Here is a 111442-nt window from a genome sequence, read left to right as displayed (position 1 = left end):
GCACAGCCTGAAGCGTGAGTGACAGCAAGACCCCCGAACAGCTCGTTGCAGGCCTCGTCCGCCTGCTGACCGTCGCCCCCGCAGGCGAAAATGCCTATACCGGCAACCAGCAGCCCGGCGGCATCGGCCGCGTCTTCGGCGGGCAGGTCATCGCGCAGGCGCTCCAGTCCGCGCAGGCCAGCGCGCCCGAGGGAATGGAGGCTCATTCGCTTCATGCCTATTTCCTGCGCGGCGGGCGCGAAGGCGTCGATATAGACTATTCGGTTGCCGCCGATTTCGATGGTCGCAGCTTTGCCAACCGCCGCGTCGTCGCACGGCAAGAGGGCACTCCGATCCTCAACCTCACCGCCAGTTTCCAGAAACCGGAAGAGGGGCTCGAGCACGACGACAGCCCGATGCCCGAAGTCCCCGATCCCGAGGACCTCCCCTCCGACATGGAGATGCGCAAGAAATTCCTCGAAGAGATGGGCGAAGTCTCGGAGGTCCAGCGCAAGCTTATGACCCGTCCGCGCCCGATCGAAATGCGCACCAGCGGCAAGCTCCACTGGATGAATGCAGACAAGAAGCCGCCGCGTGCGCACAGCTGGTTCAAGGCCGCCGCGCCGCTGCCGGACGATCCGGCACTGCACCGCGCGGTCATTGCCTACGCCAGCGACTTCACGCTCCTAGGCACTTCCGCACTGCCCCACGGCCTCAGCTGGGCCCGGGGCGAGTTGAAGGGGGCGAGCCTCGACCATGCCCTCTGGTTCCATCGTCCCGCGCGCGCAGACGAATGGCTGCTCTACGCCACCGACAGCCCTTGGTCGGGCGCCGGACGCGGCTTCAATCGCGGACGGATATTCAATCGCGCAGGCGAACTGGTCGCCAGCGTCGCGCAGGAAGGTGTCGTCAGGAAAGCGCGGCGCGACTAGGCGCCCGCCTCATCAGCCGCCGCGGCTGGACGCGGTGGCGGTACGGCCCGAGCGGCTGTTGAGATTCCAGCCGCGGCTCTTTTCGCCGAAACCTGCTGATTTCGCCATTGCCGAGGCAGCCTTGACCTTGGGGATGCTGCGCGGCTTTTCGAATGCGCGTGCGCCCGCATAATATTTGCCCGGCGCACCGGCATAGCCGAGACGCACGCCGCGGCCGGTCTGGTAACCGCCACCCGGCGCCGAAAAGGCCGGAACGGGGCGCGACATCGTCTTGCTCCACAGGAACGCGGTGACGAAGGGCGAGAAGTGGCTGCGGCGGGCAGTCTGCTGTTCGCTGCCGGTTTCCTCGACGCACTTGCCCTCGCCGTACTGCGCTTCGCAATCGGCCAGCGCCTCGAAACGCGGTGCTTCTTCCTTGGCGACCTCGACGGCTTCCTCGCGCATCTCGGCGCATTCCTCGCGGCTGAGGCCGGTTTCCTTGGCGCAGGCGAAGACGTTCTCGAAGACCTGCACTTCCTGTCCGGTCTCGGCATTCGCAACCTGCACCGGCGCCTTGGCTTGCTCGGCCGAAGCCTCGCCGCAGCCCGACAGCATTGCGCCGCCGCCGATGGCAGCCATGGTCGTCAGTGCAACCCTGCCCGACCGCTTGCGCCGCTGCGAAGTAATTGCCGAATTCGTCATTGGAAGTCCCCGATTTCCCGTTATGTCTATGGCGTTACAGGAAAAGTCCTGACAAATTCTTTTCGAAGGGGGCGCGGTTTCTAGAATGCTCAGGAAAACAGTCGAAGAACGGCCGGACTGGCAGGAAACAGCGCGCGCCAACGGTTTCGTTTTTCACCATGTCGACGGCGATCTCTACTGGGACGAACGCGCCTGCTGGCAGTTCACGCTGGAGGAGGTGGAAAACCAGATCGAGGACCCCTCGACCGAACTCTACGCCCTGTGCCTCCAGCTCGTGGACGAGGTCTGCGAGAGCCAGGAGCTGATGGAGCGGCTCGCCATTCCCGAAGCCATGCGCGATGTCGTGGCGACCAGCTGGCGCGACGGCGACCCCTCGCTCTACGGCCGCTTCGATTTCGCCTATGACGGCTCCGGCCCCGCCAAGCTGCTGGAATTCAACGCCGACACGCCCACCAGCATCTACGAAACCGCCTTCTTCCAGTGGGGCTGGCTGGAAGACATGATCGCACTCGGCCGCCTTCCGCAGGAAGCCGACCAGTTCAACCGGTTGCACGAGGCCCTGATCGAGCGTTTCGGAGCGATCCTCGAAGCCGGAAGCCTGCTGCACTTCTCCGCCGTGGAGGACCACATCGAGGACCGCGCGACGGTCGCCTATCTCGAAGACCTCGCCGGACAGGCAGGCATGGAGACCCGCTTCCTCGACATCTCCTCGATCGGCGTCACCGACGACGGGCGCTTCGTCGACCAGGAAGGCTACCGCATCGGCGCCCTGTTCAAGCTCTACCCGTGGGAAGACATGCTGCGCGAGAGCTTCGCCGCACATGTCGCCGGCAGCGAGACGCTGTTCATCGAGCCCGCATGGAAGGCAATCCTCTCGAACAAGGCGATGCTCCCCCTCCTGTGGGAGCGCAACGAGGGCCATCCCAACCTGCTACCGACTTTCTTCGAATATGCACCCGAAGGCCGCGACCTGTCGCGCGGGCCCCATGTACGCAAGCCCTTCTTCAGCCGCGAAGGCGCCGATATCTCGCTCTACGACGGCGAGCGCCGCCACCGCGGCCCCGACGAGGGCTACGGCGAGGAAGGCGCGATCGTCCAGGCCTTCGCCCCGCTCGCCCGCTCGGGCGAGAACCACGCGGTGATCGGCAGCTGGATCGTGGGCGACGAGGCGGTCGCCATGTCGATCCGCGAGGACGCCAGCCCCATCACGAGGGACCTCGCGCGGTACCTGCCGCATGTGATCCTGGGGTGAGGTAAAATAACACAAGCCAAACCCCTCCCACTCGTGTAGGGGCGCGCTCAACCAAGGTCGCGTGGGAGCCGAACATCGGACGCGCCGGCCGTTTGCTGCCGTTACGAGCGGCCTCATCCATGCCCTGTTTCCTGCCCCGCGGCGCGTTTCGCTGCGGCGCCTATTCGTATTGCGAGCCAGAATGTCTTTCGAAACCCTGCCGCCGGTCATCGCCGATGCCCTTTCCGCGCGCGGCTATACCGCCCTCACCCCGGTCCAGGCCGCCGTCATCGAGCCCGAGGCGCATGGCCGCGACCTGATCGTCTCGGCGCAGACCGGCTCGGGCAAGACCGTCGCCTTCGGCCTCGCCATGGCCGAAACGCTGTTAGCCGAGACTGCCAGCCTCGCGCTGGTCGAAAGCCCGTTGCTCCTCGTCATCGCACCGACGCGCGAGCTTGCGCTGCAGGTCAGCCGCGAGCTCGGCTGGCTCTATGCGGGTGCCGGCCTGCGCATTGCGACCTGTGTCGGCGGGATGGACGCGAGCAAGGAACGCCGTGCGCTGCGCGCGGGCCCTGCCATCGTCGTCGGTACGCCGGGGCGCCTGCGCGACCATCTCGAGCGCGGCGCGCTGGACCTGTCGGGTCTCGCGGGCGTGGTGCTCGACGAGGCTGACGAGATGCTCGACATGGGATTCCGCGAGGACCTCGAAGAGATCCTCGACGCAACGCCCGAAAGCCGCCGCACGCTGCTGTTCTCGGCCACCATGCCGCGCCCGATCGTGCGTCTGGCCGAACGCTACCAGAGCGACGCGCTGCGCCTCAGCCTCGTCGGCGAGGACCGCGGGCATGGCGATATCAGCTACCAGGCGATCACCGTCTCGCCCGCCGAGGTCGAGCACGCGGTGGTCAACCTGCTGCGCTATCACGAGGCGGAGACGGCGATCCTGTTCTGCGCGACGCGCGACAATGTCCGCCGCTTCCATGCAACGCTGCAGGAACGTGGCTTCGCCGTCGTGGCGCTTTCGGGTGAGCATTCGCAGAGCGAGCGCAACCAGGCGCTGCAGGCCCTGCGTGACCGGCGCGCGCGCGTTTGCGTCGCCACCGATGTCGCCGCACGCGGGATCGACCTGCCGACGCTGAGCCTCGTCATCCATGTCGAGATTCCGCGCGATGCGGAGACGCTCCAGCACCGCTCGGGCCGCACCGGACGCGCAGGCAAGAAGGGAACGGCGGCGATCATCGTGCCCTACAACCGCCGTCGCCGTGTCGAAGGCATGCTGCGCGGCGCGAAGATCGAAGCCGAGTGGATGGACGCGCCCACGCCCGAGCAGATCCGCGCGAAGGATCGCTCGCGCCTTATGGAGACGCTCACCGCGCCGGTCGAGTTTGACGATTACGACCGCGAGCTGGCCCGCGAACTGATGGAAAAGCGCTCGGCGGAAGACATCGCGGCGGCGCTGGTGCAGTCGCATCGCGCGAAGATGCCGCAGCCCGAGGAGCTCATCCCGAATACGCCGGAGGCACGCGACAAGGCCAAGGCCGATCGCCATCGCCCCGGTTTCGAGGACGTGGTCTGGTTCAAGATCGGTGTCGGCCGCCGCCAGAACGCCGAACCGCGCTGGATCCTGCCGCTGCTCTGCCGCCGCGGGCACATCACGCGCAACGAGATCGGCGCTATCCGCGTCGGCCAGTTCGAGACCTGGTTCCAGGTCCCCACGGCTGTTGCGTCCAAATTCGCCGAGGCGGTCGCCCGCACGGCGTCGCAGGAAGACGAGCAGGATGCGATCCTGATCGAAGAGGCACCCGAGGGTCCGCGCATCGAGGCGCGCCGCAACCGCGCCATGCGCGGCGATGGTCCGGTGCGCCCCAAGCCCTTCGCCAAGGGCCCGCACAAGAAGGGTGGCAAGCCGCCGCACAAGGCGGGCAAGTTCGGCGGCAAGAAGCCGGGCGGCCAGAAGTTCGCCGGCAAGCGCAAGCCGGCCGCCAAGGCTCCGAAGAACCGCAAGTAGGAAGCGCGCCGGCTTGCGGGCCGATCAGTGCTTGAGCAACAACGGGATACGCACGTCCGACAGCATGGCGCGGGTCACGCCGCCGAAGATCCATTCGGCGACACGCGTCCTGCCGTAGGCGCCCATCACGATGAGGCCGGCTCCGCGAACCTCTGCGGCGTTGAGCAGCGTGTGGGCCGTGCCCTTCGCGTCGGGCTCGAGCTCGACCACTTCGCTGCTTATGCCGTGGTGCGATAGATAGTCTGCCCCGCGCACCGGTGGCAGGTCGAACCGGTCGCGCTTGGCGGGCTTCTCGCTGCGCACGGTGGCAAGATAGACCGTGCTCGCCCGCTTGAGGAGCGGAACGGCTGCCCGCAGCGCATGCGAGCTTTCCGCCGATCCGTCCCACGCGACGAGCGCCGGTTTGTCCGGATCGAGGCGCTTGCAATCGTCGGGCAGGACTAGGACCGGGCAGTTCGCGGTTACGGCGAGTTCGCCGGCCGTGAAGGAAGGAGCCTTGCCGCCGGACGTCGGATCACGTTCACCCAGGATCACGAGGTCCGCCAGCGAGGAACGCTGCAGCAGGGCCAGTGACACCGGCCCTGCTTTCTCCACCCAGTCCCACGGTACGCCTTCGTTCGCGAGGTCTTTCTCGGTCTCTTCGCGCAATGTCTGCACCTGCTCGCGCCAGACCGGCACCATCGCCGCAAAGGCGGCGCCATAGGGATCGATTGCCGCCGACGCCTCGTAGGGAATGGCAGCCAGAACCGTCAGGTGGCTGTCGAATGCGCGCGCCAGGTCGAGTGCCGCGTCGAGCCGCCGGGCATGGCCGGCGTCGGCATGGGCGTTGAAGAGGATGGATTTCATCGCAGGTCTCCTGATTGGCAGGCTGATCGAGGACAATTCTCCTCTCCAGCATTGCCATCAGGCTAGGCCGCGACGTGCAGCGCTTCATTGATCCAGCGCAATTTCCGCGAAAAAATAGAGATGCGCCCAGTCAGCGCTTCTTCGAGACCAATCGGACGAGAGCGTAGGCAATACCGCCTGCCGCCGGAATGCCCAGCGTCGCAATGAGCATCAGCCGTTCCGGATCGCTGGCGCCGATCGCCCCGCCCAGCCCGGTATAGGCCAGCGCGAGGACTAGGTTCGCGCTGCCGATCGCCAGCAGGAAACGGCGAAAGGAATAGCGGGCGATACCCGCGGCAACGAGGATCACCTCGCCCAGCACAGGCACCGGCCGCGTCGCGAACAGCAGGAGCGCGGATATGCGGGCGGCCCTACCCTCGGCGGCCGCGAGATCGTCCGCGCCAAGCAGGCGCCGGGCGAGCGGTCGTCCGGCGAAGCGCCCGATGGCATAGGCGATACAGCTCGCGACCATGATCCCCACCCAGGTCGCCGCTGCCGCCAGCGGCCAGTCCAGCGCCGAGCCCGCAAGCGCCCCGACCAGTCCATGGGGTATGATCGCCACGCTATCGAGCGCGAGCAGCATAATGACGGCGAGGAATGCCGCAGCCGCGCTTTGCGATCCGAGATTGCGCGCGATATCGACCAGCCGGTCGCCGAAGGGCAGGATGATGAGGATGGGCAGGATAAACAGGGCCGCAGCAATTCCGCCGATCCTGAGCCAGCGCCGCAGCGGAGTGAGCTTCTCACCCTCCTGCATGGTAGAAGTCGTAAATTTGCTGTGCCACACCCTCGCTTATACCCGGTGCACGCTTGAGATCGTCAAGCGCCGCAGCGCGAACCTTCCCGGCAGTGCCGAAATGCAGCAGCAAGGCCCGCTTTCGTGCAGGGCCGATGCCCGGGATCTCGTCGAGCGGCGATGCGGTGATCGCGCGGCTGCGCTTGGCGCGGTGTGCGCCGATGGCGAAGCGGTGGACTTCGTCGCGCAGGGTCTGGAGGTAGAACAGCAGCTGTGAATTCACCGGCAGCGTCTTCTCGCGCCCGTCGGGGAAGTGGAACACCTCGCGCCCCTGGCGGCCATGATGCGGGCCCTTCGCGATACCGATGACCGGCACATCATCCGCGATACCGAGGTCTTCCAGCACGGCCATGACGCTGGACACCTGTCCCTTGCCGCCGTCGATCAGCAGGAGGTCGGGCCAGATAGCCTCATGACCCTTGCCCTTTGGCGAATTCTCGTCATCGCGCTCGGTTTCGGCGAGCTTGCGGAAACGGCGCGCCATGACTTCGCGCATCATTCCGAAATCGTCGTTCGTCTGCGCCTGCTTGATGTTGAACTTGCGGTACTGGCCCTTTTCGAAGCCTTCCGGCGAGGCAACCACCATCGCGCCCAGCGCCTTGTCGCCCTGGATATGGCTGTTGTCGTAGATCTCGATACGCTGCGGCACTTCGTCGAGTTCGAGGAACTCCGCCAGCTCGCGCATGCGCTGCGCCTTGGTGCCGCTTTCGGCCAGCCGCCGGTCCAGTGCCTCGGTGGCATTGCGCGAGGCCTGCTGCATTAGCTTGCGGCGGTCGCCGCGCTGCGGGATCGAGATCACGACCGCGTGGCCAGCTTTCTCCGCCAGAGCTTCGGCAATCAGCTCCTGCTCGGCCAGTTCGCGATCGACGAGAATGGTCTTGGGCGGCGGCACTTCCTCGTAGAATTGCAAAAGCACGTCGGACAGCACCTCGGGATGCTCGAGATCGCCCGTGTTCTTCGGGAAGAAGGCCTTGTGGCCCCAGTTCTGCCCGCCGCGGATGAAGAAGGCCTGCACGCCGATCTGCCCGCCCTTGGCTGCAAGAGCGAACACGTCCGCATCGCCCACGCCGCTGGCGTTGATCGCCTGCGAGCCCTGGATGAATGTCGCCGCGCGAAGCCGGTCGCGCAGGATCGCGGCGGTCTCGAAATCGAGATCCTCGGCCGCCTTCGCCATCTGCTGTTCGATATTGGCCTGCACCGCGCTCGACTTGCCCGAGAGGAAGTCCTTCGCCTCCTGTACCAGCGCGTCATAGCCCGCCTCGTCGATCCGGCCGACGCATGGCGCCGAGCAACGCTTGATCTGGTAGAGCAGGCAGGGCCGGTCGCGGTTGTTGAAGAAGCTGTCGGTGCAGCTCCTCAGCAGGAAGAGTTTCTGCAGTGCGTTCAGTGTCTTGTTGACCGATCCGGCGCTGGCGAAAGGTCCGTAGTAATTGCCCTTGGCCCGCCGCGCGCCGCGGTGCTTCTGGATGCGCGGGAACGCGTGATCGGCGCGCAAAAGGATGAAAGGGAAGCTCTTGTCGTCGCGCAGCAGCACGTTGAACGGCGGGCGGTAGCGCTTGATCAGCTGCGCCTCGAGCAGCAGCGCCTCGGCTTCCGAATTGGTGACCACGATCTCCATCGCGCGGCACTGGCTGACCATGCGCTGGAGGCGGTTCGAAAGACCCTTTACCTGCGTGTAGTTCGCGACGCGTGCCTTCAGGCTGCGCGCCTTGCCGACGTAGAGCACGTCACCGCGCGTATCGAGCATGCGGTAGACGCCGGGGCGCGGCTTCAGCGTCTTCACCGTCTCGCGGATCACCTTGATGCCGGTTTCGAGATCGGGCTGCGCGCTGGCCACGACCTTCGTGGCGCGTTCCTCGTTGAAACGCTCCTTTCCTCTCGGATCGTGGGGGGAACCTGCCCCGGAACTAAAGCCCGTGCGCGACATGGAGGTGGAGATAGTGCGCTCGCATCGCTTGTGCAAAGCCGCGTTTGCCGCCATCCCCTGCCGCCATGGACGGAAAAACAATCGCACCGCCACGTACGGTCGGATTCTGGGGTACGGCACTCTTCCCGGTAAACGGCATGATCGGGGCAGGCATCTTCGCCATGCCCGCCATCCTCGTGGCCGCTGTCGGCGATTTTGCGCCCTGGCTGATGCTGGCAGGTGGCCTCCTGTTTGCCCCGCTGATCCTCGTCTTCGCATGGCTTGCGACGCGCTTCGACCATTCGGGCGGCCCCGTCCTCTACGGCGAGGCGGCGTTCGGACGCTTCATCGGATATCAGGCGGGCTGGATGCGCTACATGAGCGCGATCGTGACCGTGGCGGCCAATACGCATGTGATGGTCGCCTATCTCGGGGCGTTGTTTCCCGTTCTCAATGATCCGGTAATGCGGGTTGGAGCGGTCGCGACGATCATCGCCATCCTGACGGCAATCAACCTGTTCGGGATGAGGAAATCAGTGGGCGCGCTGGGTCTGATGACGATCCTCAAGCTGGCCCCGCTCGGCCTGCTGGTCGTTTCCGCTCTCTTTGCCGGAACGAACGATGTGACCTTCGCACTGCCCGAATTCGGCGAGGTCGAGACCGTCGTGCTGCTGCTCTATTATGCCTTCATGGGCTTCGAGACAGTCGTGCTGCCCGCAGGCGAGATGAAACGGCCCAAGCGTGATGTGCCGCTGGCGCTGCTCACCACGCTCGGCGCGGTGACCTTGCTCTACATGGCGATCATCTGGGCATTCCTTGCCATCGGTCCCGGCACCGGGGGCGAGGACAATGCCCTTGCCGGAGCTGCCGAAGTCAGCATGGGGCAGTTCGGCGCATTCGCAATCGTCTTTGCCGCCGCATTCAGCATTGCGGGCAACAACTTCCAGGGCGGCGTGAGTCTGCCACGCATGACCTATGGCATGGCCGAACGCGGCATGCTTCCGCGCTGGTTCGCGCGCGTCAGCCCGCGGTGGCAGACGCCCTCGAATTCGATCATCTTCTACGGCGTAGCAGGCATTGCATTCGGCCTCTGGGAAGGCTTCGAAGCGCTTGCACTGGCCGGCACGCTGACGCGGCTCTTCACCTATCTGGTCAGCGCCGCTGCCCTGCCCGTGCTCGAGCAGCGCGACGGCGCACTAAATCCTTTACGCGCAGTGGTGGCGGGCCTCGCATTCGTCAGCACCGGCTGGGTCGCGAGCCACGCCGATGCGCAGGCGTGGATCACCTTCTTCGGCCTGTTTGCGCTTGGCACGCTGTTCTATTTCATCGCGGCCCGCCAGGCGCCGCTGGAGCCTGAAGCAGCCTAGGCCATGCCCGAAAGTTTTGACGCGATAATCCTCGGCGCCGGTGCGGCCGGGCTGATGTGCGCGGCGCGTGCCGGCCAGCTGGGCAAGCGCGTGCTGGTGCTCGAAAAGGCAGAGAAGCCGGGCAAGAAGATCCTCATCTCCGGTGGCGGGCGCTGCAATTTCACCAATATCGGCGCGGGACCGGCGAACTACCTTTCCGGCAATCCGCATTTCGCCAAGTCTGCGCTGGCCCGCTTCACGCCGCGCGACTTCCTCGACCTCGTCGAAAGCTACGGCATTGCCTGGCACGAAAAGACGCTCGGCCAGCTGTTCTGCGACGGCTCATCCAAGCAGATCGTCGAGATGCTGCTCGAGGAGTGCGCGAAAGGCGATGTCGAGCTCCGCTGCAACGCCGAAGTGACCGCGGTCGAGTATGACGGCGGACGCTTTGCCGTAATGGCCAATGGCGAGATCGTGACGGCACCGGCCCTCGTGATCGCCACGGGCGGCCCCTCGATCCCCAAGATGGGCGCGACCGGCTTTGCCTATGACCTCGCCCGGCAGTTCGGGCTCAAGGTCGTCGAGCCGCGCCCTGCCCTCGTCCCGCTGACGCTGGGCGGCGAAGAGGTACTGTTCCGCGAGATTTCCGGCGTCTCCGCCCCCGTCGTCGCCAGCGCCGGAAAGGCGAGCTTCCCCGAGGCGGCGCTGTTCACCCATCGCGGGCTTTCGGGCCCCTCGATCCTGCAGGTGTCGTCCTACTGGAAACCGGGAGAGGAGGTCTCCATCGATTTCCTGCCCGAGGATACGGGCGACTGGCTTCTCGACCGAAAGCGCGAAACCCCGCGCGCCACCATGCGCTCGGTCCTGCGCGAGGCATTGCCCGACCGGCTGGCCGATATCCTTGCCGAGAAACTCGGCGTGGATACCGAGCTGGGCAATGTGAGCGATAAGGCCCTGCGCAGCTCACAGGAACGCCTGAAGCGCTGGACCTTCCGCCCCAGCGGCACGGAAGGCTTCGCCAAGGCCGAAGTCACCGTGGGCGGGATTTCGACCGCGGAGCTCTCCTCCAAGACCATGGAGGCGAAGAAAGTGCCCGGCCTTTTCGCAATCGGCGAAGCGGTCGATGTGACCGGCTGGCTGGGCGGCTACAACTTCCAGTGGGCATGGGCCAGCGGCGTAGCGGCGGGCGAAGCGCTGTAACCTCCTGAAACTGCTACGGCAGGTGTTGACCGCTGCGGCAAGTTGACCGCTTTCCGCGCTCTGCTAGCCTCCAACGCTTGTGGACCTGCGAAAAGCGGGCCGTTGCAGGAGAGCCTGATGCAGCAGCTTCAGGGCATGGATGCCAGCTTCGTTGCGCTGGAAACGCGCAATTCGCCGATGCACATCGGCTCGATCCTCATCTACAATCCGGAGACCGCGCCCGGCGGCTTCGTGAGGTTCAAGGACATCCTGTCTTTCATCGAAAGCCGGCTGCAGCTTTCCACCACCATGCGCCAGCGACTGGTGCGCGTGCCGTTCGACCTCGACTATCCCTACTGGATCGAGGATCCCGATTTCGATCTCGAATACCATGTCCGCCACGTGGCCCTGCCCGAACCGGGTGACTGGCGGCAGCTCTGTATCCAGGCGGCGCGTATTTTCGCCCGCCCGCTCGACCTCGACCGCCCGCCGTGGGAATTCACCGTGGTCGAGGGGCTCGACAATGTCGAAGGCATTCCCAAGGGCTGCTACGCCTACATCACCAAGGTCCATCATGCCGCGATCGACGGGATGAGCGGTATCGACCTGATGGAAGCGACTCATACGCTGCGGCCCGACGAGCCACCGCCTCCCGGCCCGGACGAGTGGAAGCCGGAGAAGCTGCCCAATCCGGTGGAGTTGCTTGGTCGCAGCTACATGAGCGCGATTACCAATCCGCTTAAGCAGCTGGAAGTAGCGGCCAAGGCAGCCCCCGGCCTCGCCAAGGCGCTGAAAGGGCTGGCTGCGAAGGAATTCGACGTCTCGACCGAGATGATCGCACCCAAGACGCGCTTCAACCGCAAGATCTCGCCGCACCGCGTGGTCGAGGGGGTCAGCGTCCCGCTGGTCGACATCAAGGCGATCCGCACCGCTTCGGAAGGGGCGAAGGTCAACGATGTATTCCTCACCATCATCGGCGGCGCGATGCGGCGCTATCTCGAGGACAAGGGCGAACTGCCCAAGAAGACGCTGACCGCCATGGCGCCCATCTCGGTCCGAGCGAAGGACGAGAAGAACTCGATGGGCAACCAAGTGGCAGCGATGATCGCGCCGCTCGGCACGCATATCGCGGACCCGATCGAGCGGCTCGACTGGGTGCATGGCCGCACTACGAACTCCAAGGCGATGACCGATGCCCTGGGCGCGCGCAACATGACCGAGATGAGCAAGGCCAGCCCGGCGCTGTTCATGGCGCTGGGCGCGCAGCTCTACAGCCGGCTCAGCCTCGCGAACCGCGGCGTCGGACCGGTCTTCACCACCGTCGTCACCAATGTGCCGGGGCCGCCCGTGCCGATCTATTCGGCGGGCGCAAGGCTCGAGAGCATGATGGGGCTCATTTGCCTCACCGACGGCATGGGCCTTGCCCACGTGGTGCAAAGCTATACCGACGAGGCGACAATCGCCTTCACCGCCGACCGCGAAATGATGCCCGATCCGGAATTCTACCGCGATTGCATCCAGAAAAGCTTCGAAGATCTGCGCGATGCCGCGAAATCTGCGGAAAAGCCCGCTCCGGCTACCAAAAAGAAACCACAAGCGCCTAAGAAGGGTGCAACCAAGCCTGCCGCCAAGAAGCAGGCGACGCCGAAAAAGAAAGCCCCCGCAAAACCCGCTCCGAAAAAGAAGGCAGCGGGAGGCACAAAGAAGGTCGCCAGCCGTACAAAGACCGCAAAAGGCAAGACGGCTGCCCGGCAAGGGAAAGGAACATCCAAGACGTGACCACTGTCACCGCAACCCCCGACGCGGCTCGTCCGCCCAGCCGCCTCCTCCTGCTCGCCGAACCCGGACGGGCCTTCGGGGAACTCGCCAGTTTCTATGCGCTGCGTCCGCTATTGAACGGATTGCCCCGCGGAGACGGGCACGGCGTACTCGTCCTGCCCGGCTTCATGGCGGGCGATACTTCCACCGCGCCGCTGCGCCGCCTGCTGTCCGACCTCGGCTATGATGCGAAAGGGTGGAACCTCGGCCGCAATGTCCGCGTCGACAATGCGCGGATCGAGGCCATGATGGGCTGCGTGGAAGAGCATTACGATCGCACCGGCCGCCCGATCAGCATCGTCGGCTGGAGCCTTGGCGGTGTCTTCGCACGCGAACTGGCCAAGATGGCACCCGAGAAGGTGCGTCTGGTGATCAGCCTCGGCTCACCGATCACCGATGACCGCCGCCACACCAATGCGACGCGATTGTTCGAATATCTGAACGGCAAGGAGCCCGAGCCGATGCAGGACGGCAATTTCCGCAGTCTTGCCGAAGCTCCGCCCGTGCCCACCACCTCGATCCTGACGCGGACCGACGGCGTGGTGCACTGGCGCGGTTCGGTCCAGTGCGGCGACCGCGAGGATTGCGAAAACATCGAAGTGGTCGCGAGCCACTGCGGTCTCGGCGTCAATCCGGTCGTGGCCTATGCCGTGGCGGATCGCCTCGCACAGGAAGAAGGCGCCTGGAAGCCGTTCGAGGCGCAGGGCCTCGCCAGGTTGTTCTTCCCCAAGCGGGCGCTGCACTGAGCCTGCGCTAGAACGCTTTCCGGATATCGATACCTAGATAGCGGCCCGTCGGGTCGATCCTGAGCGGCTGGAAAGCGTCGGGCACATCGCCATTGCCATCGGTCACGCGGCGACGCGCGTCGAACACGTTGTTAGCGAGCAGCGAGACGCGCAGTCCCTTCAGCCAGCCGTCCTCGGCCTTGGTGACTTCGCCTAGATCGGCGAACAGGCGAATGTCGAAGGTGGCCAGATCGCCGTAGAACAGGTCGCTCGCACCCGCCACGTCGCCGCCGCGCAGCACCGCATCGCCGACGTAGCGGCCCGACAGGCGCATGCCGTAGCCCTGCCAGAAGACACCGGCTTCGAGGCGTGACGACTGTTCGGAGATCGCCCCGCCGCCGATCACGAAGCCGTCGAGCTGGTCGAACAGGGGACCGCCTTCGGACAGCAGCACTTCGTTCTCGAGCGTGACCGTGTGGTTGAGCGACAGGAAATATCGCGGACGCGTGTCGTTCGGATTGCCGCCGAACATGCGCGCCATGCCGCCTCCGCGACGCCCGCCCGCGCGGTTCTGGCTCTCGCCATCGGCGCCCTCTGCCGAACACATGCGCTCGCGCGCCGCCTTCAGCTTCTCGGGATCGATTTCGCCGTCTTCGCCGAGAAGCCTTTCACGCATCCGTTCGGGCAATGCGTCGAGCTTGGGCGGATCGGTGCAGAGCGCCTCGCGCATGGCGGCAAAGCGCTTGGCGCGCTCGTCGGCTTCCTCGCCGCAGAAGCGTTCGCGGGCTGCGGCGATCTTCTCAGGGTCCGGATTGCCATCCGCGTCGAGCAGGCGCGAACGGAACATCTCGGGGATCTTGGAGAGGTCGGGCGTTTCGCCTTCCGGAGTTTCGCAGAAGACCTTGCGCATCGCTTCCATGCGCGCGGGGTCGAACCCGCCGGGAGGTCCACCCCTGCGCTCGCCCGAGGGGGGGCCGCCGGGACGCCCTTGCCCGCGTTCGCCTCGCTCGGGCCGCTCGGGCGCCTTGCCGATCTGACCGCGCGTGTTGAACCCGAAGGAGAGGATGCGGCTGCGGGTCTGGAACAGGGTGAGCGGGCGGGTGTCGATCGCGAGCAACTGGCCCGTCGGATCGCGCGTGACCCGATCGGGAAAGGCTTCTTCGAAAGCGGAGCTGAATGACGGGTTCGAGGTCACGTCGCGCGAGCGGTTGATGCCGTAATCGGCCTGGAGGCGAGCATTCTCCCAGAAGGGCAGCTGCCAGTTCGCGCTGAACTTCCAGTCGGTCTGGGCTTCCCCTCGCAGGTTCGGATTTCCCCCGGAGATCACCGTTGCAAGCACGGTCTCGCCGGTCGTGAAGTCGAACACGGTCCGGTTGGGGCTTTCGATCTGCGGACTGCCAAGGCTGGCGAGGCCGGGCGCGACCTCGCGCCAGATGCGCGTCGCGCTCAAATTGAGCTTTTCGGTCGGCGACCAGTTCACGCCGAGGTTCCAGTTCGCAAGCGTGCCGAAGTCCGAAAGATCGTCGACCCCGCCCGAGAAATTGACGTTCACCCCGCCGATGGGGCCGCCACGGGCGAGGACCGGCGCATTGATGTTGACGCCGTAATTCAGCCGGCTGCGATCCAGCTCGAGCGCACTCGCACTTCGTGAATCCTCGCTTTCCAGCCGGTTCCAGTCGAACCCGAGGTCGAAGGTCATGGAAAGGTCGCCGGCCGGCAACTGGATCGGATAGCCGGTCAGTGTCAGGTCGTTCGCGACCGAATAGGTCTTGCTGAGCGCGGTATCGATGCCGGACGCGTCTGCCCGGTCGATGGTTGTGTCGCTTTTCGTGAGGTTCGCGTCGCTCGTGAAGGTCGCGGTCCAGTCGCCGATGGGCTGGCCGATCGTTGCGCCCGCCGAATAGCTGTCGGTGTCGCTCTCAGTCTCGAGCACCGAGATCCCGTCGAGCGAAAGGCCGTTCAGCGACCGGCTCTGGTTGTGTGCGAAGGTTCCATTGAGGCTGAGCGATGTACCCGTATCGGCATAGGCGCGGGCATAGTTCGCTTCCACCTGCACGCCCGCCGTATCGGAGATCAGGCTTCGGAATTCGGCTTCGCCCGGAGCAGTCGCAATGGTCAGGCCGCGCTCCGCCTCGGTCAGCAGGCTGCGGTCCTCCAACTCGATATCGAAATTGAGCCTGCCCTTCTCGCCGATCCTGAGCCAGGTCGCTTCCTGCTCGGTGCGAGAGTAACCGCCACGACTGGGCTGTTCGTATTCGACCTCCGCCGTCAGCGCCTGGAAATTGGGCTTGAGGACGATGTTCACCACGCGCTGGTCGGGCGAATAGCCGAAGCGCTGGGCGACCTCCTCGTCGAAAACCTCGACCTTGGCGACTGCCTCGGGCGGATAGCTGCGGAACTCGCGAAAACTCGAGACGCGAATGCCGTTGATGAGGAAGACCGGGCGCCCTCCGCCGCGACTACCGCGGGCGTTGCTTCCGGTCGTCGGTTCGATGGAGGCAATCACGTCGGCAATCGAGCTTGCCCCGAAAGCGGCGATGTCCGCCTCGTCATATTCGGCGAGCGGGGGCTGATCGATCGTGAGCTGCCCCTTGAGGCGCGTGCCGAAGACGACGATGTCGCCATCGTCGAGCACAGGAGCGTCCGCCACCGAGACGTCCTGCCCGCTATCGGCCTGCTGTTCCTCGGCGTCCTGCGCAGGGGCAGGGGCATCCTGCGCCAGGAGCGCTCCCGGCTGTGCGCTTGCGGCAACGGTGAGGGCTAGCAACGATGCTCTGGTACCAAAGAAGATCAAGAAATGCCTTCCGAATTCGATTGTATTGGCCCCCTCGACCGGCATGTCGACGAAGAATTGGCTCTGCACAAGGACTTGCCGTGTAACGCTTCGTCGCAGCAGCCTTGCAATGACCTGAATGCGGAAGTCTTTCCTTTTATCCCGCCTCCGGCTATGGGCGCCCGACACAAATCGACTAACTGCACAGAATCAAGGAAACGAATGGCCAAGGAAGAACTTCTCGAAATGCGCGGGCGCGTTGTGGAACTGCTGCCCAATGCCATGTTCCGCGTCGAGCTCGAGAACGGCCATGAAGTGCTCGGCCACACGGCCGGCAAGATGCGCAAGAACCGCATCCGCGTGCTGGTTGGCGACGAGGTTCTCTGCGAACTGACGCCTTACGATCTCACCAAGGCGCGCATCACCTACCGCTTCATGCCCGGACGCGGCGGCCCCGGCCCCCAGTAAGTCCGAGTGGGTTCGCCCAAGCTCATACTCGCCTCTGCCAGCCCGCGTCGCCGCGAACTGATCGCGCGGCTCGGCTTGAGCCCTGACGCGATCAATCCCGCCGATATCGACGAGACGCCCGCCAAGGGTGAACTCCCGCGCGACTATGCCAAGCGCATGGCGCGCGAAAAGGCCGAGGCTGCCGCAAGCGAGGACGGCTTCGTGCTCGCGGGCGACACGGTCGTCGCCGCAGGGCGTCGCATCCTGCCCAAGGCCGAGGATGAGGCAACGGCCCGCAAGTGTCTCGAACTCCTCTCCGGCCGCCGCCACCGCGTGTTGTCGGCGATTGCCCTGCGCGCACCCGACGGCAGCATTCGCGAGCGGTTGAGCGAGACGGTCGTGCTGTTCAAGCGCCTCTCCCGCGAAGAGATCGACGCCTATATCGCCAGCGGCGAATGGGACGGGAAAGCAGGCGGCTATGCCATCCAGGGGATCGCCGAAGGACTGATCGCGCGCATTCAGGGCAGCCATTCGGGTGTCGTCGGCCTGCCGCTCTACGAAACGCGCGCACTGCTGAAGGCGGCAGGATTCCAAATTGCCTGAGTGGCTGATCGAGGAAGGGATCGGCGAGGACCGCGCGGCGCTCGTCAAGAATGGCGAGATCATTGCTGCGCGGGTTGACTGGCATGGAGGACTGAAGCCCGGACAAGTGGTGGATGCCGAACTGATTGAGCGCACCGCCGGTAGCTCTCGTGGGGTGGCGCTCTTCGACACCTTTCATGAAATTTGGGTCGATCGCCTGCCGCGTGAGGCGAGTGAAGGCTCTAAAATTCGGCTCGAAATCACGAGGGCCGCGACTGAGGAAAGGGTGCGATCGAAGCCCGCGCTGGCACGGCCAAGTGACAAGAGCATTTGCCAGCCCCCGATACTTGCGCAAACGCTAGGCGCACGACCGGTTCGCTCGATTGACGACTGGAATAGCTTGTACGTCGATGCGGTTGAGAAAATCATCTCGTTTGAGGGTGGTTCGCTGATTGTCGAGCCTACTTCGGCGCTTACCGCGATCGATATCGATGGTCCTCTTTCCCCCAAAGCGCTGGCGTTGGCGGCGATCCCTGCCATAGCGCAGACCATCAGGCGTCTCGATCTAACCGGTTCGGTGGCAATCGACTTTCCGACCATCTCAGCCAAGAGTGATCGTGTCGCAATCGATAGCGCGTTGGCTGCAGCGCTGGTCGATTGGCCGCATGAGAAGACCGCAATGAATGGTTTTGGCCTCGTGCAACTTGTCGCTCGCCGAGACCGTCCATCTCTACTTGAACTTGTCGAGTATCAGCCACACGCCGCCGCCGCGCGCTGGTTGCTACGCCAGGCAGAGCGACTCGAGGGTGCAGGGAGAATAGAGCTGAGCGCCCATCCAAATGTAATCCGCCACCTTACCGAAGACTGGCTGACACAACTAAGTCGCCGCACAGGTCGCGAAGTTGTGACTAGAGCCGACCTCAAATATGGCAATTCAAACGGTAACGTGCAGATTGTGCCCCTATGAGCATGTCCAAGCCCTGCCCCATTTGCAAAAAACCGCGCACCAAAGAGCACGCCCCGTTCTGCTCCACTCGCTGCCGCGACCGCGATCTCGCCCAGTGGTTCGGCGATGGTTACGCCGTGCCCGGCAGGCCCGCCCTGCCCGAAGAAATCGCCGCTGAAGTGGTCAAGCCGCAAGAGGACTGAAATAGGCCTTGCCAAGCGCGCGCGCCTTCGCCATAGGCGCGCACTCCAACCGCTGCAGGGCCCCACGCGAGGCCGCAGCGAGGGTTAGCCCGGGTAGCTCAGTTGGTAGAGCATGCGACTGAAAATCGCAGTGTCGGCGGTTCGAATCCGTCCCCGGGCACCACTATCCTCCATCAGTCGGACCAGAGCGATTCGATCCTCTCGCAGGCATCGTCCAATGCGGCGAAGTCCTTCGGCCGCGTGAGGCGATAAACCTGGCAATTTGCAGTGATCTGCGCCCCCAGGGCCCCCTGCTCGCCCCATTTGCCCAGCGCCTCGATCATTTCGGGGCGATAGATCGACTGCTTCATCGCGGTCTTGAGCGCCTCGCCGCCCGGCAAGCGCTGGAAAGAGAGCGTTTCGCCTTCTTCGAGCGACACGATTGCCGCCAATCGAAGCGGCGCTTTCCCCGCGGAGTGCACGGGGACAGAACAATGAAACTTGTCCTCGCGGTAATAGTCGCGCTGCAGGACGCGATCCTGCCACCCAAATCGCTCGACCGCCTCGCGCCACAGCTTGATCCGGGCAGACGATGGGTGGATCGAGACGCTTTCCTGCGCCGGTTCGATCCGGCTCAGATCGTCCGCCACGAGCACTGCTCCGCGCGCCACCAGCGCAGCCGCCATCGTGCTCTTCCCCGCTCCGGCATCGCCGCAGAACAGCACCGCGCGACCTTCACGTGCGACCGCGCTGCCATGCCACATGGCGAAGCCGCGCTGATAGCCGAGGCCACCCCAGGCGCTGCCGAGAGTGAACAGGCGCAGTTCGGGCAGGTCGGCCGTCAGTCCGGGATGGAGGGAGATCGTATGCCCGCTCTCTACCTGCCAGCCGCCGATCCCTTCGACCGCGAAGCGCAGGCTCTCTCCGACCGCCACGCTGCCATCGGCAGGGCAATCGGGACATGGCTCGTCCGACAGCACGATCCGCACATCGGGCTCACCGGGCTCGCAGGCAAAGCCTTGCCATTCGGGCAGTTCGATCGCCGAGGCGACCAGCAGGCCCGAATGCCGATAATGATGCTGCGCAGACATGACAGCCGGGTGCTGCCCCAAGCGACTGGCAACACGCAAGCTTTGCCAATCTTCTATCCCGCGCTATCGCTGCCGCCATGCACGAAGAAACCGCGTCTGCGCTCTCCGCCTTCGACATCGCCGCGCTGCTGGTCGTCGCCTCTGCCTTGCTCGGATGGTTCAACCATCACTTCGTCAAATTGCCGCATGTCATCGGCCTTACGGTCATGGGCGCGATTGCCGCGATCGGCCTGATGGTCGCCAATGCCTTCATTCCCGGCATCACCCTCGACGACTGGGTGGCGAATACGCTGCAGCAGATGAACTTCACCGACACGCTCCTGCAGGGGATGCTCAGTTTCCTGCTGTTTGCAGGCGCGCTCCATGTCGATCTCGACCGTTTGAAGGTCGCCTGGCTCCCGGTCCTGCTGTTGTCGACGGTCGGCGTCATCATCTCGACCGTGCTGGTCGGGCTCGCCATGTGGGGTGTGGGCATGATGCTCGGCCTGTCCATCGCGCCGATCTGGTATTTCGTCTTCGGCGCCCTGATCGCGCCGACCGATCCCGTGTCGGTCCTCGGCGTGCTCAAGGAAGAGAATGTGCCCAAGTCGCTGCAAAGCGCGGTGGCGGGCGAAAGCCTTTTCAACGACGGCGTGGGCATCGTGATCTTCATCATCCTGCTCGGCGCGGCCATCAGCGGGAAGGATTTCTCCTTCATCGAAGGTGCGGAACTGTTCGCGATCGAAGCGGGCGGCGGAGTGCTGGTCGGGCTGGTATTCGGCTGGATTGGATATCGCGCGCTCGCCAGCATGGACGAATACGCGCTCGAGGTTCTGATCACGCTCGCCATCGTGATGGGCGGCTATGCCCTGTGTTCGAGCCTTCACATCTCCGGACCGCTGGCCATGGCGGTCGCCGGACTGATGATCGGCAACCAGGGCGTGACTTTCGCCATGAGCGACGTGACGCGCGATTACGTCATCAAGTTCTGGGAGCTCGTCGACGAGCTGCTGAATTCGGTTCTCTTCCTGCTGATCGGGCTCGAGATGATCGTGCTCACGGTAGGCGGCGACGTGCTGATCTTCGGCCTGCTTGCCATCCCGCTCACGCTGGTCGCGCGCGCGGTCGGTATCTTCGTTTCCACCAAGACGATCCCCGCAGCGCGCCTGCAGGACAAGGGTGCTGGCCGCGTACTCTGGTGGGGCGGCCTTCGCGGCGGCATATCGATCGCGCTCGCCCTCTCGCTCCCGCCGGGCGAGACGCGTGACCTGATCCTCGCGGCGACCTTTGCCGCCGTGCTCTTCAGCGTGCTCGTCCAGCGCGCCACGCTCGGCCGGCTGATCGAGAAACTGAAGCACGAACACGCCCCTGCGGTGGAGGAGGGCACAGCGCAGGGATCGCCCATCCCGCCACCGGCCTGATTGCTTTCGCGGCAGCCTTCCGGTAAGCGGCAGCCAATCGCCCCGGGCCGTGCGGATCCTTGCCGATTCCACTTACCGGGGCGCATGCTTTTTCGCGCGAAGGAATACGCCCATGGCACGTCGCCGCCAGATCTACGAAGGCAAGGCCAAGATCCTCTACGAAGGCCCCGAACCGGGCACGATCATCCAGTACTTCAAGGATGACGCGACCGCGTTCAATGCCGAGAAGAAGGGCACGATCAACGGCAAGGGCGTGATCAACAATCGCATCAGCGAATATGTCTTCACGCGTCTTTCCCACATCGGCATCCCCACGCACTTCATCCGCCGCCTGAACATGCGCGAGCAGCTCGTCCGCCAGGTCGAGATCATTCCGCTGGAAGTGGTGGTGCGCAATGTCGCCGCCGGTTCGCTTTCGAAGCGCCTCGGCATCGAGGAAGGCGAGCTGCTTCCGCACACGCTGATCGAATACTGCCTCAAGGACGATGCTCTGGGCGACCCCAAGGTCTCCGAGGAAGAGATCGCCTGCTTCAACTGGTGCAGCCACGAAGAGATGCAGGACATGTCGAGCATGGCCATCCGCATCAACGATTTCCTGTGCGGCATGTTCGCGGCGATCGACATTCGCCTCGTCGACTTCAAGCTCGAGTTCGGCCGCATCTGGGACGGCGATTTCAGCCGCACGATCCTTGCCGACGAGATCAGCCCCGACGGCTGCCGCCTGTGGGACATCAACACCGGCGAAAAGCTCGACAAGGACCGCTTCCGCCGCGACATGGGCGGCGAGAGCGAAGCCTATCAGGAAGTCGCGCGCCGTCTCGGCCTGCTGCAGAACGAAGACAGCGGTCCGGGCGAAGTGCTCGACATGAACGCGCATCGCGGCCGGCTGCGCACGCCGACCAAGCCGGTCAAGAAGTAGTCAGACGACGTAGCGCAGGCTGAGCCCGGCAGGGGCGATGGCGTAGGCGCAATCGGGCATGTGATCGCCGTCGACCTGGACGGGCGTGACGCAGCGATCGAACTCGATCCTGCGGCATGTGCGGATCTCGGCATTGGCGAAACGGTCGACGGGAAGGCGCAGCATGGCCGCAAGGCTAAGCAGCATCGTGCCGAACCGTGTCGAGCGCTCCAGCGTGATCAGCTCGACCGCGTCGCTGGAGAGCTTGGCCTCGGGGCTCAGCTGGAACGGCCCGGCATATAGCGCGGCGCCGGAGACGATCACCGCCTCGGCTTCGCATTCGAAACTCTCGCCCCCCACGAGCTCGCCCCGCACCGTCATCGGACTGCGCGGCCAGTCACGCATCTGCTGCACCATGGCCACAACGTAGGCGTAGCGACCGATCCGCTTCTTGAGCTTTCCCGAAACGCGCGCCACCGCATGGCTATCGGGTCCGATCGAGAGACATGAGACGATCGGCATGTCGCCCAGCCGGTAGAGCGGCGCCTCGACCCATTCGTCGCGACCCTTCGCCCAACCCTTGGCCACTTGCCGGGCAAATTCGGCAGGCTTGCGGGCATAGCCCAGTTCGCGCGCCACGAGGTTGATCGTGCCCGAAGGCGCTACGGCCAGGGCGACCGATCCGGCATCTTCGCCGAGCGCCTGGACCGTATCGCGCAGCGTTCCGTCTCCGCCGTGGACGCAGACCAGCTCCGCGGTTCCGGACAGCTGCGCGCCCTCGGCCGTTGTCGGCATCATCGTGACGGCAAAGCCCTCGCCCTCCAGCGCATCACGCAATGCGTTGCAATGCGCCTGGCTGAAACTGCCCGAGACGGGATTGTAGACGAGGTCGACCGCGGTCATCGCGCCTGCCCTAACGCAGTGCGGCAGAAAGGGAAATTCGGTTTCGTCGATGCTCCTTGCGGCTTGGCAGAGCGCGCGGCGCAGTCAGCTTGCAGTCAGGGGTCCGCTTGCTACACCTGTTGTTGGAGAGAGGACTGTCGATGAGAATACCGTTTCGCGTGCTTGCGCCCCTGCCGTTACTGGCGCTCGCACTGCCGTCTGCCGCACATGCGGAAGCCCCGCCTGCTGCCGAAGCCGCCGAACAATCGAAAGCTACGGCCTGGGGCAACGAAATATTCGACATCTCGCCCGACGGCACGATCGAATACGGCGTTCTCGACAACGGCCTGCGCTACGCGATCCTGCGCAACGAGACACCGAAGGACAGTGTCGTCATCCGCTTCGGCTTCGATGTTGGCTGGGTCGATGAAGAGGACGACGAACTCGGTCTTGCCCACTTCATCGAGCACATGGCCTTCAACGGATCGACCAACATACCCGAAGGCGAGATGATCAAGCTGCTCGAGCGCGAGGGGCTGGCATTCGGAGCGGACACCAACGCCTCCACCGGATTCGAGGACACGATCTACCGGCTCGACCTGCCGCGCAACGATCCCGAGTTGCTTGACACGGCGCTGATGCTGATGCGCGAGACGGCGAGCGAGCTGACCATCGCGGAGGACGCGGTCGACCGCGAACGCGGCGTGATCCAGTCGGAGACCCGCACACGCAACAATTACTCGATCCGCCGCCTGAAGGACTATTTGCGCTTCGTCGCCCCCGACACGCGCTACGCGGCGCGGTTCCGGGCGGACGGCACGGTGGAGAACATCGACGCGGCTCCGGCACAGACGCTGCGCGATCTCTACCGGCGCTACTATCGCCCCGACAATGCAGCGATCGTGATCGTGGGAGACATCGATCCAGCCTCTGTCCGCGAGAAGCTGGTCGCGGTTTTCGCCGACTGGCAGGCGCCCGAGACGGACATCGAGCGCGTCGATGGCGGGTCGATCGATCTCGACCGGACCTCGGCAGCGACCAATTTCGTCGACCCCGATGTCGAGCACATCGTCGTGATCGACCGCTTCACGCCCTATGACGAGCGCAAGAGTAGGCGATCGGACTTTCGCCACGCGATCCTGTCCTCGCTCGGCCGCGCAATGGTCAATCGCCGGATCGAGCGGATCGCCAACGGAGCCGATGCGCCGATTATCTCCGGCGGTATTTCGGCAGGCGATTTCTTCAAGCTCTACGACCAGGCGACCATGACGGTGCAGGCCAAGGAGGGCGAATGGGAGGCTGCGCTTGCGCTGGGCGAGCAGGAATGGCGCCGCGCGATCGAATACGGCTTCACCGAGAGCGAACTTGCCGAGCAAATCGCCAATTTCACGCGCGGCTATCGAACGCGCGCCGAACAGCAGGACACCCGCCGCAGTGCAGGCCTTGCCGGCGGCATCCTCTCGACTGCCAAGAGCGGGCGCCTCTTCGTAACGCCCCAAACGAGCTGGGAAATCTTCCAGGAAGTGACTGCTGGCCTCACGCCCGAAGAGGTCACCGATGTCTTCCGCGAGGACTATGCGCTCGGCACACCTTTCGTCCATGTCAGCACCAAGCAGCCGATCGAGGGGGGCGATACCGCGATCCTCGCTGCCCTCGCCTCCTCGCAGGCGGTCGCGCTGGCCCCGCCCGAAGCCGGACAGACGGCAGAGTTTGCCTACAAGGATTTCGGCACACCCGGCACGGTCGTTTCCGACGAGACGGTGGAGGATCTCGGCTTCCGGCAACTGCGCTTTGCGAACAACGTCCGCCTCAACCTCAAGACCACCGACTTCGAACAAGGCCGCGTGCGCTTCAACATCCGCATCGGTTCGGGCCTGCTCTCGATCCCAGAGGAAGCCATCGCCTCGGGCCTCTTCATCTCGACCGCGCTCGATAACGGCGGGCTCGGCCAGCACAGCTATGACGAGTTGCGGCAGATCATGGCCGGACGCGACGTGAGCAACGGGCTGACCACGCAGGGCGACCAGTTCCGCGTGGCAGGCGCGACAACCATGGTGGACCTCCCGCTCCAGATGGAACTGACCGCCGCCTACCTCACAGATCCGGGCTTCCGCGAGGAGGCCCTGACCCGCTGGGAGGCGCTCTTGCCACCGTTCCTCGCCCGCGCCGATGCAACGCCGCAGGCGGTCGCGCAGTTCGAGCTTCCCCAGGTCATCACAGACGACAATCCGCGCTTCGGCATTCCTTCGAAGGACAAGCTGGAGGCAGTGACCCTCGGGCAGGTCCGTTCGAGCACGGCAAGCCAGTTCGCTAGCTCCCCGATCGAGATCTCGATCGTCGGCGAAATCGACGAAGAGCAGGTTATCGAGGAAGTCGCGCGGACCTTCGGCGCCCTGCCCGAGCGTGCTCTGACACTTCAGCCATTCACTGCCGAGAGGCAGGCCGTGTTCACGGGTCGTAGCGATGCGGTCACGCTCTATCACGAGGGTGCCGAAGACCAGGCTCTGGCACAGGTTTACTGGCCCACCACCGACGATGACGATGCTCAGGAAGAAGCCACCATGCGCGTCCTCGCCACGGTCATGCGGCTGCAACTCCTCGAGGAAATCCGCGAAAACCTGGGCGCGTCCTATTCGCCGGGTGCAAACTCCTCGATGTCGGACACCTACGACGGCTTCGGCAGCTTCTCGGCATCGGTCGTGATCGCCCCCGACGACGCGGAAACCGTTTTCGATGCGATCGACGAGATCGCCGGCGGATTGCGCGAGGCACCGGTCGAAACCGACCTGCTCGACCGTGCGCGCCGCCCCATGCTCGAAAGCCTTTCGAAAAGCCGCCGCGAAAACGGCTACTGGCTCGGCCTGCTCAGCGAATCCCAGCTGCGGGCGGATCGGCTCGACCGCTACCGAGACTACGAGACGCGGCTGCGCAACGTGACGCCCGAAATGCTGAAGGAGGCGGCTGCCAAGTACCTGCGCGAGGACAGCGCGCTGCGGATCCGCATCGTCCACAGCAGCCTGGCACCCGCAGAATAGAAAAGGGGCCGGAAGGTCTTCCCTTCCGGCCCCTCTCGTTTCTCGAAAACGAGGCGGCTTAGTAGTTGAAGCGGACCGACACGCCGAAGACGCGCGGATCGTTCACGAACGCCGTGTTGTTGTTGAAGTCGATGCCGCCCTTCACGTTGTTCTCGTCGGTGATGTTGCGCGCGAAGAGCGCCACTTCGAGGCTGCCGTCGAACTTGGCGTAACCCACACGCAGACCGCCTTCGATCTGCGGGTCGGTGACGTATTCGTAGCTGTCGTAAAGGAAGAAGCTCGTCTCACCCTGGTAGGTCCAGTCGGTGTAGGCGAAGATTTCGCCGTCCGAGGTCACCGGGATCGCGTAGCGGGCGCTGACGTCGGCGATCCATTCCGGAGCGTTGGGGAACGGGTTGCCGTCCACCAGCGCACGGTCGGTGCCGGCGATGTTCACGATCGGGTCGAGCACGGTGCACTGTGCGCAGATGCCCACGGCGAGGTTCTCGTCCTGGATCTTGGTGTCGTTCCAGCTGACGCCTGCGGTGAGCAGGAAGTCGGGAGTGACCTGGAAAGCGCTGTCGAGTTCGAAGCCGTAGCCACGACCCTTCTCGGCGTTGACCAGCTGCACGAGGTTACCTGCACCACCGACGGCCGAGAACTGCGGGTCCTCGATCGTGTAATAGTAGCCGGCGAGGTTGAAGCGCACGCGGCGGTCGAACAGCTCCGACTTCACACCGGCTTCGTAGCTCATGATCTTCTCGCTGGTGGCGATCGACGGAGCGGCGAAGAAGGCGACGTCACGGCCCTGGATGGTCGGGGCGCGGAAACCGCTGGCGACACGGGCGTAGACGCTGGCATCGTCGCTGAGTTCGTAGAATGCCGCGAGATCCCAGCTGATGCGGTCGTCCGAGACCGAACGGGCCTGCGGATCGGCTGCATCACGCACGAAGAAGTCCTTCTGGTCGTCCGTGTAGCGAACGCCGCCGGTCAGCTTGAGCGCTTCGGTCACTTCGGTCGTGACCTGGCCGAAGACAGCCCAGCTCTCGTTGGTGTGGTTCACGGTGACGGGCGGCGGGAAGTCGAAGCCGACGGTGGTGACGTCGAAGTCGCTGTCGAAGTAGAAACCGCCGACCTGCCATTCGAAGGCACCGCCGCTGTTCGAGGCAATGCGCACTTCCTGCGTGAACTGGTCGAGTTCGATCGAGTCCTGCGTGTCCGAGGGGAACGGGATGAAGCCCGGGCCCATTACGGGGAGGAAGCTGGCACCGAAGCCGCCGTCGATATCGCCGCGGCTCGAACCTTCGCTGCTCGCGAAGCTGGTGATGCTGGTGAAGGTCGCGAAATCGGCTTCGTAGTCGATCTTGCCGGTTGCGATCTCGGCCTTGTACTGGGCCTGGTTGCCGCCGCCTGCGTCGAAGAAGACGGTGTCGCGGTCGTAGTTTTCGTTCAGGTCGTTCGTGCCCGGGCCGACGATGTTGGCGCGGAACAGCGTCGAGGTGCCGTCGAGATCGCGGACCGAGTAGCTGCCCAGGATCGAGAGGCGATCGGTCGGGGTGATCAGGAGTTGCGCACGGCCTGCGATGTCGCTGTAGGCGCCATAGGCATCTTCAACACCGGTGAAGCCGTTGTCGATCCAGTCGTCGCGCTGCTGCCACAGACCCGACAGGCGGATCGAGGCGAGGCCCGGTGCGATCGGGATGGTGACACCGCCGTCGATCGCGATCGAGTTGAAGCTGCCGACGCTTGCCGAACCGTTGACTTCGAACTCGTCACCCGGCTTGACCGTGTCGATCTTGACGATGCCGGCCGGCGTGTTGCGGCCGAACAGCGTGCCCTGCGGGCCGCGAAGGACTTCGATGCGCTCGACGTCGAAGATCGGGAAGCTCTTGAGCGTCACGTTCTCCAGGACCACTTCGTCCATCACGACCGAAACCGGCTGCGAGGCTGCGAGGTCGAAATCGGTGTTGCCGAGACCGCGGATGTAGAAGCGCGGAGCTGCACGGCCGTTCGAGCTTTCGACGAACAGGCCCGGGACGCGGCCGGCCAGTGCGGTCGTGTCGGCACCGGCATCGAAGATGGCGCGGGCGGCATCTGCCGAGATGGTCGCTGCCGAAACGGCGACGTCCTGAAGGTTTTCCTCGCGGCGGTTGGCGGTCACGACGATGACGTCGAGTGCGCCGTCGTCGGTCTGCTCGGCACCGGTTGCTTCGGTGTCGGAGCTATCGACGTCCTGTGCGAGCGCGGGCTGCGCGAAGGCGAGTGCCAGAGTGCTGGCGGAAAGGAGGCGGAGAGTAAGGGAGCGGTCAATCATGGGAGAGATGATCCTTTTGGCCCGACGCCTTTGTCCATGGCGCGGGTTGGTGGGATGGAGGGATTGAATTGACCCGGCCGCCTGTAGCCGAAATGCCGCATATATCGAGTCGGAAAGCCGCAGAAGCGCGCGGTTTCCGGTGTTTGTTGCATCGAAGTTACATCGACGGAATGTGACAAGCGGCCCAAACTGCTGGCAGGGCATGGTTTTCGCACACGGCTTGCTCTTCGAGCCCACTCGCGGCATAGGCGCGCGCAAATCTCGCAACGCCTCGAACCACCCGAAAGGCCGCCCATGAAGATTCGCGTTCTCGTCAGCCTCAAGCCCGGCGTGCTCGACCCGCAGGGCCGTGCCGTCCACCATGCGCTGGAGGGCCTTGGTTTCGAGGGCGTGGACGATGTCCGCATCGGCCGCACGGTCGAACTCGATGTCGCGGACAACACCAGCGACGCGGCTCTCACCGAAATGTGCGAAAAGCTGCTCGCGAACACGGTGATCGAGAACTACAAGATCGAGAAGCTCGACTGATGGCTTTCCGCAGCGCCGTCATCACCTTCCCCGGTTCGAACTGCGACCGCGACATGGCGGTGGCGCTCGAACAGGTCTCGGGCACCGCGCCGGTCCGTGTCTGGCACGGCGATGCAGAGCTGCCCGACAATCTTGACTTCATCGCCCTGCCCGGTGGCTTCTCCTACGGCGACTACCTTCGTTCGGGCGCGATGGCCGCAAACAGCCCGATCATGCGCGAGATCGTGCGCGCCGCGGATCGCGGCGTGCCGGTGCTCGGCGTATGCAACGGTTTCCAGGTGCTGAGCGAGGCACGGCTGCTGCCCGGCGCGCTGATGCGCAATGCCAGCCAGCACTTCATCTGCCGCACCGTCGGCCTCAAGGTGGAGAACGCGCAGTCGATCTTCACGAGCGGCTACGAGGCGGGGCAGGAAATCCGCATCCCGGTCGCCCACCACGACGGCAATTACTTTGCCGACGAGGAAACGCTCGACCGCCTCGAAGGCGATGGCCGCGTTGCCTTCCGCTACACCGAGAACTGCAACGGCTCGCGCCGCGATATCGCTGGCGTGCTCAACAAGGCAGGTAACGTACTCGGCATGATGCCGCACCCCGAGCGCGCGGTGGATGCCGCGCATGGCGGGACCGACGGGCTTGCGCTGTTCGAAGGTGCGATGAAGGCCCTCGCAAAGGCCTAGACGCCAAGGCCTGACGCCTCAGGCGCTCTTGCGTTTCTCGTCAAAACCGCGGCGTTTCACGACCTTGCGGGCATCCTCGGCAGGCATCGGTCGGCCGAAGTGATACCCCTGGATCTTGGTGCATCCGAGGCGGCGGATGAGGTCGGCCTCGTCCTGGTTCTCGACACCTTCTGCGGTCGTCGTCATGCCGAGGCTGTCGGCCATGGCCACCACGGCGCGCACGATGGCGAGGCTTTCCGGGCTGTCCTGTGCGGCGCCCTGCACGAACAGGCGATCGACCTTGATCGTGGTGAACTTGAGTTTGCGCAGGTAGCCGAGCGAGGAATAGCCGGTACCGAAGTCGTCCAGCGCGACCGAGCAACCCAGCGCCATGCACTGCTCCAGCGCCTTACGGGCGACCGCAGCATCGCGCATGAAGATGCTTTCGGTCACTTCGATTTCGAGCCGCGAGGGATCGAGGCCGCTGTGTGAAAGGGCGCGCACGACGGTGCCTGCAAAGTCAGGCTCGACCAGCTGTTCGGGCGAAACGTTGATGTTCACCTTCACGTCTTCGGGCCAGTTGGCGGCCGCTTCGTGACAGGCCTGGTTGAGCACCCAGGTACCGATCGGCACGATCAGGCGGGTGTCTTCGGCGATGGGGATGAACTTGGCCGGACTGACGAAACCGTGTTCCGGGCTGTTCCAGCGCATCAGCGCCTCGAAGCTGACGACGCTCTCGTCGATCGCATCGACCACGGGCTGGTAGTGGAGGACGAATTCGTCGTTCTCGAGCGCGCTGCGCAGCGCGACCTCGAGCTGGCGGCGTTCCTCGGCATTCGTGTGGAGCGAGGGTTCGTATTCGAAGTGGTTGCCCCCGCCCTCGTCCTTGGCGCGATAAAGCGCGAGGTCGGCATTGCGGAGCAGTTCCTCGACCGAACGTCCGTCACGCGGACCGATCGCCGAGCCGACGCTGGTGCCGACATAGAGAACGTGATTGTCGATGTGGAACGGCGTGGTGAGCGCGGCGATGATCGACTTGGCCAGCGTATCCGCACGGCGGCGGTCGGAGGCATCGCGAATGACGACGCCGAATTCGTCACCGCCGAGGCGGCCAACCAGTTCGCCCTCGTCCATCAGCGGCTTGAGGCGTGCCGCGACCTGCGCGAGTAGCCTGTCGCCGACAAGATGGCCGAGCGAATCGTTCACCGCCTTGAAGCGGTCGAGGTCGATCATCAGGAACGCGCAGCGCGTGCGCCACTGTTCCGCATAGGTCAGCGCCTTGCCCAGTGCCTCGTTCAGCTGCAGGCGGTTGGGCAGCTGGGTCAGCGTATCGTAGCGGGCGAGATATTCGATCTTCTCGGTGCTTTCGCGCTGCGTGGTGACATCGGAGCCCACACCGCGGAAACCAAGCCACTGGCCGTCGCCGTCGAACATCGGCGTGCCCGACAGCTCCCACCAGCGCACTTCGCCGCGCACCGTGGCCTTCACCACGAAGTTGGAGAAGCTCTCGCGGCCTTTCAGCTTGTCGGCAAGCTCGTGAAGGCTCTGCGGGAACTGGCCGTTCTTCCAGCCATCGCCGGAGATCAGCTGCAGGAAGGACTTGCCCTCGATCTCGGCAGCGTCACGCTGGAGAGCGAAGGCGAAACGCGGGCTGACCGAGCGCAGGCGGCGGTTGGTGTCGATCTGCCACAGCCAGTCGGCCTGGCCTTCCTCGAATTCGCGCAGGAGCATCGAGACCGTCTCGCTCTTCTCCTGCATTTCGAGGTCTGCGAGCCGCGATTCGTAGGTCATCCGCGCGGATTCGATCAGGCCGAAGGAGGCGAAGAAGGCACTCGCGAGGATAATGATTGCGAGCCCGAAATTGAACGTCGCGAGTGCTGCAAGGAGTGAACCCACGCTGGCGGCAGTGCAGAAGGCGACCGAGCTCAGCGGAGCGCTGAAACGGCTGGCGACGCTGGCCAGCATAAGGAAAGCGATGGCTGCCCAGATCGATGCGATCTGGCCGCCGGCCCCGAAGAATACTGCGCCGCACAGTCCGAGCGACCAGATGCCTCCCTTGAGACCCGAGACCATCGCGTGGCTGCGCAGCTCGCGCTCGGTGAACAGGCGGTCCTCGACGTCGCGCAGGCGATAGTCGCTGGCGAAGGCCAGCATCACGGCAAAGCCGAGCGCGGCACCCCAGGCCTGGAGTGCGAGCAATTCGATAGTGTCGCGGCATAGCCAGACCACGATCAGGGCGGCGATGGCATGGAGCACGACGCGCGTTCCAGCGCGCTGCGAGACGACCGCATACTGGCGACCATGCACGCGCGCCCAGTCGCCGGTCTCGGGCAAATCTAGCCCGATGACCTGCCGCACGGTCGGCTTGGTCCCTTCGGGGGACTGGTCTGAATTCCACTCGCTCACACCCTGCGAATACGCGGGAAAGGTTATTTCCGGGTAAATCGCAGGCGGTTAAGCAGGATTATTCGACCGTGACGGATTTCGCCAGATTGCGCGGCTGGTCGACGTCGGTGCCCTTCACGCAGGCCACGTGATAGGCAAGCAGCTGGACGGGGATAGCGTAGACCAGCGGTGCGATCAGCGGATGGACGCGCGGCATTTCGATCGTGGCAAGACACCCCTCGCCTGCCTGTTCGAGCCCCTCGGCATCGGAAATCAGCACGATCTGGCCGCCGCGTGCGCGCACCTCTTCCATGTTCGAAATGCTCTTTTCGAACAGCGGACCGGACGGAGCGAGCACGATCACCGGCACATCGTCGTCGATGAGCGCGATGGGACCGTGCTTCATCTCGCCGCTGGCATAGCCCTCGGCGTGGATGTAGCTGATTTCCTTGAGCTTCAGAGCGCCTTCGAGCGCGAGCGGATAGTCCGGGCCGCGTCCCAGATAGAGCACGTCGCGCGCCGGGGCGATAAGATGCGCCATCGAGGCGATATCGTCGTCATGATCGAGCGCCGCGTTGAGGCAGGCAGGTGCCTCGAGCAGGTGCGTGACAACGTCGTATTCTTCCTCGCGGCTCATGAGGCCCTTCTTGACCGCCATATGGGCCGCGAGCGCGGCTAGGACGGCGAGCTGGCAGGTAAATGCCTTGGTCGAGGCGACACCGATCTCGGGGCCTGCGTGCGTGGGGAGCAGCAGGTCTGCCTCGCGCGCCATGGTGCTGGTGGGCACATTGACGACGACGGCGATGGTCTGGCCGTTCTCCTTGCAGTGCCTCAGCGCTGCCAGCGTGTCGGCTGTTTCACCGCTCTGCGAAATGAAGATCGCGAGACCGCCATCCTCCAGTACCGGCTCGCGGTAGCGGAACTCCGAAGCCACATCGATGTCGACGGGCACGCGGGCGAACTGTTCAAACCAGTATTTGGCGACCATGCCCGCATAATAGGAGGTCCCGCAGGCGACGATCGTCACGCGCTTGATGCTGGAAATGTCGAAATCGAATTGCGGCAGCGCGATCGAGACATCGTCGCGGCGCAGGTAAGAGCCGAGCGTCTGTGCCACCACTGTGGGCTGCTCGAAGATCTCCTTCTGCATGAAGTGCCGGTAATTGCCCTTCTCGGTCGCCGAGGCGGAGGCGCCCGATGCGCGGACTTCGCGTTCGACCTTCTCGTTTTCGTCATCGAAGATCGTCGCGCTATCACGGGTGATCTCGACCCAGTCGCCTTCCTCGAGATAGGATATCTGCTGGGTCAGCGGGGCCAGTGCCAGCGCGTCGGAGCCGAGGTACATCTCTCCATCGCCATAGCCGACGACCAGCGGGGAGCCGCGGCGCGCACCGATCAGCATGTCGGGATAGTCGCGGAAAGCGATGGCGAGCGCGAAAGCACCGCGCAAGCGGGGAAGCATGTTCGCCACCGCCTCGTGCGGCGTTTCGCCATCTTCCAGACGCCGCGTGAGCAGGTGGGCGACCACCTCGCTGTCGGTATCGCTTTCCATCGTGCGACCCGCAGCCTTCACCTCGGCGCGCAATTCCTTGTAATTCTCGATGATGCCATTGTGGACGATGGCCACCTTGTCTGTCGCATGCGGGTGCGCATTGTTGGCGGTCGGCGCGCCATGCGTCGCCCAGCGGGTGTGAGCGATGCCGATTTCGCCCTGGGCAGGGTTCTCCGCCAGCTCCGCGACCAGGTTCGACAGCTTGCCTTCCGCGCGTCGGCGAACCAGTTCGCCCTTGTGGATGGTGCAGATACCCGCGCTGTCATAGCCGCGGTATTCCATGCGTTTCAGCCCGTCGACCAGCCGTTCCGAGACGGCCTGTTTGCCGACGATACCGATAATTCCGCACATAAATGGGCCCCTTTAGCCTTTGCGGACAGCCTTAGCGCTTCCCGTCCCCCAATCAATCGGTGCTTTGCGTAAGCGGTTCCCGCGGCGTGCTCCACCACAGCAGCAACCCGGCACCGATGATGACTGCCGCACCGATCAGGGTCAGCAAATCTGGCATGTCGTCGAACCACCACCATCCCATGAATGTCGCCACCAGCATCTGGACATAGGTGGTCGGCGCGATCGTGGCTGCACCTGCGCGCTGCGTACCGATATAAGCGAGCCAATGCGCCGTGCTCGCCGTGACGGCGACCACCGCACAGCGCGCGATGATGGTCCAGTCGGGCGTGCCGAGACGCAGGCCTTCTGCTCCCGAGAAATGCCCTCCGAACGCCGCGATGAGCAGGAGCGGCATCGCGCCGATCTGCACGAAGACCTGCATCGAAAGCGCGCTGCCCTGCCCCGCACTGGCGCGATTGGCGATGATCATGAGCGCGAAGAATAATGCGGAGGCGAGCGGAAGCAGTGCCGCCCAGCCGAGCAGTGCGAGGTTCGGCCTCAGGACCAGCGCTACACCGGCGAGCGCAACCACCGAAGCGAGCCAGACCGCCGGGCGCACCTTCTCGCCCAGAAGCGGGCCGCTGAGCAGCGCGACGATGACGGGCGATACGAAAGCCAGCGCCATGGCCGTTGCCAATTGCATGACGAATACGGCCGAGAAGAAGCATAGCGACGCTGCTGCGAGGCAGAAGCCCCGCGCCGCCTGCAGCCTCGGATCGGTTGGCCTGAAGGCGCGCTTACCCTCGCTTGCCCCAAGGAGGATCGAGAGCCCTATCGCGCCGATGGCAAAGCGAATTGCCGCGACACCGAGCGGCGAAAACTCTCCCGCCATCGTCTTGATCACAGCATCGCCCACGCTCAACAGCGCAAAGCCGCTCATGGCGAGGAGTATCCCGCTTCGTTCGGACGCCTGCATCGGTTCAGTGCTCCTCGGCGGCCTTCTGTCCGGGTCCGGCGGAATGGAAAAGCAGTGCCGCCATCACGATGATCGACACGATGAAGCGCGGGTAGTGGAGCATCCCTTCCAGCAGGCTCTGGAAGAGCAGCGCATAAAGGAAGCCGAGGATCGGCACGCAGCCAACCACTCCAGCCGCACGCTCGTGCACCGCACGGATGCCCCGCCCGATTATCCAGAGTGCCGGCAAGGCTCCGAGCAGGCCCCAGGAGATCAGGAACTGCAGGATGACATTATGCGGCTGTGTCGGCCGCATGTGATCGGCATATTCCCAGAAGATCGAGCCGGTGCCGAGGCCGAGCCAGGGCGACTGCAACCACAGCTCGATCGTCCTCCCCCACATGAAGGTCCGCGTGGCGGTCAGATCGCCTGTCTCGCCGATTTCGCGGGGCTCGATGAGCCAGAAGACGGGATCGTCGACCACCAGCAAGTACGCTCCGGCACAGGCGATCAGCGTGAGCACGGCGGCCAAGGCGATCCGGCCGAGGGACGGCAGCTTACGGTGGATGACGAGAAAGATCACGGTGACAACGATCACCGCAAGGATGGCCGCGCGCGTCCCCGACCATACCGTCAGTCCGGCTGCGACTGCGTAGAACAGCCGGGCTGGCGCCAGCCCCTCGTCCTGCGCGCCGAAGAGGATGCGCACCGCAAGCCCGGCAGCGATGGCGCCGGTCCATGAACCGAAATGGCGCACGTCGATGAAGCCCGGGACCGCGCCACGCCAGCGGATCTCGCCAAATGGCAATTCCTCCACCGGTGGCGGGAAGGAAAACCACCAAGCGGTGTAGAGCGCGAGCGCGATCAGTCCGATCACGTGCCAGGTCATGAAGCCGTCGAAGCCCGCAATTTTCCGTCGTGCGAGGACATCGAGCACCGCCAGCGCGAAGAAGATGTGAACCAGCCAAATCATCGAATGTGTCAGCGCGTAGGTAACGTCCTTCGCGATGAACAATGTGCTGGCAAAGAGGCCCACGATCAGGATCGCCCCGGCAATCCGGATGTCGCGCGGCAAGGCACGCGCAGCCACGCCGAGGTCGAAGCCGTTCCGGCCCGCCCAGAGGATGAAGCCGATCTCGAAAATGAGGTACGGTGTTTCGATAACACGCAGCGTTTCGAAGGCCGGCGTCTCCATCATCACATGGTAGGTCGGGAACAGGAATACGGTCACGAAGGGCAGGACCAGCCCCAGGCAGATCGCCCCGAAACGCATCGCCGGTGACAGCGAGCCAAGCCCCAAACCTTTTGGAAACAAACCCTTGCTATCCTTTGCTGGCAATTACGCCATCCCTGTCCACCCTGCACTCTGCGGCGCAGACCAACCCCTGACCATTTCGCTGGATCGATCAAGTCTCCGGTTAGGGAAAAATCAAGGTTTCCAACTTATTCACCAAATCCGCGAAGACGGGGTTTGCCACTTTTGGGGCAGCGCTTCCCTGTCACCAGACATTACCTTTTGAGGGGTTGAGGCATGAGTGCATTCGGACGGAAAAACGGGTCGGCAGGCATGTCTGCCGGTGCGCGTCCGCAGTTTGGTGTCGCTCGTCCGATGCAGGGCGGCGGCAAATCCTCAGACGGCGACAAGGAAAAGAGCGACGGAAACGGCGGCGAGCAGTTCCCGCCCCTCCCGCAAGATGCACCTCCCGCACCTGGAGCTGGTGGATCGGACAAGAACGCCGATGCCATGCAGCGTCTTTCGGACCGCATGAATGCGACGCACCAGACCGAAGGTGAAGTCGGCGGTTTCGAAGCCAGCGTCCACAAGATCAAGGAACAGGTGCTCCCGCGCCTGCTCGAACGCGTCGACCCCGAAGCAGCCGCCACGCTGACCAAGGATGAACTGTCGGAAGAATTCCGCCCGATCATCATGGAAGTGCTGGCCGAGCTGAAGGTCACGCTCAACCGCCGCGAACAGTTCGCGCTCGAGAAGGTCCTCGTCGACGAGCTGCTCGGTTTCGGTCCGCTCGAAGAGCTGCTGAACGATCCCGACGTGTCGGACATCATGGTCAACGGCCCCGACCAGACCTACATTGAAAAGAAGGGCAAGCTCGTCATTGCCCCGATCCGTTTCCGCGACGAACAGCATCTGTTCCAGATCGCGCAGCGCATCGTGAACCAGGTCGGCCGCCGCGTCGACCAGACCACCCCGCTCGCCGACGCCCGTCTCAAGGACGGCAGCCGTGTGAACGTCATCGTGCCGCCGCTTTCGCTGCGCGGTACCGCGATCTCGATTCGTAAGTTCTCCGAGAAGCCGATCACGCTCGACATGCTCCAGGGCTTCGGCTCGATGAGCGAGAAGATGTGTACGGCGCTCAAGATTGCCGGCGCGTGCCGCATGAACATCGTCATCTCGGGCGGTACGGGTTCGGGTAAGACGACCATGCTCAACGCCCTGTCGAAGATGATCGACCCGGGCGAGCGCGTGCTCACCATCGAGGACGCCGCCGAACTTCGCCTGCAGCAGCCGCACTGGCTGCCGCTGGAAACGCGTCCGCCGAACTTGGAAGGCCAGGGCGCCATCACCATCGGCGACCTCGTGAAGAACGCCCTGCGTATGCGTCCTGACCGCATCATCCTGGGCGAAATTCGTGGCGCGGAATGTTTCGACCTTCTCGCCGCCATGAACACCGGCCACGACGGTTCGATGTGTACGCTTCACGCCAACAGCCCGCGTGAGTGCCTCGGCCGTATGGAAAACATGATCTTGATGGGCGACATCAAGATCCCGAAGGAAGCCATCAGCCGCCAGATCGCCGAATCGGTCGACCTGATCGTGCAGGTGAAGCGCCTTCGCGACGGTTCGCGCCGCACGACCGACATCACCGAGGTGATCGGCATGGAAGGCGACGTGATCGTGACGCAGAACCTGTTCAAGTTCGAGTATCTGGACGAGAGCGAGGACGGCAAGATCCTCGGCGAATTCCGCTCGAGCGGCCTGCGTCCTTACACGCTGGAAAAGGCACGCCAGTTCGGCTTCGACCAGGCCTATCTGGAAGCCTGCCTCTAAGCCATCAGCCGCGAATAATACCCGGTACGGCGACGGCCAGCAGGCCGCCGCCTATCACTGCGCATGTCAGGAACAGGCCGGTCCACGGCACCCAGCCGACACCGTCGATCCGGGCGCGCTTCATGCGCCTGCGCTCCATGAGCAGCGCAAATCCCGCCAAAAGCAGGAATGCGGCACCCCACATGCCGAGCATATCGGCATCGCTGGCGAAGGTCAGGAAATCGTGCATCGCGCGGCGATATGGGTAACCGCGCCCTTCCTGCCAAGCTGGCGTTAAGGGAACCGCGATATTATCCAGCCGTTCTATCCCGGCGAACGTCCGATTCTCGGGCTCTTCGGGAAGGAAGTACCATGATCAAGAAACTGCTTATCGCCTTCGGAATCACCACGATGAGTCTCAGCGCTGCCGCATGCAACACCGTGCAGGGCCTTGGCGAAGACATCGAATCGGTTGGTGAAGCTGGCGAAGACGCCATCGACTAAGACAAGGATTTGCCGATGAAGAAACGTTCTTCCATTCTCATGGCCGCAACCGTGCTCGCACTGGGACTTGCTGGCTGCAACACGGTCAAGGGGCTCGGCGAAGACGTGAAGTCCGTCGGCAAGGCCGGAGAGCGCGCGATCGACTGATCGCTTTCGGCAACGAACAACGAAACGCCCGCCCTCACCGGCGGGCGTTTTGCTATGTATCGAGGCGGCGAAAGACCAGCGTCAGATTGTTCGCCGGCATCGCGTATCTCGCAGTGCGCTCGAAACCGGTTTTCGCTGCCAGTTCATCCATCCGGGACAGTCGCCTGATCCCCCAGGCGGGATTGCGTGCACGCAGGCTCTCATCGAAAGCCGTGTTGGAAGGAGCGGTCTCGACCTCGTCCTCGAAATAGGGACCGTAGAGGATCAGCGGCGCACCCGGGGCGAGGATGCCGGCAGCGCCGCGAAACAACCCTTCGCTCGCCTCCCACGGGCTGATGTGGACCATGTTCACGCACAGCACGGCATCGGCTTCATCGATCGGCCACGGGCCTTGCGTCGCATCGATTTCGACCGCGGGCCGGAGATTACCCAGCCCAGACTCGCTCGCCCAGCTGTCGATCGACACGAGCGCATCGCTTTCGCGGTCGCTGGGCTGCCAATCGAGCGCCGGGAAATGGCTGGCCATGAAGACCGCGTGCTCGCCCGAACCGCTGGCTATCTCCAGCACAAGTCCGCTTGCCGGTAGTTCCTTGCCAAGGACATCGGCGAGCGGCCGGGAATTGCGCGCCGTTGCCGGTGCGTGACGCTTCAATTCACCTGTCTTTCGCGGCCCTCCCAGAAGGGAGCGCGCAGGTCCTTGCGCAGGATCTTGCCCGAGGCGTTTCGAGGCATCACGTCGATCACATCGACGCTCTTGGGGACCTTGAACCCGGCGAGACGCTCGCGCGTCCATTCGATGATCGATTTCTCGTCCACTTCTTCACCCGGTTTGGCGACGACGCAGGCCTTCACCGCCTCGCCCCAAGTGTCGTCGGGCACGCCGATGACCGCAACTTCGCTGACTGCCGGATGGCCGTAGATCGCACTTTCGACCTGCGCCGGATATACGTTCTCGCCGCCCGATATGATCATGTCCTTGATCCGGTCCTGGATGAAGACATAACCGTCCTCGTCCATGTATGCGGCATCACCCGTATGCATCCAGCCGTCCTTGAGCGAGCTTTGGGTCGCCTCCGGCAGATTCCAGTATCCTTCCATGTTCGAAGGGCTCCTGCAGATGAGTTCGCCCACTTCGCCGCGCGGCAGTTCTTCGCCATCCTCGCCGATGACCTTCAATTCCGCGCCGGGCACGGCCTTGCCGGCAGACTTCATCCGCTCGTTGCCTTCGAGCGAATGGTCCTCGGGCGGCAGGGCTGCGATCGTGCCGGTGGTCTCGGTCATGCCGTAGCATTGCATGAAGCCTGCATCGGGAATGGTTCGCACCGCCTCGCGCAGCAGGTCGAGCGGGATCGGGGCCGCGCCGTACATGACGTATTTGATCGCCGACATGTCGGTATCCTTCGCGCGCGGGTGCTGAATCACCATTTGCAGCGCGGCAGGCACGATGAAGAGCCTCGTGATGCCCTGCTCGAACCCGTCGAGCACACCGTCTGGCGTAAATTCTTCCTGCACGATGGCCCGGATGCCCGAACCCATCGCCATGATGCCGAGCCCGGTGCCGCCGATATGCGCGCATGGCATGCACACGAGGATGGCCTCGTCATCGTCGAAATGCGACCAGGGCTGGCCTTCCTCCTGGCTCGGAACGCGCAGCGAGAAGAGGTTGCGGTTGGTCAGCACCGCACCCTTGGGATTGCCGGTGGTGCCGGAGGTGTAGAGCTGGAGCACCGCATCGTCCGGTCCCGCAGCCGTGAAATCGTCCGCCGGTGCCGCTTCGATCGCGGCGAGCGCATCGGGCGTCGACATGACTTCGGGCGGCGTGTCCATCTGGCTGCACGCCTTCTGCGCCAGCTCCTCGAAACCTTCGCCGAGAAAAAGGAGCTTCGCCCCGGTATCGCCCAGGATATAGGCCACTTCGGGCGCAGCAAGGCGCCAACCGATCGGCACCATCACCGCGCCGACGCGCGCGGCGGAATAGAACAGTTCGAAGTAGTGCCGCGAGTTCTTGCCGAGCCAGGCGATCCGGTCGCCCCTGCCCACGCCGTGGGCGGCCAGCATGGCGACGATCTTGCGGCTGCGCGGTTCCAGTTCGCCGAAGCTGATCGCCTCGCCATCCTGCTCCAGCGCGATATTATCCGGTCGCTCCTGCGCCCAGTGGCGAATGAACTCGTCGAAACTGAGCTTGGGCTCTTCACTCATGCGGCTCTCCTCTCGGGAGCCATCATGCCATGCGCGGGCCGGCGCGCAAGCATCCTATTTCCAGCGGCCGCCTTCGCGCGCGCGGCGCTCGCGCACGACGAGCCAGATGAAGAGGCCCAGTGGCCCTGCCATGAAAGTCGCCAGCAGGATCGGTCCCTGCACCAGCCGCGAGAAGCCTTTCGCATCCGCATCGCGCGCGATCCAGATGCCGACGAAGAGATCGAAGGCGAGGTAATGGATCCAGCCCACCGTGACGCCCCCGTCACTCGCGAAGATCCGGCGCACGCCCTCGATCGAGCCGAAATCCATGCTGGCCGAGCCGCCGACAGGGTCGAGTAGCCCGCTGACGATCCCTATCAACCCGAGCGAATAGGCAGCGCACAGCAGCCCGACACCGAGATAGAGCGCGGCAGAGAGCAGGGCCGGCCAGCGCGGAAGGAAAATGAGCGCGACCCACATCACGAGCGCAAGGATGTTGGCGGCACTGAACGCGATCGACCACATGTCGCTTCTCCTCAATCGGCCACGAGTTGCGGCAGCGTTCGTGCTGCGCGGTGAATGGCGTCGTTATCGTGCACGAAACGGCCCCGCGCCGCACGCCTGCTGAGCGCGAGCGCCGCCTGGGCGACCGTCTCCGCCTTGATGGCCCGGTACTGGCGATAGGCGCCATGCAGGAAGAGGTTTGCCACGGGAGCTGCTGCGATACCGATCCGCTCGGCGGTCCGCCGGTCATTCTCGCGCTTGCCGACCAGCAGGCCGGGACGAAGGATATCGAGCCGGTTGAAGCGGATGCGCGTAAGGTCGCGCTCCATCTCGCCTTTCACCCTGAGGTAGAACTGCTTGGACGCAATGTTCGCGCCGACCGAGCTGACACAGACGAAACGCTCGACCCCGTGCTCCTTTGCGGCTTGCGCGGTTTCGATCACGAGGTCGTAATCCACAGCGCGGAAGGCTGCCTCGTCCTCGCCAGCCTTCTTCCAGGTGGTGCCAAGCGCGCAGATGATTGCCTTCGGGCGGAGCGCCTCGAGAACCTCGCCCCACTTCGCCGGCTCGGCCACGAAATATTCGATGCGGAGCCCGCGCGGAAAGGAGGTCTCGCGCCGGCCGATGGCCTGCAAGCGCACGTCCTCTCGGCCAATGCATTCTTCCATGACCTTGCCGCCGATTAGGCCGGTCGCGCCGATCAGGCAGAGGCGCAGCGCTTCAGACATTGGACAGTCCTTCGGGTGCCTTGCCGTAAATACGGCGACACTGGTCGATAGCGAAGCGGTCCGTCATCCCGGCGATGAAATCGGCGATGTGGCGGCTCGTATGCGGGTCGCCAGCCGGCAGTTGATCCGCCCAGCCGTTGGGCATGATCTTCGGATCGTCGCGATAGGCGGCGAAAAGCCGCGAGACGACATCGCGCGCGCGTTCCGACGTCTGGATCTGCTCTGGGTGGTAATAGAGCCGCTCGTACATGAACTTCTTCAATCGTCTTTCTTCGACCGCCATTTCCGGCGAGAATCCCGCCGTCTGCTCGCCTGCTCCCCTCGCCTCGTCGGCGCTGGCCATGCCTTTCACCCGTGCGCGCGTGTTTTCAAGCACGTCGTTGACCATCAACCCGATCTGGCTGCGCACGAGCTCGCGCAGCTGGATCTCGCGCGGCGCGCGCGGAAAGCGTCTTTCGACCCGGCGGAACTGGTCCGCGAGGAGGTCCAGCTCCATCAGGTCGTCGAGCGAGAGGAAACCTGCCCTCAGGCCATCGTCGATATCGTGGTTGTCATAGGCAATGTCGTCGGCAACCGCTGCCACCTGGGCTTCGAGCGATGGCCACTGATCCAGCTGAAGGCTGAATGCCTCGTCGATCTCGGCAAGGGCCCAGTTCGATGTCTCCACTGGGCCATTGTGCTTCGCCATCCCCTCGAGCATCTCCCAGGTGAGGTTAAGGCCCGGGTGGTCGGGATAAGGGCTTTCGAGCCGTGCCAGCACGCGGATGCCATGCGCATTGTGATCGTAGCCCCCGGCATGCGTCATTGCATCCTCGAGCGCTTCCTCGCCCGCGTGGCCGAAGGGCGGATGGCCGATGTCGTGGGCAAGGCACAGGGCCTCTGTCAGATCCTCGTCCAAGCCCAGCTCGCGCGCGATGACCCGTCCGATCTGCGCGACTTCGAGGCTGTGGGTGAGCCGCGTGCGGTAGTGATCGCCGTCGGGCGCCACGAAGACCTGCGTCTTGGAGCGCAGGCGGCGAAAGGCGATCGAATGGATGATCCTGTCGCGATCGCGCTGGAATTCGCTGCGCGGACCGCGTGCACCGTCGCGGTCCTCGGCAAACTCGCGTCCGCGCGAAGCGGCGGGATCGGCGGCGTAGGGGGCTCTTTGCATGCGGGAGTGAGGCTTAGGTCAGCCGATTCACCGCGACAACGTGAACGAAAAGCGAACCTGTAGGCTTTTCGTCAGAACGCGCTTTGCAAGCGGGCAAAGAAAAGGGCCGCGCGTCCTGAAACGCGCGGCCCGACCGGATTGTTGCGACCCTCGGCTATCAGTTGACGCCGATCGTATCCGGGTTTCCGTCAGGGTCTCCGTTCACAGAACCGCCGCTGCGGATCGAACCGAGCAGCAGCAGGCCTGCGGCGTGCGGGCTGGCCATCGAGGTGCCCGAAAGCGTCGCGTAGCCGCCACCCTTGTAGGTCGAGAGGATACCCGAGCCGGGCTCTGCATAGTCGACCGGCGGGTTGCCGTAGTTGGAGAAGCTCGACCAGTTGTCGCCCTGTGCGAACGAGCTGATCGTGTAGATGTTCGGGTGGTTGGCCGACGCAGGCGACTTGGTGGTCGCGCTGGTGCTTTCGTTACCGGCGGCAAGCGCGAAGCGCAGGCCGGTCTGGGCAGCAGCGATCACAGCGTCGTTCAGCGCCTGGCTGAAACCGCCACCGAGCGACATGTTCGCAACGTCGTTCGAGTTGGCAATCTGTGCGGCATACTCGATGCCCGCGATCACGCCGCTGGTCGAACCCGAACCGCGACGGTCGAGCACCTTGATACCGATGACTTCGACGCCCGGTGCAACACCGATCACACCGATGTTGTTGTCAATGGCAGCGATGGTGCCGGCAACGTGAGTGCCGTGGCCATTGCCGTCGTCAGCGTTTTTGTCGCGGGTGAAGTTGACCGAGAGGCCGACGTTCACATTGAGATCGGGGTGGTCGAGATCGACGCCGCTGTCGAGGACGAGCGCACGACCGGTCGCACCGGTCTGTCCGCCGCCGACGCGCGTAATGCCCCAAGGCGTGGTCTGCGAAGGCTGGCTGCCGCCATCATCGCCGCCACCGCCAGGGCCCTTGCCCGGAGGCGGAGCCGAGGTGGTGTAGACCTGGTCCTGTTCGCAATAGGCGATGCGCGGGTTCTTCGCCTGCATGTTGGCGACACCCTGCGCCGAAGCGTTGACCGCGAAACCGCGGATGGTGCGTTCGTAGGTGAACTTGACGTTGCCGCCGGCAGCGCTTGCCGAACGGTTGGCTTCCGCCTTGACCGAACCCTGGCTCACGAGGCCGGGGTTGAACACGCAGACGTACTGGTTTTCGATCTTCTGTGCGGCGGCAGGCGTAGCGGCAGCAGCTCCCGCAAGCGCAACGAGGCTTACGGTCGCGAGGCGACCCATGGTAATTTTCATATTTGCAGTCCCTTCCCAGAGAATTGAGAAGGCCAGAGTGCCGCCCTGTCGCGTTGTTACAACCCCGCGAGAGTTAATTTCCCTTGAAAAATTTCCACTGTCGCCAAAATGTCGCAATTATACAAATTGGGTTGCAGTTCGAAATCAAATTATGTTGCGTCGAGCATCCAGTCGACGGCAGCTTTGCAATGGATATCGGTAGAATCGAACACGGGCAGGACATTTGCGTCCGTGTCGACCACGAGCTCCAATTCCGTGCAGGCCAGGACGATGGCTTTCGCCCCCTCCTTTTCCTTCATCGTGATGATCGACTTGAGGGCGCGCTCGGCATCGCGGGTGACCCGGCCGAGCATCAATTCCTTGTAGATGATGCCGTCGACCAGTTCGACATCGCTGGGATCGGGGGGAAGCAGGTCGACGCCGTATGACACGAGCCGCTGACGATAGAAGCTCTCCGTCATGATGAATCGCGTGCCCAGCAGCGCGGCATTGGTGCACTTGGCTTCCTGCATCGCCTTGCCGACGCTGTCGGCGATGTGGAGGACAGGGATCGAAACCGCTTCCGCCAACCGGTCGTAGCATTTGTGCATGGTGTTCGCCGCGACGACGAGACCTTCGGCGCCCGCGTCTTCCAGCCTGCGCGCACTGTCGACGAGGATGCTGGCGATGCCATCCCAATCGTCCGACTGCTTCGCCTGGTAGATGCGCGAATAATCGAGGCTTTCGATCAGCATCGGCGCGCTCGCCATGGGCTGCGCGCGTTTTTGCACATTGCGATTGATACGTTCGTAGAAAGCGCGGGTCGAAATCCAGCTCATCCCGCCGATGAGGCCCAGTGTACGCAAAAACGACGCTCCTTCAGGAAGATGTCACGCCGCCAAGCCGCGGCCCCCGTGTTCAAGGGGTTAGAACGGCCTCGCCCGCCTGCGGTTCCATTGCCCCGGAAGGACCGAGCCGCATCTCCGAAAGCCAGACCATGAGATCGGTCGCGCTGCGCTCGGGTGCTTCTTCCATCGGGATATGACCGATGCCGTCATAGGCAACCAGCGTGGCGTCCGGCAGGTGCTCGGCATACCACTCGCCCGCGGCGAATGGGATCAACGCGTCCTCCTTGCCCCACATGACGAGCGTAGGCACACGGATGCCCGAGACCGTTTCCTCATCGAAGGCAGTCCGCTCCTGCGAGAAGCGCTTGCGCGTCGCGCTGCGGTTGCCCGGATAGCGCGCCAGCTCCCAATAGCGGTCGATCGCCGCTTCGGTGACGACATCCTGGTTCGAGACGCTCTGCGACAGGCTCCGCGCGACCAGCGAACGCGGGAGGAGCTGGCTCATCACGTCGCCTACCACCGGCATCCCTGCGAGAGTGAACGCGATGTTTCCGCCGCCCTCGCGCCGGACCGGCGCGCCGCCCGCATCGACGAGCACGAGCGCTTCGAGCCGTCCGGGGTTCTCAATCGCGTATCCGGCCGCGATCCAGCCGCCCATCGAATTTCCGGCAAGTGTGAACGTGGTGAGGTCGAGCGCGTCTGCCACTGCAGTCACGTCGGCGACGAAGCCGCCGAGCGTGTAATCGTCGTCCGCTGCCGGGCCGGTCAGCCCGTGACCGCGCTGGTCGTAGCGGATGACGCGGTAGTCTTCGGAGAGCATGTCCGCCCAGGCCTGCCAGGTATGGAGGTCGGCATTCGAACCGTGCAGGAGGATGATCGCGGGCGCATCGCGCGGTCCCTCGTCTCGCAAGTGGATCTCGCGTCCGTCCTTGAGCGCGAGGAACTGCGAAGGCTCGCCAGCATATTTCGCGCGCATCTCATCGGGATCGGTATCGGGCACGCGGAACGCGAGGAATGCGATCACGAGCAAGGCGGCGAGTATTCCCAGGCCGCGCAACAGCCACTTCTTCACTTGTTCATTCCCCCTTTTCCATCCCTGCGATCCACCGGCGCACTGCCTCGGTACCTTCTACGTCGACGCTGGCCTTGCCCAGTTCGGGCATGGCGACGCCGGGATCGTTGCTCAGCATGCGGTGCAGCAGGATCGACCCTTCCGGATCACCCGGCACTATGTCGAACAGGAGTTCTCCCGCGCCTCGCCCGGCTGCAACGGGTCGTTTCATGATGCCCAGCGCCTTGGGATCGTCCTGCTCCCAGCGAAGGTCCAGCCCGCTGTTCGACGCCATCGCGCCCGGCCGGTGGCAGTGTGCGCAGTTGACGTCGAGATAGGCACGCGCGGCATCTGCGGCACTTGCCTGTTCGCGATGAGCCCAGACGGGCAATTGGTCAGCGCCTTCGGGCACTTCCCCGAAATGCTCCGCAAACCAGTCAGCCGAGAGATTGCGGACCTTGGGCCCGATCGGCACGACTTCACCATCGAGCCCGTGACATTCCTTGCACTGGTTCTTGTTCGGGACACGGTAGCTGATCGCCTCGCCCCTCGGCGTGGTCAGGTCGATCCGCGCACCGGCAATCGCGAGCCGCGCATCGGTCTGCTCCTCGTTCCAGAGGTAGGGCAATGCTAGCCAGCCGTCGGCCCGGTGGAGCAGGACTCGTGTCTCGATAAGCCGGCGCTCATCGCCTTCGCCGAATGCGAAAGTCTTGATCAGCGCGCTGCCGACCGGGAATTCGAGCAAGCCCTCTCCATCAGCCACCGGCTCGGTACCGAACGGGGTGTAGATGTAGCGAAGCTTCTCGGCCCCGTCCGAATAGAGCGGTGTATTGAGCTCGTACTTGTAGACGCCCGGGCCGACGTCATGCGCCTGAAGGTTGTTGAAGAAGCCATAGTCGGACAGCAGGCGCGGAAAGCCCGGGCCGCTGACCGCCTCGTCATTGACCGGCTCTGGCATGGCAGGCGGCATGGCCATGGCTGCCGCCGCGCAGCATGCCGATAGTCCGAGAAGCAGCCTGCCGATCATCTTGCGAGCCGCGCCTCCAGCTCGGCCGGCGCACCGATGCCGCTGCTATCGAATTCGCTCTCGGGTGCGGGCGCGGAAAGCGGCGCAGGCTGTGCATCGCCCAGCCCCTTACCCTGTTCGGTGAGGTTGAGCGTCCAGCCGGGCGTATCGCCGGTGACATAGAGGCTGCCGAGACCGTCCCACATGACCGGGGGAAGCGCGCCGCCGAAAGCAGCCTTGAGCATTTCGCCGCCCTCGAGCTGAGGATCGTACCCGCCGCCGTCGAACTGGTTCTCACCCACAACTACGCCGCGCGGAAGCGGGTTGTAGCGCTCGTCCTCGAAAGGCTGGACATAGGCGATCACCATGACCGGCGCCGTCGGATTGCCCGAGAGGATATTGTCCTCGATCAGCACGTCCTCGTTCGCCATCACCATGATGCCCGTGCCGCGGCGCACACCGGCGACAATATTGCCCGGAGGCGCGAAGTTGGGCGTGTCGTTCGCCACGACGAGATTGTTGCGCACGATCACGTTGCCGCCGCCCATGACAGGCAGGTCGGGAAGGTCGAAAACGAGGATGCCGCCCGTATTGCGCGTGGCGACATTGTGCTCGACCAGCGCGTTGCGGCTGTTCTCGATCTCGATGCCAGCGACGTTGGCCTCGGCAATCGAGTTGCGCACCGTGATCTGGTCCGACTGGCCGACATAGATACCGGCATCGCTCGCACCGGTCACCTTCACCCCGTCGACCAACACGCCGGTGCTTTCCACCGGATAGATCGCGTAGGCGCCGTTCTCGGGATGGGGGCCGCGCGTCCAGGTGACGCGGATGCGGTGGTAGACGATGTGATCGGCGCCCTTCGACTTGATGCCGTCGCCCTTGGGGTTCTCCATCGCGAAGTCGCGCAGGGTGACATTATCGCTGGTGACGAGCAGCCCCTCGCCCGCGCCTGCCTGCGTTGTGAAATCGAGGACGGTGCCGTCCATTCCGGCACCGCGCACCGTGACGCCGTCGACATCGAGGCTCAGCCCGTCGGTGAGCTCATAGCGTCCGGCAGCGAGGACGATCTCGTCGCCCGGCTGTGCCAGGATCAGCGCTTCCTGCAGGCGCTCCTGCGCGCCTTCGCCCGGTTCGATGGAATGCGTCTCGGCCAGCACGGGTGCGGCGCTGGCGAGCAGGATGGCTGAAAAAGCAGTGCGGATCATGAGTCTCTCCCTCTTGGGGGCCATGATGCCGCAGTGCGGACCGAATGCAAGTGGCGCTATCCGCGCGAGAACGCGCAAATCGCAGCAGAAGAGCCGACGACCTCGATCACCTCTGCATCCTCGACGGTGCGAAGCCGCTCGAGGAACTCGATCGTGCTTGTAGGCAGACCGGCTTCCTTTTCGCGCACGCGGAGGCGCTCCAGCTCGCGGAGCTGCCCGATCGTGAGACGTTCGGAGAGCCGCGTCCCCATGCATGCTGCGACCGGTTGCGGCACGCCGCGTTCGACCAGCGCGGTTTCTATACGTCCGGCGGTGACCCGCTCGAGACCACCAAGCCACCACCAAGAGCCAATCGCTACTATCGAAAAGATCGAAACAAAAATGAGTACCTTACGCATTGGGCTAGTCGAGCGCCTTCACGATTTCCTCGACCATCTTCTTCGCATCGGACAGCAGCATCATGGTCTGGTCCATGTAGAAGACGTCGTTGTCGACACCGGCATAGCCGACACCGCCCATCGAGCGCTTGATGAAGAAGACCTGTTTGGCCTTGTCGACGTCGAACACGGGCATGCCGTAGATGGGCGACGACTTGTCGGTCTTGGCCGCCGGGTTCACCACGTCGTTCGCACCGATGATGAAGGCGACATCGGCCTGCGCGAATTCGGAGTTGATGTCTTCCAGCTCGAACACGTTCTCGTAAGGCACGCTGGCCTCGGCAAGCAGCACGTTCATGTGGCCAGGCATACGTCCGGCGACGGGGTGGATGGCGTATTTCACCTCGACGCCCTTTTCCTCGAGCAGATCGGCCATTTCGCGAAGCGCGTGCTGCGCCTGCGCCACCGCCATGCCATAGCCCGGGATGATGATGACCTTTTCCGCCTGTTCGAGCATGAACGCCGCATCAGCCGCGCTGCCCTGCTTGTAGGGGCGCTGTTCCTTCGCCTCGCCGCCGCCCGCGCTCGCGTCGGCACCGAAGCCGCCCGCGATCACGGAAATGAAGCTGCGGTTCATCGCGCGGCACATGATGTAGCTAAGGATCGCACCCGAAGAGCCGACCAGCGCGCCGGTGATGATCATCGCCGTATTGCCGAGCGTGAAGCCCATCGCCGCGGCAGCCCAGCCCGAATAGCTGTTCAGCATCGAGACCACGACCGGCATGTCCGCCCCGCCGATGGGGATGATCAGCAGGAAGCCGATGAGGAAGGCCAATACGGTGAGCGCCACGATCAGCGGCATGGTCTCGCTCGGCCCCGCCATCGCAAAGAGTGCGGTGAGGACCAAGATCGCCGCAAGCGTGCCGAGATTGATCACATGGCGCGCGGGCAAAAGGATCGGCGACCCGCTCATCCGGCCCGAAAGCTTGGCAAAGGCGATGACCGAACCCGAGAAGGTAATCGCACCGATGGCGATACCGAGGCCCATCTCGACCTTGCTGACCGGCGAAATCCCGCCATCCACCAGCAGGCCGAATGCGCCCGGATTGAGATAGGCCGCCCAACCCACAAGCACTGCCGCAAGTCCGACCAGCGAGTGGAAGCCTGCGACCAGTTCGGGCATCGCGGTCATCGCGATCCTGCGCGCGATGGTGAAGCCGATGATCCCGCCAAGGAAGATGGCGATCCCGATCTCGGCGATATTGGCGATGTCGTGCGTCACCAGCGTCGTGACCACGGCGATCAGCATGCCGATGATTCCAAAGCGGTTGCCGGTCCGGCTCGTCGAAGGCGATGAGAGCCCGCGCAGCGCAAGGATGAAGAAAACGCCTGCCACAAGATAGGCGAGCGCGACCCACGGGTTCACTGCTTCACCGGTAGCGGCATGGGCAGGAGCAGCCAGCGCCAGGAAGGGCGCGGCGAGGAGAAGGCGATACATCACTTCTTCTCCTTCTTCTTGTACATGGCGAGCATACGTTCGGTAACGGCGAAGCCCCCGAAGATATTGATGCTGGCGAGGACGACACCGGCAAGCCCCAGCCACTTGGCAATCGGGCTACCCGCCTCCGCCGCCGCAATCAGCGCGCCCACGATGATCACCGAGGAAATCGCATTGGTCACTGCCATCAACGGCGTGTGCAGCGCGGGCGTAACCGACCAGACCACGTAATAGCCGACGAAACACGCCAGCACGAAGATCGACAGGATCGAAATGAAGTCCATTAGGTCCGCCTCATGGGTTAGGGCAACTCCGAGAAATCGGGCTCGTGTAGGAAGCGCCTCCGCAGCTCGTGCCTGCGGTTTCGTGTCGGATCGCGATAACTGTTATCAGGGCAGCTACAAACATCAGTGCAATCCATTCCCGACGCCGCACCTCAACCCGCCAGCCTCTCGTTCACGACCTTGCCGCCCTGCGTCAGGCGGACGGCATCGCCGATTTCCTCGTCGAGGACCGGCTTGCCTGCTTTCTTGTCCCAGAAGGCCGAGAGGAAGTTGAACAGGTTGCGCGCGAACAGCGCCGAAGCGTCCGCTGCGAGATGCGTCGCGGTATTGGAAAAACCGATGATCTTCACGCCGTGCTTCACCACGGTCTCGTCTGGCTTCGAGCCCTCGACATTGCCGCCCTGCGCCACGGCAAGATCGAAGATCACGCTGCCCGGCTTCATGGTGGCGATCTGTGCATCCGAGATCAGCCGCGGCGCGGGCCGACCCGGGATGAGCGCGGTGGTGATGACGATGTCCTGCTTGGCGATGTGCGAGCTGACCAGTTCGGCCTGCGCCTTCTGGTATTCCTCGCTCATCTCGGTGGCATAGCCGCCCGATCCCTCGCCCTCGATACCCTCGACGCTTTCCACGAAGACGGGCTTCGCGCCGAGCGACATGATCTGCTCTTTCGTGGCCGAGCGCACGTCTGTCGCGCTTACCTGCGCGCCCAGCCGCTTGGCAGTCGCGATAGCCTGAAGTCCTGCAACGCCCACGCCCATGACGAAGCACTTGGCAGCCTGCACGGTGCCGGCAGCAGTCATCATCATCGGAAATGCACGGCCGTATTCGTCGGCGCTAGCGATCACCGCCTTGTAGCCTGCAAGGTTCGACTGGCTGGAGAGCACGTCCATGCTCTGCGCACGCGTGATGCGCGGCATGAATTCCATGGAAAGCGCCTCGAAACCCGCCTTGGCATAGGCTTCGACGAGCTCGCCATTGCGGAAAGGATCGAAGGTCGCCGCCACCCAGGCACCATCCTTCGCGCCCGACAGAGCGGCAACTTCGGGCGCTTGGACGCCGAGAACGATGTCGGCGCCAGCGACTGCCTTGTCGCCCGCCAACACCTCTGCACCTGCTTCGCTGAAAGCCTCGTCCGGGATGGAGGCTCCGGCCCCCGCCCCTTCCTCGACTGCGACCGTGGCACCCAGTGCGATGAATTTCTTCACCGTTTCGGGCGTCATTGCGACGCGGCTCTCGCCGGCCGCACGCTCCTTGAGCACCGCGATCCGCATGGGCCGCAGGCTCAGTTGGAAATCAGGATGACGACTACTGCCGTGATTATCGCAAGAAGCGGAACTACCCACTTCAGCATGTCGATGAAGGAGCCGTAAGTCTTTTCGTGCGCCTTCCGGTCGTTTGCGGAACCCATCTCTATTTCCCTCGTGTGATTTGGTTGTTGAAGCGGGGTCTATCGCGCACTTTGCGGATCGACAAGTGCGGCCCGCGCACCCGACTGCCGAATAAAGGCCTCCGCAGAGGCTTAATCGCCCCTTTACCCCTTTTTGCTAGGCCGGGGCGATGGCGAAGCCGCAATCGTGCGGCTGCCGAGGGAGCAAGAGCCAATGGCCAAGGATGACAGCCGCGTCCTCCTGCTGATCGATGACGAACCGGCGCAGAGCCGCGTCCTGTCGACGCTTGCCGCGCGCGACGGCTGGCGCTCGCTTGCCGTCGACAATTGTGATGACGCGGTGAGCGCGCTCACGGGCGAAGAAGGCAAGAGCATTGCCGCTGTCCTCGTGGACCAGCGTGTTCCGGGCGAAACGGCCTGCGATTTCATCCGCCAGATCAAGGCCGAGCGCCCCGAGATCGCGGTCATCATGCTCACCGCGAGCACTTCGCCCTTGCTGGCGATCGACGCCATGCGCGCCGGTGCGCTCGACTACCTGATCAAGCCGGTCGCGCCCGAGCGTCTCCTGACGGCGCTGCGCACGGCAACGCCCAGCATCGCCCCACGCGACGAGCTGCATCCGCTGTCCGAAAAGGTTTCTCCGATCCTCGAATTCGACGCGATGGTCGGCACCGACACCAATTTCCGCACCGCGCTGGCGAAAGCCGCGACAGCCGCCCGCGGGCACGGCCATGTCCTGATCGAGGGCGAGAGCGGGACGGGCAAGGAAATGCTGATGCGCGCGATGCACCATGCATCGACGCGGGCCAAGACCGACGTCGCGCTCGCCAGCTGTGCACGCCAGGCCGAAAACGCGCTCGAATCCGCGCTCTTCGGTCACGAAAAAGGCGCGTTTGCTGGTGCATTCGACCGCCAGGAGGGCATTCTCCAGAAATGCGACGGCGGTACGGTACTGCTCGATGATGTCGAACAGCTGGGACTCGCGGCGCAGGAGACCCTTCTCGAAGTACTGGAATCCGGCATCGTCCGCCCGACGGGGGCAGCGCACGGTTTCAAGATCGACGTACGGATTTTCGCCGCCAGCAATTTGCCGCTCGAGCCGATGGTCGCCGACGGCAGCTTCAGCGCTGCGCTGTACGAGAAGCTTTCCGCCACTCGCATCGTCCTCCCGCCCCTGCGCGAGCGGGCTGGGGACATTCCGGCACTGACGCGCTATTTCCTTGCCGAAATCGGCGAGAAAGAAGGCTTCACCCACCATTCGATCGCCGACAGCGGCCTGTCGCTTCTCGAAGCCTATGACTGGCCGGGCAATGTCCGCCAGCTCCAGACGGTCCTCTTCCGCGCATGCGTCCACGAACAGCGCGAAGCACTGACCGCGCACAGCTTCCCGCACTTGTCCGAGATTCTCGGCGATGCCGACCGCGGCGAGAGCCGTGCGCGCGGGCTCGGCGTCCTGCTCTACCAGGACGATGGAAACCTGCGCCCGCTCGAAGAGATCGAGGCAGACATCATCCGCCTCGCGATCGGCCACTACCGCGGCCGCATGACCGAGGTCGCTCGCCGACTCGGGATCGGGCGCTCGACGCTTTACCGCAAGCTGGCCGACCTCGGCATCGACAATGCGGCGTGACAAAAGGTCCGAAGAAACCCATCGATGATCCCCTGGTGAAGGCTGCCCTGCTGGCTGCCGGAGCTGCCTGGACTGTCGGAATGCTGGCGACGCTCGGGAATTCGGGCAAGCGCCGAAGGTTCTTCGATGGAGTGGCGAAGTCCATGGCCGAAAACGCGGGCGAAAACTGGCGGAAAAAGCTGGAGCGCAAGCGCAAGTTCGAAGCTCGCAAGGAAGAGGCCCGTCAACGCGACGCGTATTTTCGTGAGGGCGCGATCGGTGACATCTTGCTCAAGAGGGAAATCGAGCGCAGCTATCGCACGCTCGCGCCCTTTCCCGACCAGACCTTCACTAAGCGCAATAGGCCCTACGGCGGGGAAGAACGGCGATGGAGCAGCGCAGCGGCTCAAGCGGTATTCGAAACCGAATATAATCACTGGGACGGCTCGCACACATGGACGCTCAAAATCGGGAAAGAGCGACACTTTGGTTACGTGTATGGCCTCTCCCGGTTGACTATCGGCCCGCCGACCAAGGCACCTCGCCTTTCCGATAGAGAGCGTGAGACCTTGCTGAGACTGCTGGGTGGGCCGGACGGCTTTCCCGAGGTGACCTTCCATACCACTGATAACCTTTGGGCCGTCCGCGAACGGCTTTGGGCCGAACATCTGGCAAGCGGCAATTGAGGCCAATATCTCGACCCTTTATCGCAAGCTGAGCGAACTGGGCATCGACAACGCTGCGTGACCTGCCCTACCCTTCTTGGGTCATGGGCAAACTCAACGGAATGAGATGCGTCGTCACTGGCGGCGCGCGGGGTATCGGCAAGGCCGTTTGCGCGGCGTTCCTTGCCGAGGGCGCGAAGGTCGTGCTGACCGATATCGACGAGGACGAGGGCAGGAAGGCGGCCGAAGAACTCGGCTGTACCTTCGAAAAGCTCGACGTTGCCAGCGAGGCGGACTGGGACGCCTTTGCGGAGCGCTATCCGGCGATCGACGTGCTCGTGAACAACGCGGGCATAACCGGATTCGAGGACGGGCCCGCACCGCACGATCCGGAAAATGCCAGCCTCGAGGAGTGGCACAAGGTCCACGCGGTCAACACCGACGGCTGTTTCCTCGGCTGCCGCTATGCCTTGAGAGCCATGAAGGCGAAGGGCACCGGCTCGATCATCAACATGTCCTCCCGCTCGGGCCTCGTCGGCATTCCCGGCGCGGCTGCCTATGCGGCGAGCAAGGCGGCAATGCGCAACCACTCCAAGTCCGTGGCGCTCTATGCCGCGCAGAATGGCTGGGCGATCCGCTGCAACTCGATCCATCCCGCCGCGATCCTAACCGACATCTGGGAGCCGATGCTGGGCGACGGGCCCGATCGCGATGCCAAGATGGCCGCGCTGGTGGCGGACACGCCGCTGAAGCGCTTCGGTACGGTGGAGGAAGTCGCGGCAGCGTGCGTCTACCTCGCCTCGCCGGAGAGCGGCTACATGACCGGCGCCGAGCTTACACTCGACGGCGGCCTGTTGGCAGGCAGCGCCGCTTCGCCAGGAAGCTAACCCGGCAGGTCCCCGAAATCGGTCAGCGCCGCATCGCGCAGGCCGCGCCAGACATTGCGCGCCTGGACGGTTTCGGGGACATCGTGGACGCGGTGCAATTGCACGCCCGCATCCATGCCCTTCACCGCCAGCGCGATGCTGCCGCCCAGCCGCTCGCCCGCGCCTGCCTCGTTCGAGAGCGCACCGATCAGCCGCTTGCGGCTTGCACCCAGCAGCAGCGGGTGGCCGAGCGCGTGGAAAAGCGGCAGCGCGTTGAACAGCGCGAGGTTGTCGGCAAGGCTCTTGCCGAAGCCGATGCCCGGGTCGAGCAGGATGCGGCTCGCGTCGATGCCCGCCTCCAGCGCCTCGTCGCGGCGGCTACGAAGCTCGTCGAACACGTCGAACACGACGCTCGAATACTCGCCGCCCTCGTGCAGGTCCTCGCCGGTTCCCGGCGCGTGCATCAGCACGACGGGGCAGCCGCGCGAGGCGATGACCTCCGCGCTGCGCGGATCATGGGTGAGACCCGAGACGTCGTTCACCAGCGCCGCGCCCGCATCGAGCGCGGCTTCCATCACGGCCGCCTTGCGCGTGTCGATACTGACCGCGGCGCCCATCGCGCTGCAGGCCTCGATCGCGGGGACCACCCGCTCGATCTCGTCGCCTTCCCAGACGGCTTTTGCACCCGGCCGCGTGCTCTCTCCGCCCACGTCGATGATGCTGGCGCCCGCCTCCACCATCGCAGCAGCCGCCTCGCGCGCGGCATCGGGGCTGTCATGCGCACCGCCATCGCTGAAGCTGTCGGGCGTCACGTTGAGGATGCCCATGACCTGCGGCTGGTCGAGCCGTACCGTGCGCGAGCCCAGTTCCAGCGGCGGATGCGCCAGAGTGAGGTTGGCCCACTGCTGCTCGGCATCGCCGCCGACACTGTCGGGCAACGCGCCCATGACATCGTCGATGGTGTCCGGCGCGGCGAGCCAGCGCTCGACGATCTCGCCGTCGCGCCGCAGGATCACGGCAAAGCGGCTGGCATAGGCCATGGAGCCTGCAAGCCGGATGGCATTGCCATGCTCGCTCTGGGGACCGGGCACGAGGCCTATGGGGCGGATGTAGACGCGATCACTCATGGTGGGACTGCCCTAGCAGGGTGCCCACAGGATGGAACAGATGGAACACGGTCTTGGGGGAGAAAAGCACTCTGATGCGCGTCAGCGCGTTCGAGAAGCAGCAATGCTGAAGACTATGGCCGATCATCGGCCGTGCGATAGCGCCCGTGCGGTTTGTAGGATAGGCTGGGAACCAACGGAGCCTTCATTCACTCCCCTTCCCGAGCACCCTCATGTGAGTCTGCCGACCTGAATGTTACGCTTGCGCGATCCAATCCGGCTCATCCCGCTGCTTTTCGCTGCCCTGATCCTTGCGGGGATGATTCTGCTGTCGCTTCCGATCGCGACGGCCGATGGAACCAGGGCACCCCTACTTTCGGCCTTCTTCACGGCGGTTTCGGCCGTGTCCGTGACCGGCCTCATCGTCGAGGATACGCCCGTATACTGGTCGACCTTCGGCCAGTCGGTTATCATGCTCCTGTTCCAGATCGGTGGCTTCGGTATCATGACGGCGGCGACGCTTTTCGGCCTGATGGTCGGCCGGGGTTTCGGGCTCAGAGAACGTCTCGCCACGCAGGTCGAAAGAAGCCGTCTCGAAAGCGGCGATGCCGTTTCGGTCCTCAAGCTGGTGCTCCTGATAACGCTGGTGGTCGAGACGATCGTGGCGCTCATCCTCACTTGGCGCTTCGTCACCGCGCACGGAATGTCGTTGTCGGAGGGAGCCTGGCACGGCGTCTTCCATTCGGTCAGCGCCTTTAATAACGCCGGTTTTTCAAGTTTTTCCGATAGCGTTATGGGCTTTCAGACCGATGCGCTGATCCTCGGCCCAATCATGCTCGCCGTGATCCTGACGGCGCTGGGATTTCCCGTCATGCAGGACCTGCGCCGCCACAAATTCTCCTGGCGGCACTGGTCGCTGCACACGAAGATTACCGTGGCAGGCACTGGCGGTCTGCTGCTGTTCGGATTCTTCGCCACGCTGGCGATGGAGTGGAGCAATCCCGATACGCTCGGCCCTATGGGTCTGGGTGCAAAGGTCCTGAACGCGGCGTTCCATTCTGTGATGCCGCGCACGGCCGGGTTCAACAGTCTCGACGTCGGCTCCTTCCAGGACGGGACCATCATGAGCAATTACTTTCTGATGTTCGTGGGCGGCGGCAGCGCCGGTACGGCCGGCGGCATCAAGATCACCACCTTCTTCGTCCTGTTCGCAATCGTGCTGTCCGAAATCCTCGGCCGTAGCGATGCCGGCATTTTCGGACGGCGGTTCGGGCGGGCGATCGAAAGGCAGGCACTTTCCGTGACCGTGCTCGCAGCGACGCTTATCTTTGCTGCAACCACCTATATCGCGATGGTCAGCCCCCTTCCGCTCGACGATATCCTTTTCGAATGCATTTCGGCCTTTTCGACCGTTGGCCTTTCGACCGGCATCACGGCCGATCTTCCTCCTTCCGCGCAAATCGTTCTGTGCCTGCTGATGTTCGTCGGCCGCGTCGGCACGATTACCGTTGCCACCGCACTGGCTCTGGGCGGGCGCGAGAGACCTTATCGTTACCCCGAGGAGAACCCGATTGTCGGTTGATCAACGCAAACCCGTACTCGTCATCGGCCTGGGCCGTTTCGGTGCCGCCGTGGCGCAGACGCTCGAACGCATGGGCCACGAAGTTCTCGGCGTGGATACCGAAGCGCGGCTGGTACAGGAGCAAGCCAGCCACCTGACCAAGGTTATCGAAGCGGATTGCACCGATGCCGCGACGCTCGAACGCCTTGGCGTAGGCGATTTCCAGGCCGCAGTGGTGGCGATCGGCACGAATATCGAGGCCAGCGTGCTCGCCGTCTTGGCGCTATCGGACCTCGGCATGAAGAACATCTGGGCTAAGGCCACAAACGACAATCATGCCCGCATTCTGGAGCGGACCGGCGCGCAGCACGTGGTGTTCCCGGAACAGCGCATGGGTGAGCGGGTCGCCCATTTGCTCAACGAGCGCCTGCTCGATTTCATCTCCTTCGGCGACGAATTCGCCATCGCCCGGCTGAAGGCACCCGACCCGATCGTCGGCGTGCCGTTGGTGACGAGCGAATGCCGGAAGAAGTTCGATGTCACCGTGGTCGGCGTGAAGCGCGAGGGCGAGAATTTCATCCACGCCGTCCCGGACACGATCATTTTCGAAGACGACGAGCTGGTTGTCTCGGGCAATATCGAGGATATTGAGAAATTCTCTTCAATATGAAGGAGATTTAATCCTCCACCGCCAGCAGATACAGCTGGCGCGCGGCGTCGATGGGCTTCACTTCGCCATCCACCTCATAGTGCCAGAAGGTCCAGCCGTTGCAGCTGGGTGCGCCCTGCAGTTCCTTGCCAAGGCCGTGGATCGAACCGGTCTGCTTGCCGTGTTCGAGCGAGCCTTAGGGGCGAAAGGCGACCGGCCTGGGCGTTGATCCAGATCAATGAAGGCTTCCCGCAATCTGCTAAAAGGGGTCTAATGGGAATATTAGCGGGAGAGAGCAGATGAACGCGGTCACGGCCATCACCGAACCAACCCACATCGATGTGCTGATTGTCGGCGCAGGAATTTCCGGCATCGGATCGGCCTATCATCTGCAGGACCAATGCCCCGAAAAGAGCTACCTGATCCTCGAAATGAAGGACACGTTCGGCGGCACCTGGGAAACGCACAAATATCCCGGGGTGCGGTCCGACAGCGATCTCTACACTTTCGGCTATCGCTTCAAGCCCTGGGTCGGCGCGCCGATCGCCAGTGCCGAGGAAATCCTCAAGTACATGGGCGAGGTGATCGACGAGAACGGCATCGGCGATCACATCCGTTACGGGCACCGGATCGACAAGTGCAGCTTCTCTCGCGAAACCGACCTCTGGACCGTGGAAGCAACCCGCCTGGCCGATGGAGAGCGCATGCTCTTCACCTGCAACTTCCTGTGGATGTGCCAGGGCTATTACGACCACAAGACCCCCTACATCCCGCCCGAATGGCAGGATAAGGGCCTGTCCGGGTTCAAGGGCGATTTCGTCCATGCCCAGCAATGGGACCCTGAATACGACTATGCCGGCAAGCGCGTGCTGGTGATCGGATCGGGCGCGACGGCGGCAACGGTCGTCCCGGCATTTGCCGAAAAGGCGGAGCACGTCACGATGCTCCAGCGCTCACCGACCTACTTCTTCTGCAGCGAGAACAAGAACGAGCTGGCCGACCGCCTGCGCGAAGTCGGCGTCGACGAGCCGACCGTCCACCGCGTCGTGCGCCAGCAGATCATGTTCGACCAGGACATGCTGACCAAGCGCTGCATCGAAGAGCCGGATACCGTCTTCGAGGAACTGAAGGAGCTGGTGCGCGCCTTCACGGGCAAGCCCGACTTCGAGTTCGAACCACACTTCACGCCCAAGTATCGCGTGTGGCAGCAGCGCCTCGCCTTCTGTCCCGAGGGCGACGTCTTCAAATGCGCGGTAGAAGGCAAGCTGACAGTGGTGACCGACACGATCGACCGCTTTACCGAGAAGGGCGTGATGACATCCTCCGGCGAGGAGATCGAGGCGGACCTGATCGTCGCGGCAACCGGGTTCCAGCTGTCGGTGATGGGAGACATACCCTTCTTCGTCGACGGGAAGCAGATCGATTGGCACGACACGGTGACCTATCGCGGAATGATGTTCACCGGCGTGCCGAACATGGTCTGGGTATTCGGCTATTTCCGCGCCAGCTGGACGCTGCGCGTCGACATGCTCGGCGATTTCGTCTGCTCGCTGCTCAACCACATGGACGAGAAGGGCGCGCGCCGCGTCGAAGTTCAGTTCCGGCCCGAGGACAAGGAGATGGAATTGCTCCCGTGGATCGAGGCCGACAATTTCAATCCCGGCTACCTCATGCGCGGGCTCGACAAGATGCCACGCCGCGGAGACAAGCCGGAATGGCGGCACAACCAGGACTACTGGCGCGAACGCGAGGAGATCCCTGCGATCAGCCTCGATGCGCCTGAGTTCGCCTATAGCGGCAGTGCAAGAGTCTCGGGAACGGCCAAGGCCGAAGCCGTCGGCTAGGCCGGGGACTTAATCCTCGACCGCCAGCAGGTAGAGCTGGCGCGCGGCGTCGACCGGCTTCACTTCGCCATCCACCTCGTAGTGCCAGAAGGTCCAGCCGTTGCAGCTGGGCGCACCCTGCAGTTCCTTGCCGAGGCCGTGGATGGAACCGGTCTGCTTGCCATGTTCGAGCGAGCCGTCGGCGCGGACCAGTGCCTTCCAGCGGCGCTTCTTGTCGAAAACTTCGGTGCCCGGCTTGATGAAGCCGTTTTCCACCAGCGCGCCGAATGCGACCTTGGGCGCATTGCGCTTGGACTGCATCGTGGTGAGCGCGCTTTCGTCGAGCGGGAGCTCCTTTTCGATGCGCTTGATCGCCGCATCGCGGTATACGCCCTCGCGCTCGCAACCGATCCATTCGCGGCCCAAGCGCTTGGCGACCGCACCCGTGGTGCCGGTGCCGAAGAAGGGGTCGAGCACCACGTCGCCGCGCTCGGTGGTCGAGAGCAGCACGCGGTAGAGCAGCGCTTCGGGCTTCTGCGTCGGGTGGACCTTGTGGCCGCCCTCCTTCAGGCGTTCCGCGCCGTTGCAGATCGGCAGGACCCAGTCGCTGCGCATCTGGAGCTCGTCATTGAGCGTTTTCATCGCGCGGTAGTTGAAGTGGTACTTCGCCTTCTCGCCCTGCGAACACCACAGCAGCGTCTCGTGCGCATTGGTGAAGCGGGTGCCGCGGAAGTTGGGCATCGGATTGGACTTGCGCCAGACGATGTCGTTGAGGATCCAGAAACCGAGGTCCTGCAGGATCGCGCCGACGCGGTAGATATTGTGGTAGCTGCCGATCACCCACAGCGCGCCGTCGGGCTTGAGGATGCGCTTGGCCTCGGTCAGCCAGTCGCGCGTGAAATCGTCATACAGCTGGAAAGTGTCGAACTTGTCCCAATCGTCGGTCACCGCATCGACATGGCTGCCGTCGGGCCGGTTGAGATCGCCACCGAGCTGGAGATTGTAGGGCGGGTCCGCGAAAACGAGGTCGATCGAGCCGCTGGGGATCGAGCGCATGGCTTCGATGCAGTCGCCATCGAGGATCTGCCCCAGGGGCAGTTCCACCGACATCTGCTTCGGTTTCGCCTTCGCAGCCGGTTTGGCGCGCGTCTTCGTGGTCTCCAGGACCGCCATCATTATTCCCCTGTCCGTAGTTATCCACAGGGTGAGTCCAAAGGGACTCCCAGTCAAGACAGTTGTTTAGCGCACAACTCTAAAGATGGTGTTAACCATAGGAGAACGAAACGAGTCCCCCACCATATGTTGAGTCCGCGCCAATTCGGCGGACTCAAGATGGTGGGGTGTGGCGCGAAAGACTCGGCAGCCGCTATTTTCCCATCAGCCGCTTGGCGAATGGCCATCCGAGCGTTTCGCCAAACATCCGCAGGTGCCGGTCGTAAACCTCTTCGCCAAAGGTAATCGAGGTCATCGAGTGAGCCATCGCGATGACGTTCGATTTCAGCTTGTCGAGCGCCTCGCCGAAGACCTTGAGGTCCATTTCGCCGCTGGCGAAGCTTTCATCGGTATACGCGCGCGCAGCGTCCAGTTCCTCGCGAAACTCTGCGAGATACCGTTCGATGGCCGGCTGCAGAGTTGCGGGATAGGCGCCGGGATGAACCGGCAGATCGAGCACAAAGCTACTGCGTTCGTCATCGGGCAGCAGCATCGTGTTCCACGGCTGGGTTGGATAGAACTCGCAGTTCACCATCAGCATCTGGCCGAACTCCGTTTGCCAGACGCTCCAGGGAATCATCGCATAGGGGCCGACACTCGTTCCATCGGGCAGCTGGGCATTGATCCGGTCGACGAACTGGGTCTGCTGCGCGAATGCCGCATCGTGGCGAGCCTGCACCAGATCCTTGGTCGGCATCATGTTCGAGGCATCGTCCGGGCTCTGGCCGAGCTCCCTTAGGAAATCGCCCGATGGCCCGTCCCAAACCGATTTGGGAATGATCCGCGAAACGCCGTCTTCATCCGGGCCTGGATGCCGCGGAACGGAGGTAGCGCTCGATCGCTTGCGACCGAACACGGGCCGTTGGATTGTCATAAAAACTCCCCTGCAATGACAAGGAGTTGCTACCGCCAAACAGGTTTAGGAAGGGTATACCCCGCGCCGATCAGAGCAGTGCCATCTGGCTGACCGGCGCAAAGCTGCGGCGGTGGAGCGGCGTCGGGCCGTGCACGCGCAGCGCTTCCATGTGGCCCTTCGAGCCATAACCCTTGTTGCTGTCCCAGCCGTATTGCGGGTGCGCCTTGGCAGCTTCGACCATGATGCGGTCGCGGTATTCCTTGGCAATGATGGAGGCAGCCGAAATGCACGCCTCCTTGCCGTCACCGCCGACGATCGCGCGGGCCGGCCAGCGCCATTCCTCGCGCCGGCCTTCGGGGGTCATGTTGCCGTCGATCAGGACTTCGACCGGCTCCTGCCCCAAGGCCTCGACACAGCGCTGGGTCGCCAGCGTCATCGCCAGCATGGTCGCGCCAAAAATGTTCAGCCGGTCGATCTCTTCCGGCTCCACTACCGCCAGACCCCATGCGCAGCGCGAAAGGATTTGTGGCTCCAGCTTGGAACGCTTCGTGGCGGAGAGTTTTTTGGAATCGTCGAGGCCGCCGGGACAAGGCTTGCACAGCACCACAGCGGCGGCGACAACGGGACCAGCCAAAGGGCCGCGCCCAGCCTCGTCCACCCCTATGACGAGCGGCGCAGTGCCCAGACCATTTGCGGGAGTTGAAGAAAACATGAAGCGCTTTACCGTCCTTGCCGCCACTCTATCCCCCCTGCTGATGGCCGCAAGCTGCGGCTCCGGGTATTCCACCGGCGGCGACGGCAATGACGCTGTGTCGACCCCCTCCCCCGGAGCAGACTTCGACGGCAATTTCGCGATCACCGAGCGCGGCACTTTCGAGCGCCCCTGGGCCGCTGCCTTCGTGCCCGGGACGAGCGTGCTCGTCATCACCGAGAAGGCGGGGACGGCAAAGTTCGTCGACACTGCCACGAACCGACTGGGCACGATCACCGGCCTGCCGCAGGTCGATTACGGCGGACAGGGCGGACTTGGCGATGTCGCCTTCCTCCAGAGTGAGGCAGCCGACACCATCGACCGCCGCACGATTTATCTTAGCTGGGCCGAGGCTGGCACAGGCGATACGCGCGGCGCAGTCGTCGGGCGCGGCACGCTCGTGTGCGAAGTCGCCGACGAATGCCGGATCGAGGGGCTGGACGTGATCTGGCGCCAGGCTCCCAAGGTCACGGGCCGCGGCCACTATTCGCACCGCATCGTTTTCAGTCCGGACGAGCAGTACATGTTCGTCGCGAGCGGGGACCGGCAGAAGCTCGAGCCCGCGCAGGACCGTTCGAACACGCTTGGCAGCATCGTCCGCCTCAATCTCGACGGCACTGCGGCAGCGGGCAATCCGTTCGGCGACGAGATCTGGACCTACGGTAACCGCAACATCCTCGGCATGGATTTCGACGCCGAGGGCCGCTTGTGGGAAATCGAGCATGGACCGGCGGGCGGTGACGAGCTCAACCTCGTGCAGCGCGGCGCGAACTACGGCTGGCCGACCCGTTCCAACGGCGACCACTACGATGGCCGCGACATTCCCGACCACACGGCGGATGACGGCTTCACCAAGCCTGTCGTCAGCTGGACGCCCGTGATCGCGCCGGGCAACATGACGTTCTACGAGGGCGACCTGTTCGGCGGAATGGCCGGCGATGCGTTGATCGCGGGTCTTGCCTCGCAGGCGCTCGTGCGTGTCGCCTTCGATGGTAACACCGCGAGCGAAGTGGCACGCTACGAGATGGACAACCGTATCCGTTCCGTCGTCGAAGGACCCGATGGCGCGCTGTGGGTGCTGGAGGACGGACCGGGCGGACGACTGCTCGAGCTTCGCCCCGAATAAGGCGAAATTGATCGACTCTCCCGGGACACGCGCCTAATCGGCGCGGCCCATGGCGACACTGGTTCCCCTTTCCGCGGTCGATTCCGCTCTGGTCGAGCAATTGCTCGACGCCGTTTTCGGCGAGCAGCGCCATGCGCGCACCGCTTACCGGATACGCGAGGGCGTGGACTTCCTGCCAGGACACAGTTTCGCGGCGCTCGACGAGGACGATTACCTCGTCGGCTCGATCCAGCTGTGGCCCGTCGCACTGACCGATCCCAAGGGTCGCCCGCACCCGCTGATCATGGTGGGCCCGGTCGCGGTCATGCCCGGGCGGCAGGGCGAAGGTTTCGGCAAGGCGCTGATGGCGGCAAGCCTTGGCGCGATCGACGCGGCCTTCGACGAGGGCGCCCCGCCCTTCCCGCAGGTGCTGATCGGCGATCCCGAATATTACGGCCAATGGGGCTTCACCGCTGAGCATACCGGCAACTGGCATTGCCCCGGCCCGTTCGAGCGCCATCGCCTGCTGCTGCGCACGGGAAATCCGTCGATCCTGCCCGCCGAAGGCATGCTCGGCCCCTGGACCAGCGAGACTTCGCAGGCCGCGAAGGATTGAACGAGGGCTCCGGCTCTGCCATCGGTTGCACAACCGATGGTCTACACACCGCCTCCCGAACTCGCCGGAATGTCGCTCGCCCAGATCGCCGAGGCCGTGGCCGAGCGCCGCCTGCCGCCGGTCGAGCAGTGGTCGCCCGACAATGTCGACGACAGCCGCATGGTCATCAAGACCGACGGGACATGGCTTCATGACGGCAGCCCGATTACCCGGCCCGCAATGGTCCGCGCCTTTGCCGGCCTGCTGAACCGCGAGGACGACGGCAGCTACTGGCTGGTCGTGCCCTACCAGAAGCTTTCGATCGAGGTGGAGGACGCCTGCTTCATCGCCACCGATGTGAGCGAGACCGAGGGCGATCTCGCCTTCCGTCTCAATACCGACGAGCTTGTCGTTGCCGGCCCCGACAATCCGATCCGCGCAGAGGGCGATCCCGATCATCCCGCGCTCTATCTCCACGTCCGCCGCGGCTGCGAGGCCCGCCTCAACCGCTCGACCTACGAGCAGCTTGCCAAGATCGCGCTCGAGAAGGGTGACGACTGGACGGTGACCAGCGGCGGCGAGACCTACTCGCTCCTGCCCGCATGAGCAGCCTCTTCCATCGTCTGACCGACCTGTTCGAACAGGGTCATGCGCGCGATGTCGAAGGCCTGCTTTCCGATGCCCGCTTTGCCGATCTCGATCGCACTGCCGATGCCGCCGTCCTGATCGCAGTGACCGAGCAGGAGATCCCGACCGTCCTCCTAACCCAGCGCCCGCGCACCATGCGCGATCATCCGGGACAGGTCGCTTTCCCGGGCGGCAAGATCGATGCGGGTGAGGACGCGGTGGAAGCCGCCCTGCGCGAGGCATGGGAAGAGCTCGGCATCCGCGAGAAACATGTCAACGTGATCGGAACGACCGACCGCTACCAGACCGGCACCGGCTTCGACATCACTCCGGTGCTTGCCACCGTCCCCGCCGATCTCGCCATCCGGCCTGATCCGCGCGAGGTCGAAAGCTGGTTCGAAGCCCCGCTCGATCACCTGATGGACCGCACGCGCTGGCAGGAGAACGAGGTCTTCTGGAAAGGCGCGATGCGGCGCTATTACGAGATGGACCACGAGGGCTACCGAATCTGGGGCGTGACCGCGGCGATCTGCATCAATCTTTCGCGCCGTCTGGCGTGGTTCGATTGACCTGCTAAAGGCCGCAGCACCATGACGAGCCTTCCGCAAGCATCCTGGACGAAGCGAGACGACCTCGCACAGCTCATCGCTGCGCTGGGCGCGGACAATGCACGCTATGTCGGCGGCGCGGTTCGCGACACGCTGCTCGGCAAGGACATCCACGATATCGACCTTGCGACACCGCTGCTTCCGGCAGAGGTGATCGACCGCTGCCGCGAGGCCGGCATCCGCACGGTTCCGACCGGCATCGATCATGGCACGATCACCGCGGTGCTGCCCGATGGCGTGGTCGAGATCACCACCCTGCGCCGCGATGTCTCGACCGATGGCCGCCGTGCTACCGTCGCCTTCGCACAGGAATGGAAAGAGGATGCCTCGCGCCGCGATTTCACGATCAACGCGCTCTACGCCCATCCCGAAACGCTTGAGATCAGCGACTATTTCGGCGGGGTCGAGGACCTTGCGAACGGCCGTGTGCGCTTCATCGGCGATGCGCGCGAGCGGATCCGCGAGGACCATCTCCGCATCCTGCGCTACTTCCGCTTCCAGACCCGTTTCGGCGACGACTGGGACGAAGAGGCAACCGACGCCAGCCGCGATCTGGCCTCCACGCTCAAGGGCCTGAGCCGCGAGCGCGTGGGATGGGAATTGCTCAACCTGCTCGCCCTGCCCGACCCTTCGGTTACTGTCTTCAAGATGCGCGAACTTGGCGTGATGCAGGAGGTCTTGCCCGAATGCACGGCGCGAGAGGCTGAAAAGCTCGCCGAACTCGTACGGCAGGAGCGCGACCATGGTGTCGCGCCCGACGGCATGCGCAGGCTTGCGGCATTGCTGCCGCCAGTACCGACGGTTGCCGAAGCCGTCTCGGCTCGCCTCCGCCTCTCGCGCAAGCAGCGCGAGCGGCTCGCCTGCGTCGCCCGGCGCGACAGCAAGGATGGCGAAAACCCGCTCGCACTCGCCTATTACGAAGGCACCGATTGCGCACGCGACCGAGTACTGCTCACCCGCGGCGACCCCGCCCCGCTCGAGGGATGGGAAGCACCCGAACTCCCGCTCAAGGGCGGCGAGATCGTCGAGCGCGGTGTCGGCAAGGGACCGCAGGTCGCGCGAATCCTTCAGGCGGTCGAAAAGCGCTGGGTCGAGGAACGATTCCCCGATAGGGGCCGGGTCATGGAATTGCTCGACCAGGAATTGGCGAGCGGCTGACTGCAGCCAAGATATTGGTTTCACTTGGCGAAACACTATCTTCAGCTTTGCTTAAGCTGCAGTGCAGCATAAACCTGCCCAAGCGCAGTTGCGAAATCGCGATTGCCTTGCCATAGAGCGGGTCGCTTCCTCGGAGGGGGGCACGCGGCCTCTTGCGGGATTATCCACTCTCGTTGCCGCTCTTTCCATTCCGGTCGTTCGTGGTGCGCAGTGACGCGCGTCGCGGAACTATAAGTTGTACAAGTCTAGGAGTTCGTCACATGAAATTCGCCAAGCTGGCTGTTGCAGCCGTTGCTCTCGCCGCCACCCCCGCCCTTGCCAACGAACAGGTCGTTGCCGGTGCCAGCGTGACCGGTCCCGAAGGCAATGAAGTCGGCACCATCGTTTCGGTTGAAAACGGCCAGGCCGTTCTCGACACCGGCAAGCACAAGGTTCCCCTCGGCGTCGAAATGTACGGCCAGGGCGAAGCCGGCCCGACGATCACCGTCACCAAGGCCCAGCTCGACGGCATGATGGACGCGCAGCTCGCTGAAGCAGCAGCCAAGCTCGACGCAGCCCTCGTCGAAGGCGCAGCAGTCGTCAGCGCCGACGGTCAGCCGGTCGGTTCGATCTACACCGTCGACAGCGAAGGCATGGCCATCGTCAAGAACGACGCCGGCATCATCACGCTGACCAAGGACAGCTTCGCCGTGTCGCCCGAAGGCGCCCTGATGGCCCTTTACACCGCTGCCGACATCGCCGCGAACACCACGCCGGTCGCCGAAGGTGCGGAAATCCTCACCCCGGCTCAGGCCCGTGCGAAGCAGGCCGAAATGGCCGCTGACGGCGCAGCCGAGTAATCCGATCAGATCGGTCTCCCGGGAAACCGGGGGTGCAAGGGACCGGTGGTGCTATCCAGCACCGCCGGTCCTTTTGATTCAGCCGAAGGTGTTGTCGCGCGGGAAGCCCTGCGGCGGCAGGCGTCCGGCCCCGCCACGCGCGACCTTCCATTGCCACATTTCGGTCTCGGTGCGCGTACGGTCGCCCTTGCCGCCCATCGCCCAGCTGAGACCATCCTCCATCTTGAAGGTGGTCGCATCCGACAGGCCGCCGTCGCGGTAGTTCTGCAGCTTGTTGCCCTGACCCTTGGCAAGGCGCGGCAGCTCCTCGAGATTGAAGACGACCAGCTTGCGGTTCTCGCCGACCACGGCGACGTGATCGTGTTCCTTGGCGATCGGACGCGCGACGACGAGCTTCACGCCGTCCTTCACGTTCATCACCTGCCGCCCCTTGCGGGTTTCCGCGAGCATCTGGTCGGTCGTCACGGCAAAGCCCTTGCCCGTGCTGGCCGCGAGCAGGACTTCCTGCCCTTCGCGGTGGACGATGACCGAGACGATCTGCGCCGCGCCGTCGATATCGAGCGTGTTGCGCACCGGCTCGCCGAAGCCGCGCGCCCCGGGCAGCTTGTCTGCGCCCAGCGTGAACACACGTCCGTCGTCACCGATCAGGAGAAGCTTGTCGGTGGTCTGCGCGTGCAGCACGAAGGCGGGCCCGTCGCCTTCCTTGTACTTGAACTCCTGGTCGAGCGGCAGGTGGCCCTTGGCGCCGCGCACCCAACCCTTCTGCGAGAGGATGACCGTCACCGGCTCCTTCTCGATCATGGCGTCCATGCTGAATTCGACCGCTGGGGCAGCCTCTTCGATCGTCGTGCGGCGACGCCCGAGATCGGTGTCTTCGCTGTACTCCTTGCGCAGCGCATTGAGATCGCGCTTCAGGCGCGTGCGCTGGCGGGCCGGACTGCCGAGCAGCTTCTCGAGTTCGTCCTGCTCCTTGAGCAGTTCGTCCTTCTCGCCCCGAAGCTGCATTTCTTCCAGCTTGCGCAAGCTGCGCAGACGCATGTTGAGGATCGCCTCGGCCTGCCGGTCGGTGAGCTTGAACTCCTCCATCATCACCGGCTTGGGTTCGTCCTCGGTGCGGATGATCTCGATCACGCGGTCGAGGTTGAGGAAGGCGATAATGTAGCCTTCGACCAGCTCCAGCCGCCGCGCGATCTGGTCGAGACGGTGCTGGCTGCGGCGCTGAAGGATATCGATCTGGCTGGCGATCCAATTGTCGAGCAGTTCCTTCAGCCCCATCACCATCGGCGTGCGCGTACGGTCGAGCACGTTGAGGTTCAGGCCGAAGCGCGTCTCCATGTCGGTGAGCTTGTAGATGCTCTCCTTCAGCAGTTCCGGATCGACATTGCGGCTGCGCGGGACGAGCACGATGCGGATTTGTTCGTCGCTCTCGTCGCGCACGTCTTCGAGGATCGGCAGCTTCTTGTCTGCGATCGCCTGCGCGATCTGCTCGATCAGCTTGCCCTTGGCGACCTGGTAGGGAATTTCGGAGATGATCAGCTGCCACTGGCCGCCGCCGAGCCGTTCGATACCGGCCTGCTTGTCCTCGTCCTTCTCCGCCTCTGCCGCATGGAAGCGGCCGCGCACGCGGAACGAGCCGCGACCAGTCTCGTAGGCGTGGCTGATCACCTCGGGGCTTTCGGGAACGACGCCGCCCGTGGCGAAGTCCGGCCCCTTGAACAGCTCCATCAGGCGCGCATGTTCGACATGCGGATTGTCGATCACTTCCAGCGTCGCGTCGACGATCTCGGCGACGTTATGGCTCGGGATATTCGTTGCCATGCCCACTGCGATCCCGCTCGCGCCATTGGCGAGCAGGTTCGGGAAGAGGCCCGGCATGATTTCCGGCTCTTCTTCCTCGTTATTGTAGGTCGGGATGAAATCGACCGTGCCTGCATCGAGGCCTTCCATCAGGCGCATCGCGGTCTTGGTCAGGCGCGCTTCGGTGTAGCGGTAGGCAGCGGCATTATCGCCGTCGATATTGCCGAAGTTCCCCTGACCCTCGACCAGCGGGTACCTGAGCGCAAAGTCCTGCGCGAGGCGGACCATCGCGTCATAGGCGGCGGTATCGCCATGCGGGTGGTACTTGCCGATCACCTCCCCCACGACGCGGGCCGACTTCTTGAAGCCGCTCGCCGGATCGAGCTTGAGCTGGCGCATGGTCCACAATAGGCGGCGGTGGACCGGCTTCAACCCGTCGCGCAAATCGGGCAGCGAACGCGCGGTAATCGTGGACAGCGCGTAGACGAGGTAGCGTTCGGACAGCGCGCTATCGAAGGGCGCATCGACGATTGCATCGAAGGGATCGGAATCGGGAATATCGGTCACATCGGCCATCCCGTCCTCCTAGCAAGGCGACGCGGGGTAAGGGAGTGTCGTTTCCACAGGGAAAATCCGAGCCCTAAGCCCACCGACATCTAAAGGTTGGAAAAATCGCAGTGCGGTTCGTCCACAGCGGTTGGCCGGGTGCAAGGGTTGACATTGAAACCGCCATTACAGAACAACTTAGCAATTGTTGTAATATGAGGGGTTCGAAATGCTTTGGGTTTTTCTTATCGGCTTGTTTCTGGTTGTGATCGTGGTCCGCATGCTTGCCAAGGCCAAGAATGCCGAGCTCGAAGCAGAGGCGGCCTATAACAACATAAAACGCAGCGATGCACATCCGGAACTTCAGGACATGTCCGAAAGCGAATTCAAGCTTGGCTATCTCAATGCAGGCAAAGCGCGAAGAAAGGCTGTCGTTGGACTGGTTGTTCTCGCCTTTATGGCAACTATGGGCATCGCCTATGTTTTCGTCAAAGATAGCAGAGATGGCGAGACCCTCGCCTACGCCCTGTTTTTCGCTCCGATGGCGATGGCTGTGGCTGCCGGTTTTATCGGTAATGCATTCTTCCCAAAGATCTCGACGATCATGAAGAACCAACTGAAAGAGGCAAGCAAGCGCTCAAGCTTCTAAGGGTTGATCGGCTTCGCCAATCTTACCCCCGACTGGACTGGAGACGAGTCGCGATGGCCGCAGATTGGCAAGTGAGCATCCTGAACGTTACGGTGCTTACTGCTTAATCTGCACCTCCTTTAAGCGCCGCAATATCCGCGCGCAGGCCCTTCAATTCCTTCAGTATCTCCTCGCGCTCGTCATGCGCTTCGTCCTCGGTGGCTTCGGCCATCGCATTGACGATCACACCGATGAAGAGGTTGAGGACGATGAAGCTGGTCATCAGGATGAAGGGTACGAAGAACGCCCAGGCATAGGGGTAGACCTCCATCACCGGCCGGACGATGCCCATCGACCAGCTTTCCAGCGTCATGATCTGGAACAGCGAATAGAGCGATGCACCGAGATTGCCGAACCATTCGGGGAAGGCCTCGCCGAACAGCTTCGTGGCCATCACGGCGCTGATGTAGAACAGCAGCAGCAACATCACGATGACCGTGCCGATGCTGGGGATCGCGCTGAACAGGCCGAGGATCACCTTGCGCATGCTGGGCACTACCGAAATCAGTCGCAATGCACGCAGGACACGTAGCGCGCGCAGGACGGAGAATGCGCCGGATGCAGGCATCAGGGCGACGGTCACGATGGCGAGATCGAAGACGTTCCAGCCGCTCCTGAAGAAACCCAGCCGATAAGCGAACAGCTTGAGACCGAGCTCGATCACGAAGATGCCGAGAGCCAAGGTGTCGAGAAGGCGGATCGCACCGCCGAAGCTGCCCATGACCGTCGGCGAGGTTTCTAGCCCCAGCCCGATGGCATTGATCACGATCACGGCGATGATGAAGCGCTCGAATATGCGCGTCTCGACCAGCTGCCGGACTTTCTCGCGCAGGCTCATTCTCGTCACTCCAGATAGAATTCCGGCCGCAGAATCCGGCCATCAACGACCCGCCCTACCACTGCCACGGCTCGCCTGTCACCGCGGAACATGGCCCGCCTCCCACCCGTTTCAAGGGCAACACGAAATCAAGGAGTTACCCCCCATGACACAGAGCCCGAAACGCGTAATGATCCTCGCAACCAACGGCTTCGAGCAATCCGAACTGATGGATCCGAAGGCCAATCTCGAAGACGCCGGTTTCGAGACGACCATCGTCAGTCTCGAAAATGGCGAAATCACCGGTTGGAAGGACAAAGACTGGGGCGACAGCGTAAAGGTCGACAAGACGGTCGACGAAGTTTCCGACTGTTCCGGCTTCGACGCGCTGCTCCTCCCCGGTGGCCAAATGAACCCCGACATCCTGCGCATGAACGAACGCGCCATCGCGATCGTCCGCGAATTCAACATGGCGGACAAGCCGATCGCAGCCATTTGTCACGCGCCCTGGCTTCTCGCCGAAGCCGATATCATCAAGGGCAAGACCGTCACCGCATGGCCCTCGATCCGCACCGACCTGAAGAATGCAGGCGCAAATGTGGTCGACCAGGAAGCCGCAGTTGACGGAAATCTGATCACCAGCCGCAATCCGGACGACATTCCGGCATTCAGCAAGGCGCTGATCAACATGCTGGGCGAGAGTGTCGAGAGCCGCGAGCTCGAAGACGCCTAACCCTCTCTAAATCCGGACCAAAAAGGGCTCCTTCGCATCGCGCGGAGGGGCCCTTTTTCTCGCCTGACTTGACGCGTTTATACAATAAGATACGTTGTAACATGCAAGATCGCTTGCAAATGCGGCAGAAATGTGGCCACATTAAGGCAGAAATATGGTGAGGAGAGATTCGATGATGAAACGTTCCCTCTTGCTGGTCGGCTTGTCCGGCCTTGCGCTGACCTCCTGCGGCCAGTCGGAAGAGCGCGCCGTGACCGAGCGTGTGACGACCGTCGACGCCGAAATGGCGGCCGACGCTGCTCCGCAAAACGAGTTCGGCTTCATGGAAGCGATGGAAAGCGGGCCTTCGCTGCCTCGCGTCGCTTCGCCTCCTCCTCCTCCGCCACCTCCCCCGCGCACCCGCCCTGCGCAGTCGTCCGGCAACGACACCATCCCCCCTTCCGCCACTTCCGAAGTGCCCGTGGGAATGCCGCAGGTCGCCTACACCTACGCTTACGGGTTCCGCGTGGCGCCGAACCTCATCCGCCCGATGCAGGAAAAGCACGCCGACATGTGCGAGGCGAAGGGGCCGCAAGTCTGCCGCATCGTCTCGATGAACTCGGGCGAGAGCCAGGGCGACTATGCCTATGGCAGCCTGCGCATCGCGATCGCCAGCGGCGAGGCGCGCACCTTCGGCAAGGCGCTCACCGCGACGTCGGAAGGCATGAACGGTGAGCTCGTGTCCTCCTCGATCCAGGGCGAGGACCTGTCGAAGCGCATCGTCGACACCGAGGCACGGCTGCGCGCCCGCACCGTGCTGCGCGACCGGCTGATGGACGTCCTGCGCAACCGCCGCGGGACCGTCGCCGAGCTGGTCGAGGCCGAACGCGGGGTGGCGCAGGTAAACGAGGAAATCGACCAGGCGCGAAGCTGGCTCAACGAGATGCGCGGCCGCGTCGCCTATTCGACCATGACGCTCGAATACGAGGCGGGCACGCCATCCGAAGGCGGGTTTGCCGATCCCATCCGCAACGCATGGGGTTCGCTGGCGACGATCTTCGGCAACCTCATCGCGATCTTCATGGTCCTCGGCCTGGTTGTCCTTCCGATCGGCCTGCTGGTCTGGGGCCTCATCCGCCTGTTCAAGCGGATCGGCCTATCGACCGGCATCGGCAACGACGGCTGGACAAAGCCGGAAGAACCGAAAGAGACCAGCACGGACTAAAGCCCGCAGCCGAGCGCTCCGCCGCACAAACTCGCGGCGGGGCACTTGGGCTGGCGATGGAACGTGGGTTACCGATTGGGAAGCGGGCGCTGCTATGAACTCTCAGTCTTTTGAAGATAGCAGGGCCATCACTTCATCAAAGCTTTCGTGAACATTTACCTGCGCGCCGCCCGCAAAATTCAGAACAACGCCACGTTCGTTCTTTCCGACGAAAAGGATTGCCGAAACCCGGCAAACAGCTGCGGTTCCGTCGGTTCGGCGGAACATGGCAAATCCCTTGGGTAGAGACATGGCGGACTCGCTCTAGCTCGATTGCAAGAGTTGCATAGCAAGCTCGGCATCTCGCTTTTCCGCCTTGGCTTGCTCCGCCTTGGCTCGGTCTGTCGCTACCTTTCGCGCCAGGTCAGCCAGCCTTGTCCAAGACTTCTCGGCACGCAGATTACGTTGCTTGACGTTATCGAGCGTCGCCGCGTCTGCCTCGAGAGCTGCTTCTTGCGCACGTGCTTCGTAAAATTCGAACGATTGGTACAATGTGCATCTCTCTTGTCTGGATCATAGATGGGAGTCCCCCTCGCGTGCCGGGTCGCAAAAGCACACGAGAGGAACACGGGTAAGCTGATTAATCTGCAGCCGAGAGATTCACCGCGCTTTCCTTGCCGTTGCGGCCGGTTTCAACTTCGTAGTTGAGGCGCTGGTCCTTATCGAGCGTCGTCATCCCTGCCGCCTGGACGGCGGAAATGTGAACGAAGCTGTCGGCAGAGCCGTCATCCGGCTGGATGAAGCCATAACCTTTGTCGGTGTTGAAGAATTTTACAGTACCAGTAGTCATCTCGCTTCCTTTCAAGAAACGTTTGTATGCGGCTGGCGAGATTGCGAGCCGCGGTCGTGCGTCAAGTCGTCAATTGAAAGGAGGTCGTCGTATTGAAGGCGCGAGAACCGGAAGTTGCCGATTGTCTCGCCAGGCGTCGATATCCGTCGAAATTCAACGTGAGCATTTTCTTGGGGCGACAGTAGCCCTGCGTACTATTGAGTGGCTTTGAAACCTGTCGCCAGGGTTGCCGGATTGGCAAATTGAGCTTTGCTCCAGGCACAGGCTGCGGCAGCGCCCAGTCCGTGCTGGAATTCGCTTATGCGTCCGGCAATGCGTGAAGCCTTCACCAGTTTGGCGAGGCGGTCGTCATCGTTTGCAGCACACTCGGCACCCATAAGGGCCCGTTGGTGCTGGGCGTATTGATGATTGAGGTCCATGACAGTTCTCCTGCTGTGGCGGGGATGCTGATGCATGGCCGCGAATGGTTTATGTGGCTCAGTCGATCATAGTTGCGACGAGACGTCGCAGCTCGGCGGTCGCCATAAGGCCGGGATTTGCATTCTCCCGCCCCCCGCGCTGCGCATGGATGGCGCCGTAACGGAGGGAAAGCTTGGGGCGCGCGGTATCGCGCACATTCGTTGTGTTCATTAGATGTATGTCCGGCAGGGTCTTCCCGCCGCCTTCTTGAGATCTCAGCGCCTGTATCCGCGCTTGCGAGCACCGGCAGGCATGGGCCCCGGAATTCGTTCGCGGAAGACGATCCGGCCTTTGCTCAGATCGTATGGCGTCATTTCGACGTGTACGCGGTCTCCAACGACCGATCGGATGCGGTAACGACGCATCTTGCCTGCGGTATAGCAGATGATGCGATGCTCATTGTCGAGGGTGACGCCGAAGCGGCCATCGGGCAGGATCTCGTCGATCGCCCCCTCCATCGTTATGAGCTCTTCTTTCGCCAACAAAGCATCCTAGCGTACGAAAAATCATCCGCGCGGACGAGTTCCGCTGCGGAGCCAGGAAGAATGAAATGGACGAGGTGCCGGTAGCGCGCTTGTGCTTAGCTGGTGGCAATCAATATCCGTCGCAAACGACGTTAGGCAATTTCCATATAGCAGCGTGCAAAAAAATTACAATGACCTTGGTGAAGAAATTTGGAAATTGCCCGCAATGCGCAAAAGCGGTGTTCCGAAAAGAATACTGTCAGGAACAGGATCGTTAGCTGCCGTAGCCTCACCGGCTCATGTCGTGGCTCTCGGCGGGAATTGTGACGGTCAACCCGTCCAATTCTTCGCCAAGCACGATCTGGCAGGACAGGCGGCTTGTGCGGCGCACGCCCGCGGCGAGGTCGAGCATGTCTTCCTCTTCCTCGCTCGCTTGCGCGAGGCGGCCGAACCAGTCCTTGTCCACCACCACGTGGCAGGTCGAGCAGGCCATCTGACCTTCGCAGGTTCCCTCCAGCGGCATGCCCGCGGCCTGCGCCACGCGAAGGAGGCTGTCGCCTGCCTCGGCACTCGCATCGACGCGGTCGCCTTCGGAGGTGATGAAAGTGACCTTCATAGCGATCCTTGCGCCTTTGCTGCCTCGTTGATCGTCTTGCCCGCTTCCTCGATCTCCTCGAGCGTGGTGTAGCGCCCGAAGCCGAGGCGGATCGAGGTCTTGGCGAGCTTCTTGGGCAGGCCGATCGCCTCGAGCACATGGCTGGTGCGACCCGAACCGCTGGCGCAGGCGGAGCCGGCGGAGAACATCACGTTGCGGCACTCGCTCATCAGGCGGTTCACATCGAGCCCGCCGCCGTTGGGGCCGCGCGGGCGGATGTTGAGGTTGCCGTGGTAACGCGCCTCGGCACTGCCGTTGAGCTCCCAGTTCTCGAAGATCTCGCAGGCGCGCTTCCAGAGCTTCTGGACGTGGTCGGCGTCCTGCTCCATCCGGTCCTTGGCTTCGGCCGCCGCCGCGCCCATGCCCGCGATCAGCGCAGGGCTGAGGGTGCCCGAACGCAGGCCGAATTCCTGCCCGCCGCCGGTCTGGACCTCGTGCAAATCGACACCGTCGCGCACCCACAGCGCGCCTACGCCCTTGGGCCCGTGGAACTTGTGCGCGCTGATCGCGATCATGTCCGCGCCGGTGACCTCGATCTTCCCGTACGCCTGCACCGCATCGCACAGGTAGAGCGCGTTGTTCTCCTTCGCCTTGCGGTGCCATTCGACCGTCGGCTGGATCACGCCGATCTCGTTATTCACCTGCATCAGGCAGACGAGGCGCGTGTCCTGCGGCAAGTCCTGCTTGGTATTGCACTGCCCGTCCTTGGCGACATTCAGCACATGGCACTTGCCCGCGTCCTTTGCTGTGTCGAGTACCGCCGAATGCTCGATCGCGGAGACGGAGACCGTGCCGTCCTTGCCGCTGCCTCGGATGGCGAGATTGAGCGCCTCGGTCGCGCCTGAGGTGAAGATCACCTTGCCGCCCGCCGGAAAGAGCGCGGCGACCTGCTCGCGCGCGAACTCGATCGCGGCCTTGGCCTCGCGGCCCATCTTGTGCGGGGAATGCGGATTGCCAAAGCCGGTACCGCCCGGCCCGTCGAGCCAGCGCAGCATCGCATCGCGCGCTTCGGGGGCAAGCGGGGTGGTGGCCTGGTAGTCGAGGTAGATCATGCTTTCGCCAACTCAAGCCATACCTCGGCGAAGCGTTCCACCTCTTCGCGTGTCGTGTTCCAGCCGAAGCTTGCACGGATGGTGCGGTCGGCGACATCGGGTTCGACCTGCATCGCTTGCAGCACATGGCTGGTCTTCATCGTGCCCGAGGAACAGGCCGAGCCTTGCGAGACCGAAATGCCCGCCATGTCGAAGCGCATGACCTGCGCGCTGCCGCTCATCTTGGGCATGGCGATCGCGCGGACATAAGGAGTGGGGTCAGATAATCGGTCGGACAACCACATCCCGCCGGTCTCGCGGCACGCCTGCGCAAGTGCGTCGAGCGGTTCGAGGATAGTCGGGTCCACATAGGGATCGCTGCAAGCCTCCAGCGCGGCCGCCATACCGAGCACGCCGGGCAGGTTCTCGGTCCCGCGACGATAGCCACGTTCCTGTCCGCCGGACGGTTCGAGCATGGCGAAATCCTTCACCAGCAGCGCACCGATGCCGATCGGGCCGCCAAACTTGTGCGCCGAGACGATCGCCATGTCGCATGGAGGCGCAGCGAACTTGCCCGCGCTTTGCGCACAGTCCGCGAGTAGCAAGCCTCCCGCCTGATGGACGATACCGGCGATGGCGGCGAGATCCTGCCTATTGCCGGTCTCGGAATTGACCTGCTGGACGGCGACCAGTGGCCGCTCGCGCTGGACGGCCTCGGTCAACACTTCGAGATCGAGCGCGCCATCGGTCCGCACCGGCAGGCGCTCGGCATCCAGCGCTGCCTTGAGGATCGCGTCGTGCTCCACCGCCGAAACCAGTCGTGCGCCCGCCTTGGCATGGCCCAGAGCCAGCGCCGCGGCCTCGCTCGCGCCGGAGGTGAAGATGACTTCTCCCTCCCAGCCGAGCGCCCGTTTCACGCGTTCGCGCGCATCCTCGAGCGCCGCCCTCGCCTTGCGGCCTTCGGCGTGCGGACTGCTCGGATTGGCCCAGAGCGTGAAGCCTTCCTCCATCGCCGCACGCGCCTCTGGGCGGAGCGGGGTGGTGGCGGCGTGATCGAGATAGATGCGTGTCGGGACGGGACGTGCTCGAAATAATTGCGGATCGGCGACAAATCCCTATATAGCGCGCAACCTCGTGCAAGCCAGAAGCGGCCTGCGCCACCGAAAATTTCTGCCAGGGTATACCTCCCCATGCCGACCGTGATCTTTCCCGGCCCCGAAGGCCGCCTCGAAGGCCGTTTCTCTCCCGGCCCGCGCCCGCGCGCACCCGTTGCAATGATCCTCCACCCGCACCCGCAGGGCGGCGGCACCATGAACGAGCAGATCACGCAGCGTCTCTACAAGACCTTCGTGAACCGCGGTTTCGCGACGCTGCGCTTCAACTTCCGCGGCGTCGGCCGCAGCCAGGGCAGCTTCGACAACGGTATCGGAGAACTGTCCGACGCCGCTGCCGCGCTCGACTGGGTGCAGCAGGTCCATCCCGAAGCGCAGGTGACCTGGGTCGCCGGTGTCAGCTTCGGCTCGCTCATCGGCATGCAGCTGCTCATGCGCCGCCCGGAAATCCGCGGCTGGATCAGCATCGGTGCGCCGGCGAGCATGTACGACTTCTCGTTCCTCGCGCCCTGCCCGGCCTCGGGCATCTTCATCCACGGTGCGCAGGACACCGTCGTCCAGCCCAATGCCGTGACCAAGCTGGTCGAGAAGCTGCGCACGCAGAAGCACATCACCGTGCATCACGAAGAAATCCCGCGCGCGAACCACTTCTTCGAGAATGAGCAGGAAGAGCTGATGAAGTCGGTCGACAACTATCTCGACTTCCGTCTCGACCCGGCCTGCCCCATTACGTGATCCGTTTTTCGCACCGACATCCATCGGTGCGTCCTCGCTAGACGTGCAGCAAGCTGCACTCGCTGCGGGCGGGCGGTCGCCCTTGCGAACCACGTGCCGCAGTTCGAATTAGACTGAAACCGATCAAGGGCCCGATTTCCGGGCCCTTTTTCGTGTGCGGAACCCGTCCCCCGAGCCTCCCCGAACCATAAATTTGCATTTTGAAAGAGATGTTGTAACATCTAAATGGATTTGGAGTCGCAGAGGAAAGGAAAATCCATGTCTTATGTCGATCAGAAGCGAGGGCCATCCGCCACGGGTCTGGCGGGAGCAATCATTGTCCAGGCGAGCATCGGGGCGGCAATCATCGCAGGGCTCAGCGTCGCGCAAATCGTTCAGGAAGAGGACGACATTTTCGTCGGGATCGAGCTGAAGGATCCGCCGCCTCCCGCGCCGCCGCCCCCGCCGACGGACCAGCCGAAGCCCAACACGGACACACCTCCCGTCAGCGTGCCCGACAACAAGTTCCGTCTTGATCCGGTCGAACCGACGATCCCGACAACGACGGAAATGTTCCCCGAGGGTCCGATCATTCTCGATCCGGGTCCGACCCGCATCGTCGAGCCGATCATCCCCGGCCCCACCGCCACCTTCAGTCCCGTGGGCGCAAAGCCGCGCAACGATCCGGGCGGATGGCTGCGCGACCGCGACTACCGTTCTTCATGGTCGCGGATGGAGCTGACCGGAACCGCGAGCTTCCGCCTCGAGATCGCTGCGACCGGCAAGGTCACCGGCTGCGAGATCACCGGCAGCACGGGTCATCGCCAGCTCGACGAGGCGACCTGCAACCTCCTGCCCCGCCGCGCGAAGTTCGAGCCGGCACGCGGCAGCAACGGCGAACCGGTCGCCGGCGAATTCAAGGGATCGGTTGTCTGGAAGCTGCCCGAATAGCCTCCTCGCGACAGGCAGCTACCGGTCGGAGCCCCGTTCGATCTTGTCGAGCGGGGCTTCTCCGTCTGCATCGGGGATCGTCCAGATCGCCACATTGCCCAGCGCGATCAGCCCGAGCAACACCATGAGCAGCGCGTTCTTGGCATTGCCGGTCCGCTTCCACAGCAGGAACGCGCCGACGAACAGCGCGACGGCGGCAAGGACGACGATCGAGAGTACGGTATCGAGCATTCCTGCTCCCTAGCCCGTGCCGCGCAATCGGGGAAGCACAGGAACGCACTCCATCCCATCCCGTTGATTGCAAAAGCGAAGCGGCGAAACTCCGCACAACCGGCGAAAGGACGAGCGATGGGTATCTTCAGCAGCATCAAGGACGCGATCTTCGGCAAGGAAGCCAAGGCGCAGGAAGCGCCTGTCCAGCCGAAGACGGGCAATGCCTGGGCGGATGCCCCCAAGACGGAAGCCGTCGCCAAGCCCGTCGTCGATGTCGAGAACAGCCTCGATTCCATGCCGGGTGCCGACCGGCTCAACTGGCGCACCTCGATCGTCGACCTGATGAAGCTGATCGGGGTCGATTCCAGCTATGAGAACCGCAAGGCGCTCGCGATCGAACTCGGCCGCGAGGACTATTCGGGCACGGCAGAGGACAATATCTGGCTGCACAAGCGTACCATGCGCGAATTGTCGGCAAACGGCGGCAAGGTGCCGGCAGAATTCCTCGATTGATTTGACACTCTTGCGCGCCGGATACACACCGGCGCGCATGACCACACACACGATTGAAGCAACCCGTCGCCAGGTCCTTGCAGGGCTTGGCGCGACGACCGCCCTCACGCTTGGCGGATGTGCCCCGACACCGCGCCCCGAAGGCATTGCCGCCGCCCGCCAGATCGGCGCGGAGCGGTTGCTGGAGACAATCGCCTACAACCTGCTCGAGCATGAGCCCGAACGCGCCACCAGCCTCGGCGTCGACACGGGCCGCTACGCCTATCTGCGCGGGAAGCTCGAAGACCAGTCGCCTGCCGGACAGGACGCCTATGCCGCCACGCTGAGGCACGATCTCGCGCGGGTCGCCGCCTATTCGCGCGATGGGCTCGATAGCGAGACGGTCACCAATCTCGACGTGGTGCAGAGCGCCTATGAACTCGCGCTCGACGGCTTCGCCCTCCCCTATGGCGACACGCCCGTCGGCAACTGGCGTACCGCGCCCTATGTCGTCATCCAGAACGTGGGCGAATATCTCGCTATGCCCCGCTTCATGCAGTCGACCCAGAAGGTCGAGAACGGCGATGATGCCGATGCCTATATCGAGCGGCTCGAAGCCTTCCCGGCATCGCTCGACGGCGAGCTGGCGCGCATTCGCGAGGCACGCGGCATGGGCGTGGTCCCGCCAGCTTTCCTGCTCGACAAGGCGATCGTCCAGATGGAGCAGACCATCGCCAGCGCCGGCAAGGGCGAGCTGTTCGCCGACGACTTGCGCGCCAAGCTGAATGCAGCGGGCATGCCCGAAAGCCATGCCAACCGCGCGAAGATCCTCGAAAGCGGGGTGATCGCCGAAGCGCTGGAACGCCAGCTCACCGAATTGCGCGCCGAACGCGCCGTCTCCACCGACGATCCGGGCATGTCGGCCCGCCCCTATGGCGAGGAGTTCTACAGCTGGGCTCTGCGTTCCAGCACGACCACTCGCCTTTCGCCGGACGATGTGCACCAGCAGGGCCTCGAGGAACTCGAAGCGCTACACGCGCGCATGGACCCGATCCTGCGCAAGATCGGCTATACCGAGGGCAGCGTCGGTGCGCGCATGACCGCGCTGTCGCAGGACCCGCGCTACAAATTCGCCCCCGGTGACGAGGGCCGCGCGGAGATCATGGATTTCATCGCCGAGCGCGTGGACTGGATCAAGGCGCAGATGCCGCGCGCGTTCAACACACTGGTCGATCCCAATCTCGAAGTCGTCCGCATCCCGGTGGCCGAGGAAGCCGGTGCACCCGGCGCCTATGGCGGGGCGGGCAGCAAGGACGGCACGATCCCGGGCCGGTTCTGGATCAACCTGCGCACCACCGAACTGCACCGCAAATACGATCTCGCCGACCTCACCTATCACGAAACCATTCCCGGCCACGTGTGGGAGGGCGAATATTCCAACCGCCTGCCGCTGATCCGCTCGATCCTCGCCTTCAATCCGTTTTCCGAAGGCTGGGCGCTCTACGGCGAGCAGCTGGCCGACGAACTGGGCGCCTATGACGGCTTCGAAGTGGGGCAGCTCGGCTATCTCCAGAGCCTCGCCTTCCGGGCCTGCCGTATGGTCGTCGACACCGGCCTGCACGCCAAGGGCTGGAGCCGCGAACAGGGCCGCCAGTTTTTCATCCAGCGCAATGGTTCCAAGCCGGAAGAAGTGCAGAGCGAAGTCGATCGCTATTGCAGCTGGCCCGGACAGGCGACCGGCTACAAGCTCGGCCACAGCCGCATCGTCGACCAGCGCAAGCGCGCGCAGGCGGTGCTCGGAAAGGCTTACGACCTCAAGGCGTTCAACGACGCGGTCATCCTCGGCGGGAACGTGCCGATGGATGTGCTGGAGAAGAACGTGTCGCGCTATATCGCGGGGGCGTCCGCCTAGCCGCGTCGCGCGACAGGCCGCGCCTCACCTCATTCCCAGGCGCGGACCCAGTCGACTTCCATCTGGATTTCGCCGGCCTTGATCCGGTCGACCGTCGATTGCGGAAGGCCGGGATAGGGTGAGGTGACGTTGTTGACCCCCTGCGGATAGGTGCCGCCGAGCGCGAAGTTCAGGATGATGTACTGCGCCCGGTCGAAGCGCCACGGACCGTATCGTTCGACGTCGGCCTTGGTGACGCGGTAGAACTCGCGGTCGTCGACGAAGAAGCGCAGGTCCTGGTCGCGCCGTTCGACAGAGTAAACATGCCAGCCGGTCACGTCCTCTCCCGAAGTGAAGCTCTGCCGCTCGGCGATGGGCGTATCGCCGGAATAACCGGGGCCATGGAGCGCGGAGCTCGTCCAGTCCTTCTCGCCGACATATTCCATGATGTCGGTCTCGCCCGCATCGGGCCAACTGCCGTAGCCCAGCATCCAGAATGCGGGCCATGCGCCGCGCGCATCGGGCATGCGGATCCGGGCCGAGACCTTCGCATAGGTGACATCGTATTTGTCGGCGGTGTTGATGCGGCCCGAGACGAAATCGGTCGTCCGGCCGGTCGGGGTCGCGAATCCTTCGCGCCATTGCGGCTTCAGGATGAGCGCCTGCCCGTCCTCCGCCCCCGCGACGGGGCCGAAGAGGATCGTGTCCGCGGAATCGATGTAAGCCTGCTGCTCGTTATTCACCCAGAAGGAAGGCCCTTCGACATTCCACACCGACCGATCGAGCGAACCGTCGGCGAACTGCTCTTCGAACACCAACGTATCGAATGAGGCGGGCGACGGTGTCGGAGTAGGAGTAGGAGTGGGGGTGGGGGTGGGGGTGGGCGTAGCGGTTCCGCCGGTTGCCGGCGACGTGCTGCCGCTGCCACTTCCACAGGCCGCTAGCGTCAATGCCCCCGCGGCAAGTGCCATAAATGCGCGACCGCTCATGCGGTTACTCCCTCTTCCCTTCGGGAGGGCTATCAGTCGCTCCGCAGCCTCGCAATCGGCCGCCTGCATGCATTCGTAAGCATGGTGGGGAAGCCTCCCCGCGCACGAAAAACCCCCGGTCCGCACCCTCTCTCCTTGGTGCGGCCGGGGGCCTCCTCTCCAACTGAGTGCCCGCAGATGGCGGGCTAACCGTCAGGCTGCTTCGGGAGCAGCGTCACGCACGCCCTGGTCGACATGCGCTGCAAAGGGTTCGAAATTGTCGACGAAGAGCTGCACCAGCTTGTGCGCGGTGCGGTCGTATTCGTCCTTGTCGGCCCAGGTCGCCCGCGGGTCGAGGATCGTGCTGTCGACACCCGGCACGCTGACCGGCACTTCGAAGCCGAAGTTCGGATCCTTGCGGAATTCGGCATCGTTGAGGCTGCCGTCGAGCGCAGCGTTAAGCAGCGCGCGGGTCGCCTTGATCGGCATGCGGTGGCCGGTCCCGTACTTGCCGCCGGTCCAGCCGGTGTTGACCAGCCAGCACTGCGCGCCGCCTTCGGCGATGCGCTTCTTCAGCAGGTTGCCGTAAACGCTCGGGTGGCGCGGCATGAAAGGCGCACCGAAGCAGGTCGAGAAGGTCGCGGTCGGCTCGGTAACGCCGATTTCGGTGCCTGCGACCTTGGCGGTGTAACCCGATAGGAAGTGGTACATCGCCTGATCGGGCGTGAGACGCGCGATCGGAGGCAGCACGCCGAACGCGTCGGCGGTCAGCATGATCACGTTCGAGGGCGGCGGGCCGAGATTGTCGGCGCTGGTGTTCGGGATCGAGCTGAGCGGATAGGCGCCGCGGGTGTTTTCCGCGAGGGTGTTGTCGTCGAGATCGATCTCGCCGTTCTCGTCCATCACCACGTTTTCGAGCACGGTGCCTTCCATGCGCGTGGTGGCGTAGATTTCAGGCTCGCTCTCCGGGTCGAGACGGATCATCTTGGCGTAGCAACCGCCTTCGAAGTTGAAGACCGCCGTGTCCGACCAGCCGTGCTCGTCGTCACCGATCAGCGTGCGGCTGGCGTCGGCCGAAAGCGTGGTCTTGCCGGTGCCCGAAAGACCGAAGAACACCGCGCTCTTGCCGTCGGGGCCGATATTGGCCGAGCAGTGCATCGGCATCACGCCCTTGGGCGGCAGCAGGTAGTTGAGGATGCCGAAGACGCTCTTCTTCATCTCGCCGGCGTATTTCGTGCCTCCGATGAGGATGAGCTTCTCTTCGAGGTTGACCGCGATCACGGTTTCGCTGCGCGTGCCATGACGTTCCGGATCGGCCTTGAAGGTCGGCAGGTCGACGATGGTGTACTCGGGCTCGAAGCCTTCGAGTTCTTCCGCCGTCGGGCGCACCAGCATCGTGCGGATGAACTGGTTGTGCCAGGCGAGCTCGTTGATGACGCGCACGTTGACGCGATATTCGGGCTGCGAACCACCGAACAGGTCGGCCACGAAGAGCTCTTCCTTGTCCTTCAGCGCGGCCATGAAATCGTCCTTGAGCGCGGCGAAGTGTTCCGGCGTCATCGAGGCGTTGTTGTCCCACCAGACCGTGTCTTCGGTCTCGGCATTGCGGACGATGAACTTGTCCTTGGCGCTGCGGCCGGTGTGCTTCCCCGTCTCGACGACCAGCGGACCGTGCTTGGCGCGGCGGCCTTCGCCACGCTCGAGAGCGGCTGCGGTCAGCTCCTCCGACGACAGGTTGGGATGAATCGTGGCGGCAGTCTCGATGCCCTGCGAGGCAAGCGAGTGGGAAAGCTCGGTGGTCACTGAATTCTCCAGCGCAAATGAAGCGTCATTGGTGATCGGGAATCGCTGCGCATACGAATGCGCGCCCTCACCTCGGTCTTTAGTCGGCGAGTTATGTGAGGTCAAACGCCCATCGGGATATTCGCACTATCCTCTAGGGGCAGCGCGTTGTCATGCTTGAAGAACTGCGTTAATCGCCGCTGTGATGGAAAACACCGCCGGAGATGCCGCAAAGCCAGCCGATGACCGCACGGTCATTGCGCTCGTCGACGATGATCGCAACATCCTGACGACGGTTTCTATCGCGCTACAGGCGGAAGGTTTCGCAACCAGGGTCTATTCCGACGGCGAAGCGGCCCTGTCCGCCCTGCTCGGCAACCCGCCCGACCTCGCGATCTTCGATATCAAGATGCCCAAGATGGACGGGATGGAATTGCTGCGCCGCCTGCGCGAGCATTCGCCGCTTCCGGTCATTTTCCTGACCAGCAAGGACGACGAGCAGGACGAGGAAGCCGGCTTCCAGATGGGCGCGGACGATTACATCGCCAAGCCGTTCAGCCTGCGCCTGCTGCTTGCCCGTATCCGCGCGATCCTGCGCCGCAGCGATGCGCGCCGCCCGATACCGATCGAACCTGGCGAGCTTCCGGCAGAGATCATCGAACGCGGCCGCCTGCGCATGGACCCGGCGCGCCACCACGTGACGTGGGACGAAAAACCCGTCTCGCTCACCGTCACAGAATTCCTCCTGCTCGAAGCACTCGCACTGCATCCGGGCGTCATCAAGAGCCGCAACCAGCTGATGGACGCGGCCTATCCCGACGATGTCTTCGTCGACGATCGCACCGTCGACAGCCACATCAAGCGCATGCGGCGCAAGTTCCGCAGCGTCGATCCGGAGTTTTCCTCGATCGAAACGCTCTACGGCGCGGGCTACAGTTTTAGCGATGGCTGAGACCGGCAGCGTCCTGAAAGGCGATCCCCGGCTCGACAAACTCCGCTGGTCGCGCCGCCTTTCGCTCACCAGCCGCATCCTCTTCGTGAACGTCCTGCCGCTGGTGCTGCTGGGCGGCGGGGTCATCTATCTCGACAGCTACCGCAAGCAGCTGCTCGACGAGCGGTTCAAGCTTGCCTTGGTCGAAGCGCAGATCACTGCCGAGGCGCTCGCGGGGGCGACACCGCAACGCCAGGAAGCGCTGCTGATCCAGATCGGCAAGGAGCAGCGCCTCCGCATCCGTGTCTACGGGCCCGAGGGGATCCTCGAATCCGACAGCTTCCAGCTCGCCCCGCCGAGCTTCGACCTGCCCGAGGCAAGCGAGGTCAACCAGGATGACTTCGCGCTCCGCCTCGACCGCTGGTTCGACACCGTGGTCGATGCCCCGGCGCTTCCCGATTACGTCGATCCCGAAGCCGACGATGCAAGCGCGTGGCCAGAACTTGTGCGTGCGCGCGAGGAAAGCCTCACGCAAATCGTGCTGCGCGACGCGCCCGACGGCACGCATGTCATCAATGCGGCTGCCCCGGTCGGTCTCGACGGAGACACGCTGCTGATAACACGCAATCCGGTCGACATCACGCAGCGCGTCCGCGAGGCGCGCACCAATGTCGCGCTGATCGTGCTGCTCTTCCTGCTCGTCTCGACCCTGCTCAGCTTCTTCCTTGCGCAGACCATCGTGCGGCCATTGCGCGAACTGGTGCAGGCAGCTGTCCGCGTGCGGCAGGGTCGCGACCGGCAGGTTGAGGTCCCGCGCCTTCCCGACCGGCGCGACGAGATCGGCATGCTCGCCCGCGCCGTGTCCGACATGACCGCCGCATTGCGCCACCGGATCGACGCGGTCGAAAGCTTTGCCGCGGACGTGGCGCACGAGATCAAGAACCCGCTCGCATCCTTGCGCAGCGCCACGGAATCGCTCGGCAAGGTCGAGGACCCCGAGCTGCGCAAGCAATTGCTGGATATCGCCACGCATGACGTGCGCCGCATCGATCGCCTCGTCACCGAGATTTCCGATGCCAGCAGGATCGACGCGGAAATGTCGCGCGCCGAATTCGAAATGGTCGACATTGCCGCACTCACGCGAAACGTGGTCGCAAGCCGCGACGAGCGCGGCGAGAACCGCGGAAACACCGTGACCATCGAGGCCATCGGCGAAGAATTGTGCGTCTACGGCGTCGCCGTGAGGCTAGAACGCGTGATCGAGAACCTGCTCGACAATGCTGTGTCCTTTTCTCCCGATGGCGGGACAATCGAGGTCATCATCCGCTGCCGCGACGGGCGGATCATCATGACGGTCTGCGACGAGGGCCCGGGCATTCCGGAAGAGAAGCGCGAGAAAGTCTTTCACCGCTTTCATTCCGACCGGCCCGAGGACGAAGATTTCGGCAATCATTCCGGACTTGGTCTTGCCATCGGGCGCACCATCGCCGAAGCGCATGACGGCTCGCTCCATGCCGATGGGCGGGCCGATGGAAAGAAGGGGGCCTGTCTCGTGCTAGACTTGCCGGCAGCCAAATGAAGCTAGTTATTCCGAATGTTACCGCCGTCGCGATCGACGGCCGCGCGCTGCTGATCGCGGGTGAGCCCGGGCTCGGCAAGTCCAGCCTTGCACTTGCGCTGATCGACCGCGGCGCCACGCTGATCGGTGATGACGGTATCCGGATCGTCGAGGAAGACGGCTTCCCGCATGCCCATCCGCCGATGACCACCGAAGGGCTGATCGAGGTGCGCAATGTCGGCCTCGTCAAGCTGCCCACCACGAGCGCGCCTGTCGCGCTGGCGCTGCAGCTGACCGAGAAGAAAGCGCCGCGCTATCCCACCGAGATCCCGCACACGGATATCAGGGGCACCTCCATCCCCGTGCTGATGTTCCGCGCGGGAGACATGACCCAGGCCCTGCGCGCCGAATACGCGCTCGAGAAACACGGGCTGCCGGTCGGCAAATGACCACGGACCCGTCCCTCCAGCGCATCCTTCTCGTGACCGGCCTGTCCGGCGCGGGCAAGTCGACCGCGCTGCAGGTGCTGGAAGACCTGGGCTGGGAGACGATCGACAATTTCCCTGTCCGCTTGCTTGGCTCGATGCTTGGCGGGGACAGCGACCATCCGGCCCCGCTCGCGATCGGTTTCGATTCGCGGACCCGCGGCTTCGTACCGGCCGAGACAATCGAATTGTGCGAGCAGCTGGCCAAGCGCAGCGATGTCGAACTGACTACCATGTTCATCGACTGCTCCGCCGCCGAGCTCGAGCGTCGTTACAACGAAACCCGCCGCCCACACCCGATGGCGCGCGAGCGGCCGGTGGCGGCCGGGATCAAGGCCGAGCGTGAGCTTCTTGGACCCTTGCGCCAATGGGCCGATATCGTGCTCGACACGAGCGACTATACTTCCGGCGACCTACAGCAGGTCGTGCGCGAGCGGTTCGGCAGGAGCGGTGGGCGAGAGATGACCATCACGGTTTCCAGCTTCGGCTTTGCGCGCGGCATGCCGCCACTGGCCGACCTGATGTTCGACATGCGCTTTCTGGATAACCCGCACTGGGTGCCCGATCTTCGCGACCAGACGGGCCTCGACCGGGCGGTTGGCGAACATATCGAGGGCGACCCTGCCTTCGCGCCCGCTTTCGCCCGCATTTCCGAGACCTTGCTCGAATTGCTGCCGCGTTACGCCGCCCAGGATCGCAGCTATCTCAACATCGCCTTCGGCTGTACCGGCGGGAGACATCGCTCGGTTTACAGCGCGGAAGCGGCCGCCGAGGTCTTGCGCGAGGCAGGATTTTCGCCCACGGTCATTCACCGCAATCTTGGAAGCCGCCCCGCCGATCCGCTCGAGCGTGGTTGATTTCAAACCACGCGCAATGGCGAAAACGCAGAAACTTCACCCCTCGGGAAACGCAACGGACGCAGTGCACGCATGATCGGCATGATTCTCGTCACCCACGGCAAGCTTGCCGAACATTTTATCGATGCGATGGAGCACGTGGTGGGCAAGCAGGAAGGCGTGGCCACCATCTGCATCGGCCCCAATGACGATATGGAACAGCGGCGCAAGGACATCGCCGACGCCATCGGCGAGGTCGACACGGGCGATGGCGCGATCATCCTCACCGACCTGTTCGGTGGCACGCCCTCCAATCTGGCCATTTCGCTGCTCGACACCGGACGGATCGAAGTGATCGCCGGCATCAACCTGCCGATGCTGATCCGCCTTGCCGGTGCGCGCAAGAGCATGAACGTCGTCGAAGCCGTCGCCGCGGCGCAGACTGCCGGACGCAACTACATCACCGTGGCGAGCGAATTCCTCGGCCAGGACATCGAGAGCGCACGGAAGGCGAGTTGAGCGAACTTCGTAAACAACTGACGGTCGTGAATCAGCGGGGCCTTCATGCGCGGGCCAGCGCCAAGTTCGTCGGCGCGGTCGCGGAGATCCCCGAAGGCTGCAGCGTTCGCGTGGCCAAGGGTGGCAATGAGGCGGCCGGCGGCTCGATCCTCGGGCTCATGATGCTCGGCGCTGCCAAGGGCGACACCATCGAATTGATCGTCGCCGGCGACAATGCCGATGCCGTGATGGCCGAGCTTTCCGCAATGGTCGAGGACGGCTTCGGGGAGCCCTGAGCATGGCCGCGCACCGCCGGGTCATCACCGGCTTTTCCAATCCCACCGTCAAGGCGCTGCGGGCGCTGCGCGAGAAAAAGCATCGCAAGGCCGCACGCCGGTTCCTTGCCGAAGGCCTGCGCCTGCTCACCGACGCGCGCGAATGCGGACACATTCCCGAAGTGCTCGTGCTCGCCGATCGCCGCGATCCGCATCCGCTGCTCACCGCGCTCGAAGAGGCCGTCGAGGCCAGCGGCGGCGAAGTGATCGAGACCACGCCGGACATCCTTTCCAAGATCACCGGCAAGGACAATCCGCAGGCGGTCGCAGGTGTTTTTGCCGAGTTCGACACCTCGCTGGAGACGCTCGATCGCTCGTGCGCGGATATCTGGCTTGTCGCCCAGGCGCTGCGCGATCCGGGCAATATCGGGACCATGCTGCGCACCGGTGACGCCATCGGAGCGGGCGGGCTGATCCTAATCGACGACTGTGCCGATCCCTTCAGTGTCGAGACCGTGCGCGCCAGCATGGGTGCAATCTTCACGCAGAAGCTCGCTCAGGCACACTGGGCCGAGTTCGAAAGCTGGTTGAGAAAAGGCGATGGACAGCTTGTCGCCGCTTCGCTGCGCGATGCCCAGCCCTATCGCGGTGCGCCCTATGCGGCGCCCTGTTTCGTGATGGTCGGCAATGAAAGCCGCGGCCTTCCCGAGGAATATGAGATGGCTTGCGACCTGCGGGTCACCATGCCGATGAAAGGCCGCGCCGACAGCCTCAACGCTGCGGTCGCCGCCGCAGTGCTCGGCTACGAAGTACTCGCTTCTCTATCCTGAAATTCGTGCCGGAAGAGGTCAGTCTTCGGCCTTGTTCGTACCGCCATGTTCGATGATGTGGTCGAGCACCGAAAGATGCAGCGGCTGGTCGAACTCGACGCCTACCTGCCGCTTCTCCACCCACTTGGTGCGTGCGGCGATCGGGCCGATGTCTCCGATGCGCAGGGTGATCTCGTCACCCTTGCGGAGCCGGCCAACCAGGTCGGCGAACTGGCAGCCGTATTCGGAGAGATCGCGGATAGCGATATCGAAGCGCACACCGGTACCCTTGCGGTACCGGCCCATGACCGAAATCGAGTAGCGCTTTTCCCGCCTCAAATCCATTTGGCGAACCCCGTCAGCCTACGAAACCACAATTGTAGTAACGCGACAATTGCGTCTTATGCACCAAGAAACAATGTTTTTATTTCGTTACGCGATTAACCAACGAAATTTCCTATTCCGCAGCCTCGCGGTCTTCCGCGCGGCCATCCTCGATTTGCGCTGCGTCTTCGGCATTATAGCGCGGAGTGGCCTCTACTTTAGGCACCTCCTCGATTTCACGCTTGCCGATCTCGATGCCTTTTTCGTGCAGGCGCCTTCCGGCTGACAGCACGTTTCGCTCGAAACTGCCGACGAACTTGTTGTAATTGTTGACCGCAGTCTCGAGACCGCCGCCGACGCGCTTCATATGCTCGGCAGCGACGGCGAGACGGTCATAGAGCTCCGCCCCTGCCTTGCCGATCTCCACCGCCTCACGGGCGATCGTGTCCTGGCGCCAGACCTGCGCCACCGTGCGCGCGATGGCTACGAGGTTGGTCGGCGTGGCCAGTAGCACCTTGTTGTGGAAGGCGAAGTCCCACAGGTCGGGATCGGCTTCGAGCGCAGCGGCGACGAAATGTTCGCCGGGCACGAACATCACGACGTAGTCGGGTGCTTCGTCGAACTGGCTCTGGTAGCTCTTCGCGCCGAGCGTCTGGACGTGGCTGCGCATGGACTTTGCGTGCAGCGAAAGCTGCTGGCGCTTCACATCGTCGTCATCGGCTTCGAACGCGGCCTGGTAGGCATTCAGCGACACCTTTGCATCGATGACCAGTTTCTTCTGGCCGGGCACGTTGACGATGGCATCGGGGCGCAGGCGGCCTTCGTCGGTTTCGAGCGACTGCTCGAGAATGAAATCGGTATGTTCGGCAAGCCCTGCCTGTTCGAGCACGTTCTGTAGCGCCCGTTCGCCCCAGCGGCCGCGCGCTTTGGGCGCATTGGTCAGGCTGTTGCCGAGGCGCTGGGCTTCCTTGCGGACCTCCTCCTGCGAGATACGCATACCCTCGATCTGCTGATGGAGGCGCGAGAAGGCATCGGCGCGCTGGCGCTCGAGCGAGCCGACCTGTTCCTCGTATTTCTGCAGGCGTTCGTTGACCGGCTTGAGCAGCGAAGCGACGGCCTCCTTGTGCTTGGCTTCCGCCTCGCCCAGCCTGCTCGTCGCCTCGTTGCTGAACCGCTCGCGCGCAGCCTCGAGCACCTTGGCACCGGTGTTCTCGAATTCCTTGAGCAGCTTCTCGCGGCTTTCCTCGAGCAGGCGCTTCTGCTCCTCGAAGCCCGCGGCCTTCGCTTTCAGTGCTCCGTGAGCCTCGCGCTCCTCGTCCAGCTTGCGTGCGAGTTCGTCGGCGCGATCGGCACGCTCCGACATGGTCGCAAGCTCTGGCGCCATGCGCGAAAGTTTCTCGGAAAGGTCCTTCGCCTCTGCATCACGCTCGGCATGGCGCGCCTTCCAATCGGCCGCCGGGCGCGAACCGAAGAACCAACCGGCGAAGCCGCCGACCACGAGGCCGCCCAGCAGCGCCATGAGAATGAAAAGCATGGGATCCATCACGCCACATATCCTCCATTGCCGCCGACGCTGAACGCCGGCGGCACGGTGTTGTCAGCCCTGACGATGGCGCACCATGTCAAAGTATGCCTCATCGCGAGATTCAAATCCGCGATCCGACACACGAATGATATGGCCACTTTCTGCGATGCGCATCCAGTGCCAGCCATCTGTCAGGCAACACAGGTTATAGAGATGGCGCATGCCACTCTCCTGTGCTTGGGCTGTCACCGCCGCAGATTGGGATGGTTATGTTACCGCCGACATGCAGCTCTTCCGAGGGTCATGTCTTAGATAAAGGAACCGATTGCCCACTAGCATTGGCAACGCGAAGCGGTTCTTCGCAACCCGATTTGCCTGTCATCGAGTCCCCTACAACATACGCGAGGCGACCGCACACGCTAGTGTTTCGTCGAAGCTTTCTACCGTTTTTGCCCGGCGACCAGATTGTAGAGGAAATAGAAGCCGAAGGTGAAGGCGACGAAATAGGCCGAAAAGCGGATCGCCAGCTGGTCGAAACCGGGATTGCGGTCGATCCAGACCCACGCGCACATCACGAGCGCAAACAGGAGGCCGGCCGCGGCTGCCCGCGACCAGCTGATCTTGTCAGGCTGCTTCACGCAGCTTTTTCAGCTTCTTGAGCGCCATGTTGCGCTTGAGGCGCGAGAGGTGATCGATGAAGAGAATGCCTTCGAGGTGGTCCATCTCGTGCTGGATGCAGGTGGCCATCAGGCCTTCCATGTCTTCCTCGTGGGTCTCGCCCTCGAGATCCTGGTAGCGCACGCGGCAGGTCGCCGGACGGTCGACATCGGCGAAGATGTCGGGGACCGAGAGGCAACCTTCCTGATAAGTCGCAAGCTCTTCCGCCGGATCGAGGATTTCGGGGTTCACGAAGACCCGCGGTTCCTTCTTCGTCGGATAGTGGACGTGTTCGTGACCGCCGTGATTGCAAACCTCGCCCTCGGCTTCCTCGTCCTCGGGCTGGAGGTCGATCACCAGCACGCGCTTCGGCACGCCGACCTGGATGGCCGCGAGACCGATACCGGGCGCGTCATACATGGTTTCGAACATGTCGGAGACGAGCTCGCGCAGTTCATCGTCGAACTCGGTAACCGGTTCGGACACGACCTTGAGCCGGGGATCCGGCACTTCAATAATCTCACGGATAGCCATGGAGGGTCAGATAGGCGCGGAATCCGCCTTTTTCAATCGAATTGGGCCGCTCAGACTGATCGCTTAGCCAAGCGGACGGCGGGCGCGCAAAGCCTGCGCCAGCGTGCCCTCGTCGAGATAATCAAGCTCGCCACCCACCGGCAGGCCATGCGCGAGCTGGGTGATGCGCACAGGGAAGTCCTCGAGCCGCTCGGCGAGGTAATGCGCCGTGGTCTGGCCTTCTAGCGTGGCATTCATGGCGAGCACGACCTCGTCGATGCCGCCCTCCTCGACGCGCGACAAGAGGCTTGCGATGTTCAAATCCTCTGGCCGTATCCCGTCGAGCGCGGAGAGCTTGCCGCCGAGCACGTGATATTTGCCGGTGAAGAGCTTCGCCCGGTCGAGGGCCCAGAGATCGGCAACATCCTCTACCACGCACAGCCCCTTGCCGTCGCGGCGCGGGTCGGCACAGATGCCGCAGGGGTTCGTGGTGTCGACATTGCCGCAAGTGTCGCATTCGACCAGCGCCTCGCCCACCATCGCCAGTGCCTCCAACAGGGCGGGAAGCGCGCTTTCGCGGCGTTTCACCAGCCACAGCACGGCACGCCGCGCGCTGCGCGGGCCGAGGCCGGGAAGGCGTGCCAGCGCGGCGGCCAGCGTCTCGATCTCTTGCGATGCCATGGAGGCACAGATAGGGGGCCGGGGCCGAACACGAAAGGTCACAAGAGACGTCATGCGCATAATCTTCATGGGTAGCCCGGAATTCGCCGTGCCGACGCTGCAGGCGCTGGTCGATGCCGCGCATGAAGTGGTGTGCGTCTACACCCAGCCGCCCCGCCCCGGCGGGCGCCGCGGCAAGGAACTGACCAAGACCGCCGTACACCAGCTGGCCGAGCGGCTCGGCATCGAAGTGCGCCATCCAACCTTGCTCAAGTCGGCCGAGGAGCAGGAGAAGTTCGCCGCGCTCGAGGCCGATATCGGCGTGGTCGCCGCTTACGGACTGATCCTGCCGCAAGCGATCCTCGATGCGCCGAAGCACGGCTGCCTCAATGTCCACGCTTCACTCCTGCCCGACTGGCGCGGGGCGGCGCCGATCCACCGCTCGATCATGGCGGGCGACGAGGTGACCGGCGTCACCATCATGCAGATGGAAGCGGGCCTCGATACCGGCCCGATGCTCGCCACCGTGCGCACGCCGGTCGAGGACAAGACTACGGGCGAACTGACCGAGGAACTGGCCGAGCTGGGCGCGCAGTTGATGGTCGGTACGCTGATCGATCTCGATGCGCTCCACCCGGTCGAGCAGGATCACGAAGCGGCGACCTATGCGAAGAAGATCGACAAGGCCGAGGCGCGGATCGACTGGTCGCGTCCGGCTCAGGATGTCGTGCGCCACGTCCACGGTCTCTCGCCCTTCCCCGGCGCATGGTTCGAGATGGACGGTGTGCGCGTGAAGCTGCTTCGCGCCGAACTGGCCGAGGGTTCTGGCGAGCCGGGCACGGTGCTCGACGACGATCTCGCGATTGCCTGCGGTGAAGGCGCCATCCGCCCCGTCCGCCTCCAGCGCGCGGGCAAGCCGGCGATGGAGCGCGGCGAATTCCTGCGCGGCAACACCATCGGGAAAGGCGCGAGCCTCTCGTGACCCGCTTCGCGCTCACCATCGAATTCGACGGGACACCCTTCGTCGGGCTCCAGCGACAGGACAATGGTCCGAGCGTCCAGCAATCGCTGGAAGACGCCGCCTTTCGCGTCACGGGCGAGGAAGTGCGGCTTTTCAGCGCGGGGAGGACAGATACCGGCGTCCACGCGCTCGCCATGCGCAGCCACATGGATATCGAGAAGGACATCGAACCCTTCCGCCTGATGGAGGCGCTGAATGCGCAGGTGCGCCCCGACCCGATCGCGGTGACGCATTGCGAAGTGGTGCCGGACGACTGGCATGCGCGCTTTTCCTGCACCGGTCGCAGCTATGTCTACCGCATCGCCAACCGCCGCGCGCCGCTGACGCTGGACCGAAACCGGCTCTGGCAGGTTCCGCAGGATCTCGACCACGAGGCAATGGACCGCGCAGCCAAGGCGCTGGTCGGCCTCCACGATTTCACGACCTTTCGTTCGGTCCAGTGCCAGTCGCAAAGCCCTGTAAAGACCCTCGACCGGCTCGATGTGGAGCGCGAGGGCGACGAAGTCCGCATCCACGCCGCAGCGCGCAGCTTCCTCCACCACCAGGTCCGCTCGATGGTCGGATGCCTCGCGCTGGTCGGCATGGGCCGCTGGCGCGAGGAGCAGGTCGCAGAAGCACTGGAAGCGAAGGACCGGCAGGCGCTCGGCCTCAACGCTCCGCCGCATGGGCTTTACTTCGTCGATGCGACCTATCCGGACGACATCTGACGTAACGGCACCCTAGCCAAGCCCTTGAACGAGGCGTAGCGAGGCCCACAAACAGGTTTCGTAACGCAACGAAAGGGAATTGGATGACCACCGGCAAACAGCTTTTCACCACGCTCGAAAGCGACGGCACGCTCACGCTTGCAATCGAGGAGGTCACCTTCCCCGAGCCGACCGGCAACCAGGTGCTGGTCAAGATGGAAGCTGCGCCGATCAACCCGTCAGACCTCGCGATCCTCACCGGCGCGGCCGACTTCGAGAACGCGGAGTATTCCGACGGGAAGGTCGTCGCCAAGATGCCCGAACCGTTCAATTCGGCGTCGAAATCGCGCCACGGCCAGAAGCTTCCGGCAGGTAACGAAGGCGCAGGCACGGTCATCGCGACGGGTGACAGCGACATGGCCAAGGCACTGATGGGCCAGCGCGTCGCCTGTGTGCCCGGCAATGCCTTCAGCCAGTATGCCATCGCCGATGCGGCCATGTGCCTGCCGCTCGGCGAACACAGCAGCGAGGCCGGCGCTTCGAGCTTCGTCAATCCGATGACCGCGCTGGGTTTCGTCGAGAACGCGAAGATGGATGGCCAGAAGGCGATCCTGCACACGGTCGGCGCGTCGAACCTCGGCCAGATGCTCAACCGCATCTGCCTCGAGGACGGCATCGAGCTCGTGAACATCGTGCGCAAGGACGACCAGGCCGAGCTGCTCAAGTCGCAGGGCGCGAAGCATGTCGTGAATTCCTCGGACGACGATTTCATGGACCAGCTCAAGAGCGCGATCGACGAGACCGACGCTTTCTACGGCTTCGATCCGATCGGCGGCGGGCAGATGGTCGACAGCTGCTTCCGCGCGATGGAACAGGTCGCCGTGTCCAAGATGACCGAATATTCGCGCTACGGGTCGAACCAGCAGAAGCGCATGTTCATCTATGGCCGCCTCGATTTCGGGCCCACCGTGCTGACGCCTGCCTACGGCTTCGGCTGGACGCTATCGGGCTGGCTGCTGACGCCGTTCCTGCAGAACGCCGGGATGGAAACCGTGATGCGCATGCGCACCCGCGTGCTCGAAAACCTCACCACCACTTTCGCCAGCCACTACAAGACCAAGGTCGACCTCGAAGGCATGCTGACCAAGGATGCGATCCTCGACTATCGCCAGATGAAGACGGGCGAGAAATACCTCGTCACGCCGCACGGCTGAGCCTAGCGGCCGTCGAAGGCACTCTGGATGGCGGCGGGGTCGGTGATCCCGCGCGCCAGCAGCAATTGCAGCAGGATGCGCGCTTTCTGCGGATTGAGCGCGCGCGAGGCGACGAAGCCGTTCTCCGTGTCTTCGGGCTCGCGGTCGACAAGACCTTCGTCGGCGCGGCTGGCGCGCACCACGGGTAGCCCTCGTTTCGCCATGGCCACGAGGGCCTGGCGCGCGCTTTCGGGCATGTTGCCCTCGCCCACGCCCGCCACAACGATACCGCGCGTGTTCTCGCCGACCTGCCGCTCGACACCTGCGGCATCGAACCCGGCATAGGCATAGACGATCACGACCTCGGGCAGCTTGTCGCTCCACTCGAAGGTCGCAGTGCCGCCCTGCCGCCAGGGGGCGCCGAACCATTCGAGGCTGGCCGGCGTGACGAGGCCGATCGATTCGCGAGGAAAGCCGCGGAAGGCCTCGGTCCCGCGCGTACGGACCTTGCGCACATCGCGCGCGGCGAAGACGCGGTCGCCCATGACCACCAGCACGCCGCGTCCTGCCGCATCGGGATCGCTTGCCACGCGCACGGCATTTGCGAAGTTCCTGAGGCCGTCATAGCCCACCGCATCGGCAGGCCGCATGGCGCCCACAACGACCACCGGCTTGTCTGCTGGAAGCGTCAGGTCGAGCAGGAATGCGGTCTCTTCGAGAGTATCGGTGCCATGGGTGACGATGATGCCGTTACAGGCCTCGTCGGCGAGGGCTTCTTCGATCGCGGGGTGCAGGTCGTTCCAGACGCCGGGGCCGATATCCGCCGAATCGATATTGGCGATCTGGCGCCCCGAAAGCTCCGCCTCGAGGCCGAGACCGCCGACCTTCTCGAGATATTCCTCGATACCGATCTCGCCCGCACGGTAGTCATGCGCGATTGCGGACCCGGCAATGCCGGCGATGGTGCCTCCGGTGGCAAGGACTGTGAGCCTGGTCGTCATGGCGCTCCTTTTGACGAAGGGGGCGATAGCGACAATTGATTTTCGCGTCACGCACGCTATGTGGCGCTTCACCCGACACCGGTTGGGGCGCTTAGCTCAGTTGGTAGAGCATCTCGTTTACACCGAGAGGGTCGGCGGTTCGAGCCCGTCAGCGCCCACCAGTTTCGATTGGTCAGACCCATCCAGGGGATGGATTTGGATCGAAACTCCCGAGCTCAAGTGACGGGCCAATCCCTTACATCGCCATCCAGCTCTGCCACAGCATGTAGGCGGCAACGACGAAGATCACGCCTGCGAAGATCTTGGTCAGCGCGCCCGTGCTCGACAGCTTCTGTGCCATGCGAGTGCCCGCCAAGCTGCCGATTACGCCGCCGCCGACGAAGACGCCCGCCAGCAGCCAGTCGACATATCCGGAAAGCGCATAGTTGCTCGCGGTGGTGATGCCGAAAGCGCTGACCGCGACAAGGCTGGTGCCGACCGCATAGATCATCGGCATGCTCGTGGCGGCAATCAGGCCCGGCACGATCAGGAACCCGCCGCCGATGCCGAAAAAGCCCGACATCGCACCTGCGCCCAGCCCGTATCCTCCGAGCTGCAGCGCATTCTCGCGGCCCAGCACGACGTCGGCATTGCTCACACGGCCGGATTTGCGGAGCATGAGCGCACCAACGACGATCATCAGGATCGCGAAGAGGAACAGCAGCTTCTGCCCGTCGAAATTCTTGCCCACGGTGGATCCGGCAAGTGCGCCCAGGACGCCTGCCGCCGCGAAAAACAGCCCGCAGCGCCATTTCACCGTGCCCCGCCTCGCGTGGTTCACGAGACCCGCAAGCGCGTTGGCCGCCACGGCGAGTGCGCTGGTACCGATCGCCGTGTGCGGATTGGGCACGCCGACGACATAGACCATCAGCGGCACGGCAAGGATCGAGCCTCCCCCACCGATCAGGCCGAGGACGAAGCCGACCGCTACGCCGGAAAGTGCTCCGGAAGTCCAGTAGATCCAGTCAATCATATCGCCGCACGCGCCTTATATTAGGTATTCCTGATATAAGGCCTCGGAGCCGTTCTGACAAGTTGCGGGCGATCAGCCTCCCAGCGCCGCATCGATGGCGGCGCGTGCCTCTTCGCCGGACCAATCGAGATCGCCCTGCACTCGCCAGATTTCCCGGCCGGATGCATCGTAGAGCACGGTCGTCGGCAGCATCACGCCGCCCAGTGCGAAGCCGAGCTCGGCATCCGGGTCGCGCCAGCTTTCGAGATAGGCGAAGTCGTTGCGCGCGAAGAACTCGGCCACTTTCTCTTCGCTGCCCATGTCCTGGCTCACGGTCACGACCCGCATGCGGCCGTCATAATCGGCTGCAAGCTCGTCGAGCAGCGGCATTTCCTTCACGCATGGTGCGCACCACGTGGCCCACAGGTTCACGAGCACCGGCTCGCCTTGCAGGGCTCCGAGGTTCAGCTGGCGACCATCCAGGTCGGTGACGTTGACTGCTGGCATCAATTCGCCCGCCATCATGCGATCGAATTCGCCGATTGCCGCGGGTGAAGCACCGCTTTCTTGCGCCGCGTCGGGCGCGCTCCTATCGCAGGCGGCCAGAGACAAGGCGAAAATGGATAGAAGCGTGAGCGAGAAGCGGGACAATACGGGCTCCAACAGCATGTGGGGCGGCAGGTTCGCCGAAGGGCCTAGCGCGATCATGCGCGAAATCAACGCCTCGATCCCGTTCGACAAGGCGCTCTGGCGCGAAGACATCGCGGGAAGCCTCGCCCACGTCGCCATGCTGGCGAAGCAGGGCATCGTCAGCGAAGCCGACGCCGAGACGATCACCGATGGCCTTACGCAGATCGCCGAGGAGTACGAGCGCGATGGCGTGCCCGAAGACTGGGACCTCGAGGACATCCACATGACGGTGGAGGCGCGCCTGACCGAGATCGTCGGCCCTGCCGCAGGACGCCTGCACACCGCGCGCAGCCGCAACGACCAGGTCGCGACCGATTTCCGCATGTGGGTAAGGAGCGCGATGCAGCGCGCCGTCGCCGGGATCGACGTGCTGCTCGGAGCGCTGGTCGAGCGGGCACAAGAGCATGCCGGCAGCATCATGCCGGGCTTCACGCATCTCCAGACCGCGCAGCCGGTGACGCTCGGACATCACCTGCTCGCCTATTTCGAAATGCTGATGCGTGACCGTTCGCGCTTTGCCGATGCGCTGGCACGAATGGACGAATGCCCGCTCGGATCGGCGGCGCTGGCCGGCACCGGTTTCGACCTCGACCGCGAGATGACTGCCGAGGCGCTCGGCTTTGCAAGGCCGACGCGCAACAGCCTCGATGCCGTCTCCGACCGCGACTTCGCGCTCGATTACCTGATGGCGGCGAGCCAGTGTTCGCTCCACCTAAGCCGGCTGGCCGAGGAGTTCATCATCTGGGCGAGCCAGCCCTTCGGCTTCGTCAAGCTGCCCGACACGCTTTCGACCGGCAGTTCGATCATGCCGCAAAAGCGCAATCCCGACGCTGCAGAGCTCGTGCGCGGTCACGCGGGCCGCGTAATCGGCTGCGCGACCAGCCTGATGGTCACGATGAAGGGCCTGCCGCTCGCCTATTCGAAGGACATGCAGGACGACAAGCCGCCGGTATTCGAGGCTGCCGGCCTGCTCGACCTGAGCCTTGCCGCGATGGCGGGAATGGTCGCCGACAGCGGTTTCGACACCGCCCGCATGAGGAAGGCAGCCGAAGCGGGGCACGCAACCGCGACAGATCTTGCCGACTGGCTGGTACGGCAGGCGGACATTCCGTTCCGCGAGGCGCATCACATTACCGGCGCGGCAGTGAAGCTGGCCGACCAGAAGGGCGTCGCGCTCGATGGTCTCTCCATCGAGGACCTCAAGGCGATCGATGCGCGGATCGACGAGCGCGTCTTCGATGCGCTTTCGGTCGATGCCTCGGTCGCCGCGCGATCCTCTTATGGCGGGACCGCCCCGACCCGTGTAAGGGAGCAGGTCGAAGAGGCCCGCAAGCGGCTGGAGGACAAGTAGAATATGCGCATCGTCGCCGCCCTGACCCTTGCCGTGCTGCTCGGCGCATGCGGCCAGAAGGCCAAGCTCGAACCGGTCGCCGGCCAGGACCTGCCGCCCAAGCCCTTCGGCGCGGAAACGCAGCCCGATGCAGCCGACCTGCTCGCGCTCGACCCGCAGGCGGCGCCCGATCGCAGCGTGGAATTGCGCACGCGCAGCGAGGAGCGCGAGGACGATCCTTTCGACCTTCCGCCCGAATAATCGCCAAGGCCTTTTTCAAGCCGAAAAGCACAGCTTGTTAGACTCTGCCCGCGCCTTTCGGCACAGGCAGCTTCCATGGACCATTTCCAGCTCCGCGATGGCGTTCTCTACGCCGAAGACGTGCCCATGCCGGTCATTGCCGAAGATGTCGGCACACCGGTCTACATCTATTCGCGCGCGACGCTCGTGCGCCATGCCCGCGTGTTCCGCGACGCGCTGTCGGGGCTGAAACACCCGCACATCGCCTTTGCCGTCAAAGCCAATCCCAACCTTGCCGTGCTGCGCGTGCTGGCAAACGAGGGCTATGGCGCAGATGTCGTCTCTGGCGGCGAGCTGACCCGCGCGCTCGCGGCAGGCATGAAACCCGAAGACATCGTCTTCTCCGGCGTCGGCAAGACCCATGCCGAGCTGCAGCAGGGCCTCGAGGAAGGCATCGGCCAGTTCAATATCGAGAGCGAGGAAGAAGGCTACGAGCTCGCCGCGATCGCCCGGCGTATGGGCAAGCGCGCGGCCTGCGCGCTGCGGGTCAATCCCGATGTCGATGCCCGAACGCATGAGAAGATCTCGACCGGCAAGCGCGAGAACAAGTTCGGCGTGCCGCTCGACAAGGCGCAGGAAATCTACACCGCGCTTGCAGGCGAGGACGGTCTCGACATGCGCGGGATCGCGATCCACATCGGCAGCCAGCTTGCCGATCTCGAACCGCTCGAGACCGCGTTCGGCAAGGTCGGCGAACTGATCGCCGCCCTGCGCGCGGGAGGTTGCAAGGTCACCCATGCGGACCTCGGCGGCGGGCTCGGCGTCCCCTACAAGGCAGGCGAGGAGCTTCCGCAACCGGCCGAATACGGTGCCATGGTCGAGCGCGTCACCAAGGACTGGGACGTCACGCTGATGTTCGAACCCGGCCGCGTGATCGCGGGCAATGCGGGCGTGCTGCTGACCCGTGTCATCCGGGTGAAGCGCGGGATCGAGCGGCCCTTCGTGGTGGTCGACGCCGCCATGAACGACCTCGCGCGGCCCGCCATGTACGGCGCATGGCACGATTTCGAGGCGGTCGAACCGACGGGCGAAAAGACCATTTCCCACATCGTCGGACCGATCTGCGAGACGGGCGACACCTTCGCGATGGACCGCGAATGCGATGTCCTGACCGCAGGCGACCTCGCTGTCTTCCGCACGGCCGGTGCCTATGGCGCGACCATGGCGAGCAGCTACAACTCGCGCGGTTTCGTCGCCGAAGTGCTGGTCGATGGCGACAAATATGCCGTCGTTGCCGACCGTATTGCGGCGGGCGCGATCATGGATGCGGAGCGCGTGCCGGACTGGCTCGACTGATGCTCCACTCGATTCCACTCTTCCACCGCATCTCCGGCGTCCGCGTGGTCGTCGTGGGGTCGGGGGAGATGGCCGAGGCAAAGGCGCGGCTGGTCGAGCGCGCGGGCGGCATTCCCTGCGGCGAGACCGAGGCACACCACGCTCGGCTGGCATTCGTCGCGCTCGAGGATCCGCGCGCTGCGGAAGCCGCAGCATTGCGGCTCAAGCGCGCTGGCCTCCTCGTCAATGTCGCCGACAGGCCGGAGCTGTGCGACTTCACCCTGCCGAGCGTCCTCGAACGCGGACCGGTTCTCGTCGCGGTGAGCACGGGCGGCGCATCGGCCGGGCTCGCCAAGCACTTGCGGTTGCGACTGGAACGGCTGCTGCCCGAAGGTCTCGGCAGGCTGGCAGAAGGCCTCGCCGCGGCCCGCGAGAAAATCCGCGCCCGCTTCCCCGATGGCGACAAGCGGCGCCGCGCCATCGATGCAGCGCTGCAGGAAGGCGGCGCGCTCGATCCCTTCGCTGCAGGATCGGCGGACCGCGTCGATGACTGGCTTTCGGGCAATGAAGGCGAGGTCGATGGCGGGACGCTTGAATTCACGCTCTCCAGCAACGACCCCGACGACCTCACCCTGCGTCAGGCACGTGCGCTGGGCACCGCCGATGTCGTCGTGCACGATGAGGGAGTAGCCGAAGCGATCCTGATCCGCGCCCGCGCCGATGCCCAGCGGGTTGCCCTCCCCGCCGACACTTCGGCCATGGAAGGCAAGATCGTTGTCCTGAAGCTGGAAAGCTAGAGCGCAGCCACCGGCTCCGCATTGGGAGCACCAATCGCTGCGAAATAGCGTGCCATCGCATCGGCCGTGCTGTCGGCAAGCGCGATATGTGCACGGCGGCGATCATGCTGATCTGGAATACGCACCAGCAAATCGGCATCGACCATCTGCGCAATCCACCGCAGTGCGGTTGTCGCCGGAACGCCTGCGGCGATGCAGAGCGATGTCACGCAAACCCGCTGGCGCTCTGCCCGGGCGGCCGCGAGGTCGAGGAGGATATCCCAGGCCGGATCGGCGAAAAGCTCTCCATCGAAGAACTTCGCACGCGCCTGTCGCTGCGCGATCATCTGCCGGATATAGGCGGCATCGGGCAGGCGCGGCCGCGCCCGTGTCTCATCCACCACGACATATTCGTCACCCTGCCCGCGCCAGGCCTGGCTCGCCGCCTCGAGCCGGAATGCACCGCCGCCTTCGCGCTGGCCGGGCGAAAGCTGTTCCACCCGCTCGGCCATGCGGGCCACCTGTTCGGTGAGGCGCAGCACCATGAGGCGGTCTTCCTCCGCCATTTCGCGCAGGCGCAGGTTGGGGACCTCCGCCAATGCGCGCCCGATCGCGATCACGCGCTCGGCATGGCCTGCATCGACGAGGATCTGCGCACCCGACATGGCAAAGCAACCGAAGACCGTGTCGAGCGCCGCCATACTGGTCGAAACCACCAGTTGCGCGCCCGACTTTCCGGCCCGCATGTCGAGCCGCGAGAGGATCGCCATGGCTGCGCCATCGGCCTCCACACAGTCGACCAGCACGAGATCGCCCAGCGACCCGCTCGATCCGCTGGCGAATTCTTCGAGGCTGCAGCATTCGAGAACGCGATATCCGGCCAGCTCCGCATCTTCGAGCATCTGGGCGCGAACCGCATCGCGATCGGCAAGGATGGTGACGGCAAGCTGGCAACCGGCACCGTCGCGCACCGGCTCGTAGGAAAAATCGGCCTGCATCGAATCGTTCTCCTGCGCTCGTTAGTGCGAACGTAGTGAGAACAAAAAGGGACTCTGTCAAGAAATCGAGCGCGTTTCGATTTTCGATTGAACCTTTGGCCCTTCCCCTGCGACTACAGTGACATGACGGGGCAAGGCACACGGCAGCCGGAAACGGCACGACTGTTCGACGAGCTGCTGGTCGCCCATGTCCAGTCGGGTGACCGCCGCGCCTGCGACCGGCTCGTCCAGCGCTGGCAGCCGCGTTTGCTCAGGACCGCCCGCCGGCTCCTGCGCGACGAGGACCAGGCGCTCGTCGCGGTGCAGGAGAGCTGGATTTCGATCCTGCGCGGCATTGGCGGATTGCGCGATCCCTCGCGCTTTGCGCCCTGGGCATTCGGCATCCTGCGAAGGCGCTGTGCCGACGGGATCAGGCAGGTGCAGGCGCGCCGGACCCGCGAAGGCGAAATGCCCGAGGAAGTGGCTGCGCCGCCATCTGCGGGCGATGCCGCCGCCTTGCACCAGGCCTTTGCGGGCCTGCCGGACGACCAGCGGTTCGCCGCACAACTGTTCTTCGTCGAGGGGCTGACCCTCGCCGAGGTTGCCGAGGTGCAGGAGGTGCCCGTGGGCACTGCCAAGACGCGCCTCTTTCATGCCCGCCGCAAGCTGAAGGCGGCGCTTACTGGAGACGAGAGATGACCAATATCGACGACACCATCCGGGGGGCGCTGGACGAGGACGACAAGGCTTTCCTCGCCTCGCTCGACGAGGACCGCGGGATGTTCCGCCAGATCGGGGACAGCATGTCCGGCCCGCTCGGCGGCTGGGCGAAGTTCAGCTTCGCCCTGGCAATCGCGATCGGGATCGGCCTCGCATACTGCTTCTACCGCGCCATGACCGCCGATACGCTGCAGCCGATGGTCGGCTGGGGCATGGCAACGCTCGGCCTGCTGATCATGCAGGGTTTCCTCAAGGAATGGATGTTCGCGCGCATGAACATGCTCACCGTGCTGCGCGAGGTGAAGCGCCTGCAGTTGCAGGTATCGATGCTGGAGAAGCGCTGAAGCGCGGATCAGTCCATGAAGGGATCGCGCATCAGGATCGTATCGTCACGCTCGGGGCTGGTGGAGACCAGCGACACGGGCGTTTCGATCAGTTCCTGGATACGCTGGACGTACTTCACTGCATTGGCCGGCAGGTCCGCGAAGCTGCGCGCTCCGGCGGTCGATTCCTTCCAGCCTTCCATCGTCTCGTAAATCGGCTCGACCGCTGCCTGGTCGGCGGCGTGGCTGGGGAAGTAATCGTAGACCTGCCCGCGCAGACGGTAGCCGGTGCAGATCTTCACCTCGTCGAGGCCGTCGAGCACGTCGATCTTGGTGAGCGCGATCCCGGTCACGCCGCTGATCGAGCAGCTCTGGCGCACGATCACGGCGTCGAACCAGCCGACGCGGCGCTGGCGACCGGTGACGGTGCCGAACTCATGACCGCGCTCGCCGAGACGCTGGCCGATCTCGTCTTCGAGCTCGGTCGGGAACGGGCCGCTGCCGACCCGGGTGGTGTAGGCCTTCACGATGCCCAGCACATAGCCGGTCGAATTGGGGCCGAGGCCGCTGCCCGAGGCCGCCGTACCGCTGACCGTGTTCGAGCTAGTGACGAACGGGTAGGTGCCGTGGTCGATATCGAGCAGTACGCCCTGCGCGCCTTCGAACAGGATCTTCGCGCCGGCCTTGCGCACCTTCTTGAGACGCTTCCACACCGGCTGTGCATACTGGAGCACGAAATCGGCAATTCCGCGCAGTTCCTCGAGCAGCGCCTCGCGGTCGACCGGCGGCTGGTCGAAACCGGCGCGCAGCGCATCGTGGTGCGCGCAAAGGCGATCGAGCTGCGGCTCGAGATGATCGAGGTGAGCGAGATCGCACACGCGGATCGCGCGGCGGCCTACCTTGTCTTCATAGGCCGGGCCGATGCCGCGACCGGTGGTGCCGATCTTGCCCGAACCGGCTGCAGTTTCGCGCAGGCCGTCGAGATCGCGGTGGATCGGGAGGATCAGCGGGCAATTGTCGGCGACTGCAAGGTTATCTGCGGTAATCTTGACGCCCTGGCCTTCGAGCTTCTCGACTTCGGCCTTCAGCGCCCACGGGTCGAGGACCACGCCGTTGCCGATGATCGACAACGTGCCCGACACGATGCCCGAGGGCAGCAGCGAAAGCTTGTAGGTCGTCCCGTCGATGACGAGAGTGTGGCCGGCATTGTGCCCGCCCTGGAAACGAACGACGGCATCGGCGCGGCTGGCAAGCCAGTCGACGATCTTGCCCTTGCCCTCATCGCCCCACTGGGCGCCGATTACGGTGACGTTGGCCATATTTCAAAGCTCGCAATGTCGGATGCTCAAACGCGCGCGGCACTAGGCGCATATGAGGCACGGGGCAAGGCGCAGGTGAGGAAACATCGGCTGTTTTCTCCATTGTCTGGGCAAAGGAGAACTTATGACCGATTATCCCACCCTCGAACTCAACGATGGCCGCCAGATCCCGCAGCTGGGCTTCGGCACCTGGCAAATGGAAGAGGAAGACGCGCCCGAGGCCGTCTCGACCGCGATCGATGTCGGCTACTGGCTGATCGATACCGCCGCGATCTACGGCAATGAAAAGGGCGTCGGCAAAGGTGTCGGCGACTGGTCGGACATCTTTCTCCAGACCAAGATCTGGAATGAGAGCCAAGGTTACGAGCGGACGCTCGCCGCGGCAGGCAAGTGCCTCGGGCGCTTGGGCCGCGATCATGTCGATATGCTGCTCATCCACTGGCCCTGCCCGGAAAAGGACCTATTCGTGGAGACATGGAAGGCGCTGATTGAGCTGCGCGACCAGGGCAAGGCGAAGTCGATCGGCGTGTCGAATTTCCGCGAAGAAGACCTGCGCCGCATCATCGACGAGACCGGCGTCACTCCTGCCCTCAACCAGATCGAACTGCACCCCAGCTTCCAGCAGCGTGAGATGCGCAAAGTGCACGATGAACTGGGCATCGTGACGCAGAGCTGGTCGCCGCTCGGACAGGGCAAGGGCATGGACAACGAGGTGATCGAGGCGATCGCTTCGGAGACCGGCCAGCCCGAAACCGCCGTGATCCTGCGCTGGCACATCCAGCACGGGCTGTGCCCCATCCCCAAGGCATCGAGCCGCGATCATATCGAGGCGAACTTCAAGGCGCTGTCCTTCACCCTGTCGGACGAACAGATGGGCCGTATCGACGCGCTCGACGATCCGGATGGGCGGATGGGTCCCGATCCGGCCGATTTCAACGGCTGACAAACGGGGATGCAGACGGCGCGCCGGAATGCTATCGGCGCGCCGTCATGTCCGAACTGCCTATCCGCATCGCTGCGCTCTACCATTTCACGCGCTTCGACGATCCTGCCGCGCTCAAGCCGGGCCTGCTCGCCTGCGCCGAGGAAAACGGCGTGCGCGGCACATTGCTGCTGGCGAACGAGGGCATCAACGGGACGATTGCCGGAAGCGATGCGGGCATCGAGGCCGTGCTCGAATACATTCGCGCGCTGCCCGGATGTGCCGAACTCGACTGGAAGGAATCGCGCGCAGCGGAAATGCCCTTCCACCGTACCAAGGTCCGCCTGAAGCGCGAGATCGTGACCATGGGGCAGCCCGATCTCGATCCGGTCGACGGGGTCGGCACCTATGTCGATCCGCAAGACTGGAACGCGCTGATCGCGGACCCCGACACGATCCTGATCGACACGCGCAACGACTACGAAGTCGCCATCGGCACCTTCGAAGGCGCGATCGATCCTGAGACCAAGAGCTTCCGCGAGTTTCCCGAGTGGTTCCGCGCCCGCCGCGAGGAATTCGAGGCGGAAGGCCGCAAACCCAAGATCGCGATGTTCTGCACCGGCGGTATCCGCTGCGAGAAATCGACCGCCTTCGTGAAGTCGGAGGGACTGGACGAGGTCTATCACCTCAAGGGTGGCATCCTGAAATATCTCGAGGAAGTGCCGCAGGAAGAAAGCCGCTGGGAAGGCGAATGCTTCGTCTTCGACGAACGCGTCAGCGTGAAGCATGGCCTCGACGTCGGCACGCACAGCCTGTGCCGCGCCTGTCGCCGCCCGCTGGCCGAGGAAGACCTCTCGCACGAGCACTTCGAGGAAGGCGTCTCCTGCCACCAGTGTCACGGCGAGCGCACAGAGGAACAGCGCGCGCGTTATCGCGAGCGGCACCGGCAAGCCAGGCTCGCCGAGGCACGCGGCGAAGAGCATATCGGGCGGAAGGAAGAGGATGGCTGAGCCGGTCCTCTACAGCTTCCGCCGCTGCCCATATGCCATGCGGGCACGCATGGCGCTTTCTGTCAGCGGGGCCGAATACGAGCACCGCGAAGTCGTGCTGCGCGACAAGCCACCTCAGATGCTCGAAGTCTCGCCCAAGGGTACGGTGCCGGTGCTTGTGACCGAGGACGGGGCGGTGCTGGAGGAAAGCCTCGACATTATGCGATGGGCTCTGGGGCAGAGCGATCCCGAAGGTTGGCTCGACCGTAGCGATGCCGATCTGCTCGCGGCCAATGACGGTCCGTTCAAGCACCATCTCGACCGCTACAAATATTCGACCCGCTATGACGACGTCGATCCGGAAGAGCACGGTTCCGAGGCCCTGAAGCACCTGCGTGTGCTCGACGAGCGGCTCGCGGCCTCGCCCTACCTCTGCGGCGAGACGCGGGGCTTTGCCGATATCGCGATCTTCCCTTTCGTGCGCCAGTTCGCCAACGCCGACCGCGAGTGGTTCGACGCGCAGGACCTGCCGCACTTGAGCAAGTGGCTGGAAGCTCTGGTGAATTCGGAGCTGTTCACCGGCGTGATGACAAAGCACGACCAGTGGAAGGCCGCCAGCTAGAGCACTTTCGCTTGGCCCGCATCGAGCACGTGCGTGCAGCCAAGCGCCGCCGCTTCGTCGCCCGCTTCGATCGCCGCAACGGTACGCCAACCATCGCTCCGGAGCTTTGCTGCGGCCTTACGGTCGTGGCCCAGCGGCAGGAACACAGCTTCACGTGCGCGGGCATCGTGATTGCCTAGCGCTTCGAGCAGCGGTTCCATGTAGAGCGAGAAACCGGTCGCGGCTTCTTCACTGCCCTTGATCGCGTAGGTGCCGCCCCGGCCCAGCGCAGCGCGGGCGCCGCTGGCGTGCAGCGTGAAGCCGAACCAGCTCTGGTATTCGAAGCCGTGGCGTTCGGACGGGTCGAGCGTGAGCCGTGCGCGGTCGCCAAGTGCGGCGACAACCTCTTTCAGCCCGGCAATACGCGACGCGAGCACGCCACCCGCGTCGATTGCGGCGAGCTTTTCGATCGCCTCGTCGAAGGGGCCGGTCGCATAGAGCAGCGGCAGGTAATCCTCGCCGCCAGCCGCCTTGAGGCCGCCTGCATCCTTCATGTCGAGTTCGCGGCGGATCGCCCCGCGCTTTTCCTCGGCAAGCGGCAATGCCTTTTCCGCCAGTGTGTCGACCAGGTCGGGCAGCGTGAAATCGACCGAGAGGCCGGTCAGGCCCGCAGCCTCGAGCGCATCGAGCGCCACCGTCACGGCTTCGATGGCCGCCGCGACACTATCGCTGCCGATGAGTTCGGCACCCAGCTGCAGGCGCTGGCGCGCCGGATCGAGCTGGTCGGCCTTGAGGCTAGCGACCTCGCCCGCATAGCAAAGGCGCAGCGGGCGCGGTGCGTCGGCAAGGCTGGTCGCGGCAATCCGGCCGACCTGCACGGTGATGTCGCTGCGCAGCGCGAGGGTGCGCAGGCTTTCGGGATCGGTGAAGCGCACCATTCGGCGTGTCGCCACGCCTTCCATGCGGCCGGCGAGCGACTTTTCGAATTCCACCAGCGGCGGGCGCACACGATCGTAGCCATGGCTGTCCATCGCGCCCAGGACCTGGCGCATGGCGCGGGTGATCGCGGCGGCACGCGCAGGCAGCGCGTCTTCGAGGCCGATGGGCAGGAGATCGTCAGGCTGTGTCATACGGCCAGCGCCCCTGCCCCATCGCGCTTCAGAATGCCAGAGGCATTACGGTCTTCACGCCTTCCAGCGCGCAGGCCTTGTCGACGACTTCCTGCGGGATCGGCTGGTCGACGCTCAGCAGCAGCACCGCTTCCCCGCCCGCTTCGCGGCGGCCGAGGTTGAAGGTGCCGATGTTGATGCCGTTCTCGCCGAGCAGCGAACCGATGCGGCCGATGAAGCCCGGCGCGTCCTCGTTGACGATATAGAGCATGTGCCCGTCGAGCTCGGCTTCGATGCGTACGCCGAAGATCTCGGTCAGACGCGGAGCATCGGCCCCGAACAGCGTGCCGGCAACCGAACGATCGCCGCTGTCGGTCCCCACGGTCACGCGCAGCAACGTGTTGTAGGCGCCTTCCTTCTCGTGGCGGATCGAACGGATATCGAGGCCGCGCTCCTTCGCGAGGAAGGGTGCGTTGACCATGTTCACCGTGTCCGAATACTGGCGCATCAGACCGGCAAGGACAGCGCCCTCGATCGGCTTGCCCGAAAGCTGGGCGGCAGCGCCCTCGCGCTCGATGCTGATCTTGGTGAGATTGCCGTGCGCCAGCTGGCCGACGAGGCTACCGAGGTTTTCTGCAAGGCCCATGTAGGGGCGCAGCTTGGGCGCCTCCTCGGCGCTCAGCGAAGGCATGTTGAGCGCGTTCGTGACGCCGCCGTTGACGAGGTAGTCGGCCATCTGCTCGGCCACCTGCAGCGCCACGTTGACCTGCGCTTCGGTGGTGCTTGCGCCGAGGTGCGGCGTGCAGATGAAGTTGGGCTTGCCGAAGAGCGGGCTCTCGGTAGCCGGTTCGGTCTGGAACACGTCGAGCGCCGCACCCGCGACCTGTCCGCTGTCGAGAGCTTCGGCCAGGGCCGCTTCGTCGATCAGCCCGCCGCGAGCGCAGTTCACGATGCGCACGCCCGGCTTGGTCTTGGCGATGTTTTCCTTCGAGAGGATATTGCGCGTCTCGTCGGTAAGCGGGGTGTGCAGCGTGATGAAGTCGGCACGCGAGAGAAGCGTGTCGAGATCGACTTTCTCCACGCCGATTTCGACTGCGCGATCTTCGGTCAGGAAGGGATCGAACGCTATCACCTTCATGCGCAGGCCCTGCGCGCGGGCAGCGAC

At 64.0% G+C, this 111442-nt stretch carries 115 protein-coding genes, 2 tRNA genes and 1 pseudogene (1 of these 118 only partly in view); 59 read left to right on the top strand and 59 right to left on the bottom strand.

The genetic code is table 11. The features are described 5' to 3' along the window. Nucleotides 1-14: 14 nt before the first annotated feature. Nucleotides 15-911, top strand: a complete 897-nt coding sequence (locus K3163_RS04790; protein WP_221553046.1) for an acyl-CoA thioesterase — start codon at nucleotides 15-17, stop codon at nucleotides 909-911. Nucleotides 912-923: 12 nt separating this feature from the next. Here K3163_RS04790 and K3163_RS04785 read toward each other — a convergent pair whose 3' ends face one another. Continuing rightward, nucleotides 924-1592: a DUF1190 domain-containing protein gene (locus tag K3163_RS04785; RefSeq protein ID WP_221553036.1), complete on the bottom strand. Its 669-nt coding sequence runs from the start codon at nucleotides 1590-1592 to the stop codon at nucleotides 924-926. A gap of 85 nt (nucleotides 1593-1677) precedes the next feature. Here K3163_RS04785 and K3163_RS04780 point away from each other — a divergent pair, with 85 nt between their 5' ends. Together K3163_RS04780 and K3163_RS04775 are read left to right on the top strand one after the other, a co-directional pair. Further along, entirely contained in the window at nucleotides 1678-2844 is a 1167-nt protein-coding gene (locus K3163_RS04780; RefSeq protein ID WP_221553033.1) for a glutathionylspermidine synthase family protein, read from the top strand. A gap of 181 nt (nucleotides 2845-3025) precedes the next feature. Next, entirely contained in the window at nucleotides 3026-4831 is a 1806-nt protein-coding gene (locus K3163_RS04775; protein WP_221553031.1) for a DEAD/DEAH box helicase, read from the top strand. A gap of 24 nt (nucleotides 4832-4855) precedes the next feature. Here the strand turns inward: K3163_RS04775 and K3163_RS04770 are convergent, their stop codons facing one another. From K3163_RS04770 to uvrC, 3 genes are all read right to left on the bottom strand, one after another. After that, complete coding sequence (locus K3163_RS04770) at nucleotides 4856-5677, bottom strand: universal stress protein (protein ID WP_221553021.1); 822 nt, start codon at nucleotides 5675-5677, stop codon at nucleotides 4856-4858. Between the two features lie 130 nt (nucleotides 5678-5807). After that, a complete protein-coding gene (locus tag K3163_RS04765) occupies nucleotides 5808-6473 on the bottom strand; it encodes a TVP38/TMEM64 family protein (protein ID WP_221553019.1) in 666 nt (221 codons plus the stop codon). Further along, nucleotides 6460-8439 (bottom strand): excinuclease ABC subunit UvrC, encoded by a 1980-nt coding sequence (uvrC, locus tag K3163_RS04760; protein WP_221553017.1) that lies wholly within the window; start codon nucleotides 8437-8439, stop codon nucleotides 6460-6462. The genes K3163_RS04765 and uvrC overlap by 14 nt, the downstream gene beginning before the upstream one ends. 65 nt (nucleotides 8440-8504) lie before the next feature. On the opposite strand from uvrC, the gene K3163_RS04755 reads away from it, so the two are divergent. From K3163_RS04755 to K3163_RS04740, 4 genes are all read left to right on the top strand, one after another. Continuing rightward, on the top strand, nucleotides 8505-9785 hold the full coding sequence (locus K3163_RS04755; protein ID WP_221428968.1) for an APC family permease: 1281 nt from the start codon (nucleotides 8505-8507) through the stop codon (nucleotides 9783-9785). A 3-nt stretch (nucleotides 9786-9788) separates the two neighbouring features. After that, nucleotides 9789-10964 carry a BaiN/RdsA family NAD(P)/FAD-dependent oxidoreductase gene (locus K3163_RS04750; RefSeq protein WP_221553015.1) on the top strand — a complete coding sequence of 392 codons (1176 nt, stop codon included), beginning with the start codon at nucleotides 9789-9791 and terminating at the stop codon, nucleotides 10962-10964. A 117-nt stretch (nucleotides 10965-11081) separates the two neighbouring features. Beyond that, the gene (locus tag K3163_RS04745) at nucleotides 11082-12722 is read left to right on the top strand and encodes a WS/DGAT/MGAT family O-acyltransferase (protein WP_247712460.1); all 1641 of its coding nucleotides are present in this window, start codon (nucleotides 11082-11084) and stop codon (nucleotides 12720-12722) included. Beyond that, complete coding sequence (locus K3163_RS04740; RefSeq protein WP_222441986.1) at nucleotides 12719-13507, top strand: esterase/lipase family protein; 789 nt, start codon at nucleotides 12719-12721, stop codon at nucleotides 13505-13507. Before K3163_RS04745 ends, K3163_RS04740 begins: the two co-directional genes overlap by 4 nt. Nucleotides 13508-13514: 7 nt before the next feature. On the opposite strand, the gene K3163_RS04735 is transcribed toward K3163_RS04740, so the two are convergent. Next, nucleotides 13515-16253 carry a TonB-dependent receptor gene (locus tag K3163_RS04735; RefSeq protein ID WP_221553011.1) on the bottom strand — a complete coding sequence of 913 codons (2739 nt, stop codon included), beginning with the start codon at nucleotides 16251-16253 and terminating at the stop codon, nucleotides 13515-13517. 228 nt (nucleotides 16254-16481) lie between these two features. Here K3163_RS04735 and infA (K3163_RS04730) point away from each other — a divergent pair, with 228 nt between their 5' ends. From infA (K3163_RS04730) to K3163_RS04710, 5 genes are all read left to right on the top strand, one after another. Next, nucleotides 16482-16727, top strand: a complete 246-nt coding sequence (infA, locus tag K3163_RS04730; RefSeq protein ID WP_007163491.1) for a translation initiation factor IF-1 — start codon at nucleotides 16482-16484, stop codon at nucleotides 16725-16727. Nucleotides 16728-16733: 6 nt separating this feature from the next. After that, a complete protein-coding gene (locus tag K3163_RS04725; protein ID WP_221553009.1) occupies nucleotides 16734-17309 on the top strand; it encodes a Maf family protein in 576 nt (191 codons plus the stop codon). Beyond that, nucleotides 17302-18255: a ribonuclease E/G gene (locus K3163_RS04720; RefSeq protein ID WP_221553007.1), complete on the top strand. Its 954-nt coding sequence runs from the start codon at nucleotides 17302-17304 to the stop codon at nucleotides 18253-18255. Before K3163_RS04725 ends, K3163_RS04720 begins: the two co-directional genes overlap by 8 nt. Before the next feature lie 2 nt (nucleotides 18256-18257). Beyond that, nucleotides 18258-18437: a DNA gyrase inhibitor YacG gene (locus tag K3163_RS04715; RefSeq protein WP_221553967.1), complete on the top strand. Its 180-nt coding sequence runs from the start codon at nucleotides 18258-18260 to the stop codon at nucleotides 18435-18437. A gap of 87 nt (nucleotides 18438-18524) precedes the next feature. Then, nucleotides 18525-18600: transfer RNA gene (locus K3163_RS04710), tRNA-Phe, on the top strand. A 10-nt stretch (nucleotides 18601-18610) separates the two neighbouring features. On the opposite strand, the gene K3163_RS04705 is transcribed toward K3163_RS04710, so the two are convergent. After that, a complete protein-coding gene (locus K3163_RS04705) occupies nucleotides 18611-19507 on the bottom strand; it encodes an HPr kinase/phosphorylase (RefSeq protein WP_221552998.1) in 897 nt (298 codons plus the stop codon). Between the two features lie 77 nt (nucleotides 19508-19584). Here K3163_RS04705 and K3163_RS04700 point away from each other — a divergent pair, with 77 nt between their 5' ends. Both K3163_RS04700 and purC read left to right on the top strand, forming a co-directional pair. Continuing rightward, nucleotides 19585-20907, top strand: a complete 1323-nt coding sequence (locus K3163_RS04700; protein ID WP_221552997.1) for a cation:proton antiporter — start codon at nucleotides 19585-19587, stop codon at nucleotides 20905-20907. A gap of 112 nt (nucleotides 20908-21019) precedes the next feature. Next, on the top strand, nucleotides 21020-21826 hold the full coding sequence (purC, locus tag K3163_RS04695; RefSeq protein ID WP_221428976.1) for a phosphoribosylaminoimidazolesuccinocarboxamide synthase: 807 nt from the start codon (nucleotides 21020-21022) through the stop codon (nucleotides 21824-21826). Here purC and K3163_RS04690 read toward each other — a convergent pair whose 3' ends face one another. After that, nucleotides 21827-22708 carry a diacylglycerol/lipid kinase family protein gene (locus tag K3163_RS04690; RefSeq protein WP_221552988.1) on the bottom strand — a complete coding sequence of 294 codons (882 nt, stop codon included), beginning with the start codon at nucleotides 22706-22708 and terminating at the stop codon, nucleotides 21827-21829. 140 nt (nucleotides 22709-22848) lie between these two features. Between K3163_RS04690 and K3163_RS04685 the strand changes: the two genes are divergently transcribed. Beyond that, on the top strand, nucleotides 22849-25722 hold the full coding sequence (locus tag K3163_RS04685; protein WP_221552986.1) for a M16 family metallopeptidase: 2874 nt from the start codon (nucleotides 22849-22851) through the stop codon (nucleotides 25720-25722). A gap of 58 nt (nucleotides 25723-25780) precedes the next feature. On the opposite strand, the gene K3163_RS04680 is transcribed toward K3163_RS04685, so the two are convergent. Continuing rightward, complete coding sequence (locus K3163_RS04680) at nucleotides 25781-28015, bottom strand: TonB-dependent receptor (protein WP_221552975.1); 2235 nt, start codon at nucleotides 28013-28015, stop codon at nucleotides 25781-25783. A 294-nt stretch (nucleotides 28016-28309) separates the two neighbouring features. Here K3163_RS04680 and purS point away from each other — a divergent pair, with 294 nt between their 5' ends. Together purS and purQ are read left to right on the top strand one after the other, a co-directional pair. Then, a complete protein-coding gene (purS, locus tag K3163_RS04675) occupies nucleotides 28310-28543 on the top strand; it encodes a phosphoribosylformylglycinamidine synthase subunit PurS (RefSeq protein ID WP_221428980.1) in 234 nt (77 codons plus the stop codon). Then, nucleotides 28543-29220 (top strand): phosphoribosylformylglycinamidine synthase subunit PurQ, encoded by a 678-nt coding sequence (purQ, locus tag K3163_RS04670; RefSeq protein ID WP_221552966.1) that lies wholly within the window; start codon nucleotides 28543-28545, stop codon nucleotides 29218-29220. Before purS ends, purQ begins: the two co-directional genes overlap by 1 nt. An 18-nt stretch (nucleotides 29221-29238) precedes the next feature. Here the strand turns inward: purQ and K3163_RS04665 are convergent, their stop codons facing one another. The 4 genes from K3163_RS04665 to K3163_RS04650 are packed head-to-tail and all read right to left on the bottom strand — an operon-like array spanning nucleotide 29239 to nucleotide 35694. Next, nucleotides 29239-31605: a putative bifunctional diguanylate cyclase/phosphodiesterase gene (locus K3163_RS04665; protein WP_345719700.1), complete on the bottom strand. Its 2367-nt coding sequence runs from the start codon at nucleotides 31603-31605 to the stop codon at nucleotides 29239-29241. A 58-nt stretch (nucleotides 31606-31663) separates the two neighbouring features. Next, nucleotides 31664-33487, bottom strand: a complete 1824-nt coding sequence (glmS, locus tag K3163_RS04660; RefSeq protein WP_221552964.1) for a glutamine--fructose-6-phosphate transaminase (isomerizing) — start codon at nucleotides 33485-33487, stop codon at nucleotides 31664-31666. Nucleotides 33488-33539: 52 nt separating this feature from the next. Continuing rightward, complete coding sequence (locus K3163_RS04655; RefSeq protein ID WP_221428983.1) at nucleotides 33540-34442, bottom strand: DMT family transporter; 903 nt, start codon at nucleotides 34440-34442, stop codon at nucleotides 33540-33542. A 4-nt stretch (nucleotides 34443-34446) separates the two neighbouring features. Beyond that, nucleotides 34447-35694: an O-antigen ligase family protein gene (locus K3163_RS04650; protein WP_221552962.1), complete on the bottom strand. Its 1248-nt coding sequence runs from the start codon at nucleotides 35692-35694 to the stop codon at nucleotides 34447-34449. Between the two features lie 258 nt (nucleotides 35695-35952). Here K3163_RS04650 and K3163_RS04645 point away from each other — a divergent pair, with 258 nt between their 5' ends. Next, nucleotides 35953-37488: a TadA family conjugal transfer-associated ATPase gene (locus K3163_RS04645; RefSeq protein WP_221552960.1), complete on the top strand. Its 1536-nt coding sequence runs from the start codon at nucleotides 35953-35955 to the stop codon at nucleotides 37486-37488. A gap of 4 nt (nucleotides 37489-37492) precedes the next feature. Here K3163_RS04645 and K3163_RS04640 read toward each other — a convergent pair whose 3' ends face one another. Then, nucleotides 37493-37717 carry a hypothetical protein gene (locus K3163_RS04640; RefSeq protein ID WP_221552958.1) on the bottom strand — a complete coding sequence of 75 codons (225 nt, stop codon included), beginning with the start codon at nucleotides 37715-37717 and terminating at the stop codon, nucleotides 37493-37495. 122 nt (nucleotides 37718-37839) lie between these two features. Between K3163_RS04640 and K3163_RS04635 the strand changes: the two genes are divergently transcribed. Together K3163_RS04635 and K3163_RS04630 are read left to right on the top strand one after the other, a co-directional pair. Continuing rightward, nucleotides 37840-37971 carry an entericidin A/B family lipoprotein gene (locus tag K3163_RS04635; RefSeq protein WP_221428987.1) on the top strand — a complete coding sequence of 44 codons (132 nt, stop codon included), beginning with the start codon at nucleotides 37840-37842 and terminating at the stop codon, nucleotides 37969-37971. A gap of 15 nt (nucleotides 37972-37986) precedes the next feature. Continuing rightward, a complete protein-coding gene (locus tag K3163_RS04630) occupies nucleotides 37987-38118 on the top strand; it encodes an entericidin A/B family lipoprotein (RefSeq protein ID WP_221428988.1) in 132 nt (43 codons plus the stop codon). A 52-nt stretch (nucleotides 38119-38170) separates the two neighbouring features. Here the strand turns inward: K3163_RS04630 and K3163_RS04625 are convergent, their stop codons facing one another. The 15 genes from K3163_RS04625 to K3163_RS04560 all read right to left on the bottom strand — a co-directional run bounded on the left by K3163_RS04625 (nucleotide 38171) and on the right by K3163_RS04560 (nucleotide 51628). Then, the gene (locus K3163_RS04625; protein WP_247712458.1) at nucleotides 38171-38770 is read right to left on the bottom strand and encodes a DUF938 domain-containing protein; all 600 of its coding nucleotides are present in this window, start codon (nucleotides 38768-38770) and stop codon (nucleotides 38171-38173) included. Continuing rightward, nucleotides 38767-40317 carry a fatty acid--CoA ligase gene (locus K3163_RS13555; RefSeq protein WP_221428990.1) on the bottom strand — a complete coding sequence of 517 codons (1551 nt, stop codon included), beginning with the start codon at nucleotides 40315-40317 and terminating at the stop codon, nucleotides 38767-38769. Before K3163_RS13555 ends, K3163_RS04625 begins: the two co-directional genes overlap by 4 nt. Before the next feature lie 54 nt (nucleotides 40318-40371). Next, the gene (locus K3163_RS04620; RefSeq protein WP_221428991.1) at nucleotides 40372-40821 is read right to left on the bottom strand and encodes an ABA4-like family protein; all 450 of its coding nucleotides are present in this window, start codon (nucleotides 40819-40821) and stop codon (nucleotides 40372-40374) included. An 11-nt stretch (nucleotides 40822-40832) separates the two neighbouring features. Beyond that, nucleotides 40833-41528, bottom strand: coding sequence for an NAD(P)H-binding protein (locus K3163_RS04615; RefSeq protein ID WP_221552938.1), 696 nt, complete (start codon nucleotides 41526-41528; stop codon nucleotides 40833-40835). Continuing rightward, nucleotides 41521-42681 carry a deoxyguanosinetriphosphate triphosphohydrolase gene (locus tag K3163_RS04610; protein ID WP_221552936.1) on the bottom strand — a complete coding sequence of 387 codons (1161 nt, stop codon included), beginning with the start codon at nucleotides 42679-42681 and terminating at the stop codon, nucleotides 41521-41523. Before K3163_RS04610 ends, K3163_RS04615 begins: the two co-directional genes overlap by 8 nt. A gap of 157 nt (nucleotides 42682-42838) precedes the next feature. Beyond that, a complete protein-coding gene (locus K3163_RS04605) occupies nucleotides 42839-43966 on the bottom strand; it encodes a S8 family serine peptidase (protein WP_247712457.1) in 1128 nt (375 codons plus the stop codon). A gap of 149 nt (nucleotides 43967-44115) precedes the next feature. Next, complete coding sequence (locus K3163_RS04600) at nucleotides 44116-44811, bottom strand: aspartate/glutamate racemase family protein (RefSeq protein WP_221552934.1); 696 nt, start codon at nucleotides 44809-44811, stop codon at nucleotides 44116-44118. A 52-nt stretch (nucleotides 44812-44863) separates the two neighbouring features. Continuing rightward, nucleotides 44864-45865, bottom strand: coding sequence for an alpha/beta fold hydrolase (locus tag K3163_RS04595; protein ID WP_345719699.1), 1002 nt, complete (start codon nucleotides 45863-45865; stop codon nucleotides 44864-44866). Between the two features lie 4 nt (nucleotides 45866-45869). Further along, on the bottom strand, nucleotides 45870-46871 hold the full coding sequence (locus K3163_RS04590) for an SO2930 family diheme c-type cytochrome (protein WP_221552918.1): 1002 nt from the start codon (nucleotides 46869-46871) through the stop codon (nucleotides 45870-45872). Beyond that, nucleotides 46868-48058: a parallel beta-helix domain-containing protein gene (locus K3163_RS04585; RefSeq protein WP_221552916.1), complete on the bottom strand. Its 1191-nt coding sequence runs from the start codon at nucleotides 48056-48058 to the stop codon at nucleotides 46868-46870. Before K3163_RS04585 ends, K3163_RS04590 begins: the two co-directional genes overlap by 4 nt. Before the next feature lie 56 nt (nucleotides 48059-48114). After that, nucleotides 48115-48456, bottom strand: coding sequence for a hypothetical protein (locus tag K3163_RS04580; protein WP_221552914.1), 342 nt, complete (start codon nucleotides 48454-48456; stop codon nucleotides 48115-48117). 4 nt (nucleotides 48457-48460) lie between these two features. Next, a complete protein-coding gene (locus K3163_RS04575) occupies nucleotides 48461-49933 on the bottom strand; it encodes an NAD(P)(+) transhydrogenase (Re/Si-specific) subunit beta (protein WP_247712456.1) in 1473 nt (490 codons plus the stop codon). Next, entirely contained in the window at nucleotides 49933-50217 is a 285-nt protein-coding gene (locus K3163_RS04570) for an NAD(P) transhydrogenase subunit alpha part 2 (RefSeq protein ID WP_221428998.1), read from the bottom strand. Before K3163_RS04570 ends, K3163_RS04575 begins: the two co-directional genes overlap by 1 nt. Before the next feature lie 152 nt (nucleotides 50218-50369). Further along, nucleotides 50370-51491: a Re/Si-specific NAD(P)(+) transhydrogenase subunit alpha gene (locus K3163_RS04565; protein ID WP_221552912.1), complete on the bottom strand. Its 1122-nt coding sequence runs from the start codon at nucleotides 51489-51491 to the stop codon at nucleotides 50370-50372. Nucleotides 51492-51502: 11 nt separating this feature from the next. Then, nucleotides 51503-51628, bottom strand: a complete 126-nt coding sequence (locus K3163_RS04560; protein WP_221429000.1) for an aa3-type cytochrome c oxidase subunit IV — start codon at nucleotides 51626-51628, stop codon at nucleotides 51503-51505. 193 nt (nucleotides 51629-51821) lie between these two features. Here K3163_RS04560 and K3163_RS04555 point away from each other — a divergent pair, with 193 nt between their 5' ends. The 3 genes from K3163_RS04555 to K3163_RS04545 all read left to right on the top strand — a co-directional run bounded on the left by K3163_RS04555 (nucleotide 51822) and on the right by K3163_RS04545 (nucleotide 54768). After that, on the top strand, nucleotides 51822-53237 hold the full coding sequence (locus K3163_RS04555; protein ID WP_221552903.1) for a sigma-54-dependent transcriptional regulator: 1416 nt from the start codon (nucleotides 51822-51824) through the stop codon (nucleotides 53235-53237). Next, on the top strand, nucleotides 53234-53902 hold the full coding sequence (locus K3163_RS04550) for a hypothetical protein (RefSeq protein ID WP_221552899.1): 669 nt from the start codon (nucleotides 53234-53236) through the stop codon (nucleotides 53900-53902). The genes K3163_RS04555 and K3163_RS04550 overlap by 4 nt, the downstream gene beginning before the upstream one ends. An 83-nt stretch (nucleotides 53903-53985) precedes the next feature. After that, nucleotides 53986-54768, top strand: coding sequence for an SDR family oxidoreductase (locus tag K3163_RS04545; RefSeq protein WP_221552897.1), 783 nt, complete (start codon nucleotides 53986-53988; stop codon nucleotides 54766-54768). Here the strand turns inward: K3163_RS04545 and folP are convergent. Continuing rightward, nucleotides 54765-55874 carry a dihydropteroate synthase gene (folP, locus tag K3163_RS04540; protein ID WP_221552895.1) on the bottom strand — a complete coding sequence of 370 codons (1110 nt, stop codon included), beginning with the start codon at nucleotides 55872-55874 and terminating at the stop codon, nucleotides 54765-54767. The two genes, K3163_RS04545 and folP, sit on opposite strands and share 4 nt — an antisense overlap. A gap of 232 nt (nucleotides 55875-56106) precedes the next feature. Between folP and K3163_RS04535 the strand changes: the two genes are divergently transcribed. Together K3163_RS04535 and K3163_RS04530 are read left to right on the top strand one after the other, a co-directional pair. Further along, nucleotides 56107-57435: a TrkH family potassium uptake protein gene (locus tag K3163_RS04535; RefSeq protein WP_221552892.1), complete on the top strand. Its 1329-nt coding sequence runs from the start codon at nucleotides 56107-56109 to the stop codon at nucleotides 57433-57435. Continuing rightward, complete coding sequence (locus K3163_RS04530) at nucleotides 57425-58084, top strand: potassium channel family protein (RefSeq protein ID WP_221552890.1); 660 nt, start codon at nucleotides 57425-57427, stop codon at nucleotides 58082-58084. Before K3163_RS04535 ends, K3163_RS04530 begins: the two co-directional genes overlap by 11 nt. Nucleotides 58085-58091: 7 nt before the next feature. Here K3163_RS04530 and K3163_RS04525 read toward each other — a convergent pair. Further along, nucleotides 58092-58259, bottom strand: a pseudogene (locus K3163_RS04525) (restriction system modified-DNA reader domain-containing protein); the annotation flags it as partial. Nucleotides 58260-58362: 103 nt separating this feature from the next. On the opposite strand from K3163_RS04525, the gene K3163_RS04520 reads away from it, so the two are divergent. Next, the gene (locus K3163_RS04520) at nucleotides 58363-59907 is read left to right on the top strand and encodes a flavin-containing monooxygenase (protein ID WP_221552888.1); all 1545 of its coding nucleotides are present in this window, start codon (nucleotides 58363-58365) and stop codon (nucleotides 59905-59907) included. Nucleotides 59908-59916: 9 nt separating this feature from the next. Here the strand turns inward: K3163_RS04520 and K3163_RS04515 are convergent, their stop codons facing one another. From K3163_RS04515 to K3163_RS04505, 3 genes are all read right to left on the bottom strand, one after another. Next, on the bottom strand, nucleotides 59917-61062 hold the full coding sequence (locus K3163_RS04515) for a site-specific DNA-methyltransferase (RefSeq protein WP_282098280.1): 1146 nt from the start codon (nucleotides 61060-61062) through the stop codon (nucleotides 59917-59919). 190 nt (nucleotides 61063-61252) lie between these two features. After that, the gene (locus K3163_RS04510; protein WP_221552886.1) at nucleotides 61253-61972 is read right to left on the bottom strand and encodes a hypothetical protein; all 720 of its coding nucleotides are present in this window, start codon (nucleotides 61970-61972) and stop codon (nucleotides 61253-61255) included. 70 nt (nucleotides 61973-62042) lie between these two features. Beyond that, nucleotides 62043-62666, bottom strand: coding sequence for a ribonuclease HII (locus K3163_RS04505; RefSeq protein WP_221552877.1), 624 nt, complete (start codon nucleotides 62664-62666; stop codon nucleotides 62043-62045). Here K3163_RS04505 and K3163_RS04500 point away from each other — a divergent pair. The 6 genes from K3163_RS04500 to K3163_RS04475 all read left to right on the top strand — a co-directional run bounded on the left by K3163_RS04500 (nucleotide 62665) and on the right by K3163_RS04475 (nucleotide 67637). Further along, nucleotides 62665-63831 carry a PQQ-dependent sugar dehydrogenase gene (locus tag K3163_RS04500; RefSeq protein WP_221429010.1) on the top strand — a complete coding sequence of 389 codons (1167 nt, stop codon included), beginning with the start codon at nucleotides 62665-62667 and terminating at the stop codon, nucleotides 63829-63831. The genes K3163_RS04505 and K3163_RS04500 overlap by 2 nt on opposite strands. Before the next feature lie 49 nt (nucleotides 63832-63880). Then, complete coding sequence (locus K3163_RS04495) at nucleotides 63881-64426, top strand: GNAT family N-acetyltransferase (protein WP_221552875.1); 546 nt, start codon at nucleotides 63881-63883, stop codon at nucleotides 64424-64426. 36 nt (nucleotides 64427-64462) lie between these two features. Next, nucleotides 64463-65011 (top strand): DUF1285 domain-containing protein, encoded by a 549-nt coding sequence (locus K3163_RS04490; RefSeq protein ID WP_221552873.1) that lies wholly within the window; start codon nucleotides 64463-64465, stop codon nucleotides 65009-65011. Further along, the gene (locus tag K3163_RS04485) at nucleotides 65008-65601 is read left to right on the top strand and encodes a CoA pyrophosphatase (protein WP_221552863.1); all 594 of its coding nucleotides are present in this window, start codon (nucleotides 65008-65010) and stop codon (nucleotides 65599-65601) included. The genes K3163_RS04490 and K3163_RS04485 overlap by 4 nt, the downstream gene beginning before the upstream one ends. Nucleotides 65602-65622: 21 nt before the next feature. Next, entirely contained in the window at nucleotides 65623-66798 is a 1176-nt protein-coding gene (locus tag K3163_RS04480; RefSeq protein WP_221429014.1) for a CCA tRNA nucleotidyltransferase, read from the top strand. 260 nt (nucleotides 66799-67058) lie between these two features. Continuing rightward, nucleotides 67059-67637: a hypothetical protein gene (locus tag K3163_RS04475; RefSeq protein WP_221429015.1), complete on the top strand. Its 579-nt coding sequence runs from the start codon at nucleotides 67059-67061 to the stop codon at nucleotides 67635-67637. Nucleotides 67638-67715: 78 nt separating this feature from the next. Here K3163_RS04475 and parC read toward each other — a convergent pair whose 3' ends face one another. Next, entirely contained in the window at nucleotides 67716-70010 is a 2295-nt protein-coding gene (gene parC / locus K3163_RS04470) for a DNA topoisomerase IV subunit A (protein ID WP_221552861.1), read from the bottom strand. 199 nt (nucleotides 70011-70209) lie between these two features. Between parC and K3163_RS04465 the strand changes: the two genes are divergently transcribed. Further along, nucleotides 70210-70629, top strand: coding sequence for a hypothetical protein (locus K3163_RS04465; RefSeq protein WP_221552851.1), 420 nt, complete (start codon nucleotides 70210-70212; stop codon nucleotides 70627-70629). Between the two features lie 103 nt (nucleotides 70630-70732). On the opposite strand, the gene K3163_RS04460 is transcribed toward K3163_RS04465, so the two are convergent. After that, nucleotides 70733-71506: an ion transporter gene (locus K3163_RS04460; protein ID WP_247712569.1), complete on the bottom strand. Its 774-nt coding sequence runs from the start codon at nucleotides 71504-71506 to the stop codon at nucleotides 70733-70735. Between the two features lie 145 nt (nucleotides 71507-71651). Here K3163_RS04460 and K3163_RS04455 point away from each other — a divergent pair, with 145 nt between their 5' ends. Together K3163_RS04455 and K3163_RS04450 are read left to right on the top strand one after the other, a co-directional pair. Next, on the top strand, nucleotides 71652-72218 hold the full coding sequence (locus K3163_RS04455) for a type 1 glutamine amidotransferase domain-containing protein (protein ID WP_221552840.1): 567 nt from the start codon (nucleotides 71652-71654) through the stop codon (nucleotides 72216-72218). Nucleotides 72219-72390: 172 nt separating this feature from the next. Then, nucleotides 72391-73422, top strand: a complete 1032-nt coding sequence (locus K3163_RS04450; protein WP_221552830.1) for a DUF4349 domain-containing protein — start codon at nucleotides 72391-72393, stop codon at nucleotides 73420-73422. 102 nt (nucleotides 73423-73524) lie between these two features. Here the strand turns inward: K3163_RS04450 and K3163_RS04445 are convergent, their stop codons facing one another. The 8 genes from K3163_RS04445 to K3163_RS04410 form a co-directional block, all read right to left on the bottom strand. Further along, on the bottom strand, nucleotides 73525-73689 hold the full coding sequence (locus K3163_RS04445; protein ID WP_221552829.1) for a hypothetical protein: 165 nt from the start codon (nucleotides 73687-73689) through the stop codon (nucleotides 73525-73527). Between the two features lie 352 nt (nucleotides 73690-74041). After that, nucleotides 74042-74251, bottom strand: coding sequence for a cold-shock protein (locus tag K3163_RS04440; RefSeq protein WP_221429020.1), 210 nt, complete (start codon nucleotides 74249-74251; stop codon nucleotides 74042-74044). A gap of 194 nt (nucleotides 74252-74445) precedes the next feature. Continuing rightward, entirely contained in the window at nucleotides 74446-74670 is a 225-nt protein-coding gene (locus tag K3163_RS04435) for a hypothetical protein (RefSeq protein WP_221552827.1), read from the bottom strand. Nucleotides 74671-74728: 58 nt separating this feature from the next. Next, complete coding sequence (locus K3163_RS04430; RefSeq protein WP_221429022.1) at nucleotides 74729-74881, bottom strand: hypothetical protein; 153 nt, start codon at nucleotides 74879-74881, stop codon at nucleotides 74729-74731. A gap of 44 nt (nucleotides 74882-74925) precedes the next feature. Then, complete coding sequence (gene infA, locus K3163_RS04425) at nucleotides 74926-75192, bottom strand: translation initiation factor IF-1 (protein ID WP_221552825.1); 267 nt, start codon at nucleotides 75190-75192, stop codon at nucleotides 74926-74928. Nucleotides 75193-75463: 271 nt separating this feature from the next. Beyond that, nucleotides 75464-75790 (bottom strand): 2Fe-2S iron-sulfur cluster-binding protein, encoded by a 327-nt coding sequence (locus tag K3163_RS04420; protein ID WP_221552823.1) that lies wholly within the window; start codon nucleotides 75788-75790, stop codon nucleotides 75464-75466. After that, nucleotides 75787-76881, bottom strand: a complete 1095-nt coding sequence (locus tag K3163_RS04415; RefSeq protein WP_221552812.1) for a cysteine desulfurase family protein — start codon at nucleotides 76879-76881, stop codon at nucleotides 75787-75789. Before K3163_RS04415 ends, K3163_RS04420 begins: the two co-directional genes overlap by 4 nt. Then, on the bottom strand, nucleotides 76878-77870 hold the full coding sequence (locus tag K3163_RS04410) for a cysteine desulfurase family protein (protein WP_247712455.1): 993 nt from the start codon (nucleotides 77868-77870) through the stop codon (nucleotides 76878-76880). The genes K3163_RS04415 and K3163_RS04410 overlap by 4 nt, the downstream gene beginning before the upstream one ends. A 180-nt stretch (nucleotides 77871-78050) precedes the next feature. Between K3163_RS04410 and K3163_RS04405 the strand changes: the two genes are divergently transcribed. Next, on the top strand, nucleotides 78051-78707 hold the full coding sequence (locus K3163_RS04405; protein ID WP_221429026.1) for an alpha/beta hydrolase: 657 nt from the start codon (nucleotides 78051-78053) through the stop codon (nucleotides 78705-78707). A 258-nt stretch (nucleotides 78708-78965) separates the two neighbouring features. Next, nucleotides 78966-79637 carry an energy transducer TonB gene (locus K3163_RS04400; protein WP_221552801.1) on the top strand — a complete coding sequence of 224 codons (672 nt, stop codon included), beginning with the start codon at nucleotides 78966-78968 and terminating at the stop codon, nucleotides 79635-79637. A gap of 18 nt (nucleotides 79638-79655) precedes the next feature. Here the strand turns inward: K3163_RS04400 and K3163_RS04395 are convergent, their stop codons facing one another. After that, a complete protein-coding gene (locus K3163_RS04395) occupies nucleotides 79656-79868 on the bottom strand; it encodes a hypothetical protein (RefSeq protein WP_221429028.1) in 213 nt (70 codons plus the stop codon). A gap of 117 nt (nucleotides 79869-79985) precedes the next feature. Here K3163_RS04395 and K3163_RS04390 point away from each other — a divergent pair, with 117 nt between their 5' ends. Both K3163_RS04390 and K3163_RS04385 read left to right on the top strand, forming a co-directional pair. Further along, entirely contained in the window at nucleotides 79986-80363 is a 378-nt protein-coding gene (locus K3163_RS04390; protein WP_221552798.1) for a DUF3597 domain-containing protein, read from the top strand. A 37-nt stretch (nucleotides 80364-80400) separates the two neighbouring features. Beyond that, nucleotides 80401-82254 carry a DUF885 domain-containing protein gene (locus K3163_RS04385; RefSeq protein ID WP_221552796.1) on the top strand — a complete coding sequence of 618 codons (1854 nt, stop codon included), beginning with the start codon at nucleotides 80401-80403 and terminating at the stop codon, nucleotides 82252-82254. Nucleotides 82255-82283: 29 nt separating this feature from the next. On the opposite strand, the gene K3163_RS04380 is transcribed toward K3163_RS04385, so the two are convergent. Both K3163_RS04380 and K3163_RS04375 read right to left on the bottom strand, forming a co-directional pair. Next, nucleotides 82284-83048: a glycoside hydrolase family 16 protein gene (locus tag K3163_RS04380; protein ID WP_345719698.1), complete on the bottom strand. Its 765-nt coding sequence runs from the start codon at nucleotides 83046-83048 to the stop codon at nucleotides 82284-82286. Nucleotides 83049-83414: 366 nt separating this feature from the next. Then, nucleotides 83415-85004 (bottom strand): phosphoenolpyruvate carboxykinase, encoded by a 1590-nt coding sequence (locus tag K3163_RS04375; protein WP_221552794.1) that lies wholly within the window; start codon nucleotides 85002-85004, stop codon nucleotides 83415-83417. A gap of 184 nt (nucleotides 85005-85188) precedes the next feature. Here K3163_RS04375 and K3163_RS04370 point away from each other — a divergent pair, with 184 nt between their 5' ends. From K3163_RS04370 to K3163_RS04340, 7 genes are all read left to right on the top strand, one after another. Next, entirely contained in the window at nucleotides 85189-85935 is a 747-nt protein-coding gene (locus K3163_RS04370; RefSeq protein WP_221552791.1) for a response regulator transcription factor, read from the top strand. Beyond that, nucleotides 85928-87493: a sensor histidine kinase gene (locus tag K3163_RS04365; protein ID WP_221429034.1), complete on the top strand. Its 1566-nt coding sequence runs from the start codon at nucleotides 85928-85930 to the stop codon at nucleotides 87491-87493. Before K3163_RS04370 ends, K3163_RS04365 begins: the two co-directional genes overlap by 8 nt. Then, a complete protein-coding gene (locus K3163_RS04360; protein WP_221552790.1) occupies nucleotides 87490-87921 on the top strand; it encodes an HPr kinase/phosphorylase in 432 nt (143 codons plus the stop codon). The genes K3163_RS04365 and K3163_RS04360 overlap by 4 nt, the downstream gene beginning before the upstream one ends. Continuing rightward, a complete protein-coding gene (gene rapZ / locus K3163_RS04355; protein ID WP_221429036.1) occupies nucleotides 87918-88814 on the top strand; it encodes an RNase adapter RapZ in 897 nt (298 codons plus the stop codon). Before K3163_RS04360 ends, rapZ begins: the two co-directional genes overlap by 4 nt. A 72-nt stretch (nucleotides 88815-88886) precedes the next feature. Further along, the gene (locus tag K3163_RS04350) at nucleotides 88887-89312 is read left to right on the top strand and encodes a PTS sugar transporter subunit IIA (RefSeq protein WP_221429037.1); all 426 of its coding nucleotides are present in this window, start codon (nucleotides 88887-88889) and stop codon (nucleotides 89310-89312) included. Continuing rightward, nucleotides 89309-89587 (top strand): HPr family phosphocarrier protein, encoded by a 279-nt coding sequence (locus tag K3163_RS04345; RefSeq protein WP_221552788.1) that lies wholly within the window; start codon nucleotides 89309-89311, stop codon nucleotides 89585-89587. Before K3163_RS04350 ends, K3163_RS04345 begins: the two co-directional genes overlap by 4 nt. Before the next feature lie 2 nt (nucleotides 89588-89589). After that, nucleotides 89590-90396, top strand: coding sequence for a TrmH family RNA methyltransferase (locus K3163_RS04340; RefSeq protein WP_221552787.1), 807 nt, complete (start codon nucleotides 89590-89592; stop codon nucleotides 90394-90396). Between the two features lie 18 nt (nucleotides 90397-90414). Here K3163_RS04340 and K3163_RS04335 read toward each other — a convergent pair whose 3' ends face one another. From K3163_RS04335 to recR, 6 genes are all read right to left on the bottom strand, one after another. Further along, entirely contained in the window at nucleotides 90415-90720 is a 306-nt protein-coding gene (locus K3163_RS04335; RefSeq protein WP_221429040.1) for a PilZ domain-containing protein, read from the bottom strand. Between the two features lie 112 nt (nucleotides 90721-90832). Then, nucleotides 90833-92242: a DNA recombination protein RmuC gene (locus K3163_RS04330; RefSeq protein ID WP_221552786.1), complete on the bottom strand. Its 1410-nt coding sequence runs from the start codon at nucleotides 92240-92242 to the stop codon at nucleotides 90833-90835. A 54-nt stretch (nucleotides 92243-92296) separates the two neighbouring features. Then, a complete protein-coding gene (locus K3163_RS04325) occupies nucleotides 92297-92446 on the bottom strand; it encodes a hypothetical protein (RefSeq protein WP_221552778.1) in 150 nt (49 codons plus the stop codon). A gap of 218 nt (nucleotides 92447-92664) precedes the next feature. Further along, entirely contained in the window at nucleotides 92665-92862 is a 198-nt protein-coding gene (locus K3163_RS04320) for a hypothetical protein (protein WP_221552768.1), read from the bottom strand. Continuing rightward, on the bottom strand, nucleotides 92849-93415 hold the full coding sequence (locus tag K3163_RS04315) for a peptide deformylase (protein ID WP_221429043.1): 567 nt from the start codon (nucleotides 93413-93415) through the stop codon (nucleotides 92849-92851). Before K3163_RS04315 ends, K3163_RS04320 begins: the two co-directional genes overlap by 14 nt. 63 nt (nucleotides 93416-93478) lie before the next feature. Next, the gene (recR, locus tag K3163_RS04310; protein WP_221552765.1) at nucleotides 93479-94075 is read right to left on the bottom strand and encodes a recombination mediator RecR; all 597 of its coding nucleotides are present in this window, start codon (nucleotides 94073-94075) and stop codon (nucleotides 93479-93481) included. 52 nt (nucleotides 94076-94127) lie between these two features. Between recR and fmt the strand changes: the two genes are divergently transcribed. From fmt to K3163_RS04295, 3 genes are all read left to right on the top strand, one after another. Next, nucleotides 94128-95036, top strand: a complete 909-nt coding sequence (gene fmt / locus K3163_RS04305) for a methionyl-tRNA formyltransferase (protein WP_221552763.1) — start codon at nucleotides 94128-94130, stop codon at nucleotides 95034-95036. Next, the gene (truA, locus tag K3163_RS04300) at nucleotides 95033-95782 is read left to right on the top strand and encodes a tRNA pseudouridine(38-40) synthase TruA (RefSeq protein WP_221429046.1); all 750 of its coding nucleotides are present in this window, start codon (nucleotides 95033-95035) and stop codon (nucleotides 95780-95782) included. The genes fmt and truA overlap by 4 nt, the downstream gene beginning before the upstream one ends. Nucleotides 95783-95865: 83 nt before the next feature. Beyond that, on the top strand, nucleotides 95866-96975 hold the full coding sequence (locus K3163_RS04295; protein ID WP_221552761.1) for a zinc-binding dehydrogenase: 1110 nt from the start codon (nucleotides 95866-95868) through the stop codon (nucleotides 96973-96975). Nucleotides 96976-96977: 2 nt separating this feature from the next. Here K3163_RS04295 and K3163_RS04290 read toward each other — a convergent pair whose 3' ends face one another. Then, entirely contained in the window at nucleotides 96978-97955 is a 978-nt protein-coding gene (locus K3163_RS04290; protein ID WP_221552759.1) for an asparaginase, read from the bottom strand. An 85-nt stretch (nucleotides 97956-98040) separates the two neighbouring features. Between K3163_RS04290 and K3163_RS04285 the strand changes: the two genes are divergently transcribed. Beyond that, nucleotides 98041-98116: transfer RNA gene (locus tag K3163_RS04285), tRNA-Val, on the top strand. A 74-nt stretch (nucleotides 98117-98190) separates the two neighbouring features. Here the strand turns inward: K3163_RS04285 and K3163_RS04280 are convergent. Together K3163_RS04280 and K3163_RS04275 are read right to left on the bottom strand one after the other, a co-directional pair. Further along, on the bottom strand, nucleotides 98191-98967 hold the full coding sequence (locus K3163_RS04280) for a sulfite exporter TauE/SafE family protein (protein ID WP_221552751.1): 777 nt from the start codon (nucleotides 98965-98967) through the stop codon (nucleotides 98191-98193). Nucleotides 98968-99039: 72 nt separating this feature from the next. Continuing rightward, nucleotides 99040-99615, bottom strand: coding sequence for a TlpA family protein disulfide reductase (locus K3163_RS04275; RefSeq protein WP_221552742.1), 576 nt, complete (start codon nucleotides 99613-99615; stop codon nucleotides 99040-99042). Between K3163_RS04275 and argH the strand changes: the two genes are divergently transcribed. From argH to K3163_RS04255, 4 genes are all read left to right on the top strand, one after another. Then, a complete protein-coding gene (argH, locus tag K3163_RS04270; RefSeq protein WP_221553961.1) occupies nucleotides 99614-100987 on the top strand; it encodes an argininosuccinate lyase in 1374 nt (457 codons plus the stop codon). The genes K3163_RS04275 and argH overlap by 2 nt on opposite strands. A gap of 3 nt (nucleotides 100988-100990) precedes the next feature. Further along, on the top strand, nucleotides 100991-101227 hold the full coding sequence (locus K3163_RS04265) for a hypothetical protein (RefSeq protein WP_221429052.1): 237 nt from the start codon (nucleotides 100991-100993) through the stop codon (nucleotides 101225-101227). Between the two features lie 75 nt (nucleotides 101228-101302). Next, nucleotides 101303-102562 (top strand): diaminopimelate decarboxylase, encoded by a 1260-nt coding sequence (gene lysA / locus K3163_RS04260; protein ID WP_221552740.1) that lies wholly within the window; start codon nucleotides 101303-101305, stop codon nucleotides 102560-102562. Further along, complete coding sequence (locus K3163_RS04255; protein ID WP_221552732.1) at nucleotides 102562-103338, top strand: precorrin-2 dehydrogenase/sirohydrochlorin ferrochelatase family protein; 777 nt, start codon at nucleotides 102562-102564, stop codon at nucleotides 103336-103338. The genes lysA and K3163_RS04255 overlap by 1 nt, the downstream gene beginning before the upstream one ends. On the opposite strand, the gene K3163_RS04250 is transcribed toward K3163_RS04255, so the two are convergent. Next, nucleotides 103335-104315, bottom strand: a complete 981-nt coding sequence (locus K3163_RS04250) for a helix-turn-helix domain-containing protein (RefSeq protein ID WP_221552727.1) — start codon at nucleotides 104313-104315, stop codon at nucleotides 103335-103337. The genes K3163_RS04255 and K3163_RS04250 overlap by 4 nt on opposite strands. Before the next feature lie 123 nt (nucleotides 104316-104438). Here K3163_RS04250 and K3163_RS04245 point away from each other — a divergent pair, with 123 nt between their 5' ends. Both K3163_RS04245 and K3163_RS04240 read left to right on the top strand, forming a co-directional pair. Beyond that, a complete protein-coding gene (locus K3163_RS04245) occupies nucleotides 104439-104993 on the top strand; it encodes an RNA polymerase sigma factor (protein WP_221552725.1) in 555 nt (184 codons plus the stop codon). Then, on the top strand, nucleotides 104990-105358 hold the full coding sequence (locus tag K3163_RS04240) for a DUF6768 family protein (RefSeq protein ID WP_221552716.1): 369 nt from the start codon (nucleotides 104990-104992) through the stop codon (nucleotides 105356-105358). The genes K3163_RS04245 and K3163_RS04240 overlap by 4 nt, the downstream gene beginning before the upstream one ends. Before the next feature lie 8 nt (nucleotides 105359-105366). Here K3163_RS04240 and K3163_RS04235 read toward each other — a convergent pair whose 3' ends face one another. Continuing rightward, nucleotides 105367-106656, bottom strand: coding sequence for an adenylosuccinate synthase (locus K3163_RS04235; protein ID WP_221552714.1), 1290 nt, complete (start codon nucleotides 106654-106656; stop codon nucleotides 105367-105369). 124 nt (nucleotides 106657-106780) lie between these two features. On the opposite strand from K3163_RS04235, the gene K3163_RS04230 reads away from it, so the two are divergent. The 3 genes from K3163_RS04230 to K3163_RS04220 are packed head-to-tail and all read left to right on the top strand — an operon-like array spanning nucleotide 106781 to nucleotide 109189. Then, entirely contained in the window at nucleotides 106781-107599 is an 819-nt protein-coding gene (locus K3163_RS04230; RefSeq protein ID WP_221429059.1) for an aldo/keto reductase, read from the top strand. Nucleotides 107600-107646: 47 nt separating this feature from the next. Then, a complete protein-coding gene (gene trhO / locus K3163_RS04225) occupies nucleotides 107647-108588 on the top strand; it encodes an oxygen-dependent tRNA uridine(34) hydroxylase TrhO (RefSeq protein WP_221552712.1) in 942 nt (313 codons plus the stop codon). Next, nucleotides 108581-109189 carry a glutathione S-transferase gene (locus K3163_RS04220; RefSeq protein ID WP_221552710.1) on the top strand — a complete coding sequence of 203 codons (609 nt, stop codon included), beginning with the start codon at nucleotides 108581-108583 and terminating at the stop codon, nucleotides 109187-109189. Before trhO ends, K3163_RS04220 begins: the two co-directional genes overlap by 8 nt. Here the strand turns inward: K3163_RS04220 and K3163_RS04215 are convergent. Together K3163_RS04215 and serA are read right to left on the bottom strand one after the other, a co-directional pair. After that, the gene (locus K3163_RS04215) at nucleotides 109186-110298 is read right to left on the bottom strand and encodes an ATP phosphoribosyltransferase regulatory subunit (RefSeq protein WP_221552708.1); all 1113 of its coding nucleotides are present in this window, start codon (nucleotides 110296-110298) and stop codon (nucleotides 109186-109188) included. The genes K3163_RS04220 and K3163_RS04215 overlap by 4 nt on opposite strands. 28 nt (nucleotides 110299-110326) lie before the next feature. Further along, on the bottom strand, nucleotides 110327-111442 hold the 3' portion of the coding sequence (gene serA, locus K3163_RS04210) for a phosphoglycerate dehydrogenase (protein WP_221429063.1). The gene runs 468 nt beyond the window's last position; the window shows 1116 of its 1584 coding nt (coding positions 469-1584); its start codon lies off the right edge, out of view; the stop codon is at nucleotides 110327-110329.

The sequence above is a fragment of the Qipengyuania xiapuensis genome, assembly GCF_019711395.1.
Taxonomy (GTDB): Bacteria; Pseudomonadota; Alphaproteobacteria; order Sphingomonadales; family Sphingomonadaceae; genus Qipengyuania; species Qipengyuania xiapuensis.
Note: the sequence above shows the minus strand (reverse complement) of the source record. Positions and strands in the feature narration are given on the sequence as shown.

Coding starts and splice junctions, on each gene's coding strand:
- K3163_RS04785 (WP_221553036.1), bottom strand. CDS start 1,592: ATGACGAATTCGGCAATTACTTCGCAGCGGCGCAAGCGGTCGGGCAGG.
- K3163_RS04780 (WP_221553033.1), top strand. CDS start 1,678: ATGCTCAGGAAAACAGTCGAAGAACGGCCGGACTGGCAGGAAACAGCG.
- K3163_RS04775 (WP_221553031.1), top strand. CDS start 3,026: ATGTCTTTCGAAACCCTGCCGCCGGTCATCGCCGATGCCCTTTCCGCG.
- K3163_RS04770 (WP_221553021.1), bottom strand. CDS start 5,677: ATGAAATCCATCCTCTTCAACGCCCATGCCGACGCCGGCCATGCCCGG.
- K3163_RS04765 (WP_221553019.1), bottom strand. CDS start 6,473: ATGCAGGAGGGTGAGAAGCTCACTCCGCTGCGGCGCTGGCTCAGGATC.
- uvrC (WP_221553017.1), bottom strand. CDS start 8,439: ATGTCGCGCACGGGCTTTAGTTCCGGGGCAGGTTCCCCCCACGATCCG.
- K3163_RS04755 (WP_221428968.1), top strand. CDS start 8,505: ATGGACGGAAAAACAATCGCACCGCCACGTACGGTCGGATTCTGGGGT.
- K3163_RS04750 (WP_221553015.1), top strand. CDS start 9,789: ATGCCCGAAAGTTTTGACGCGATAATCCTCGGCGCCGGTGCGGCCGGG.
- K3163_RS04745 (WP_247712460.1), top strand. CDS start 11,082: ATGCAGCAGCTTCAGGGCATGGATGCCAGCTTCGTTGCGCTGGAAACG.
- infA (WP_007163491.1), top strand. CDS start 16,482: ATGGCCAAGGAAGAACTTCTCGAAATGCGCGGGCGCGTTGTGGAACTG.
- K3163_RS04715 (WP_221553967.1), top strand. CDS start 18,258: ATGTCCAAGCCCTGCCCCATTTGCAAAAAACCGCGCACCAAAGAGCAC.
- K3163_RS04705 (WP_221552998.1), bottom strand. CDS start 19,507: ATGTCTGCGCAGCATCATTATCGGCATTCGGGCCTGCTGGTCGCCTCG.
- K3163_RS04700 (WP_221552997.1), top strand. CDS start 19,585: ATGCACGAAGAAACCGCGTCTGCGCTCTCCGCCTTCGACATCGCCGCG.
- purC (WP_221428976.1), top strand. CDS start 21,020: ATGGCACGTCGCCGCCAGATCTACGAAGGCAAGGCCAAGATCCTCTAC.
- K3163_RS04690 (WP_221552988.1), bottom strand. CDS start 22,708: ATGACCGCGGTCGACCTCGTCTACAATCCCGTCTCGGGCAGTTTCAGC.
- K3163_RS04685 (WP_221552986.1), top strand. CDS start 22,849: ATGAGAATACCGTTTCGCGTGCTTGCGCCCCTGCCGTTACTGGCGCTC.
- K3163_RS04680 (WP_221552975.1), bottom strand. CDS start 28,015: ATGATTGACCGCTCCCTTACTCTCCGCCTCCTTTCCGCCAGCACTCTG.
- purS (WP_221428980.1), top strand. CDS start 28,310: ATGAAGATTCGCGTTCTCGTCAGCCTCAAGCCCGGCGTGCTCGACCCG.
- purQ (WP_221552966.1), top strand. CDS start 28,543: ATGGCTTTCCGCAGCGCCGTCATCACCTTCCCCGGTTCGAACTGCGAC.
- glmS (WP_221552964.1), bottom strand. CDS start 33,487: ATGTGCGGAATTATCGGTATCGTCGGCAAACAGGCCGTCTCGGAACGG.
- K3163_RS04655 (WP_221428983.1), bottom strand. CDS start 34,442: ATGCAGGCGTCCGAACGAAGCGGGATACTCCTCGCCATGAGCGGCTTT.
- K3163_RS04650 (WP_221552962.1), bottom strand. CDS start 35,694: ATGCGTTTCGGGGCGATCTGCCTGGGGCTGGTCCTGCCCTTCGTGACC.
- K3163_RS04645 (WP_221552960.1), top strand. CDS start 35,953: ATGAGTGCATTCGGACGGAAAAACGGGTCGGCAGGCATGTCTGCCGGT.
- K3163_RS04640 (WP_221552958.1), bottom strand. CDS start 37,717: ATGCACGATTTCCTGACCTTCGCCAGCGATGCCGATATGCTCGGCATG.
- K3163_RS04635 (WP_221428987.1), top strand. CDS start 37,840: ATGATCAAGAAACTGCTTATCGCCTTCGGAATCACCACGATGAGTCTC.
- K3163_RS04630 (WP_221428988.1), top strand. CDS start 37,987: ATGAAGAAACGTTCTTCCATTCTCATGGCCGCAACCGTGCTCGCACTG.
- K3163_RS13555 (WP_221428990.1), bottom strand. CDS start 40,317: ATGAGTGAAGAGCCCAAGCTCAGTTTCGACGAGTTCATTCGCCACTGG.
- K3163_RS04620 (WP_221428991.1), bottom strand. CDS start 40,821: ATGTGGTCGATCGCGTTCAGTGCCGCCAACATCCTTGCGCTCGTGATG.
- K3163_RS04615 (WP_221552938.1), bottom strand. CDS start 41,528: ATGTCTGAAGCGCTGCGCCTCTGCCTGATCGGCGCGACCGGCCTAATC.
- K3163_RS04610 (WP_221552936.1), bottom strand. CDS start 42,681: ATGCAAAGAGCCCCCTACGCCGCCGATCCCGCCGCTTCGCGCGGACGC.
- K3163_RS04605 (WP_247712457.1), bottom strand. CDS start 43,966: ATGAAAATTACCATGGGTCGCCTCGCGACCGTAAGCCTCGTTGCGCTT.
- K3163_RS04590 (WP_221552918.1), bottom strand. CDS start 46,871: ATGATCGGCAGGCTGCTTCTCGGACTATCGGCATGCTGCGCGGCGGCA.
- K3163_RS04585 (WP_221552916.1), bottom strand. CDS start 48,058: ATGATCCGCACTGCTTTTTCAGCCATCCTGCTCGCCAGCGCCGCACCC.
- K3163_RS04580 (WP_221552914.1), bottom strand. CDS start 48,456: ATGCGTAAGGTACTCATTTTTGTTTCGATCTTTTCGATAGTAGCGATT.
- K3163_RS04575 (WP_247712456.1), bottom strand. CDS start 49,933: ATGTATCGCCTTCTCCTCGCCGCGCCCTTCCTGGCGCTGGCTGCTCCT.
- K3163_RS04570 (WP_221428998.1), bottom strand. CDS start 50,217: ATGGACTTCATTTCGATCCTGTCGATCTTCGTGCTGGCGTGTTTCGTC.
- K3163_RS04565 (WP_221552912.1), bottom strand. CDS start 51,491: ATGCGGATCGCGGTGCTCAAGGAGCGTGCGGCCGGCGAGAGCCGCGTC.
- K3163_RS04560 (WP_221429000.1), bottom strand. CDS start 51,628: ATGGGTTCCGCAAACGACCGGAAGGCGCACGAAAAGACTTACGGCTCC.
- K3163_RS04555 (WP_221552903.1), top strand. CDS start 51,822: ATGGCCAAGGATGACAGCCGCGTCCTCCTGCTGATCGATGACGAACCG.
- K3163_RS04545 (WP_221552897.1), top strand. CDS start 53,986: ATGGGCAAACTCAACGGAATGAGATGCGTCGTCACTGGCGGCGCGCGG.
- folP (WP_221552895.1), bottom strand. CDS start 55,874: ATGAGTGATCGCGTCTACATCCGCCCCATAGGCCTCGTGCCCGGTCCC.
- K3163_RS04535 (WP_221552892.1), top strand. CDS start 56,107: ATGTTACGCTTGCGCGATCCAATCCGGCTCATCCCGCTGCTTTTCGCT.
- K3163_RS04520 (WP_221552888.1), top strand. CDS start 58,363: ATGAACGCGGTCACGGCCATCACCGAACCAACCCACATCGATGTGCTG.
- K3163_RS04515 (WP_282098280.1), bottom strand. CDS start 61,062: ATGATGGCGGTCCTGGAGACCACGAAGACGCGCGCCAAACCGGCTGCG.
- K3163_RS04510 (WP_221552886.1), bottom strand. CDS start 61,972: ATGACAATCCAACGGCCCGTGTTCGGTCGCAAGCGATCGAGCGCTACC.
- K3163_RS04500 (WP_221429010.1), top strand. CDS start 62,665: ATGAAGCGCTTTACCGTCCTTGCCGCCACTCTATCCCCCCTGCTGATG.
- K3163_RS04505 (WP_221552877.1), bottom strand. CDS start 62,666: ATGTTTTCTTCAACTCCCGCAAATGGTCTGGGCACTGCGCCGCTCGTC.
- K3163_RS04495 (WP_221552875.1), top strand. CDS start 63,881: ATGGCGACACTGGTTCCCCTTTCCGCGGTCGATTCCGCTCTGGTCGAG.
- K3163_RS04490 (WP_221552873.1), top strand. CDS start 64,463: ATGGTCTACACACCGCCTCCCGAACTCGCCGGAATGTCGCTCGCCCAG.
- K3163_RS04485 (WP_221552863.1), top strand. CDS start 65,008: ATGAGCAGCCTCTTCCATCGTCTGACCGACCTGTTCGAACAGGGTCAT.
- K3163_RS04480 (WP_221429014.1), top strand. CDS start 65,623: ATGACGAGCCTTCCGCAAGCATCCTGGACGAAGCGAGACGACCTCGCA.
- K3163_RS04475 (WP_221429015.1), top strand. CDS start 67,059: ATGAAATTCGCCAAGCTGGCTGTTGCAGCCGTTGCTCTCGCCGCCACC.
- parC (WP_221552861.1), bottom strand. CDS start 70,010: ATGGCCGATGTGACCGATATTCCCGATTCCGATCCCTTCGATGCAATC.
- K3163_RS04465 (WP_221552851.1), top strand. CDS start 70,210: ATGCTTTGGGTTTTTCTTATCGGCTTGTTTCTGGTTGTGATCGTGGTC.
- K3163_RS04460 (WP_247712569.1), bottom strand. CDS start 71,506: ATGAGCCTGCGCGAGAAAGTCCGGCAGCTGGTCGAGACGCGCATATTC.
- K3163_RS04455 (WP_221552840.1), top strand. CDS start 71,652: ATGACACAGAGCCCGAAACGCGTAATGATCCTCGCAACCAACGGCTTC.
- K3163_RS04450 (WP_221552830.1), top strand. CDS start 72,391: ATGATGAAACGTTCCCTCTTGCTGGTCGGCTTGTCCGGCCTTGCGCTG.
- K3163_RS04445 (WP_221552829.1), bottom strand. CDS start 73,689: ATGTTCCGCCGAACCGACGGAACCGCAGCTGTTTGCCGGGTTTCGGCA.
- K3163_RS04440 (WP_221429020.1), bottom strand. CDS start 74,251: ATGACTACTGGTACTGTAAAATTCTTCAACACCGACAAAGGTTATGGC.
- K3163_RS04435 (WP_221552827.1), bottom strand. CDS start 74,670: ATGGACCTCAATCATCAATACGCCCAGCACCAACGGGCCCTTATGGGT.
- K3163_RS04430 (WP_221429022.1), bottom strand. CDS start 74,881: ATGAACACAACGAATGTGCGCGATACCGCGCGCCCCAAGCTTTCCCTC.
- K3163_RS04420 (WP_221552823.1), bottom strand. CDS start 75,790: ATGAAGGTCACTTTCATCACCTCCGAAGGCGACCGCGTCGATGCGAGT.
- K3163_RS04415 (WP_221552812.1), bottom strand. CDS start 76,881: ATGATCTACCTCGACTACCAGGCCACCACCCCGCTTGCCCCCGAAGCG.
- K3163_RS04410 (WP_247712455.1), bottom strand. CDS start 77,870: ATGGAGGAAGGCTTCACGCTCTGGGCCAATCCGAGCAGTCCGCACGCC.
- K3163_RS04405 (WP_221429026.1), top strand. CDS start 78,051: ATGCCGACCGTGATCTTTCCCGGCCCCGAAGGCCGCCTCGAAGGCCGT.
- K3163_RS04400 (WP_221552801.1), top strand. CDS start 78,966: ATGTCTTATGTCGATCAGAAGCGAGGGCCATCCGCCACGGGTCTGGCG.
- K3163_RS04395 (WP_221429028.1), bottom strand. CDS start 79,868: ATGCTCGATACCGTACTCTCGATCGTCGTCCTTGCCGCCGTCGCGCTG.
- K3163_RS04390 (WP_221552798.1), top strand. CDS start 79,986: ATGGGTATCTTCAGCAGCATCAAGGACGCGATCTTCGGCAAGGAAGCC.
- K3163_RS04385 (WP_221552796.1), top strand. CDS start 80,401: ATGACCACACACACGATTGAAGCAACCCGTCGCCAGGTCCTTGCAGGG.
- K3163_RS04370 (WP_221552791.1), top strand. CDS start 85,189: ATGGAAAACACCGCCGGAGATGCCGCAAAGCCAGCCGATGACCGCACG.
- K3163_RS04365 (WP_221429034.1), top strand. CDS start 85,928: ATGGCTGAGACCGGCAGCGTCCTGAAAGGCGATCCCCGGCTCGACAAA.
- K3163_RS04360 (WP_221552790.1), top strand. CDS start 87,490: ATGAAGCTAGTTATTCCGAATGTTACCGCCGTCGCGATCGACGGCCGC.
- rapZ (WP_221429036.1), top strand. CDS start 87,918: ATGACCACGGACCCGTCCCTCCAGCGCATCCTTCTCGTGACCGGCCTG.
- K3163_RS04350 (WP_221429037.1), top strand. CDS start 88,887: ATGATCGGCATGATTCTCGTCACCCACGGCAAGCTTGCCGAACATTTT.
- K3163_RS04340 (WP_221552787.1), top strand. CDS start 89,590: ATGGCCGCGCACCGCCGGGTCATCACCGGCTTTTCCAATCCCACCGTC.
- K3163_RS04335 (WP_221429040.1), bottom strand. CDS start 90,720: ATGGATTTGAGGCGGGAAAAGCGCTACTCGATTTCGGTCATGGGCCGG.
- K3163_RS04330 (WP_221552786.1), bottom strand. CDS start 92,242: ATGGATCCCATGCTTTTCATTCTCATGGCGCTGCTGGGCGGCCTCGTG.
- K3163_RS04325 (WP_221552778.1), bottom strand. CDS start 92,446: ATGCGCCATCTCTATAACCTGTGTTGCCTGACAGATGGCTGGCACTGG.
- K3163_RS04315 (WP_221429043.1), bottom strand. CDS start 93,415: ATGGCTATCCGTGAGATTATTGAAGTGCCGGATCCCCGGCTCAAGGTC.
- recR (WP_221552765.1), bottom strand. CDS start 94,075: ATGGCATCGCAAGAGATCGAGACGCTGGCCGCCGCGCTGGCACGCCTT.
- fmt (WP_221552763.1), top strand. CDS start 94,128: ATGCGCATAATCTTCATGGGTAGCCCGGAATTCGCCGTGCCGACGCTG.
- K3163_RS04295 (WP_221552761.1), top strand. CDS start 95,866: ATGACCACCGGCAAACAGCTTTTCACCACGCTCGAAAGCGACGGCACG.
- K3163_RS04290 (WP_221552759.1), bottom strand. CDS start 97,955: ATGACGACCAGGCTCACAGTCCTTGCCACCGGAGGCACCATCGCCGGC.
- K3163_RS04280 (WP_221552751.1), bottom strand. CDS start 98,967: ATGATTGACTGGATCTACTGGACTTCCGGAGCACTTTCCGGCGTAGCG.
- argH (WP_221553961.1), top strand. CDS start 99,614: ATGTGGGGCGGCAGGTTCGCCGAAGGGCCTAGCGCGATCATGCGCGAA.
- K3163_RS04275 (WP_221552742.1), bottom strand. CDS start 99,615: ATGCTGTTGGAGCCCGTATTGTCCCGCTTCTCGCTCACGCTTCTATCC.
- K3163_RS04265 (WP_221429052.1), top strand. CDS start 100,991: ATGCGCATCGTCGCCGCCCTGACCCTTGCCGTGCTGCTCGGCGCATGC.
- lysA (WP_221552740.1), top strand. CDS start 101,303: ATGGACCATTTCCAGCTCCGCGATGGCGTTCTCTACGCCGAAGACGTG.
- K3163_RS04255 (WP_221552732.1), top strand. CDS start 102,562: ATGCTCCACTCGATTCCACTCTTCCACCGCATCTCCGGCGTCCGCGTG.
- K3163_RS04250 (WP_221552727.1), bottom strand. CDS start 104,315: ATGCAGGCCGATTTTTCCTACGAGCCGGTGCGCGACGGTGCCGGTTGC.
- K3163_RS04245 (WP_221552725.1), top strand. CDS start 104,439: ATGACGGGGCAAGGCACACGGCAGCCGGAAACGGCACGACTGTTCGAC.
- K3163_RS04240 (WP_221552716.1), top strand. CDS start 104,990: ATGACCAATATCGACGACACCATCCGGGGGGCGCTGGACGAGGACGAC.
- K3163_RS04235 (WP_221552714.1), bottom strand. CDS start 106,656: ATGGCCAACGTCACCGTAATCGGCGCCCAGTGGGGCGATGAGGGCAAG.
- K3163_RS04230 (WP_221429059.1), top strand. CDS start 106,781: ATGACCGATTATCCCACCCTCGAACTCAACGATGGCCGCCAGATCCCG.
- trhO (WP_221552712.1), top strand. CDS start 107,647: ATGTCCGAACTGCCTATCCGCATCGCTGCGCTCTACCATTTCACGCGC.
- K3163_RS04220 (WP_221552710.1), top strand. CDS start 108,581: ATGGCTGAGCCGGTCCTCTACAGCTTCCGCCGCTGCCCATATGCCATG.
- K3163_RS04215 (WP_221552708.1), bottom strand. CDS start 110,298: ATGACACAGCCTGACGATCTCCTGCCCATCGGCCTCGAAGACGCGCTG.